Here is a 115,343-nt window from a genome sequence, read left to right as displayed (position 1 = left end):
CAGGCCCACGTCGTACGTGCCGGACTTGGGGACCTTCACGTCGAAGGTCGTGGCGACCTTGCCCTCGGTGGCGTAGCGGTCGACGAAGCCGCTGCCGGAGTAGCCGACGTGGTCGGTGTTGATGCCGGCCTTGCCGGTGAGCCGCGCCTCCTCGGCCTCGAAGAGGGTGGCCGGCGGCGGCTGCTTGCCGGGCATCTCGTTGAGCGTGTACCAGGCCTCGGTGCTCCACAGCGACTCACCGGACGCCGAGGTGAAGGGCCGCGGCGAGCGTACGTGGACCACGCGGTCCGGCTTCAGCCCGTCCAGCCGCAGCCGCACGGTCCGGCCGTCCTTCGAGAGGGCAGCCGAGCGTACGGTCAGCTCCTCCTCGGCGATCTTCGGGCCGCCGTAGTCGGCGGTCGGGGTGTAGTGCCACTGCTGGACGTCGTAGCGGGCCGCCAGTTCCCCGGCGGTCGCGTCGGACACCGGCTGGGTGTACGTCAGGTCGAAGCCGCCGGGCACGGCCCGCATCTTCTGGATGTCGAAGGTGTCGCCGCCGTTGGGCGTCAGCTTCTGCAGGCCGAACTTCAGCTTGCCCGCCTGGCCCCAGTTGCCGTCGGCGCCCAGGCCGCCGGCGTAGATCGCTCCGTCGGGTCCCATGGTGATGCGGTTGACGCCGGCCTCCATACCCTGCGTGTAGCGGAAGACGGCACCCTGGTACTGGCCCTTCACCTTCTCCAAGTAGGCGCGTTGCAGACCACCGTAGGTGACGTCACCGATCAGCATCTGGCCGGCGAAGGTGCCCTTGTTCAGATACAGCGGGGTCGAGGGCGAGTTGCCGATCTCGTTCTGCGGCAGCCACAGCACCGGCTCGGTGACGGGGGAGTCCTCGAAGGGGCCGGCGGGCTCGGTGTAGTGGTTGAAGAAGCGGTCCTGCTTGATCTGAACGAGCTTCGAGGCCGGCAGCCATCCGCCTTGGTTGTCGGTGACGAAGAGACCGCCGCCGGGGCCCCAGCCGATGCCGTTGGGGGTGCGCAGCCCGCCCGCGATCGGGGTGATCTTCCCCGTCTTCTTGCTTATCTTGTACGTGGTTCCGCGGTTCGGCGCGGGCTGCGGGGTGGTGGTCGCGCCGCCCAGGTCGATGGCGACGGACAGGTTCACGTAGAAGTGGCCGTCGCGGTAGAGCAGGCCGAAGGCGAACTCGTGGAAGGTGCCTCCGTAGGGCCAGGTGGCGACCGTGCGGTATGCGTCGGTCACGTCGTCGTCGTTCTCGTCGACCAGCCGGGTCAGTTCGTGCTTCTGGGAGACGTAGAGCGACCCGTCGACGTACTTGATGCCCATGGGCTCGCGCAGCCCTTCGGCCACCTTCTTCACAGTGACCTTGTCCCGGCTGGTCGCGCCGGTGACGTTGTCGAGCAGGTACACCTCCCCGGCAACGTTGTCGGTGCCGCCCCAGGTGCTGAGCGCGAGGCGTCCGTCGGGCAGCCAGTCCATGCCGGTGACCTGCGGTTCGAATCCTTCGGGGCGCAGGTCGGTGAGGGTGAGGTCGGGGCGTACCGAGGTCAGCGGCAGCCCGTCGCCGGGCGTGTCGGTGCCGGCCTCGCACTCCTTGCGGCCCGGCGCCGTCACGCGGACGACGCCGGCGTCGGTGGTCAGTGCCGAGTTGGGTACGACGGTGAACCCGGTCTCCCCCGGGGGCCGCCAGGAGAGCGTGAGCTGCTGCTCGCCGCCTCGGTCGAAGTGCTCGATACGCAACGGGTGGGATCCCGCGGTGAGGTCGAGCGCGCCGTCCTTCGGCTCGGCGCCGTGCAGACCGTCGTGGTCGATCACCGTGGTGCCGTCGAGGCTCAGCCGTGAGCCGTCGTCGCTGGTGAGCCGGAAGGCGTAGGTGCCGTCGCGCGGAGCGATCAGGTAACCGGTCGCCTCCGAGACGAAGTTGTCGGCGATGCCGCCGAAATCGGCCGTGCTGGACCAGTCGACCGTCGGCATCAGCTTGTCGTGGTTGGGGGTCTGGCCGGGTTTGAGGGTGCAGATCTTGCTCAGGGGCGTCTGCACGTCGAACACGCGCAGGGTGACTCCGGGTTCCTGCGGCGGGACGTCCGCGGCGGCGGACGCGGCGGTCGCCGGGACGGCCAGCAGGCCGCCTGCCGAGACGGCCGACGCCAGCAGGAGTACGAGGTGTCTTCGGGCACGCCGGAACAGGCGTGGGCGCATTGGTCCTCCGGGGTGTGGGGACCGGACCGTGCCGGAAATCGCTCCGGTCTTCGTGCGGTACGACTGCGGTTCCGCCGCCAAGGTAGGAGACTTCTGCTTGACATGTCCATACTTTGTCATCGACGTGTTCAAAGTCGCCGCCTCTTCGCACGCTTCACCGGAGGCGGCGACTCCCGGCGGACCTACTTGTTCTCGACGCGCCCGATCGGGTTCGGCCCGGCCGTCAGCTCGTCGCACGCCGCCTGCCAGGCACCGTCCCCGGGGTGCAGCGCGCTGCGCAGATAGGCCCAGGTGAGCCGTTGGACCGCGGACACGCGCTCGGGATCCTCGTCCGTGGTCTCCGCGACGTCGTACCCGGCGATCCCGCCGAGTCCGTGTTCGGCGTCGAACAGGGTGAGCAGCGACTTGGGGCCCGGCGAGAGGGAGTAGGGATCGGCGTGCCACCCTGGCCCGCGGACCGTCAGATGCGCGGAGTCGTCCTTGTCCCCGGCGACCACGAGCGTGGGCGTCGTCATGCCGGAGAAATCCATGGTGTCGAGGAACGAGAGGCTTGCCGCCGCGGCCTCGCTGAGGGCCTCACCGCCCCGGCCGGGCGCGGCGAGCAGGACGCCCGCCTTGATCCGGGGGTCGGAGAGGTCCACCTCCGCTCCGTCGTGGGCATCGGTGAGCCGGGCGCCCAGGAGGAGGCTCGCCGTGTGTCCGCCCATGGAGTGCCCGGCGACGGCGACCCTGCCGCGGTCCAGCCGCCCGGGAAGCTGCGGGACGGCGGCTTCCAGCACGTCGAGCCCGTCGAGGATGCGTGTCATGTCCTCGGCCCGCGACCGCCAGTGCAGCGGTGCCCCGGGAGTGTCCGGGGCCAGTCGCAGGGACCTGGAGCTCAGGTGGGTGGGCTGGATGACGACGAAGCCGCGCGCCGCCCAGTGGTCGGCGAGGGGAGCGTAGCCGTTCAGTGAGGAGAGGTGGTTCGAGTACCCATGGCCGTGCGAGAGGAGGATGACCGGCAGGTCGCTCCCGGTCACGGGTGCGGAGACCCGGACCTCCAGGTCCACGGCCCGGCCGGGCGCGGACAGGACTACCGGGGCGACGGAGACGACGGGGGTGGGGGAGCCGGCGAGGTCGCCGGTGGGCAGCGGTGTGCTCATGGGGTGTCTGTCCGTTCGACGGCCGCTGTCGGACGGAGTCGTCCGGGCGGCGGAGAGAGGAGGGGGCGGTGATCGCGGTGTCTCCGCCCTCAAAGCGGGACGCCGTCCCGTTTAAATATACGGAACGGTGTCCCGTTTGGTCAACGGTGATGTGTCCGGGGGGTGGGCTGGTGCGGCTCGCGGCCCCCGGCGCCGACTCTCAGTCGCGACGGCCCGTGCGAACGCGGCGGTGGCTCCAGGCCAGCAGGGCGAAGAGGATGAAACCGGAGACGATCAGGCTCGCGCCGGTGGTCCATCCGGAGTACGGCACCTGGGGCAGGAGCCCCCAGGCCACGCCCGCGCCGAGGAGGAGCAGCCCCGCCGTGACCGAGCCGGCGACACGCCAGGGGGAGGAGACGCTCTCCTCGGCCGCGCGCATCGCCTGTCTGCGGACGGGGCCGACGAACCGGTCCAGCGCCGGGACGGCACGCGACAGCAGTACCATCCCGGCGAACACGAGCAGCAGGCCCGGCCCGGGCAGCACCAGCAGGGCGACCCCGACCGCCACCAGTACGGCACCGAGGGTGCCGAGGGCGGCTCGCCGGATCGTCTCGACGCTGCGCGCCATCTCGCGCACCTCCCCGCGTTCGGCAGGAGTTCCGATTGCCTGGGTCTGGTCAACTTTAGGCACGCATCCGGGCGCGGGCGACTTCGTCCGGCAGGCAGGCTGCCCTCATGAACATGGCGGAAGTGGTGCTCATCGGAGGGCGCGCGGGTGTCGGCAAGGCGATGGTGGCGTGGGAGGTTTCGGTGCTGCGGCGAGCCGGGTCCGGCCCCGACGCGGTCGCCGAAGGGGACTTCACGGGCCAGGTGCGTCCTGCCCCGGAGGGTGATCCTCACCGGTCGGGGATCACCGAGAGCAACCTGACGGCCGTATGGGCGAACTGCGCCCGCCTCGGCCACCGTCGCCTGATCTACACCAACACCGTGAGCGTGCTGCCCGAGGTGGCGGACATGTTCCGGCGTGCCATGGGGGCGCAGGTGCGGATCGTCCGGGTCCTGCTCACCGCCTCCGACGACACCGCGCTCGCGCGCCTGGCGGGGCGGGAACTCGGCTCGGAACTGGAGCGGGAAGTGGCCGGAAGCGCCCGCAAGGCGCGGCTCCTGGACGAGCGGTCGCCGGCGGACACCGTGCGGGTGGTCACCGACGGGCGCCGCGTCGTGGACATCGCCCGCGAGGTGGTGGCCGTGACGGGCTGGGCGGTGGGCGGGTGACCTTTGCTGTTCAAATTTGACTAGAGTGGGGGCTATGGCCGAGAAGACGATCCCAATCCTGCCGTGCCGGACCCTCCAGCCCGTTCTCGACTTCTACACCGCCCTCGGATTCGCGGTGACGTACCGGCAGAAGAGTCCCAACCCGTACGCCGTCGTGGAGCGCGGCGGCATCGAGCTGCAGTTCTTCGGAGTGAAGGATCACGAGCCGGCCGGGTCACTGAGTACCTGCTACGTCCTGACCGACGACGTGGACGGACTGCACGCCGCCTTCCGCACCGGGCTCAAGCAGGCGTACGGCAGGATCCCCACGCGCGGACTGCCGCGCATCGGCCCGCTCAGGGACATGTCGTACGGGGTGCGGCAGTTCCTCCTGTCCGATCCGGGCGGCAACTGCGTCCTAGTCGGGCAGCCCACGATCGACGACCGGCACCATCGACGCGCCCCTGAGGAGACCTTCGCCCGCGCCCTGCATCACGCCGCTCTCCTCGCGGACTCGAAGGAGGACCCGGCGGGCGCCGCGAAGGTCGTCGACCGGGTGCTGCACCTCGACGACGAGCGGCCCACGCCGGTGCAACTCCTGCGGCTCCTCGTGCTGCGCGCGGACGTCGCGGGGCGACTCGGCGACGAGCGAACCAGGGCGTCCGCGCTCGCCGACGCGGACGCCGTCCGTCTCACCGACGGGGAACGGGAGTCGGTCCGCGAGGACCTCGAACGCCTCGAGGAGCTGCGCGGCTGACGCCTGTTCACCACGACCGCACGAGGAGCTGGCGACCTTCCCCCAACCCCTCGTCCACGCCGCGGACTTGTACGCCCCATCGACGTACGAGGGCAACGCTGATACACCTGCGTCACATGCACCACCTCCACCCACCGCCCAAGGAGGAGCATGTGAGAGCACGTCGCGCGGCCGTCCGAAGCGCCTCCGCGCTCATCGCCACCCTCGCCCTGACCGCCGGCCTGGCCGGCCCAGCCGTCGCGGCGCGGGAGGCCGAGGCCCCGCCGGTCGCCACCGCGACCGACCCCGTGACGCACGAGGAGAACGACCGCGTCCCGGAGGGCTCGGCCTGGACGCAGCACTACTTCCCGTCCTCCGACCGCTCCGGCACTCAACTGCACGCCGACGTCCTGCTGCCCGAGGGACTGTCCCGGAAGGAGAAGGTGCCGGTCATCCTCTCCGTCGGCCCGTACTTCGCCCACTCGGGGCAGACCGGCCCCGAGGGCTGGGCCCACACCGGCCCCTCGGCCCGCTTCAACGACTTCATCGAGGGCACCGACCTGTTCGACGAGGGCTACGCCTTCGTCATGGTGGACCTGCGCGGCTTCGGCGGCTCCACCGGTTGCCTCGACTGGGGAGGACCCGGCGAACAGGCCGACGTCAGGGCCGCGATCGACTGGGCCGCGAAGCAGCCGTGGTCCACCGGAGCGGTGGGCATGTACGGCAAGTCCTACGACGCCGTCACCGGCCTCATCGGCAACAACCTGGACCAGCGCGCGCTCAAGGCCGTCGTCGCCCAGGAACCCCTGTGGGACATGTACCAGTACATCTACTCCAACGGCGTTCCCCGCCCGAACGTGACCGGCACCGCCGGCGCGTACAACTCCATCGCCACCATCCCCCCGATGGCGGACGACGACCCGCGCTACCGGGCGAACGCCCGCTACGAGCAGGACCACCCGGAGTGCCTGACGGAGAACTCCGCCGGGTACCGAATATCCGACCAGCGGGACGGCCACTGGACCTCCCGCGACCTGGCCCGGATGGCCAAGGGCAGCGACACGCCGCTGTTCGTCACACAGGGCTTCATCGAGAACAACACCAAACCCGAGGAGATGCAGGAGTACCTCGACAACCACGAGGGCCCCGAGCGCGGCTGGCTGGGCCAGTGGGACCACGTCCGCGGCGGCGACCGCACCCCCGACGGACGCCTCGCGATGGGCCGCGAGGGCTGGTACCAGGAGACCCTGTCCTTCTACGACCAATACCTGAAGGGCATCAGGCCCGACGTCCGCTACCCGGCCTACGCCGTCGAGGACTCCACCGGCGCCTGGCGCGCCCAGCGTACCTGGCCGGTCACGGAGCGGTCGGTCACCCTGCCGCTCGGCGGCGGCTCGTACGTGGACGACGGCGGCGTGACCGCCCGGGCGGCGCTGACCGCGTCCGGCGGTCCGGCACCGCGGCCCCCCGCGCCGCCGGCCGGCCGGTGGGACATGGAGAACGCACCGGCGACCGAGTACGTCGCCCCTCGGGGACTCGCCGAGGAGTCGGCGAAGCGGCAGCGGGACGGTGAGGTCGGCTCCAGCTTCTTCGTGTGGTCGAAGCCGCTCGAGAAGCCGGCGCGCGTCACCGGCACCCCGCAGGTATCCCTGACCGCAAAGGGCGAGGGCAACGTCATGCTCAAGCTGTACGACGTCGCCCCGGACGGCACCGCCGTCATGTTCGACGAGCAGGTCTCCCTGCTGGACTCGGACCGGCTGACCGTCGACCTGAAGGCGACAGACTGGACGCTGGCGGCGGGGCACGTCCTCGCCGTGGAGATCGGCTCGATCCAGACCGGCTCCTGGCGGGACACCCCCTCCGGCGAGACCGTCGAGGTCCGGGGCGCCAGGATCAGGCTGGCCCTGGACGACCCGGCCGACGACGTCGCCACCCCCGGCGACCGCTCCCCGTTCCTCGACACGTACCTGCGCCAGTACACGGTGGAACTGCCGGCCGGCCCGGGGACGTTCACGGTGGTCCCGGGCGGCCGCCTGTGACCGGATCCGGGCCCGGGTAGTCCGGGGAAGCGCGCAGCCGGGCCGCCGCGACCGTCAGGGCGGCCCGGCCCGGCCCCGGCTCGACTCCCGGCGACCGTCGTCCGCGCGGCCGGGACGGACGGCGCGTGACGCATCAGTGGGGCCCCGCCCTCCGGTGCGTCACGCGCCGCGTGCCGGTCTGCGCATCCGGCCGCGGGCCACCAACTCCAGCACGACGGCGATCGCGACGGCCTCCACCGCCAACAGTTCCAGCAGTACGAACAGGTGCACCCGCGCCCGCCTGCAGGGGAGAGGCGCTGCCGAGGAGCATGCCGATGCGTGATCACGGCACCACCCTGGAGGCGCTGCTGCGTCTCAGGGACGGCTGGTCAGGTAGCCGCCCATGGTGGTGAAGTACTCCGTCGCGGACAGCTCGCGCCCGTCCTCCGTCCGGACCCGCGTGATGGCCAGACCGTGGTTGCGGCCGGTCCGCGCGTCGGCGCCGGCGACGATCACCACGCCGTCGCCCTCACGGTAGAAGATGCGGCCGGGAGTACCGCCGTAGCGGCCCTGGGACACCACCGCGGCGAGCACTTCCAGTCGCCTGCCCCGGTGGAAGGTGAAGGCGCTGGGGTAGGGCTCGGACTGCGCGCGGACGAGGCGCTCCAGATCCTCGGCCGGCCAGCCCCAGTCGATCCGGATGTCCTCGCCGGACCGTTTGTGGAAGAAACTCGCCCGGGACCGGTCCTGCTTGGTGAACTCGGTCTGACCGGCGGCGATGAGATCCAGTGCGCCGATGGTGACCGGGGCGATGAGGCCGACGGTCTTGTGGAAGAGGTCGGTCGCCGTGTCCCTCGGGCCGACCGGCACCGCCTCCTGCCGGACGATGTCCCCGGCGTCGAGCTCGTCGTTCATCATGTGCGCGGTGACGCCCACTTCGGACTCGCCGTTGATCAGCGCCCAGATCAGCGGGGAGAAGCCGGCGTACTTCGGCAGCAGCGAGTCGTGCACGTTCAGCGTCCCGTGGCGTGGCAGACCGAAGATGCGCGGGGGAATCCACGTCCGCCAGTTGTTCGCCACGATGATGTCGGGGTCGGCCTCCTCGAGGCGCTCGAACAGCTCATCGTCGTCGGGGCGGTTGCGGATCAGCACCGGGACGCCGTGTTCCTCGGCGAGGTCGGCGACGGAGTCGCTCCAGATCTTCTCGTAGGCGTGCTCGCTTCTGGGATGCGTCACGACCAGCACCACGTCGTGTTCGGAGTCCAGGAGCGCTCGCAGGGTGCGGTGCCCCCAGGTCTGGTAGCCGAACATGACGACCCGCATGGGGACTCCTTCAGACAGGGGACAGCCCGGCAGTAAAGCAAGGCTTACCTTAGTCCAGAACGACCATGCGTGGCACCCCAGTTGGTTGCGGAAGCTTGAGGCCCGCCCTATCGACAGTCCTCGTTCAATCAGCTTAGGCTCACCTAAGTTTTCGGCGGCCGCAGGATGGGAGTGACATGTCACAGGTTCTTCCTGATGACGCACCACTGATCCACGACCTCATTGGCATCGGCTTCGGGCCGTCCAATGTCGCCATGGCGATCGCACTGACCGAGCACAACGCACGCGCCGACGGGCAGGGGACGATCACCGCCCGCTTCTTCGAGCAGCAGCCGCGCTTCGGCTGGCACCGCGGCATGCTGATCAACGACGCGACCATGCAGGTGTCCTTCCTCAAGGACCTGGTGACGCTCCGGAACCCGGCGAGCGAGTTCAGCTTCCTCTGCTACCTCCAGAGCAGGGGACGGCTGATCGACTTCATCAACCACAAGAACCTCTTCCCGCTGCGGGTGGAGTTTCACGACTACCTCGAGTGGGCCGCCGCCAAGGTCGACGACCTGGTCTCCTACGGCCACGAGGTCGTCGGCGTCGCGCCCGTCGAGCGGGACGGGACCGTGCGGCACCTGGAGGTGACGGTCCGTTCGGGGGAGGGGCTGGAGGTCCACCGGGCCCGCAACCTCGTCATCGGCACCGGGCTGCGTCCCCTCGTGCCCGAGGGCGTCGAGCGCGGCGACCGCGTCTGGCACAACTCCGAACTGCTCGCCAGGGTCGACGCGTTGGAGGGCACCACGCCCTCCCGGTTCGTCGTCGTCGGCGCCGGGCAGAGCGCCGCGGAGAACGTCGCCTACCTGCACCGCCGCTTCCCCGACGCCGAGGTGTGCGCGGTCTTCGCCCGCTACGGCTACAGCCCCGCCGACGACAGCGGCTTCGCCAACCGGATCTTCGACCCCGCGGCGGTCGACGAGTACTTCGCCGCGCCCGCCGGCGTCAAACGCCGACTGATGGACTACCACGGCAACACCAACTACTCCGTGGTCGACATCGACCTGATCGACGACCTGTACCGGCAGATGTACCGGGAGAGGGTCCTCGGCACCGAGCGGCTGCGGTTCCTCAACGTCTCCCGGCTGACCGACGTCAAGGAGACCCCGGAGAAGGTGCGTGCCACCGTCACCTCGCTCGTCACCGGGGAGGAGACCCTGCTGGACGCGGACGTCGTGGTGTTCGCCACCGGCTACAGCCCCGCCGACCCCCTCGGCCTGCTGGGCGAGGTCGCGGACCGTTGCCTGCGGGACGACGAGGGCCTGGTCCGGGTCGAGCGCGACTACCGCATCGCGACGGACCCCGGCCTGCGCTGCGGGATCTACCTCCAGGGCGGCACCGAACACACCCACGGCATCACGTCGTCCTTGCTGTCCAACACCGCCATCAGGGTCGGGGAGATCCTGCAGTCGCTCCGCGACGGCGTCGGGCCCGCTTCCGGCGCTGCCCGAACGGTCGCCGACGGGACCGGCAGTACGGCGCGTTAGTGTACGTCGCCATGACCACGACTGCGGCCCGGCGCCCCGCGCCCCCCGGGGAGACAACACGGGCCCGCCGACAGCGGGTTGCGGGACTGGGCGTGCTCGCGGTGTTCGTCGTGGTCGCGGCGGCGGCGTCCCTGGCCGTCGGCGCGCGCGCGTTGAGCCCCGCCGACGTGTGGCACGGGCTGCTCGCGGAACCGGGCTCCGACCAGCGGCTCACCGAGGTCCGGCTCATCGTGCAGACCGTGCGGGTGCCCCGCACGGTGCTCGCGGTCGTGGCGGGCATCGCGCTGGGCGTCGGCGGCGCGCTGATCCAGGGGTACACGCGCAACCCGATCGCCGACACCGGTCTGCTGGGCGTCAACGCCGGAGCGTCGTTCGCCGTGGTGTCGGGGATCGCCCTGTTCGGGTTCACCAGCCCGTTGCAGTACGTCTGGTTCGGCTTCCTGGGCGCGGCGGTCGCCGGTGTCGTGGTGTTCGGACTAACGAGCATCGGCAGGGGCGCCGGCAACCCGCTGACGCTCGCTCTGGCCGGGCAGGGCGTCACCGTGTTCCTCGCGGCGATGACCACGGCGGTCGCCCTGTCCGACAAGGACTCGCTGAACGCCCTGCGGTTCTGGAACGCGGGCTCGGTTGCCGGTGTCCGGTTCGACGTCATCTGGCCCGTGGCCGCGTTCATCGGGGCCGGCCTGCTGCTGGCCCTGTCCACGCTGCCCGCGATCAACCTGCTGAACCTGGGCGACGACGTGGCCCGGGGCCTGGGGCTGAACATCGCACGGAGTCGGACCGTCGGCATCGTCGCCGTCACCCTGTTGGCGGGCGCGGCGACGGCGGCCTGCGGCCCCATCGCCTTCCTCGGGCTGATGGTGGCCCACGTGGCCCGGTACCTGACCGGGCCGGACTACCGCTGGCTGGTGCCGTACGCGGGGCTGCTCGGGGCCGTGGTCCTGTTGGTCTGCGACATCGTGGGACGCCTCGTGGTGCGGCCGGGCGAGCTGGACGCGGGAATCGTCGTCTCTCTTCTGGGCGCACCGTTCTTCGCGGTTCTGGTGTGGCGTGGAAAGTTCAAGAGCACGTGAACGGGGCGGACGTGAAAACGCAGCAGACGGACGCTAGGCCGTCCCTGACGCCGGGCGTGCGGCTCGGCAGTGTGTCGTTCGTCTGGCGGCCCTGGCTGGCCTGCGTCACGCTGCTGCTGGCGGCGGGGGCCTTCCTGCTCTTCTGCCTGTCCATCGGTGTCGGTGACTTCCCCATCGCCCTGCCCCGGGTGGTCGCCACCGTCTTCGGCGGCGGCGAACAGGTCGACGAGTTCGTCATCATGGACCTGCGGATGCCGCGTGCCCTCGCGGGCATCGTCGTCGGGACCGCGCTCGGGGTGTCCGGTGCGATCACCCAGTCCATCGCGCGCAATCCGCTGGCCAGCCCCGACGTACTCGGCATCACCAGCGGCGCGAGCGCGGTCGCCGTGTTCCTGGTGACCGTGTCGGGCGGCACCGCCGCGGCGATCACCGACTCCGTGGGACTGTCGGCCGCGGCGCTCGCGGGCGGTCTCGGCACCGGTCTGCTGGTGTACTTCCTGGCCTGGCGCAGGGGCATCGACGGCTTCCGGCTGATTCTCATCGGCATCTCGGTGACCGCCATGATGCAGGCGGTCACGACCTGGCTGCTCGTCACCGCCGACATCAGGGACGTGGCCCGGGCCCAGACGTGGCTGGTCGGCTCGCTGGACAACCGGACCTGGGGCGAGGTCTCGCTCGCCCTGTGGTGCACGCTCGTCCTGCTGGCCGTCGTGTCGTGCGTCGCCTTCCAGTTCAAGCCCCTGCACTTCGGCGACGACGTCGCCGCGGGCCTCGGCGTGCGGTACGCGACGGTGCGGGCCGTGCTGCTGCTGTGCGCGGTGCTGCTGGCCGGCGCGGCGGTGAGCGCGGCGGGACCGGTCCCGTTCGTCGCGCTGGTCGCGCCGCAGGTGGCGATGCGCCTGGGCAGGCATCCCACGCCGCCCATGGTGGCCTCCGGCATGGTGGGGGCGCTGCTGCTGACCGGCTCGGACCTGGTCGCCCGTGCGGTGCTGCCGGTCTCCCTGCCGGTCGGTGTCGTCACCGCCGCGATCGGCGGCCCCTTCCTCGTCTGTCTGCTGGTGCGGGCGAACCGCCGATAGCCGTACGCGATCGCTGGTGCACCGACAGCTGGTAGAAAGTAAGGTGAGCCTAACAAGGGGGCCTTGTGGTCGTTCAGTCCATCACGGGAGTGAAGCCCGGCGTCGACGGCGCCTCGCGGCTGGCAGCCAGGGGCGTCACGGTCGAATACGGTGCTCGGACCGTCCTCGACGAGCTCGACGTGACCGTCCCGCCCGGCGTCGTCACCACGATCATCGGTCCCAACGGCTGCGGAAAGTCCACCCTGTTGCGCACTCTGTCGCGGCTGCTGAAGCCGGCCGGCGGAAGGGTCGTACTGGACGGCGAGGACATCGCCACCCTCCGCACCAGGGACGTGGCGAAGAAGCTCGGCCTGCTGCCGCAGGCACCGGTGGCGCCGGAAGGGCTGACGGTGTCCGACCTGGTCACCAGGGGCCGTCATCCGCACCAGAGCTGGCTGCGTCAGTGGTCGTCGGACGATGCCGACGTCGTGGCGCGCGCGCTGGCCATGACCGGCGTGTCCGACCTCGCCGACCGCCCGGTCGACTCCCTCTCCGGCGGTCAGCGGCAGCGCGTGTGGATCTCGATGACCCTGGCCCAGGGCACCGACCTGCTGCTGCTCGACGAGCCGACCACCTACCTGGACCTCGCCCACGCGATCGACGTCCTGGACCTGGTGGACGACCTGCACGAGTCCGGGTGCACGGTGGTCATGGTGCTGCACGACCTCAACCTGGCCACGCGCTACAGCGACAACCTGGTCGTGATGCGGGACGGGGCGATTCTCGCGCAGGGGCACCCCCGTGACGTGATCACCGCCGAACTGCTGCACGAGGCCTTCGGGCTGCGCGCCAAGGTGATCGACGACCCGGTCGGCGACCGGCCGCTCATCGTGCCGATAGGGCGGGCCCACGTCGAACTCGGCCGTTTTGAACCGGAGTTGCAATAGTAAGGGTAGGCTAACCTCACTCAGGCGCGATAAGGTTTGCTGCCCTAAGACGGGGGCGCAGTGGACAGCGCGACAGCAAGGGATCCCCGGATGCTCCTCCAGAGAACGACGCGTATCAGGCCCTGGCGACGACTGGCGGCGGCACTGTCCGCCGCCGCTCTCGGTGTCGGCCTCCTCGCAGGGTGCGGTTCCGACTCCGACGACTCGGCGGACACGACGGGCGGCGACGCCCCCGCCGGCGTCGGCGGCACCTTCCCGGTCACCGTGGAGCACGCGTTCGGCACCACGAAGGTCACCGAGGCTCCCAAGAGGGTCGTCTCCGTCGGCTACACGGACGACCAGACCGTCCTGGCATTCGGCATCAAGCCGGTCGGCATGGTCGACCAGTACCCGAACCCGGCGGGCCAGAGCCCCGACATCAACACCCAGTGGCTCTGGGTGAAGGACAAGTGGGGTGACACCAAGTCCGAGGTCGTCATGAAGAACGGTGACGACGGCCCCAACTACGAGAAGATCGCCGCCCTGCGCCCCGACCTGATCGTCGCGGTCTACTCCGAGATCGACCAGGCCGGCTACGACAAGCTGTCCAAGATCGCCCCGACGGTCGCCCGTACCAAGACCGAGAAGGAGCCCTTCAGCGCGCCCTGGCAGGACAACGCGCTCCACATCGCCAAGGCGCTCGGCAAGGCCGAGGAGGGCGAGAAGATGGTGGCCGACATCCAGGCCAAGCTCGACACCGCCAAGAAGGGACACCCCGAGTTCGCGGACCGGACCGCGGTGGTGCTGTCCTGGTACGAGAAGTCGGTGGCGCCCTTCACCTCCACCGACGTGCGCGGACGCCTCGTGACGGGGCTCGGGTTCACGTACCAGACGGAGATCGACAAGGTGGCGGGCGGCGACTTCTACACGAGGCTCTCCCCGGAGCGGGTCGACCTGGTCGACGTCGACCACGTCTTCGTCATCAACGACCAGGCGGACCAGGACGCCTTGAAGAAGTTCGAGCTGTTCGCCAACCTGGACGCGGTGAAGAACGGCAAGGTGTCGTACCTGCTGGACAGCGAGGGCCCGGCGGTCGGCGCGGCCATCTCCCAGGGCACCCTGCTGTCCATGCCGTACGCCATCGACGAACTCGTCAAGGCGGCCGGGCAGGGGTGAGGCGCACCGACACACGCGTCGCCCCGGCGATCCTCCGGACGGCGACCGGACGCGAGGCCGCCCGATGGGTCGGGACGCACTGCCGCGAGGCGCCGTGGCTGACGACCGCCACCGTGCTCACCACGGTGGCGGGGGCGGCGCTCCAGGTGCTCCCGGTGCTGCTGCTCGGCCGGGTGGTGGACGCCGTGGTCGAGGGCGAGTCGCAGTCCGTCCTGGTCACGATCGGGGTCTTGCTGGTGGCCGCCGGGCTGCTCGGCGCGGCGGCCGCCGCGGCGTCGACGTACCTGATCGGACGGCTCGGCGCCGACCTGCTCGCCCGGCTGCGGGAAGGGGCCGTGCGGGCGGTGCTGGGCATGCCCAGTGCACGGATCGAGCAGGTCGGCCGGGGCGACGTGCTGTCCCGGGTCGGCGACGACGTGGCCGTCATCTCCAAGGGCATCCGCACCGCCGTCCCCACGGTGTTCTCGGCGGGAGTCCTCGTCGCCATCGCGACGGCCGGCATGTTCGGGCTGGACTGGCGGCTCGGTCTCGCGGGCGCCGGCGCGCTGCCCGCGTACGTGCTGGCCCTGCGCTGGTACCTGCCCAGGTCCGCGCCGCTCTACCGCAAGCAGCGCAGGGCGCAGGCCGACCGCGCGCAGGCCCTGATCAGCGGGCTCAACGGCATCGACACGGTCCGCGCGTACCGGCTCGAGGAGGCGTTCCGCGAGCAGGTGACCCGCGAGTCGTGGCGGGTGCGCGACCTCGGTATCGAGGTGTTCCGCTTCTTCGGCCGGTTCGTCGGCCGGGAGAACCGCGCCGAGTTCATCGGTCTGTCCCTGATCGTCGTGGTGGGGTACGCCCTGCTGGAGGCCGGTGCCGCGACCCTGGGCGAGGTGTCGGCGGCCCCGCTGCTGTTCCACCGGCTCTTCACCCCGCTGGGCGCCATCATGTTCACCTTCGACGAGGCGCAGAAGTCGGGCGCGAGCCTGACCCGGCTCGTTGGCGTGCTGGGGGAGGAGGCGGCGGACCGGCTGGTGGGCGACGCGTCCGTCACCGCGGCGGACACCGGGCCGTACCCGGTGACGGTGAAGGGGCTGACGTTCCGCTACCCCGGCACCGAGGAACCCGTCCTGCGGGACGTCTCCCTGACCATCCCGGCCGGCGGCTCCCTCGCCCTGGTCGGGGCGACGGGCGCGGGCAAGACCACGCTGGCCGCGCTGATCGCGGGCATCGGGACTCCCGAGACGGGGTCGGTGCGCGTGGGGACGACCGACCTGGCCTCCCTCGACGAGGCCGGGGCGCGCGCCCTGGTGAGCATCCTGACCCAGGAGACGCACGTGTTCTCCGGGTCGCTCGCCGACGACCTGCGGCTGGCCGCGCCGGAGGCGACCGACGCCGAACTCACGGCCGCCCTGCGCACCGTGGGCGCCGACGCGTGGGTCGACGACCTGCCCGAGGGGCTGCGCACCGTGGTCGGCGAGGGCGGCGAACGCCTCGACGTCACCAAGGTCGCCCAGATCGCCTTGGCCCGGCTGGTTCTGAGCCGCTCGCCGGTGGTGGTGCTGGACGAATCGACGGCGGAGGCGGGCAGTGAGGGCGCCGCCGAGCTGGAACGAGCCGTGGTGGCCGCCTGCGCGGGCCGCACCACCCTGTTCGTCGCGCACCGGCTCACCCAGGCGATGGCGGCCGACCGGGTCGCCGTGCTGGACGCGGGGCGGGTGGTGGAGGAAGGCACGCACGAGGAACTGGTCGCCCTGGGCGGGCGGTACGCACGGCTGTGGCGGGCCTGGCGGGAGGGGAGCCAGGCGGCCTAGTTAGGTGACCCTAAGTTAGGTTAGCCTGCTTCATTCCTTGGAAGGGGCGTTGAGTCTTCGATGATGGAACCGAGCGCTCGTCACATACCGCTTACTCCCGAGCAACTGGCCGACATCCGCCGCCGCACCGGCGACTTCCCCGACCGCACCATCGCCGAGGCCTGCGCCGTCGGACTGTCGTACTGGGCGGCCGGCCGCAGTCCCGACGGCTTCGACCTCACACCCGGCACCCTCTTTCCGGACGTACTGCGATGGGTCGACAACGGCGGCTCCCCGAGCGGCGGTCGGGACGTCGGAGCCGACGGCCGGAGCGTCCTGCTTCCGGAGGGCGTCGCGCTCGACGACGCCCGCCTAGCCCTGGACGACCTCGCCGACTTCCCGGACCGTCCCGTCGGCACCATCGCACCGGCCGGTGCGGCGACGCGGAGGGAGGAGCTGGCCCGGTGGAACGACACCGGCGCCGACCGCGTACGCCCGACCCTGGTGGAGATGTTCCGCGAGCAGGCGCGGCTCAGGCCGGACGCCGTCGCCGTCGTCGACGAGCGGCGGACACTGACCTACCGGGAGACGGCCCGGCTCTCCGCCCAGTTGGCCCACCGCCTGCTTGAACTCGGGCTCACCGCGGAGCAAGGGGTCGGCATCTCCCTGGAACGCTCCGCGGACATGGTCGTCGGACTGCTCGGCTTGCTCCAGGCGGGCTGCGCGTTCGTGCCGCTCGATCCGCACTGGCCGGCCGCCCGCCGATCCGTCGTCATCGAGGACGCCCGCGTCGCCGTACAGCTCAACGCCTCGGGAGAGCACGCCGCCGGCGAACCGGAGGCGGTGGCCGTGGACCTCGCCGACTGGTGTCACTGTTCCCTCCCCGATGAGCCCCCGCCAGTCACCGTCCCCGGCGGCGCCCTGGCCTACGTAATCTTCACTTCCGGCTCGACCGGACGCCCCAAGGGCGCCATGATCCGGCACGAGGCGATCAGCGAGCGCCTGCTGTGGCAGGCCCACGAAATCCTGGGCTTCGGCCCCGAGGACGCGTCGCTGTTCAAGGCGCCGCTCTCCTTCGACATCTCCGTCAACGAGGTCTTCCTGCCGCTGGTCTGCGGCGGCCGACTGGTTATCCTGCGGCCCGGCGGCGAGCGCGACCCGCACCACCTGCTGGGCGTCATCGCCGAGCAACGCGTCACCTTCACCTACCTCGTGTCATCCATGCTGGACGTGCTGCTGGAGATCGCGGGCGACTCCGGGCGCCTCGACAGCCTGCGGCACGTCTGGTGCGGCGGCGAGGTGCTGACCCCGGAGCTGTACGAACGGTTCCGCACCCGGCTCGACATCCCCATGTACCACGGCTACGGGCCCGCCGAGACGACGATCGGCGTCTCCCACGTCGTCTACCGCGGCGCGGCCGAACGCCTGTCGACGTCGATCGGCAAGGCCAACCCCAACACCCAGCTGTACGTGCTCGACGACGAACTGCGCCCCGTCCCGGTCGGCGTCGGCGGCGAACTGTACGTCGGCGGGTTCCTGCTGGGCCGCGGCTACGTGAACGCGCCGGGCCTGACGGCGTCCCGGTTCGTCGCGAACCCCTTCGCCGACGACGGCTCCCGCCTCTACCGCACCGGGGACCTCGCCCGCTTCACCCGCGACGGCTCACTGGACTTCCTCGGCCGGGCCGACAACCAGATGAAGATCCGCGGGATGCGGCTGGAGCTCGAAGACGTCGAGGTCGGCCTCGCCGAGCATCCCGGCGTCCGGCACACCTGCGTCGTCGCCAGGAAGAACACGGCGGGCGGCACCTACCTCGTCGGCTACGTGATCCCGGCCGCCGGGCACGACGGGTTGCGGGCCGCCGACCTCAAGGCGTGGGCCGGCGAACACCTGGTGGAGTACATGGTGCCCGCCCACATCGTCGTAATGGAGGCGTTCCCGCTCACCGCGAACGGCAAGGTCGACCGGCACGCGTTGCCCGAGCCCGAGCTCACGACGGCATCGATCCCGCCCGCCACGGAGAAGGAACGCGCGGTGTGCGAGGCGGTCGCGGCACTGCTGCAACTGGACCGCGTCGGCGTCGACCAGGACTTCTTCCAGCTCGGCGGCGACAGCATCCTCGCGATCTCGCTGCTCGGCGCCCTGCGCGGGACGGGGCTCCACGTCACGGCACGGCAGATCCTCACCCACAGCACTCTGGGGGCGCTCGCCGCGGTGGCGAGCCGTGAGGACACCGCGTTCGTGGACCACCGCGACGTGCCGACCGGCACCGTGGTGGGTTCCCCCATCGTGCAGTGGCTCGGCGAGATGACGGACGAGATCGACGGCTTCGTGCAGTCGGTGGTCCTCAACACCCCGGCGGAGCTGACCGCCGCCGCCCTCGACGAGGTCCTCGCCGCCCTGGTCGCGCGGCACGACATGCTGCGCGCCTGGCTGGTGCGCGGCGACCGCTGGAGCTTCGACATCCCGGAGGCGGACGGCTCCGCGCCACGATGGCGGGAGAGCGACCGGCCGCTCGAGGAGTGCGTCGCCCTCGCCACCGACGGACTGGACCCCGACCACGGCGCCATGCTGAGCGCCGTCTGGCGGCGCGAGGCCCGCCAGCTCGTCCTGGTCGCCCACCATGTCGTGATCGACGGCGTCTCCTGGCGAATCCTGATGGAGGACCTGGCCACCGGCTGGCGCCAGTGCGTCTCGGGAGTACCCGTCGAACTGCCCCCGACCGGCACGTCGTTCCGGCGCTGGACGCAGCTGCTGGAACGTGCGGCGTTCGACGCGGACAGTGCCTACTTCCGACGCGCCCTGCCGGGCCCGGACGAGCCGCTCGCCAGGCGAACGCCGAACGAGTCGGACACCGTCGCCCGGGAACGGGTCCGGACCGTTTCGGTGGGGCCCGAGGTCACGGCCGCCCTGCTGGGCGAGACGCCCGCGAAGTTCCACGCGGGCGTCAACGACGTCCTGCTGACCGCGCTCGCCGTCGCCCTCGCCCGCCGACGGCGCGACCTCGGACAGGACCAGACCTTCGCGTACATCGAACTCGAAGGCCACGGACGCGAGCCGCAGTTCGTAGCGCCGAGCGCCGGCTTCGAGCCCGAACTGTCGAGGACCGTCGGCTGGTTCACCACCCTGTTCCCGGTGACCGTGGACCCCGGACCCGCCACCGACCCCACCGCCCCCGAGTACCTGGCCACCGCGCTCAAGGCGGTCAAGGAAGACCTGTACCGAGTACCGGACAACGGCGTGTCCTACGGAGCCCTGCGCTACCTGGCCGACAGCGAGTTCGGCGCCCCAGCGCCCCAGGTGCTCTTCAACTACCTTGGCCGCTTCGAGGCGGGCGCGCCCGGAAACTGGCGACTCCCCGACACGACCGGCCGGCTGGGTGAACGGCGAGACCCGAGGATGCGCCTGCCGCGCCCCCTGGAGTTCAACGCGATCGCCGAACCCGACCCGACCGGCGGGTACCGACTGGCCACCACTCTGTCCTGGCCCGAGGGGATGTTCACCGAGGAGGACATCGAAACCCTGGGCGCCTACTACCTCCAGGCCCTGACCGGGCTCGCCGCCCTCGGACACGGCGGCCACTCGCCCAGCGACTTCGCCCCGCTGGTGCTCACGCAGGCCGACGTCGACGCCCTGGACGGACCGGGCCTGCGGGACATCCTGCCGCTCACCCCGCTCCAGGAAGGCCTCTATTTCCACTCCGTCTACGACGACGCCTCGACGGGTAGCTACGTCGAGCAGCAACTGCTCACCCTGGCGGGCGAGGTGGACTCAGGCCGGCTCGCGGCGGCGGCCACCCGCCTGCTCACGCTCCACCCGAACCTGGCCGCCCGTTTCGTGCCCCTCGCCGACGGCCGGGTGGTCTCCGTACTGGACAACGGTGCCGAGGCGCCCTTCACCACCCTCGACCGCCCCGGCATCACCGCCGACGAGATCCGCGACCTCGCCGAGCGGGACCGCCGTGCCGGGTTCGACCTGGCGACCGGCCCGCTGATGCGGTACACGCTCGTTCGCGGGGGCCCCGACGGCGATGTACTGGTGCAGACCGTGCACCACATCGTGGCCGACGGCTGGTCGGTGATGCCGATGCTGCGCACCCTGCTCGTCGAGTACCACGCGCCGGGGACGGTGCACCCGCTCGGCGGCTTCCCCGACCACGCGCGCCGGCTCGCCCGACGCGACGACGAGCTCGGCGTCCGGGTGTGGCGCGAACAGCTCGACGGACTCGCCGGCCCTTCCCTCGTCGCTCAGGGGCACACCCCGTCCGACCGGTTCGCCGACACCTCGGTGGAACCTGCGGACGACATCGAAGCGGCCGCCCGGTCGGCCGGTGTGCCGCTGAGCGTGGCCGTGCACAGCGCCTGGGCGGTGACGCTGGGCGGCGTCCTGCGCCGCACGGACGTGGTGTTCGGTTCCACGGTGTCCGGACGCGACGCCGACGTGCCCGGCGTCGGGGACATGGTGGGTCTGTTCATCAACACCGTTCCCCTGCGCGCCCGGTGGTCCGCCACCACCACCGCGGGGGACCTGCTCGCCTCGGTGAGGGAACACCAGGGCGCGGTGCTGCCGCACCAGCACGTCTCGTTGTCCGCCCTCACCCGTGCGGTCGGCTCCGGCACCCTGTTCGACACCTTGGTGGTCTTCGACGTCGCGACCGACGTCGAGGGTCTCCGGGCGCCGGACCACACGCTGGCGGTCACCCGCATCGAGAACGAGGGCGCACCCCACTACCCGTTGACCCTGGTGGTGGAACGCACGCCCGACGGCCGTGCCCGCTTCAACCTGATCCACGACGGCGAGCTGCTGCGCGAGTCGAGCGCCCGGCACATCCTGCACACCTTCGTCCGGACCCTCACGGGCTTGCTCAGCCGGCCGGACGCCCTCGTCGACGACTTGGTGTCCGAGGGAACCCGGCGTCCCGTACCGGTGCCCCCGACCACCCTGGCCGGGCTGTTCGACACCGCCGCGGACCGCGCCCCGGCCGCCGTCGCGGTCACCCAGTGCGGTCTCGACGGCACCACCCGGTCCCTCACCTACGGTGAACTCGTCGCCGCGAAGGACGCGTTGGCCTCCGCCCTGCGCGCAGCCGGAACCGGGCCGGGCCGACGGGTCGCCGTCGCCGTCCCACGCTCCGTGGAACAGGTCGTCGCCCTCGTCGCGATCGTCAGCGCGGGCGGCGCGTACGTGCCACTGGACCTGGCGTACCCAGACGACCGACTGGCGTACATCCTCGCCGACGCCAACCCGCAGGTCGTCCTGGTGGACGCGGGGCAATGCGACCGCTTCACCCGGCTGCTGTTCCGGACGGGCGTGTCCGCGCGCGTCCTCGTGCAGGGCGACGAGCGGCAAAGGGCCGAGGGGCAGGAGACCGAGCGGCAGCGGGCCGCCGGGAACGACCCGGGCGCCGGGCCCGACTGGCACGATCCCGCGTACGTGATCTACACCTCCGGCTCGACCGGCAGGCCCAAGGGCGTCGTCGTCCCGCACTCCAGTGTGGTGACGCTGCTCGCCAACACCCGGCACGACATGGATCTCGGCCCTGACGACGTCTGGGTCCAGTTCCACTCCTTCTCCTTCGACTTCGCGGTCTGGGAGCTGTGGGGCGCGCTGGCGCACGGCGGTCAACTGCTGGTGCCGGAATACGGGTTGACCCGTTCCCCGGTCGACTTCCACCGGCTGGTCCGCGAGCACGGGGTGACCGTGCTCAACCAGACGCCGTCGGCGTTCCACCGGTTCATGGAGGCCGACCGGCAGACCGGTGAGCCGCTGCCCGCACTGCGCCGCGTCATCTTCGGCGGCGAGGCACTGGACCTCGGGCGGCTGCGGGGCTGGGTCGCCCGGCACGGCACCGACTCGCCCGAGCTGGTCAACATGTACGGCATCACCGAGACGACCGTCCACGTCACCCATCGGGTGCTGACCGACGCCGACTTCGCCACCGGCGACGACGTCAGCCCCATCGGCGGCCCGCTGCCCGGCCTGGTCACCTACCTGCTCGACGACCGGCTCCGCCCGGTCCCATGGGGGGAGGAGGGCGCCATCTACGTCGCCGGTGACCAGGTGTCGCTCGGCTACCTCGGGCGGCCGGGGCTCACCGCCGGCCGGTTCGTGGCGAACCCGTTCACGGACGACGGTACGCGCATGTACCACACCGGCGACCTCGCCCGCCGGGCGCTCGACGGCGAGCTGGAGTTCACGGGCCGCGCCGACGACCAAGTGCAGCTCAAGGGATTCCGCATCGAACTCGGCGAGGTGGAGTCCGCGATCAGGGAACTCGACGGCGTGCTCGACGTGGCCGTCACCGTCGCGGACGCCGGCGACCACCTGGTCGCCCACGTCGTGGGCCGGGTGCCCGGGAACCTCACCGAGACCCTGTCGGCGAAGCTGCCCGCGTACATGGTGCCGAGCCGGGTGCTGCCCCTGGACGCCCTGCCGCTGACGGTCAACGGCAAACTGGACCGCACGGCACTCACCGAGCGCGCGGCCCGGGAACACCCGGAGGGCGAGCCGCGGCGCGTCGACGGCGGCCCGGACGAGGACGCCGTACTCGCCGCCCTGGTGGAGATCTTCACCACCACCCTGCCCGGAGCACACGTCGACGCCGACACCGACTTCTTCCGCGCCGGAGGGGACAGCATCGTCGCCATCACCGTGATCAACCGCGCCCGGGCCCTCGGTCTGCCGGTCGCGCCGAGGGACGTGTTCCTGTTCAGGACGCCGCGCGCGATCGCGGGACACCTGGCGCAGGGGAAAACCGGCGAACGACGGGCCACGGCGGCCGCGCCCGTCCGCCACGAGGACGGCCCGCTCCCGCCCACGCCGATCATCCTGCGCCAGCGGGAACTGGGCGGCTCGCTCGGTTGGTTCGCCCAGGCCAGGGCACTGCCCGCGCCCGAGGGTACCGGGTTCGCCGACGCCGAGCGGGCCGCGCGCGCCGTCGTCGCCGCCCACCCGGCCCTGCGGCTGCGGCTGCGCGTCGACCACGGGGTCTGGTCCCTGCGCACCGAACCCGCCCGTGAGGTCACCGTCGACCGGACGGACACCGACGCCACGTCCGCCGCGAACCAGGCCGCCGGACGACTCGACCCCGAGACCGGGCGCGTCGTCGCGTTCTCCTGGCTGGAGGCGAGCCGGACCCTGGTGGTCACCGTCCACCACCTCGCCGTCGACTCGGTCTCCTGGCTCATCCTGCTGGACGACCTGACCACCGTGATGCGCGGCGCACCCCTGGCACCGCCCACCACCTCCTACACCGCATACGCCGAAGCGCTCGCCTCCCGGCCCACCCACGACGCCGGCGACCTGGACCACTGGATCACCACCCTCCGGGCACCCGCGCCGCTCCCCACCGGCGGCCCCCGGCGCGACACCACGGCAGTCCTCGCGCCCGACCTGAGTGAACGCCTGACGAGGACCGCGCCGGTCGCCCTCGGCGTCGGCATGACCGAGCTGCTCTGCGGCGCCCTGCGCGTCGCACTCACCCGAGTCCAGCCCGAGCCCACCGACCTCGCGATCGACCTGGAGCGGCACGGCCGGGTCCCCGCCCTCCCACACCACGACTACACCCGCACCGTCGGCTGGTTCACCGCCGTCGCGCCCGTGCGACTCACGGCGCACACCGATCCCGTGGCGGCCGCGAAGGAGGCCGACGCACGCTGTCCCGGCGAGGACGCGCACGTCGCCTACGGCCGGCTCAGGTACCTCGACCCGCAGACGGCGCCGCTGCTGACCGCACGCCCGCAGGTGCTGTTCAACTACCTCGGCCGGGGCGCCGAGTCCCGGGTACCGCACCTCACCACCGGCGACCAGGGCAGCCCGTACGCCGTCGAGGTCAACGCCTGGACCGACGACGCCACCGGCAGCCTGCATGCCGCCTTCACCCTCGCCGCGGACATCCCCGACGAGATCACCGAGCACTGGCACCGGGCACTGGAACGCCTCGCGGACGCCGCCGCGACGGCCGAGCGCACGGCACCGGTCACCCCGCTCCAGCGCGGCCTGTTCTTCCAGGCCCAGCTGGCGGGACCCGCCGGGCACTACGTCGCGCAGAGCTGGTACACCTTCGACCGGCGCCTCGACCCCGGCGCGCTGGCCGACGCGATGGCGTACGTGATCGCGCGGCACCCCGTCGTGGGCGCCGGCTTCACCACCGACGAGGACGGGAATCCGGTCCAAGTGCTCGCGGCGGGCCGGAGGATCGACGTCCGTACGGTGGCGGCGGCGACGGACGCCGAGGCCGAGGCCCTGCGGACGCGGGACCGGGAGGCCGGCTTCGATCCGGGGGAGCCGCCACTGATCCGGCTCACCGTGGTGCGTCTGCCCGACGACCGCGACGGCCTGCTGCTCAGCTACCACCTGCTGCTGTGGGACGGCTGGTCCCGCGAGATCGTGCTGCGGGACCTGTTCGACGCCTACCGGGCCGTACTCGACGGACAACTGCGGATTCCGGTCCCGGCCACTCCGAGCTTCGAGGACCACGCCCGGCGACTCGCCGCCGAGGACCCCGCCGACGCGGAACGCTTCTGGGCGCGGCACCTGTCCGGCCTGTCCGGACCGACGCTGCTCGCCGGACCGGCACCCGCGCTCCCGGACGACCTGCCACGAGCCCTCGTGCACACGCTGTCCGCCGAACGATCCGACCGGCTGCGTGACGCCGCGCGGACGCACGGCGTCACGCTGAACTCGGTGCTGACCGGCGCGTTCGGCCTGCTGCTCGGCGCGCACACCGGCCGGGACGAAGCCGTGTTCGGCGTGACCGTCTCCGGCAGGGAGGGCGAGGGGCTGTCCGACATCGTCGGCGTCCTGCTGAACACCGTGCCGATGTGGACACGGCCACGGCCGGGTGACACGGTCCGCGCGTACCTGACGGCCGTGCAAGCGGCCCGGGTCGAGGCGATGGAGCACGAGCACCTGGGGCTCGGCGAGATCCAGCGGGCCAGTGGGCACGACACGCTCTTCGACAGCCTCTTCGTGCTGCAGAACTTCCTCGACCTGGACGCCTTCGCCGAGATGAACGCCCGGCACGGCATCACCTCGGCACAGGCCGACGACTCCACGCACTACCCGTTCACCTGGGTCGTCACCCCCGGCGACCGGCTCACCGTCAAGCTGGAGTACCGCGACCACGACAACGCGCACGCACGCCGTCTTCTCGACGACTACCTGGGCGTGCTCGACGACCTGGCACGGTCGACGGGCCCGGTCGGGGCACTGCCGGGGGTGGGGCCGCGGCCCACGCCCGCCGCGCGCACGGACGTCGGCACGGACACCGTCGTCGACCGGTTCGACCTGGCCGCGGACCGCGCCCCGGGACGGGTGGCGCTCGTGGCCCACGGTTCGGCGATGACCTTCGCCGGACTGAGGGACCGCAGCCGGGCCGTGGCCGGGGTCCTCGCCCGGCGCGGCATCGGACCCGAGACGACCGTGGGCCTCGCCCTCCCGCGCTCCCTCGACTCCGTCGTGGCGCTCTTCGCCGTACTGCGCGTCGGCGCCGCGTACGTGCCCCTGGAGCTGGACCACCCCGACGAGCGGATCGCCGCGATCGTCGCGGACGCCCGCCCGGAGATGATCCTCACGGTGAGCTCCGTGTCGCCCCGGCTGACCGGCGACCTGATCGAACTGGACCGCCCGCTGCCCGAGGCCGAACCGTTCACCACGTTCGACCCCGACGACCCCGACCGGCTGCGGCACCCCGCGTACACGATCTACACCTCCGGGTCGACCGGGAAGCCCAAGGGCGTGGTCACCGAGTACGCCGGACTGACCAACATGCTGGTCAACCACCAGCGCCGCATCTTCGGGCCGGTGCTGGCCGAGCACGGCCACCGGGTCTTCCGGATCGCGCACACGGTGTCGTTCGCGTTCGACATGTCGTGGGAGGAGCTGCTGTGGCTCGCCGACGGCCACGAGGTGCACATCTGCGACGAGGAGCTGCGCCGTGACGCGCCCCGCCTGGTCGCCTACTGCCTGGAGCACGGCATCGACGTCGTCAACGTGACCCCGACCTACGCGCAGCAACTGGTCGCCGAGGGTTTGCTCGACGACCCGGCCCGCAGGCCCGCGCTGGTGCTGCTCGGCGGGGAGGCCGTTACCCCCGCCCTGTGGCAGCGGCTCGCCGACACGGAAGGGACGGTCGGCTACAACCTGTACGGGCCCACCGAATACACCATCAACACCCTCGGCGTGGGCACCTTCGAGTGCCAGGATCCGGTGGTCGGCGTCGCGATCGACAACACCGACGTGTACGTCCTCGACCCGTGGCTGCGGCCACTGCCCGACGGGGTCCCCGGCGAGCTGTACGTGTCGGGCGTCGGCATCGCGCGCGGCTACCTAGGACAGCCCGCGCAGACCGCGCACCGCTTCGTCGCGTGCCCCTTCGGCGCTCCGGGCGAGCGCATGTACCGCACCGGGGACCTGGTGGTCCGGCGGCCCGACGGCAACCTGATGTACCTGGGCCGCACCGACCAGCAGGTCAAGATCCGGGGGCACCGGGTCGAACTCGGCGAGGTCGAGGCCGTGTTCGCGGCGCACCCGGCGGTGCGGTTCGTCGCCGCGGTCGCGCAGCCCGACCCCCAGGTCGACGGTGCGTACCGGCTGGCCGCCTATCTCGTGCTGCACGGCGCCGACCTGGCGGCGGTCGCCGCCGAAGTGGGCGCCGGGCTGCCGGACTTCCTGCGCCCCACGCACTACGCCCAGGTCGACGGCATCCCGCTGACCGTGAACGGGAAGGCCGACACCAAGGCGTTGCCGGAGGCCAAGCCGCTGGGCGCGCTGAAGACGGCGGGGGAGCGCGGCCCGGCGACGGAGACGGAGACCGTGGTGTGCGAGTTCTTCGCCGAGGCACTGGACCTGGACGACGACGAGGTGAGCGCAGTGAGCGATTTCGTGTCCCTCGGCGGACACTCCATGCTGGCGGTGCGGCTGACCGGGCTGCTCCGCCGCGAGTACGGTCCGGTGATCACGATCCGTGATCTGTTCACCCTGCGAACCCCGGAAGCGATTGCCCGCCACCTCGATGACAACTGCTGACACGAAGCGGCCCCGCCCGGGGGCCGACATCCTGCGCACCGCGCTGCGCCGCAATGTGGGCGCCATGGCCGGGGGCACCGTCCTCATGGGCCTGTACCAGGCCGGTGAGACCGCCTTCCCCATCGCCCTCGGCCTGATCGTCGAACACACGATGCGGGCCCGGAGCCTCGGCTCCCTCGGCGTGTCGATCGCCGCCCTGGCCGTGATCATCACGACCGTGTCGCTGTCGTGGCGGTTCGGTATGCGCGTCCTGCAGAAGGCCAACACCACCGAGGCGCACCGTTGGCGCGTCCGGGTGGCGGAGTGCGGACTCCAGCCGGTGGCCCGGGACGTCGACCTCAAGTCCGGCGAGGTGCTGACCATCGCCACCGAGGACGCCGACCAGACCGCGGACATCATCGAGGTGGTGCCGCTGCTGATCAGCTCTCTGGTCGCGGTGCTGATCGCGGCCGTCGCGCTCGGACTGGCCGACCTGCGGCTCGGCGTGCTCGTGATCGCCGGTACGGTCGCGATCCTGACGGTCCTGAGCGTGACGTCCAGACGGATCGGCTCCAGTACGCGCGAGCAGCAGGCCCGGGTGGCGCGGGCCGGCGCCAAGGTCGCCGACCTGATCATCGGCCTGCGCCCGCTGCACGGCTTCGGCGGCAACCACGCGGCGTTCCGGTCCTACCGGAAGGTCAGCACGGAGGCGAAGCGTCAGGCGGTCACCGTCGCGAAGGTGAACGGCGTCTACGCGGGCACCGCGTCGGCCCTCAACGCGGGCCTCGCCGCCGCCGTGACCCTCACGGCCGGCTGGCTGGCGTTCGCAGGGCGGATCAACATCGGCGAACTCGTCATGGCCGTGGGGCTCGCGCAGTTCATCGTGGAGCCGCTGAAGCTCTTCTCCGAGATGCCGAAGTACGTGATGATCGCGCGGGCGTCCGCGGAACGGATGGCGTTGGTGCTGACCGCGCCCCCGGTGACGACCCCGGGAGCGGAGCGGCCGGCCCCGGGCTGCGGGCTGGAGGTCGACGGCGTGTGCCACGGGGCGCTGCGCAAGGTGAGGTTCCGGGTCGCCGCCGGGGAGTTCGTCGCCGTCGCCGCCTACCAGCCGCGTGCGGCGGCCGACCTCGCGGCGGTGCTCGCGCTGCGTGTGCCGCCCGACGCGTACGAGGGTGCGGTGAGGGTCGGGGGCCGGGATCTCGCGGCCCTGTCGGTCGATGCGGTCCGCGAGCACCTGCTGGTCAACCCGTACGACGGGGAGATCTTCGCGGGCACCCTCCGTACCAACATCGACCCGTCGGGCACCAGCCGCCTGCTGCCGGAGGCCGTCGAGGCGTCCATGCTGACCGACGTCGTCGCCCTGCACCGCGAGGGCCTCGACCACCCCGTCCGCGACCGGGGAGCGAACCTGTCCGGCGGGCAGCGCCAGCGTCTCTCCCTGGCCCGCGCCCTCGCCGCCGACACCGACGTCCTCGTCCTGCGCGACCCGACGACGGCCGTCGACGCCGTCACCGAGCAGCTCATCGCGCGCAACGTCGCCAGGCTGCGCCGAGGGCGCACCACCCTCGTGATCACCAGCAGTCCCGCACTGCTGGACGTCGCCGACCGGGTCCTCGTCCTGGACGACGGAGTCGTCACCGCCGAGGACTCGCACCGCAACCTCCTCGCCACCGATGAGGACTACTGCCTCGCTGTGGCCCGGTGACCACCGGGGCGGTGACGTGTGCCACCTGTTTCTCTCCGTTTCGCGTGTTTGCGCTCGCGTAGACGGGAAAGGGGCTCTGTGATCACCGGTGGTGACAATCCGGTGCACAGCGTCCGGATCACGAGAAACAGGGAGGTATCGATGTCCTCGAAGCGACGTCGCAAGAAGAAGGCCCGCCGCAAGAACGGCGCCAACCACGGCAGCCGTCCGCAGAGCTGAGAACGGCGGGCCGCACCGGGTGGGTGGCCGGCGCCGCCCACCCCGGGGTGCCCCGGGCACCGCTCGCCCGTTCTCAGCGTTACGGGGTCACCTCGACGACCGCTCGCCGGGCCCGGCGAGAGCCCAGGCGACGTCCCGCAGCAGGGCGTGCCGCCAGCCGGCCCGGTCGTGATCCGACGGCGAGCGCCTGACCCGCACCGTCGCACCGGCCTCCTCGGCCAGCTTCTCCACCAGCGCGCAGTGGGGGAGCATCCGCCGCTCGTGCTCCCCCACGTCGAACGCGACCCGCAGGCCGGACAGGTCCGGACGCTTCCGCAGGAGTGCGGCGAGGGTACCGCCGACCGGACCGCCCAGTGGGTCCGTGAGGTCCGCCGAGCCGGGCGTCCACCAGCACGACGCCGACTGGCACGCGACCCGTGCCACCAGCTCCGGGAACCGCAGTGCCGCGTACAGGGCGCTGAGCCCGCCCAGACTCTGCCCCGCGACCACCAGCCGTTCCGCGTCGGCGGGCACCCCGGACCCCGCCACCAGCGGCAGCAGTTCGTCCCGGACCGCCTCCCACAGCTCGGGACGGCACCCGAACTCGGCCGGCCGGTCCTTGGCGGGCAGGAACACGAGGGTGGCCGGCGGCATGTCACCGCCGGCGACCGCCGATTCGAAGGCGGTCATCGCCGGGTGCAGGTGCAGCCAGTCGTCCCCGTCGAGGAGCAGTACCACCGGTCCGCCGCCACCCACCGGGTGGACCCGCACCGTACGCCGCCCACCGAGCCGTCCCCCGGCCCACCGCAACCGGGTGCGGGGCAGGGGCAGTACGTCGGCGGCGCCGACGACCGGCCAGTGCGGCTGGGCGGGCGCGTCAGGAGTCGCCGCGATCGACCGGTCCCCGCCCGCACCCTCCGGGTTGAGGGGATCGGCGTACGCGGCGCCGTCCACGAGGAACTGATACGTCACGCGCAACCGCACGGGCATCCGTACCTCGGCGTACCAGCAGTCCGTGTCGCCCCACCGGCGCAGTGGCACCGGCTCCGACCAGCTCTCGAAGACGACGCCGGCCGCCTCGGAACCGCGCCGCAGGAACAGCGTCGTCCAGCCGTCGCCGTCGCCGTCGTACACCGACGCCGGCGTGCGCGCGGCCGCCCAGAAGGCGTCGGTACCGGGTGCGCCGCGCAGTCCGTACGCGGCGAAGGCCTCTTCCCCCACCAGCCTCATCAACGTCTCCTTGTGGAGCGGAAAGCGGGAAAGCTAAGCTCGATTTCGATTAGGCGAGCCTAACCTAATGCACCGGGAGGTCCCGCGCATGAGCACCAACCCCTTCGACGACGCCGACGGCCGTTTCCTCGTCCTCGTCAATGACGAGGGCCAGCACTCGCTCTGGCCGTCCTTCGCCCAGGTGCCCGGGGGGTGGACGACGGTCTTCGGCGAGGACTCCCGCGACGCATGCCTCGCGTTCGTCGAGGCCAACTGGACGGACATGCGCCCCCGTTCCCTCGCCCGCTCCATGGACGCCTGACGCCCGACGTCGCGCACCCGGCTCACGAACGCCCGTTTCCTCACCATGGACCCCGACCACCCGTCGCCCATGACCTGGGCATCTGGCGGTGCCGGATCGTCGGGCTCGAGAGAGGGAAGGGAACTGACGACCTGACGGCAGGCCCGGTCACTCCGGCCAGGAGGAGTTCTCGATCACGTCGACGAAGTCCGTGTGCCGGAATCCGGGGACGAAGTGCTCCAGCACGTCCGCGTTCACCGTGCCGAACGTGGTGTCGGGGCGGTGCCTGAAGCCCTCGGTGAACGCTCGCGGGATCTGCTTCTCGAAGTCCGACCGGGCGGGCGGAAGTGAGGCATGCCGGACACGGGCGTAGGGTGGCTGGCGTGGATTCGACCGTGGCCCCCGGGTCGCGGAACGCAGCGCCTTGAACCGGCCGGGCCGGACACCACTCCCACCACGCACCAGTGGTATCCGAGCGCCCCGGCCGCGTCCGACACAGATGCGGGAGGAACAGCGATGGGTACGGTCACCACCTCTGACGGCACGAGCATCTTCTACAAGGACTGGGGACCGCGCGACGGCCGCCCGGTCGTCTTCCACCACGGCTGGCCGCTCACCGCGGACGACTGGGACAACCAGATGCTGTTCTTCCTCTCCCACGGCTACCGCGTGATCGCCCACGACCGGCGCGGCCACGGGCGATCGAGCCAGCCCCCGACGGGGCACGAGATGGACACCTACGCCGCCGACGTCGCGGCGCTGACCGACGCGCTCGACCTGGAGGGCGCCGTGCACATCGGGCACTCCACCGGCGGTGGTGAGGTCGCGCGCTACGTGGCGCGCGCCAAGCCGGGCCGGGTGTCCAAGGCGGTGCTCGTCGGCGCCGTACCACCGGTGATGGTCCAGTCCGAGACCAATCCCGGTGGTACCCCCATCGAGGTCTTCGACGGTTTCCGCGCGGCCCTGGCCGCCAACCGCGCGCAGTTCTACGTCGACGTACCGTCCGGCCCCTTCTACGGCTTCAACCGGGCGGGCGCGAAGGTCTCCCAGGGGCTGATCGACAATTGGTGGCGGCAGGGCATGACGGGCGCGGCCAACGCCCACTACGAGTGCATCAAGGCGTTCTCCGAGACGGACTTCACCGAGGACCTGAAGCGGATCGACGTGCCGGTCCTGGTCGCGCACGGCACGGACGACCAGGTCGTGCCCTACGCGGACTCGGCGCCGCTGTCGGTGGAACTCCTCAGGAACGGCACCCTGAAGTCCTACGAAGGACTCCCGCACGGCATGCTCTCGACCCACCCGGACGTGCTCAACCCCGACCTTCTGGACTTCGTGAAGTCGTAGTCCACGCCGTTCTCCGGTGGAGGGCACATCATCTCCACCATGAATGTTGAATGCGCAACTTTCATGTCGGGCTGGGAAGGGACGGCACGGTGAGCAACACGGAGACACGTCCCGCCGAGATGCGGTGCGGCGCGTCGGTGGACGAGGCGCCCGCCGCCGGCGTAGAAGTCCTCACCGCCCGGAACGTCCCCCTCGGCGGTCCGCGCGCCATGAACGTGCGGCGCACGCTGCCCCAACGGGCCCGGACGCTGATCGGAGCCTGGTGCTTCGCCGACCACTACGGCCCCGACGACGTGGCCGAGTCGGGCGGCATGGACGTCTCGCCGCACCCGCACATCGGCCTGCAGACGGTCAGCTGGCTGTTCGGCGGGGAGATCGAGCACCGGGACAGCCTGGGCACCCACTCCTTCGTCAGACCCGGCGAACTCAACCTGATGACCGGCGGCTTCGGCATCTGCCACTCCGAGGTCTCCACCCCCGGCACCACGGTCCTGCACGGGGTCCAGCTCTGGGTGGCGCTGCCCGAGGAGCACCGCGACACCGGGCGGGACTTCCAGCACCACGCGCCCGTCCCGGTGGTACTCGACGGCGGCACCGTGCGCGTCTTCCTCGGTTCGCTGGCCGGGGACACTTCCCCCGTGACCACGTTCACGCCGCTGCTGGGCGCCGAGGTGACGCTGGTCCCGGGCGGCACCGTGTCCCTGGACGTCGACACCGCCTTCGAGCACGGGGTACTCGTCGACATCGGTGACGTACGCGTCGACGGCACGACCGTGCGGCCGACCGAACTCGGCTACGTCCCATCGGGCCGCGGAACGCTCACCCTGACCAACGCGACGACCCGGGCGGCGCGGCTGGTACTGCTCGGCGGACCGCCGTTCCCCGAGGAGATCGTCATGTGGTGGAACTTCATCGGACGGTCGCACGACGAGATCGTGCAGGCGCGCGAGGACTGGATGAGGGGGGACCGCTTCGGCGAGGTGCACGGCTACGACGGGGCTCCGCTGCCCGCGCCGGAGCTGCCGAACACGCCACTGAAGCCGCGACGGAGGGTGCGCTGCCCGCTGCGGAGCAACTGCGGCATCGAGAAAGCCATGGTTCAGGTCCCTCGCCAGCCCGGCACCCTTGTCGCCGCCCGCCACCAAGGCTCGTCGTCACCGCCGCGGACGCGCTGATCGAGTGACGGCCGTCGTCGCCGTACCCCGGCGTGCGACCGCTGTCCCGGCGGCGGCCGCCGGTACGCCGGTGTGGCCCGCCGGGCCCTCGGCCGGCACACGCCCCGGGAGCCGGAGCGGACGGACCGATCGAGCCACATTCACTTCGCCTGTTTTGAGTCCGTGACGCCGGCTCGGTCCGGCAAGTACCGCCCCGGCCGTCGCGCATCCGCCCTCACGGACTCCCCGGGAGCAGCCAAGGCGCACCCCGTCCTTCGCGGGCATCGCGGTGCCCCGGTGTGCGACGGACGTGTTCCGGCCTGTTCCCGCATCGCCAGGGATCGCGTGTCGGGCGTCCAGAGCGGCGTGTTGGCATCGCTTCGCCCCCGTCCGACGGGGCTGAGTGCTTCTGGGGCGGCGCCCCGGGGCAGACGGCTTGGGGACTGGGGGACGAGCCCGGTGGTCCGTGGGGGCGACCGGGGAAGGCAGGGGGGTTGCACATGGTCCGTGTTCTCGTGGTGCACGACGCCGCGCTGTTGAGGTCGGCGCTGGTACAACTGCTGCGGTCCGCCGACGGTCTCGAGGTGTCGTCCATGCCGGCTCGCGGTGACAAGCCGGACGACCACGACTTGCCCGTGGACGTGTGCGTGGTCGACGGGCACTGTCTGGAGGGCCCGCGGGACGAAGTGGCCCGAGCGTCCTTCTGGGCCCGGTGCGGGACGCGGCTGGTCGTCCTCGCGGCACCCGAGCGGCCGGGGGTGTTGCGCAGGGCCTTCGACGCCGGCGTGCTCGGGTTCCTGGACAAGGACGCGCCCGCGCGGCGGCTGATCGACGCCGTGCACATGGTGGCCAAGGGGGAGCGCTTCGTCGACGAGCGGCTCACGGTCGCGTTGTTGCGGGCCTTGGAGATGCCGCTGACGGCCCGTGAGCTCTGCGTCCTCAGCGAAGCCTCACGGGGCTCGTCCGTCGCCGAGATCGCCGTCGGCCTGCACCTGTCCCGGGGGACGGTCCGCAACTACTTGGCCAGCGCGATCCGGAAGGTCGGGGCGCGCAACCGTGTGGACGCGATCCGCATCGTCCAGAACGCCGGCTGGTTGTGAGGACGGCCGGGGGCGTACGGACACCCGGCTCGCGAACCTCGCACCCTCAGGTACGGCTCCAGTGCCCCACCAAGTCGCGGTAGAGGGGGGAGCGTTCGAGCAGTTCCTCATGTGTGCCGTACGCCGCCCGGCTGCCGTCCAGCAGCAGTACCCGGTCGGCCCGGACCGCCGAAGACATGCGGTGGGCCACGACCAGCAGCGTTCCCGGACGCCGGGCCAGTGCCTTCTCGGCGTGCTCCTCCGACGCGGCGTCCAGGTGGCAGGTCGCCTCGTCGAGCAGGAGCAGCCGGGCGGGGGACAGGTAGGCGCGCGTCAGCACGATCAGCTGGCGCTCGCCCAGGGACAGCGCGTCGGGCCGCAGGGCCGCGTCGAGCCCGCCCAGCCGCTCGACGAGGGGCGCCGCGCCCAGCTCCAGGACGGCGGCCTCGACGGCGGCTTGGGAGGCGTCGGGGCGCAGGTACGTCAGATTGTCGCGGACCGTCCCGGTGAACACGTACGCCTGCTGGGGAGCCAGGACCCGCAGCGCGCGTAGCTCCGCCGGGAGGCGGCCAGTGACCTCCCTGCCGGCGATCCGCACGGTACCGGTCTGCGGTGTGCACAGGCCGGCGACGATCCGGGTGAGGGTCGACTTGCCGATGCCGCTGGGGCCCACGACGGCCACGTGTTCGCCGTCCTCGACACGCAGGTCCAGCGCGTCGAGAACCGGCTCCGCCCGGGCGCCGTACCGGAGGGTCACCCCGCACAGCTCCACCGCGGGAGCCGCCCGCGACCGGGCCGGAGCCGGCGGGCTGGGGATGGCCGCCCGCCACGCGAGCGGGGACGCACCGGCGACGGACGGGCTCGCCTCCGGGCCCGTGAACCGTTCCAGGACGACGAGCAGCCGGCTCCCCGCCGCGCCGATGGCGGTCATGAGGGTGTGCAGCGCCGGCAGCAGCGCCTGCGCGAGGTAGGTGAACGCCCCGAGCAGAGCGCCGGTGGTGACACCCCGTGCGCGCAGCCAGGGCACGGTCACCAGCAGGAGCAGCACGGGCAGCTGGGCCGCGATCCCGAGGGACACGGCGCGTACCGCGGCCCAGCGGGCGAGGACACGGGAGGTCGCCGCGGCACCCGCGACGAGGCGTGCTCCGTCCCTCGACACGTCCTGCTGGGTCCCGCACGCGGTGATGTCGCGCAGCGACCTCCGGACCCGCGCGGCGTGGTCGCCCAGCGCCTCGTCCGCCGCGAGGGCCCGCCGCTGGGCCGCCGCCATCGGACGCAGCGTCAGCAGGAACAGGGCAACACCCCCGGCCAACGGTGGCACGACGACCAGGAGGAGGGCCGGGTGCAGCGACAGCAGGCCGGCCAGTGCGCCGGCCGCCGTGAAGACGAACGAGCGCAGGGTGAGCACCAACCCGGCGAAGCTGTCCCGCACCATCTCCACCTGGTTGGTGAGCCGTGAGACGGCCGCCCTGTCCCCGCCGCCGGGCCGGGCCAGAGCGCGGGCCAGGGACCGGGCCACCGCCCGGTGCACGAGACGGTCACGCAGCGGTTCCGTCAGCCCGGCCAACTCGGCGAAGACCCCCCTGATCACCGGCGCTCCCAGCAGCACCGCACAGGCCGCCACGGCCAGCCAGCCGAGCCCCGCCGCGGTGTCACCGGCGAGGAAACCCCGGTCGAGGGCCTGGGCCACCCCGTAGCCGACCAGAAAGGTCTGGGCCGACTCGGCCACCGACCACGCCGCGAGCCGCGCGAGCACAGCCTTGCGTTCGGCGAGGAAACGACGGGCGGGCGGCCCGAGCCGGTGCTCGGCCCCCGATCGGCGGCGGGTGTCCGCCGCGCCTCGCCGGTCCCCGCCCGCGGGGGTCACGGCCGTGCCTCCCTCTGCAGTGAGCCGGCCCGCCCCGTGGCGGCCCCGTCGTCGCAGTCGTGTGAGGGTGCTCCGGCACCTTCCTCCCGGGCACCGAACACCGCCCGGTAGGCGGCCTCCTGCCACAGCAGCCGATGGGGGCCCACCGCCCGGACCCTGCCGTCCTCCAGCCAGACGACCAGATCGGCCCGTGCGGCCACCGACGGCCGGTGCGTCACGACCAGACGGGTGACGACGGAGGGGGAGCGCCGCTGTGCCCGCTCCACCGCGTGCTCTGTGGCGGTGTCCAGGCTGGAGGTCGCGTCGTCCATGACCAGCAGCCGGCCCGTGTGCGCGAACGCCCGGGCCAGCCCGAGACGCTGGTACTCACCGCCGGACAGCGGTGCCTCGGCGAGCGGTGTGTCGTAGCCCCGCGGCAGCCGGTGCACGAAGGCGTCGGCACCGGCGAGGCGGACGGCCGACCTGACCTGGTGACGGGAGACGACGCGAGGTCCGGCGGCCACCGCCTCCGCGACCGTGCACGCGCCCAGTTCCGGACGCGCGAAGGCGAAGCCCACCTCGGCGCGCAGGCACGTCCGGGTCAGCGAAACGAGAGGTGTTCCGTCCAGCAGGACCTGTCCCCGGTCGGGATCGACCAGTCGGCCGGCGACGGCGGCCAGGACGGACTTGCCGGAGCCGCTGCGCCCCACGACCGCGGCGGTCCGGCCGCCCGGCACCGTCAGCAGGTCCGCCCGCAGGACTTCCGTGCCGTCACGTGAGACCCGTACCCCGCGCAACTCGAGCGTGCCCGGCCCTCCCGGAGCAAGTGTCAGGGGCCCGTAGGAGAGGGCGGGCAGTCCCTCGAGACCGCGGGTGCGCTCCCGGGCCGAGCGTCCCCGGGCCACCGCACCGACCAGCGTGGCCGCGCCACCGATCCCCGCGGCCAGTTGCGCGTACCGGATGACCGCCAGCAACTCGCCGGCAGTGAGGGCACCCGATCCGAGCCTGAGCCCGCCCACGGCGGTGGCGGCCACGGTCAGCAGCGGAACGAGCACGCCGCCGGTGGCCAGCGCCCGCCCGTGCAGTCTCCACATGCGCTCACCGAGCCTGCCCAGTTCCGGCAACGGGCGCAGCACGCGCTCGCGTTCGCGGGCGGCGGTGCCGGCGGCGGCGACGGTTTCCGCGCCCTCGACGGCCTCCAGCAGCCGGGACGCGATGTCCGACTGCACCCGCTGGTAGGCCCCGACCGAAGTTCCCGTGTCCCGTGCGAACGCCCGCAGCACCGACGCCAGGGCGGGCAGCCCGACGAGGACGCAGACGGCGACCCACACATCGACGACGGTCAGCGCGACCAGGGCGCCGGCCGGTGTGACGAGTGAGGCCACGAGGGCGGCCCTGGCGGTCGGTGCGGCGCCCGCGTCCGAGGCGTTCAGGGTGAGCCGGGTCGCGACGTCACCGGGGGAGTGCGCGCGGGCGGCGTCGGGCACGGCGTGCAGGAGGCCCCGCAGTGCGCGGGAGCGGATGGCGGCGGTCCAGTCGGCGGTGCACCGGCCGGACAGGAATGCGGTGAGGCCGTCGAGCAGGATCTCGCCGACGAGCAGGGCGGCGCTCGCCGCGAGCCAGGGACCGGCGTCATGCCCGCCCAGCAGCAGGTCGAGGGTGCGGCCCAGGACGAAGGGCTGGGCGACGGCGGCGGCGGCCGCGGTGACCGAACACCCCAGTACCAGCAGTTCCGGGGCGCGCCCCGGGCCGGTGCCGGGCGGCTTGTCCACCGGAGGCGTCCGCCCCGGGACCGGAGCGATTCCCACCGGTCTGCCCCTCTCTTGATAGGCGCCGGCACGGTGGACGCGACACGCCGCGTCCACCGTGCCGGCCGGTTCGGGCGACGTCAGTTACACGTCGTCACGCTGAGGCTGCTGTCGCCGCAGAGCAGCAGGCTCGCGCGGCTGCCGGTCTCCACGTCGCCCATGGCCTCTTCCTTCGGGGTCTCCAGCGACTGCAGCTCGAACAGGTTCATATGATCTTCCTTTCGTACGACGGATTCTCTTCACGGCCCCGACGGGGGCCGGCTCATGGGCGCCGCCGGTGTCGCGGCGCGGGGAGGAACGGCAGACCGGCGGGCCGGTCGCCGTGGACGGAGGCGACGGCCAGCAGACACCCGGCCGTTCCGGTGGACAGGTCCATGGACAGACGCATCATCTGCTCACCAGGAAAGGCGAGGTGGCCGCGGTACGACATGGCGTGCCAGGTCAGCGCGTCGATCTGCCGTCGGATCGCCGCGGAGCCGGTTCCCGGGCCGGCGGCGGTCGTGCGCCCCAGGAAGAGCACCATGCCGGCCACCCCCCGGTACAAACCCGGCTGGGCGTAGAACATGGCCTGCGCCGCGCGTACGATCTCGGTCCGCGCCCGCTCGAACTGCTCGTCGGCGCGGTACGCGAGGTAGTCGTCGAGCACCATGCCGATGCCAACGCTCCCGGCGCCCAGGTACGGCATGGTGCGCCAGCCCTCGTCCACTTGGAGGGCTCCCCCCGCGCCGCGCACGCAGTGCGCAAGGTCCCGGCGCAGCGCGTCGCGCGCGAGGTCGAGCAGGCCGGCGTCGCCCGTGCGCTCGTACAGGCGCAGGAACAGCAGTGCACTGCCCGTCGCGCCGTACAGCAGTCCGGCCCGGCCGCGGCGGCCCGGCGCGTCCTCGGCCGGGTGGCGGGCACTCAGGTCGGCGCACCGTGTCGCCGCGTCGCGCAGGGCGGTGTCGCCGGTGCGGGCGGCCAGACAGTCCAGGGCGAGCCCGATCCCGGCCGTCCCGCTGTGGAGGTCCGTGGTGAGCCGGTCGAGCGGCTGCCCGATCAGGATCCGTGCCATTTCCATCGACCGGTCCCGGTGACCGAGGCGGTCGAGGACCCAGGCGGTGCCGGCAATCCCGTCGTGGAAGCCGAGCGGCATTCCCGAGGGCGGCTGAGCCGTCCGGTCGAGCAGCCACTCTTCCGCGGCCTCGTCGCGCTCCGCACCGCTCTCGGCCAGGGCGTACAGCACCCCGGCCGCTCCGTGGCCGAACGAGAGCCCGCCGCCCGCGGTGGCGAACTGGGCGACATCTCCCGGGAAGAGGCGGTCCTCACGCGAGGGCGTGGCCGACGCGCGGATGGCCGCCGTCATCGAGTCCCGGCTGCGGGGCCAGTCGCCGGGCGGGACCGGGACGAAGCGCCGGCCGGTGCGGCGGACGACCGGTCTCCTGGGAGGAGCACCGGTGATCTCGTCGACCGCCGCGTCCAGGAACGCGCGGGGCACGGGGAACTGCCGGGCGATCAGGTCGGCGAGGTGCTCCGCCTTGCGCCGGTCCAGAGCCAGCAGGCTCGTCAGCGGCAGGAAGAGAGCGAGGCGCAGACAGGCCAGCGCGTACCGATCCACGGCGGTGCCCCGTCGACCGGGAGGAGCCACGAACCCGGGGTGGGCCACGGTCTGGCGTCCCGGCTCGTCGACGTGGTGCGCGGCCTCGAAGTCCAGCAGGGCCACCCGTCCGTCGTCGCGGACCATGATGTTGAACAGGTGCAGGTCGTTGAAGACGACGCCCCGGGCGTGCACCTTCGACACGGCTCGCTCCACCTGGCGGTGGACGTCGAGCGCCCACTCGGTGTACTCGGCCAGCCGACGGTCGTCCGGTGCCGCCTCGATGAGCGGATGGCGCCGGGCGAAGAAGGTGTTGAGGGGCTTGCCGTCCAGGTGTTCGAGAACCAGGAAGTGGTGCTCGCCCACCACGAAGCGGTCCCGCACCTCGGGCGTGCAGGCCAGCCCGGACAACCGCTCGAGTGCTCGGTGCTCACGGTCCAGCCGCGCCACCGCGTCCGCTCCGTCGGCCGCCAGTCCGGCGTACGGGCGGGCTTCCTTCAGGACGACCGTCTCGCCGGTGCGGGTGTCGCGGGCACGGTAGACGCCACCGCCGTTCGAGAAGTGGATGGCCGACTCGACGGTGTACGGGACGCCGGTCATCGTGACCGTCGCCCGTGCGTCGAGGTGCGGCTTGAGGAAGCCGGGGACACTCACCCAGTCGGGTACCCGGAACACCGGTCCGCGGACGTCGGGCACCAGCTCGCCGGAGGGATCGGCGATGGCGGGCCGCAGTTCCCCTTGGTCGTCGTAGCAGTTGCGACGGGTGAAGCTGCCGTAGCGCACGTGCACCGGGCCGCCGCCGATCCGCAGGTCGCTCAGGATCTGCGGCCCGGGCTCGCCGTCCAGCAGGGCCGTCAGCTCGCCCACGGCCTGCTCGAACAGTGTCTCGTCCGCCGGGTACACCGTGACGAACTTCCCGCTGCCCGACCGGTCCGCGTACTTGGCGTTGCGTTGGTGCAGCAGGTAGCGGCTCGGGACGAACTTGAAGGCGACGGCGCGGTCGAGGCAGTACTCGCGTACCCGCGCCAGGACGGACTCGGCGTTGTCCAGGCAGGCGGACAGGTGGATCTTCCAGCCCTGTGCCGGCAGTACGGCGTCCACGGGACGCAGTGCGAGCCAGTCACCGATCTCGGTGCGTTGCCATCCCGGGGGCACCGGCAGGTCGGCGACCGCGTACCGGGTCCCGACGGTCGCCGTACCGGGAGCGGCACGGTGCGGCGCGTCGTAGAAGTGCGGGTCTGCGTCGCAGTACACGGCGTAGCCCTTGTTCACGCCTTCTCCCTCCACCGGTCGGTGACGGGTAAGACGTTGGCACGGGGCGCCTCACCGGCGACAGTCGCAGCTGTCACTTCTCCGACGTGCGGAACGCACAGGTAACTTGGGCGCTCACCCTCTACGGGGAGCTGCCGTCGGCGCCGGCCCGAGCGAGGCGCAGGCCGGCGAGCCCTCGAGCTCACCCGCCCACAACCTGACATCAGCAAGGTCCCCACCCATGGCCACACCAACGAACGAGCTGGCCACAGTCACGGCAAGCACCGTTGCAGTCGTTGGTTGGGCATGAATCGTCCCGGTCCGAGGGATCCGCCGTTGTCGGTGACCGATGCCCAGCGGGCCGTGTTGGAGGGCTGGATGCGGCGTCGTTCGTCGGCCCAGGTTCTGGCCTTGACTGCACTCAGTTCCAGACGGTGCTGGAAAAAGATCCGCGTTCCGCGGGGCGGTTCGGGCCGACCGCGCATGGAAACCCGACAGCCTTGCGGCCGACAAGGGGTACAGCGGCAGTCTGTGTCGCAGATACCTACGGCCGGGGCATTTGGCACACCATTCCGGAAAGGACCGGCAGCCAGACCGCCCGCCTGCGCAAGGGCTCACGCGGCGGACGACCATCCGGCTTCGACGAGAAGCACTACAAGAAGCGCCACACCGTCGAACGAGCGATCAACCGGATGAAGCAGTTCCGGGCCGTGGCCACTCGCTACGACGAGCGCGGCTACGTCTTCCTCGGCACCACCACCGCCGCAACTCTCGTCATCTGGGTCCGCGCATGATCATCTATCGCCCTGGAAGTCAGCATGTACATTGTCTCGTCGTGATCGAAAGTGTGGGCGGGCGCGTTGTCGCCGACAGGTACGTGCTCGCCGACCGGCTGGGCAGCGGCGGTATGGGCACGGTGTGGCGTGCCTGGGACCATCTGTTGCAGCGGACGGTGGCCGTAAAGGAACTCCATGCCGCAGGTGGGGGGTACGAGCAGCAGGCGTCGATGCGGCGTGTGCTGTCGGAGGCGCGGGCGATCGCCCGGGTGACGCACGTGCATGTCATCGACATCTACGATCTGGTGGAGTTCGACGGTGGTCTGTGGATTGTCATGGAACTGGTGCCGGGTGGCTCGCTGAGCGAGCGAGTGCGATCGAGCGGGCCCTTGTCACCGGTGGAGACAGCCCGCGTCGGCCTGGAAATCCTGTCCGCGTTGGGGGCGGTCCACGCGGCCGGTGCGCTGCACCGTGACGTGAAACCGGCCAACGTGCTTCTGCGCGCGGACGGCAGCAGCGTGCTCACCGACTTCGGTATCGCCGCCCTGTCCGGTCACACAGGTCTCACGGGCACGGGGGCCGTGGTCGGCTCGCCCGAGTACATGGCCCCGGAACGCCTGCGCGATCAGCCCGTCGGACCGGCCAGCGACCTGTTCTCCCTCGGTGTCACCCTGTGCTTCCTCGCCTCCGGTCGCACCCCCTTCGCCCGCGGGGACCTCACGGCCACCTCGTTCGCCGTCGCCTTCGAACCGCCCTCCGTCCACGTCCCCGGCCCGCTGGGCGACGTCATCGAGCAGTTGCTGGACAAGGACCCCGCCAAGCGCCCGTCCAGCGCGCAGCTCACAGACGCGCTGCAGTCGATCGTCGACGGCGCTCCCCCAACGGTGCAGGCGACATTGCGGCAGCCGGTGCAGCCTGCACGCGCGAACAGGCGCCGCACGGCGACCGCAAAGGCGAACCGGCACCGCATGGCAATCACAGGGGCGATCGCCGTGATGGCGCTCGTCGCCGGAGCGGGCGTGACCGCATACGTCGTCGGGGACGACTCCGAGTCCGGCAAGCCCAAGCAGACCGGGCAGATGTCCTCTGGTGACCATGCAGTCTCGCGTGTGGATGCGGTGATGCCGGTTCCGGGTGTGCAGGGCAGGGTCTGGGTGTTCTCCGGCAGCGAGTACATGGTCGTCGAGGTGGGCGGGGACCCGGCGTCGGCGCGGCGGGTGAGTGGGCCTGCCCCGATCGCGCAGTGGCGCAAGACGTTCGGCGGCCTGGACCGCTTCACGAACAAGATCGACGCAGTCCTGTCGGTTCCGGGTGACGACCATCGCTTCTGGGTCTTCTCCGGCGACCAGTACCTGCTCGTCCACACCGCGGGCGACCGCTCCGGCAAGGGCCGCCTTCAGGAACCACGCCCCCTCACCGACTGGAGCAACAGCCTCGGCGGGGCCCCGGGCTTCTCGCATCGTGTGGATGCGGTGATGCCGGTTCCGGGTGTGCAGGGCAGGGTCTGGGTGTTCTCCGGCAGCGAGTACATGGTCGTCGAGGTGGGCGGGGACCCGGCGTCGGCGCGGCGGGTGAGTGGGCCTGCCCCGATCGCGCAGTGGCGCAAGACGTTCGGCGGCCTGGACCGCTTCACGAACAAGATCGACGCAGTCCTGTCGGTTCCGGGTGACGACCATCGCTTCTGGGTCTTCTCCGGCGACCAGTACCTGCTCGTCCACACCGCGGGCGACCGCTCCGGCAAGGGCCGCCTTCAAGAACCACGTCCCCTCACCGACTGGCCGTCCCTGGGACCCTTCCGAACGGATTGAACCAGCCAGGCTGGACACTGGAACCGAACGCGGCGGGTCACGACATTCGCCGACCCGCGAGGAAGACCGAGCTCCGGGAGGTACGACCGCCGTCGATGATCGCCCGGACAGCTCCTGGAAGGTGCGCGTGGCCTTGTTCAGGGACTTCGGCTTCAAGCTCATCGTCGTCGAGCAGCTGATGTACATCGATGAGAGGCTCCCCCCGGTTCAGCCTCGCCGATCTCCTGAAGGAACATGGGTTCGGTGACGACCCCTGGGAGTGCGCAGCAGCACGGTCTGACGTACCAGGTCGTGCCCGAGGCACGCAGCTACTTCGCATCGTCGGAAATCAGCGAGGAGCTCCTGGCCGGTGTCGAGGAGCTGTGCATGGACGGCGGTAACCAGGTGTACCGAGAATGCGCCCCGGTCTGGGACGGCGAGGACGATCTGTTCGACGTCGCTTCCCTCGACGACCTCGTGCTGCTGCCTAACCTCCGGCGCGTCCTCGGATCCGACTCCTGGCCCCTGAGTTGCGGAATGTCCTCGGCGCCCGCGGCATAGTCGCCGACTAGCTATTGCGGGCCAGGAGGGTGGTGACGCAGAGCACTTCCCGTGAGGGTGCTTCAACGGGCATCGGTCGGGCAGCGCCGGGCCATGTCGAGTCCTGAGTCAGACAAGGTGGGGCCTTCGGTCATCCCGTCAGCCCCCTGCACCCCTGGGTTCGAGGCCTGTCTCCGCACCGCCTCGTACGGTGGGACGTACGCCCGCTCGGCGCTGGCCGAGGTGACGAGCCGGGGAACGAGTAGAGTGCCCTCAGGGGCGGGTCGCCATCTGACCCGAGAACAACGGCAGCGGCCGTCGCCGCCGCCCGTGACCGGTAGTGTGGGCGACGCCGGTCAGCGGTGTCCGGCGGGGGGAGGGCGTGGTGGACGGCGGAACGACGCGAGTGGGCCCGGGGCGCGGGCGGGGCGAACGGTTGACCGAAGGACTGACCGTGGCCGTGTCGGCGGCCCTTGCGCTTGTCCTGCTGGCCGGTCCGGCGATCGTCTTCGGCATGTCTTCCTGGCACTCGGTCACTGAACCCGGTACCACCACTTTCAGCCGGTTCGTGGCGCCGGTGATTCTCCTGTCTCTCGTGGCGCTGCCGTTCGTCTCGGCCGGTGCGGTGTTCCGCTCGGGCCGGCGCAGGAACAAGGAGCGACTGGGTGCAGCAGTCCCGGCGGCGCTGACGCTGCTGGGCTCGTCCGTCATTCCGCTGGCAGCCTTCTGCCTCCTCCTGGTGCACGCGAACTGACGCGCCCGTAGCGGGCAGCTCCCGTCGGCCCGGACAGCCCCTTTCCCGGGCTGAAACCGCGGCAGTTGACCAAGCTGGTCGCCGAGGAACGCCACCCGGCGATGTTTCCCACATTGTTCCGGGCGGTACCCCCACAGCTCCGCGTGGTCACTGGACGATCCGGCACTGGAAGGGACGTTGGCGTGCTGCCCCGACTCGAACGCTACCTGCTTCAGGCTTCCCGCTCATCCATTTGATCATCGGTGGCTCCGGCAACACGGCCTTCCTGGTCGGCGGTGTGTTCTTCCTGTTTCCCCAGCCTGGAACGAGTCGCCTTGTGGCTGTTCGTGGCGGGATCGCTGGGCATGTTCCGCGGCCCCCGCTCACGCGCGCCCACCCAGCCCGGGAACTTCCGTCGGGGACCTCGGCCCAAGAGGAGAGGCCGTCGATGCGGCGGCAGGTGGTTCAGGCCGCCCGCGTCCCCGGTGCGGTGCTGCCCCGTACGACAAGCCGGTGCGGGATGGTGAGGTCCGAGGGGGGGACCTCGTTGTCCGGGCTGTAGATGCGGTCGGCGAGGCACTGGAGGGCTCGCTGGGCGATCTGGCGTTTGTCGGGGGAGACCGTGGTCAGCGTGGGGTGGCTGTAGCGACCGTCCTCGATGTCGTCGAACCCGACGACCGCCAGCTCCTCCGGCACCCGCACCCCTCGCGCGTGTGCCATGTGCAGAACGCCCAGGGCGAGTTCGTCGGTGAAGGCGAACACCGCGTCGGGGGCGGCGTCCCCGTCGAGCAGTTCGGCCATGGCCCGCGCGCCGTCCTCCCGGTGCAGTGCGCCCACCGGTCGCTCCCACTGGACCTCGGGCGTGACGCCCGCGCGGCGCAGTGCCCTGCGGTAGCCCTCGGCGCGCTGTTCGGCCGTGCCGTTGTGCAGGTGCGGCTGCAGGCCGATGGCGGCGACGCGGCGGCGTCCGAGCGTCAGCAAGTGGGTGGTCGCCTCGTCGGCGGCGGCCACGTTGTCCACCGCCACGCGGTCCGCCCGTCCCTGGGGGCTGCGCTCACCGAGCAGCACCACGGGCAGCGGGCGGGCGATCTCGGCCACTTCCCGGGCCTGGAGCGCCCACGGGCTGATGATGAGGCCGTCCATCACCCGGCCTCCGTCACCCTTGAGCAGCCGCCGTTCCGCCTCGGCGTCCCCGTGTGTCTGGTCGATGATCACGGTCCACGACCGGCGTCCCGCCTCGTCCACCAGGAGCCCGGCGAGCTCGCCGAAGTAGGGGGAGTGCAGCTCGGGGATGGCGAGACCGATGATGCCGGTGCGGCCGGCCCGCAGACTGCGGGCGGCGAGATTGGGGCGGTAGCCCAGTTCGTCGATCGCCTCCTGAACCCGCCGACGGGTCTCCTCGGAGACGCGGGCGGTTCCGTTCACCACGTTGGACACGGTGCGCGCCGAGACTCCGGCGCGGGCGGCTACGTCTTTCAGGCTGCTGCTCACCCGCACATCGTGGCATGCCGTGCCATGCGCGCCAAGATCGGTTCAGGCGAGGTATTGCCACGTTGAATTCAACGATGCAACATGTGCGGGTCAGGTTCGACTGCACGTGCAAGGAGGCACCGCATGAGTCCGCACGCCTACCCCGGAATCGCCCCGGCCGACCTCGACGTTGACGTGACGGCCGACGTCGAGGCCCTGTACGCGGACGGCATCACGGCCCGCAAGGGCGCCTTCACTCCCGAGTGGGCCGATCAGCTCCGCGAAGACATCGATGCGGCGTTCCAGGAGGCCCTGACCCGGCCCGGCGGCGCCGTGGGACGCGGACCGCACCGCTACTACGTGGAGATCCACCCCGAGCAGCTGCGCGGCTTCGTCGACCTCGTGGACCACCCCTGGGTGCGCTCCGTCTGCACCGCCACGCTCGGCCCCGACTACCGCATCGTCGAACTCGGCTTCGACGTGCCGCTCGAGGGAGCCGTCAACCAGCCCTGGCACCGCGACTTCCCCATGCCGGAGGAGACCCGCGCCGAGCGGCGACTGACCTCCCTGGCCTTCAACGTGACGGCAGTCGACACCGAGGAGGACATGGGGCCCTTCGAAATCGCGCCGGGCACGCAGTGGGACGACAGCCCGGATTTCGGCCACGGCATGTTCCCGCCCCGGCCGCACTACCCGCGCTACGAGGAGCTGGCGGTGCGCAAGTACCCGCAGCGCGGCGACATCTCGGCGCGCACCGCGCTGACCATCCACCGCGGCACCGGGAACAACTCCTCCAAGTCCCGCCCCGTGCTGGTCCTCGGCGTCGACGGCCCCGAGGCCGACAACGGCGACCGGCACGACACGGCCGTCACCCGCGCCTACTGGGAGACCCTGCCCGAGCGGGTCCGCCGCCACCTCGACTGCCCGGTCGTCGACGTGCTGGAACCGGTGACGCAGAAGCACACCATCGAGGGTCTGGTCATGGGCGATGCCTGAGCTCGCCACGACGCCCGGCCCCGCCGAGGAGGCCGCCGGCGACTCGCGGGAGGTGCCCGCCGCCGTCTACGCTGTGTCGGCCGTATCGGCCCTGGGCGGTCTGCTCTTCGGCTACGACACCGGCATCATCTCCGGTGCCCTGCTGCACCTGCGCGACGACCTCGACCTGACCTTCCGTCAGCAGGAGATCATCGTCAGTGTCATCCTGCTCGGCGCCATGGTCGGAGCGCTGCTCGCCGGCCGCCTGGCCGTACGCCACGGCCGCCGCAAGGTCGTCATCGGTGTCGCGGTGGTCTTCGCAGCGGGTGCCGCCGCGGCCGCCGCTGCACCCGGCACGGGCAGCCTCATCGCCGCGCGCTTCGTCCTGGGGCTGGCCGTCGGCGGCGCCTCCAACATGGTGCCGGTGTACATCGCGGAGGTCGCGCCCGCCCGGATCCGCGGCCGGCTGATGGTGCTGTTCCAGTTGATGGTCGCCTGGGGCCAGCTCATCGCGTACGTCTGCGGCTGGGCCCTGTCGGACACCGGCGGCTGGCGACTGATGTTCGGTCTGGCGGTCCTGCCGGCCGTGGTCCTCGGCGTCGGCATGCTGTTCATGCCCGAGAGCCCCCGCTGGCTCGTCGAGCGCGGTCTGCGTGAAGAGGGAGCGACGGTTCTCACCCGGCTCCGGCCGCCCGGCACGGACGTCGGCCGCGAGATCGACGAGATCACCGAGGTGGCCGCGGCCACGCCCGCCGGCGGCTGGCGCGACCTGCGGCAGCGCTGGCTGCGCCCCGCGCTGCTGATCGCCGTCGGCATCGCGGCCTTCTCTCAGCTCACCGGCATCAACGCCGTGGTCTACTACGCACCGACAATCCTCGTCGACGCGGGGTTCGGCGACTCGGTCGCGCTGCTCACCGGTATCGGTATCGGCGTGATGCTGGTGATCGCAGGTGTGGTCGGCGCCATCGCCGTGGACCGAGTGGGTCGCCGGCGCGTCATGCTGTGGTTCCTCCCCGGCTCCGGCCTCGCCATGGCGGTCATGGCGTTGGCCTTCCTCGGCGGCCCGGAGGGCTCGGCGGCCCAGCGGTGGACAGTGATCACCGCGCTCTTCGCGTACATCCTGTTCAACGGCATCGGGATCCAGGCGGTGGTCTGGCTCATCGGCCCGGAGATCCTGCCGTTGAGCGTGCGCGGTCCGGCGACGAGCCTGGCCACGGTCACCCTGTGGGGGGTCGACCTGCTGATCGCGGTGACCGCCCTGACGGCCATCGAGGCGATCGGCCGCTCCGGGACGTTCTTCGTCTACGCACTGATGAACGTCGCGTGCATCGTGTTCGTGGCGGCGAAGGTGCCGGAGACCAGGGGGCGGTCCCTGGAAAGCATCGAACGCGCACTGAAGCGCGGTGGATCCTTCCGGAAGTCGCTCGAACTCCCCTGAGAGACCAGCACCGCTTCCGTCCGTAGCCGGCCCCGTCTTCCGTGCCCGTCCACGGCGGACGGGGCTGTGCGCGTCGACGGGCTGACCGGTCGATGACGGTACGTCGATCTGACGGCGTCCGAGACGATCAGGATCGTCTTGGGGGAGTAGCTGAGTCTCGCCCCGCCCGATGGTCGGCTGCCGGACGCCGGCGCACTCGCGGGAGTTTCGGGCACGGACATGACAGAGAACACGACAGCTGTCGGGTTCCAGGCCATCCTGGGTACTGGAAGCAGGGTGGAGGCGACCATGCTGACTGAGCTGCGCGAGCATGTGGGCAAGTTCCTGTTCGAGCGGGTGGCGGGCCCCGACGGACCGGCCACACGGGCGCGTATCCACGACACCGCGGGTCCTCGCTGGTTCGCTCCCGACCGCCCCATACGCGCTGTCCACGGCGATGCCTCGATGTTCATCGGCGGGATCAGCGCCCTGCTGCTGCAATCACTGCACCCGCTCGCCATGGCGGCTGTCGCCGCCCACTCGGGCTTCCGGGGCGACCCGTGGGGCCGATTGCAACGCACCAGCACGTTCCTCGCGGTCACCACGTACGGAACCGCCGACGACGCCCAGCGAGCGGTCGACCACGTTCGCGGCATCCACGAGCGCATCCGCGGCAGCACCGCGGAGGGTCTGACCTATCACGCCGCCGACCCGCACTTGCTCGGATGGGTCCACGCCGCCGAGACCGACAGCTTCCTCCGCGCCCATCAGCGCTACGGGGCCCGCCCCCTCGACGACGCGGACTACGACGCCTACGTCGCCGACACCGCCCGAGTGGCTGAGGCACTGGGAGTGATCGACCCTCCCCGCGACCGGCACGACCTGTCCGAGCGCCTCTCCGCCTACCGGCCGGAACTGCGGGCCACCCCTGAGGCCAGGGCCGTCGCACGCTTCCTCCTGCTGCAACCACCTATTCCCCTCGTAGCACGGCCGCTGTACGCCGGACTCGCGGCGAACGGCGTGGCCTGCCTCCCGGCGTGGGCCCGAGAGGCGTTGAAACTGCCAGGCATGCCGGTCGTCGAGGACCTCGCCCTACGCCCCGTCGGCCGTGTCCTGACAGGCGCCATCCGCTGGGCCATGACCCCGCCACCGACGAGTCCGTAACGCGGCACGGCCGCCCTGCTGGGTGGCGGGCCGTTCTCCGCCTCCCCGTCGGACCAGCCCGCCATGACGGCCGCGCAGCGGCGGACGCCGGGCGGCGCCTGCGGTCCCGACTGGTTCCGCGTCAGGGGCAGGACCCGTCCACGACGGTGTAGTAGCCGGCAGGCGACTCCCTCAGGGTGTGAGTGACGAACGTGTTGTACAGGCCCATGTTCTGGCCGGAACCCGCGGCGTAGGTGTAGCCACCCCTGGTCGTGGCGCGGCCCGCCTGCACGTGGGCGTAGTTGTCGGCCGTCCAGCAGGTGGCCGCGGCGCCGGTGGTCCTGGCCGTGAGCGTGCCGGAGAGTTGCCCGGTCCTGCCGTCGGCGTCACGGGCGGCCACCGTGTAGGTGTGGGTGGAGCCCGCGGTGAGCCCGGTGTCGGTGTAGGAGACCGCATCGGACGTGGTGATCCGGGTACCGTCGCGGTAGACGGCGTAGTCGGTGGCGCCGTCCACCGGGTTCCAACCGAGGCTGACAGTGGTGTCGGTGGCGCCGGTGGCGGCCAGTCCGGTCGGAGCGGGCAGCGTGCCGGGCTGGGGCTCGGAGTCCTCCAGGCCGAAGAACCGCACGATCCAGTAGCTGGAGCAGATCGAATCCAGGAAGTAGGAGGCCCCGGTGCTGCCGCACTGCTGGGGACCGTTGCCCGGGTCGACCGGGGTGCCGTGCCCGATGCTCGGGACGCGGTTCACCTCGACGGCCACCGAGCCGTCGCCGGTCAGGTACTCCTCGTGCCGGGTGGAGTTCGGGCCGATGACCGAGGTGCGGCCAGGGGTCTGGGACAGGCCGTGCAGCGCGGTCCACTGGTCGCGCAGCTCGTCGGCGTTGCGGGGTACCACGGTGGTGTCGCGGTCGCCGTGCCAGACGGCCACGCGCGGCCACGGACCGGACCACGAAGGGTGAGCGGCGCGGACCCGCCCGGCCCACTGGGCCGGGGTGAGGTCCGTTCCGGGGCTCATGCACGAGTAGGCGCTGATGACGTCGTCGGCACAGCCGTAGGGCAGGCCGGCGACGACGGCGCCGGCGTGAAAGACGTCCGGGTAGGTCGCGAGCATCACCGTGGTCATGGCGCCGCCGGCGGACAGGCCGGTGACATAGACGCGCCGCGCGTCCGCGCCGTAGGCGGAGACGGCGTGCGCGGCCATCTGGCGGATGGAGGCAGCCTCGCCCTGGCCCCTGCGGTTGTCACCGGTCCGGAACCAGTTGAAGCACTTGTTGAGGTTGTTCGAGGAGGCGGTCTCCGCGAACACCACCAGGAACCCGTACCGGTCGGCGATCTCGGGCAGGCCCGAGTGGTCGGCGTAGCCCTGGGCGTTCTGCGTGCACCCGTGGAGGGCGAAGACCACCGCCGGATTCGCGGGCAGGGACGTGGGCCGGTAGACGTACATGCTCAGCTGGCCGGGATTGTCACCGAAGCCCGTGACCCTGGTCAGACCGGCCGCCGCTCGGGCGGCCGGTGCCGGACCGATCAGGACCGCTGTGAGCACGAGGGCCACGACGGCCACCAGACGGGACAGCACTGCACGCCGCACGCGGTTCGCCGGACGTGACAACGGCTCGGCGGGCAACGCGGAAGAGACATGGTTCGGCGGGGTGACGGCTTCTCGCAGCGGCGGCAATCGCACGGCGGCTCCTTCGGCGTTCGGGGGACACCGGGGCGCTCCGTCGGCGTGGAACGGCGGATCTGCCCGGTGCCCGGCACCTTAGGGGTGGCTCAACACGCAACGGTATGGCACCGGACGCCACCAACCCGCCCGTCACGGTGTGCGCACGGACGGGTTGTGCCGCCCCGCTTCGTCTGCTAGTTGACTAGGACAACGGGGTCACGTCGGCAGTTGCGGGATCAGGAACTCCAGCTCGGGCCGGTCCCACGCCACCGCGGGCGGGTTTGCGGGGGCGGTTCCGGTGGGCAGGGCGCCCACACTGCGGTAAAAACCTTCGGCCGGAGGATGCGACACCACCCGGACACGGTCCAGCCCTGCCGCGCGGGCCTGGGTCTTCATGTGGTCGACAAGCAGCCGCCCGATGCCGCGGCCCTGCGTACCGTCGTGGACGAAAAGCAGGTCCAGCTCCGGCGGCACGAGGACCAGCGCATAGAAGCCGAGCACCCGGCCCGAGACATCATCGGCGTCGACGGCTACGAAGACCTGGTGGTTCTCGATGTAGTCGGGCCCGACACGGTAGCCGGAGACCATCGCCGCGTACTGGCCTTCGTAGGCACGCGAGCCGCGCACGAGCCGCGTGAGCCGCTTGGCGTCCCGGGCGACCGCCCGGCGTACGAAGGTGCCGCCTCGTACGGACGCGATACTCGATTGCACATGGAGCATCCTACGCGTCCGGGAGGGGCCGGGACCTCCGCGCTCCGCGCCGGAGGCGGCTCCCGGTGCACCAGGAGGGGCCGGGCCACCAGCCGGCCCGATCGCTGCGGTGACCTGGGTACGATGCCGCGGTTCGCGTTCCGGTCGCCGGATCGGCAGGATGGGAGCATGACCGAGATCCGCACGCCTCGTCTCCTTCTGCGCCGCTGGTTGGACGACGACCTTGCTCCACTGTCCGAGATCCATGCCGATCCGGTGGTGATGCGGAACATCGGTGACGGCAGACCGCGCTCGACCGGGCAGACCGCCGGGGACATCGAGGCGTGGGAGGAGGAGTGGGACGACGAAGGATTCGGAGTGTTCGCGGTCGAGTTCCTGGGGTCCGGCGAACTGGCGGGTGCGGTGGGGCTGTCCGTGGCCGCCGAGCCGGCCGAGGCAGCCGGTCAGGTTGCGATCAGCTGGCGGCTGGGACGGGTGTTCTGGGGGCAGGGATACGCCTCCGAAGCAGCGCACGCCGCTTTGGAGTTCGCCTTGCAGGACCGCGGTCTCGAGCGGGTGATCGCCGTATTGCGCCCGGGTGACAGTGCCTCCGCGGCTGTGGTCGACAAGCTTGGCATGCAGGCGGAAGGCGCCGTACGGCACCCGGTCCACGGCTACGACCTGCAAATGTTCGGAATCGACCTGACGCAGTACCAGGAATAGGGCGCGGGGGCCGCGGTCCGTACGGCACCGCGAGGAGGGTCACGTCCCGCCCGCCTTGGCCGAAGCCCGTGCGGCCACCTCGATCAGTCGGTCGCGGTCGCGGCGCACGTCGGCGCCGGGCAGCCGGAGGCTGAGCGCAGGCATTCGACCTACCGGTGCTGAGCAGCCCCCCGTTCGAGCCCTTCGTCAGTCCTTGCCGATGACGACCACCTCGTCCAAGGCCGTCCACCGGCGCCGCTCGCGTTTGGGCGGATTGATCCGCACGCCGTAGCCGGGACTCGTCGACGAGTCATCGTGGCTTCGGTAACCGATGGCGCATTCGCCGCGACGGCGTGCCGCGGCCACGACCGTGGCGAAATACGTCTCACTCCCCGGCAGCACGTAATCAGTCGCCGGCCGCAGGCGAACCCCGGTCCCTTCGGCGGAGAACAGTTCCTCGAACACCGCTGCCAGATGCCGGTTCTGAGAGATCTGGGACATGAGCAGGCCGATGAGCTTGCCGCTGATGATCACGTCGGCCCCGGGGCTGATGGGGGCCAGCGCCCGGTTTCGATCGTCGATCAGTTCGGTGACGAGCGGCAGTTCGCGCCCGGTGGCTTCTTCCAGTCGGCGCAGCAGCAGAAGGGTGACGAGCGTGCGATTGTCGGGATCGTCCGGCGGTTGTCCAGGAACGGGGTCGCGGCCCAGTACGATCACGCTGTCGTAGGAGTGGACGTCCAGGTGTCGCAGGGTCTCGGGACGGGTGATGTCCCCGTGGTGCAGTGCCAGGCTCAGGCCGTTCCCGCTGTCCGCGTCGGCCTCGCTCACCTGTCGGATCGTCGCTTCACCCCGTTCCGCCACCACGTCGACGGTGGAACCGGGCCGGGCGCGTCGGTGCAACTGGTCGATCATGAGTGGCGCTCGACGGTTCCAGCCCAGTAGAAGAACCCGCTCCGCCGGCGCGGGCGTCGAAGGGCGGGATGCCATCGCGGCTTGCTCGGCCAAGTCCGCACAGTCGTCCAGCCAGGCCGTGTCGTCGTCACGGGTGATGACGACGAGCAGGTCGTCCGGGGCGATCGGCGTCTCCGGCGGCGGGTTGAGCAGAGGGGTGGCGCCTCGCATCAGCCCGACGACGCTCGACGTCGAGTAGGACAGGAGAGCGTCGCCGAACGGGCGGCCGGTCAGGGACGGCTCGCTGAGCAGATAGAACTCGTCTCCGGCGAAGTCCAGGAGCTCCTGATGTACGAGGGAGATCCCGGGGCGGCGGGCGGCCTGGACGATCAGCCGGGCGGTGACGGTGTCGCTCTCCAGGACGACGCCGCCGGGTCCGGCGGCGAGACTGGCGGCCAGGCGGTACTGGTTGTCCCGGACGGCGGCGACGACGGGCGGACGTGGCTCCGCCCCGGCCAGTGCGGCCCGGAGCGCCAGCAGTGTCTTCACCACCTCCGCGTCGGCGTCGGGCTCGTCAGGGGGCATGACCAGCACGACACCGGCCGTGGCCGGGCTGCTCAGCGGCAACACGGCCGGGTCGGTGGTGGGGCCGCTGCGGCAGATGAGCCGCGTACGGCCGAAGGAGCCCACCTTCGTGCTCAGTGCCTCCTCCATGACGGTCTTGTCCCGGTCGGCCAGCACCACAACCGCCGCGCCGCGCTGGTTGGCGTTGGCGGTCACCAGCTCGCTCACCACCGTGAAGACCTGCTCCGACCATCCCAGGACCACGGCGTGCCCCTGTTCGAGTACGGTGGAACGGCCCCGCCGCAACGAGGTGAGCCGCTCCGTCAGCGCCGTCGTGATCAGGCCGACGAGCGTGGAGACGAACAGCAGAGTGACCAGCGCGAGCAGCACCGACATCAGCGCCCGCAGCGGTGTACCCGTCGCCCCGCCCAGCCGCAGTGTCTCCCCGGTGAGACGCCATACCTCCGCCAGCCGGTCCGCGAGGGACGGCGGGGCATCAGGGTCGGTCCACACCAGCACCGCACTGGTCGGCACGACGACGGCCAGGCACAGCAGCGCCATCCAGCCCACGAGAGCGGCGGCACCGCGGGCCAGGGTGCTGTCGAACCAGTAACGGGCTCTGTCACCGAACGGAGTCCGCCGCTGCCCCACCATTCCCCCCTTCCGTCTCCTCGTGCTCTCACGAGGTCACGTCACCACATGGGCGCCCGGGCCTGCCGGAGAGCGCGGACGTGGACACGCAAGTCGCAGTGTGGGGTACCGATCCGGACGGCAGACGCAGTTCGATCAGCGTTCATCCCTTCGGGTACCCGAGTCGTTCACGGCGGCGGACCAGTGATCGCGGGCCGCTCCCCCCGTCCTCGGTACCGAGCCGGATGGGCGAAGCCCGGCCGGGGCAGTCGGAGAACCTCTGTAGGTCGGTCGGTGGTGATGTGCGGCCAGAGCATCGCCGATACCCCTGGCCGAAGGCGGGACCGTGCGCCACGAAGGAGATGTCGCCCGGCAGCGCACCTCGGCGGAGGCCGACGCCCCCGTCTCCGCACCCCGCCCATGCACCGACGCGTGGGGCCCTGCACCGGCCATGCCGCCGTCGAACGGGGGAAGGAGTGGCGGCAGGACCCGGTACGAAGGCGTGGCAGCCGTCTGTGCTTTCCGAGGTCAGCCCTTCAAGGGTGGTCGGGGTGTCAAGCCTGCCCATCGGGGTGATGACGAGGCGAGCGCGGGCAGGGAGGGATCACAGTGGACGAGTCGTCAGTGCGGGCGGTGGGCTGGGCGCGCTCGCTGCCCATGAAGACCGAGCCGAAGGCGGCACGCGACTGGGCACGCAGGCATCTGGAGGCTCTCGGCTGGACGGACAGCGTCTCGCGGACGGTGGATGACGTCCTGCTGACCGTCTCCGAACTGGTCACCAACGCTCACATCCACGCCCACTCCACCGCCCGTCTCGTCATGGTTTGGGATGGTCGGTGCCTGCACATCACCGTGCACGACGACAGCGTCGCCCCGCCCAGGCCCCGCGAGCCCAGCGGCGACCGCATCGGCGGACGCGGCATGTTTCTCGTCGACGCCCTGGCCGATGCGTGGGAGGTGCGTCCGTGTCCTCACGGCAAGTCGGTGACCGCCTGCTTCAGTCCGCCGGCCACCTCGTCCGACTCCGACTGACGCGGGCGTCGGCGGTGAGCGAGCACCGCGCCGAGAACCGTCGGTCGTCAGCGGTACCCGCCTGTCACCGTTGCCTTGCCCCGGAAGCCACACCGTGCACGCGGACAGCGAATGAGAACCAGCCGCCGAGCCTCATCCACGGAACCGCGGGTATCCGCGAGACCGGATCACCGTCACACGCAGCAAGGAGAGACCCTGTGCCGTCCACCGATGTCGTCGAGCTCATCCTGCAGGACCACCGCCGCATGGAGGAACTCTTCCGCACCATGCGCAACGTCGAAGCGGACCGCGCCGCGGCCCTGGAGGAGTTCGCGGACTTGCTCATCGCGCACGCCTCGGCAGAGGAGGACGAGGTCTACCCCGCCCTGCGTCGGTACAAGAACGTCGAGGGCGAGGATGTCGACCACAGCGTCCACGAGCACCACGAAGCCAATGAAGCGCTGCTGGCACTGCTGGAGGTGGAGGACACCGCTTCCGACAAGTGGGAGGACAGGCTCGAAGAGCTGGTCACGGCGGTCAACCACCACGCGGACGAGGAGGAACGCACACTTCTCAACGATGCCCGGGAGAACGTCACCGATGACCGCCGCAGTGAACTGGGGCAGAAGTTCCAGAAGGCGCGCGCGCAGTATCTGGAGTCCGGCTGCGGCAGTGTCGAGAACGTGCGCAAGCTGGTCACCGCCGCCGACGACTGACCCACGCTTCGCCGAGAGCACGGTAGTGATCAACCACGTGGTCAGTGACCGGTGACGTCCGTAGTGCAGGCCTGGTACTGCGGTGACTCCTCGCGCCACGAGGCGTGACATTTAGCAGGTGGAGGAGGTCGCAAACCGCCGACTGCGACCTCCTCCACCTGCTCGTGACCGCTCGCACGGTGCGGGCCGGCCGCGCCATGTCCCCGGCGAACGGCTACCGTGCCGTACGTCGTCGGCCGCGGCCCAGCCATCGGGCGCCCGTCGCTGAAGTCGCCGTGCACGACGGCGGCCCGAGCCGGTGACGGAATGTCCCGGCAGGTGCTTCCGCCTCTCGGCGGGCCCGGAAGGAGCACAGTGACCGACACCCAGCACATACCGGATACCGTGGAGGGCACGCCCGGTGGAGGGGCCTTCGGTGAGCGGGCCGTACGGATACGGCGCCGGCTGGAGCGTCTGATCGGCATCGCGGCCACCGAAGGGAACGCGCTGGTCGCCCTCCGCAACGGCGACGAGATCTTCCCGGCCATGCTCGACACCATCCGCTCCGCCGAGCACACGGTCGACATGATGACCTTCGTCTACTGGAAAGGTGCCATAGCCCGCGAATTCGCGCATGCACTGGCACAACGGGCCCGGGACGGGGTCAGGGTGCGACTGCTGCTGGACGGCTTCGGCAGCCGGCTGATCGACAAGGACCTGCTGGATGAGATGGACCGGGCAGGCGTACAGGTGGCCTGGTTCCGCAAGCCGCTGTACCTCTCGCCCCTCAAGCAGAATCACCGCTGCCACCGCAAGGTGCTCGTCGTGGACGAGCAGGTGGCTTTCACCGGGGGCGTCGGCATCGCCGAGGAGTGGTGCGGGGACGCCCGCAATCCGCGCGAGTGGCGGGACACCCACGTGCAGGTGCGCGGGCCGGCCGTGGACGGCATCGCGGCCGCGTTCGCGCAGAACTGGGCCGAGTGCCACGACGAGCTCTTCGACGACCGCGACCGGTTCACCGGCCACCACCCGCAGGGCGATGCCGTGGTGCAGGTGGTGCGCGGCTCGGCCAGTTTCGGCTGGCAGGACATGCAGACCCTGATCCGGGTAATGATCGAGTCGGCCGAGGAACGCTTTCGGCTGGCCACCGCCTACTTCTCCCCGGACGCCTACTTCGTCGAGCTGCTGTGTGCCGCCGCACGGCGAGGCGTCGAGGTGGAGATCCTGTTGCCCGGACCGCACACCGACAAGCGGGTCTGCCAGCTGGCCGGGCAGCACCATTACGAGACCCTGCTCGCGTGTGGTGTGAAACTCCACCAGTACCAGCCGACAATGATGCACACCAAGGTCATCACCGTGGACCGCACGGCCGCTCTCGTCGGCTCGACCAACTTCAACCGGCGCTCTCTCGCCCATGACGAGGAAGTCATGCTCGCCGTCCTGGACGAGGAGTTCACCGCGACCCTCGACGCCCACTTCGACGCCGACACGGCGGCGAGCCGATCCATGCAGGCCGGCCGTTGGAGAAAACGCTCCCTCCTCCAACGCACCCGCGAGTATGCTGTCCAGCCCATTCGCCGCTACCTGTGACGAGCCACCGGCAGAACGGACACGACGACCGCGGTCGGCGGGGCTTACGCAGGGCGGTCCGTCCGCGGGTGCATCGTCGCGGGGTCGGCTCCCGGCTCTCGGCCGGGTCCGACCGCGGCCGCCTGTCCGCCGTTGTCAGGTGTCGCCGCGCCCCGGACGACGGGTGGCACGGACCACGCGGATGATGACGGCCGCAGCCCCGGCGGCGCCCACGGCCACCAAGAAGGCCCGGCGGGCGGCGGGGCCGCTGACCGGCGCGACGTCACGCAGCCGGTCGAATGCGCTGAGGGGGACACCTCGCAGAGCGTTGCCCGGCGGGCGACGTGGGACGCCGGGGTGGGGGCGGGTCGGAGCGGTCGCCCGCACCGTCTCCCACGCCACGCCGATCCGCCGCAACCGGCGATCGCTGAACGCGTCCCGAAGATGAGGCAGCAGCTCGTCCTCCTCGTCTCTGATGTCCTGGCGGATGAGGGTGAACGCCTGCTGGATCCACGAGGTACGCCGGGGGTCGTCGGGTGACTTCTCGACCCGCGCGATCAGTTCGTTGATCGCCTGGTGCTCGTCCTCCACGCGAGCGGTGAGCTCCTCGCCGTGGGGAGCCACACGGCGCAGGACGGGCCACAGGACCGTCTCCTCCGCGAAGGCGTGGCTGAACACCAGTTGGACGATGTCCTGCCACAGGACGTCGAGCTCTTCGTCCGCACCGCCGGCCAGCCAGCGGTTCATCATCGTGTCGAGCCGGGCGTGGTCCCTGCGCTGGCGCATCAGGATACTGCCGCTGCCTCCCAGCGCTGCGGAATCGAGGCGGGTGATCGAGACGGTCATGGTCGCTCCTGACTTCAGGTAACGCCTGGGTACCCGGAGGTGCCTTCCCCAGTGCCGAGTTCGGCCGATCCGCGGAGTCGGGATCCCCGTCGAAGGCGTCCGGACCGAGTGGCTTGGACCCTGTCGTGCAACGGGGGGCTGGGGCCGCTCGGCTCGGCGAAGCTCGGCGGCCGGCCCGGAGCACACGACGGGGCCCGCCGCCGTCGCGGGCCCCCTTGGGGCCGTACCGCGCAGGTCAGGCGGGTGAGGGGTGCGTCCGATCGAGGACGGGTTCGAGGCGGACGACGATGCCCTTCGACGTGGGCTGATTGCTGACGTCCGCAACGCTGTCCAGCGGTACCAGGACGTTGGTCTCGGGATAGTAGGCGGCGGCTGAGCCCTTGGCAGCCGGGTAGGAGACGACCTGGAAGTTCTCGGCCCGGCGCTCGGTGCCGTCCGACCACACACTCACCAGATCGACGTGATCACCCTGGGCGAGGCCGAGTGCGCTGATGTCGGCCGGGTTGACGAGTACGACGCGGCGGCTGCCGTGGATGCCGCGGTAGCGGTCGTTGTCGGTGTAGGGGACGGTGTTCCACTGGTCGTGCGAGCGCAGTGTCTGCAGCAGCAGATGGCCCTCGGGCGCCCGGGGGACCACGCTCTCGTTGCGAGTGAACAGGGCCTTGCCGACCTTGTTGTTGAAGACGCCCTCGTTGACCGGGTTGGGCAGCAGGAAGCCCCCGGGCCGGGTCACGCGTGCGTTGAAGTCGTGGAAGCCCGGCACGATGCGGGAGATGCGGTCGCGGATGGTGTTGTAATCGCCTTCGAACTTCTCCCAGGGGATGCCCGCCTTGTCGCCCAGGGTGTGCCGGGCGAGCCGGCACAGAATCGCGATCTCGCTGAGGAGCATCGGGGAGGCCGGTTCGAGGCGGCCCCGGGAGGTGTGCACCTCGCTCATGGAGTTCTCGACGGTGACGAACTGCTCGCCGTCGGCCTGGACGTCGCGTTCGGTGCGTCCCAGGGTCGGCAGGATCAGCGCGGTGTCACCGCAGACGGTGTGCGAGCGGTTGAGCTTGGTGGAGATGTGGGCGGTCAGCCGGCACGAGCGCATCGCCTCCTCGGTGACGTCGCTGTCGGGAGCGGCCCGGACGAAGTTGCCGGCCAGGGCGAGGAAGACCCTGACGCGGCCCTCGCGCATCGCCTTGATCGAGTCCACCGAGTCCAGGCCGTGGGCACGCGGCGGGTCGAAGCCGAACTCTGTCTGCAGGGCGTCGAGGAAGGTGTCCGGCATCTGCTCCCAGATGCCCATGGTGCGGTCACCCTGGACGTTGCTGTGGCCGCGCACCGGGCAGGCGCCGGTGCCGGCGCGTCCCAGGTTGCCGCGGAGCATCAGGAAGTTGACGATCTCCCGGACGGTGGGCACGCCGTGCTTGTGCTGGGTGATGCCCATCGCCCAGCAGACGATGACGCGCTTGCTCTCGAGGACCTCGTCGCGTACCTTCTCGATCTCCTCACGGGTCAGTCCGGTCGCTGTGCACACGTCGTCCCAGTGCACCCTGCGGGCGTGCTGGGCGAACTCCTCGAAGCCGGTGGTGTGGGCGTCGATGAAGTCGTGGTCCAGGACGGTGCCGGGCCGGGCGTCCTCGGCCTCCAGCAGCAGGCGGTTGAGGGCCTGGAACAGGGCGAGGTCGCCGCCGGGCTTGATGTGCAGGAAGCGGTCGGCGATCTGGGTGCCGCGTCCGACGATCCCGCGCGGCTGCTGCGGGTTCTTGAAGCGCCGCAGCCCGGCCTCCGGAAGCGGGTTCACGGCCACGATCCGGGCGCCGCCCCGCTTGGCCTCCTCCAGCGCGCTGAGCTGGCGCGGGTGGTTGCTGCCCGGGTTCTGCCCGACCAGGAAGATCAGATCGGCGTGGTGGAGGTCGTCGAGGCTGACGGTGCCCTTGCCGGTCCCCAGGGTCTCGCTCAAGGCGAAGCCGCTGGATTCGTGGCACATGTTGCTGCAGTCGGGCAGGTTGTTGGTGCCGAAGGAGCGGGCGAAGAGCTGGAGGACGAAGGCGGCCTCGTTGCTGGCGCGACCCGAGGTGTAGAACACGGCCTCGTCGGGCGAGGCCAGCGAATTGAGCTCGCCCGCGAGGACTCCCAGGGCGTCGTTCCAAGTGATGGGCTCGTAGTGCGCGGAGCCCGGCCGTTTGATCATCGGTTCGGTCAGCCGGCCCTGCTGGTTGAGCCACATGTCGGAGCGGCCGGCGAGGTCGGCGACGCTGTGCTCGCGGAAGAAGCCGGCGGTCACCCGCCGCGTGGTGGCCTCGTCGTTGATGTGCTTGGCACCGTTCTCACAGTACTCATTGCGGTGGCGCCGGCCCGGCGCCGGGTCCGCCCACGCGCAGCCGGGACAGTCGATTCCGCCCACCTGGTTCATGGTCAGCAGGTCCACCCCGGTCCTGCGCGGGGACGTCTGCTCCAAGGAGTACTCCAGCGCGTGCACGACCGCGGGGACTCCGGCCGCCCACTTCTTCGGCGGTGTCACGGAGAGGCTGGTCTCCGACTCCTCACCGGGCGGGTTCTGCATGTGCTCGCCTTTCTCTCGCCGTGTCCGGCCCTCCGGTCAGCCGACGGGCCACTGGGCCACCCGGCTCCTGGGCGGTTCCGGTCGATCGTGTTGCACCCGGCCGTTGCGGATGGTGCCGCGCCAGGCGCCGCCCTCTTGCCCCAGCCCCTCCATGAACTCCTTGAACCTCATGAGCTCGCCGTGCACCAGTCGGGTGGTCAGCCGGGCGGCCCAGGACGAACGGGTGAGGATTTTCGCGGCTCCTCGCGGTTCCAGACGCATCCGGACGGTGATCGCGGTGCCGGCGAACCCCGTCGGCCTGAACTCGACCTCGCCCCGGTGCCACGGCCGCTGCTCCAGGCCGCGCCAGGCCAGGTAGGCGTCGGGGTCCTGCTCCAGAATCTCGACCGCGAAGCGGCGGTGCAGGCGTCCGTAGCCGATGGTCCAGGCGGTCACGGTGGGCCGGACCTGCTCGACGTCGCGGACCACGGCCGAGAACCGCGGGAAGGACTTGAACTGCGTCCACTGGTTGTACGCCGTCCGTACCGGCACCGCCACCTCGACCGTCTGGTCGACGTGCCGCTCGCGCAGCGGACGACGGCGCGTGCCCCCGTCACCGCCGGTGCGCGTCCCCGGTGTCCTCGGTGCGGCCCGAAGACCGTCTTTCTGCTGCGCCATCGTGGTCTTCCTTCCGCTGAGGGAACCATGCGTCCGGCCACCCGACGTCGCCCTCGTGCGTCAGGGCTTCCCTCCCGGTTCCCACATCCGGCATTTTGAGTCGTCCTCGGTGCCGCTGTGCCCTCGTGCGCGTCGACCTCCCGTGCTCCGCCGCTCGCTGTGCGCCGCAGGGCGTAGAACAGCGTGGTCGGCGCCGCCGGCAGGAACACCTCGCACAGGGCGAGCGCGACCAGCACCGCGTTGTAGCCCATGGTGCCGTCGGCGATCCGCTCGGCCACCAACTCGAGGCCTCAGCGGGTTCGCGTGGCGAAGTGTGGGCCTCCGGCCAATCCGACAGCAAGGGAGCGTTTCCTTCGATGACGAAGCCCGCACGCCCCGAGCGCAGTGATGTCGAATCCGCCTCGGCCATGGTTGTCTCCCCGTTCGGACCACGTCTCATCTAGGCGGTGTTCAGGGACGTGGCCCCGATGCCTGTCTCCCGGTCGGCCGCGTGGGCCGCCGCGTCGGTGACGCGGACGGTGCTGATGGAGATCATCGACGGCGCGAGGAGGGTGGCGGCCGAGGCCCGGAAGAAGCTGAATTCCGGGGACCTTCTCTCGGCGATCGACCGGAACGTCGAGCTCGAGGTGGGGAGCAAGTGGTACGACCACAGCCCGACGTTCCGAGGCATGACCGGTGTCCTGTACGACGCAGACGGTGCCGTCGTGCCTCCACGCAAGCGCAGCAGGTCGCGGAAACCGAGTGCGGTGGTCGGCGCCCACGGGTTCGAAGCCGGGGTCAAGAAGCTGTTGTGGGGACAGGGCGTTACGGCCGTCCCGGCGACGGTCCGCGACCTGGACGGCATTGCGAGCGTGTTCCTCACGGACCTCGCCCATGACGCGGCGATGGTCGTCCGAGAGGGCGGCATCGAACGTTTCGGTACGGTCGCACCGGTGATGCCGGGTGAGCCGGCCGCATCCTCGTTCAACAAGCAGTTCTTCGGGAGCCTGCCCGTCCGCAGGAAGGGCGGGTGGACCATCGGCACGGATCACATCCTGGCCGCCACCACGATGCAGCTGCTCGGCGGCGACCTCCGGCGAAGAGCCCTCACCGAAGCACGCGAGGCGACCGGTCCTCGGCCGCTTCCTGCCGCGGTCGGTCGGATGCGGCCTGGTCCCTCCGGCGGGCGGTGAGCAGCAGGTACTCCCAGTCGAGGGCCCCGTCCCGCAGCGCGCCGCGCGCCAGGTCGGTGAGGGCCGTGTCCAGGGCGGCGGCGCGCTCGGTGTCGTCGCCGATGTTCCGGTAGACGGCGATGATCGGTCCGTAAGCGGCCTTGAAGAAGTCACGGAATTCCGCCGGATCGCTGAACGCGTCCACGCGAATCGACCGTCGGCGTGAGACGACGTCGGTGACCCGGTCGCCGAGCAGCGCCCGTACGTGCTCCTCCTTCCCCCACAGCGGCGGCGGTTGCGATCCCGGGGGAGGGGGTGGCGCATACGGCTTGAGGGTGGCGAACATGCGACCGATGAACCCTTCGGGAGTCCAACTCAGCAGCCCGACCGTGCCACCGGCCCGGCAGACCCGTACCAGTTCGTCTGCGGCGGTCTGATGGTGCGGGGCGAACATGACGCCGATGCAGGACATCACAGTGTCGAAGGCGGCGTCCTCGAACGGCAGCGCCTCGGCATCGGCCTCCTGCCAACTCAGTACCGCTCCGCGCGCCTCCGCCTCCCTGCGCCCCACGGCCAGCAGTTCGGGAGTGAGGTCCGAGGCGACCACATCGCCGCCGGCCAGCGCGGCCGGGATCGAGGCGTTCCCGGATCCGGCGGCGACGTCCAGCACCCGGTCCCCCTCCTTCACGGCGCACGCGTCCACCAGGACGGGGCCGAGGCCCGCCACGACACGCGTCGCGAGTGCCGGGTAGTCGCCGAGCGCCCACATCGTCCGGAGCTTGGCCTTGAGCGCGAGGTCTGCCTCGCGGGTGTCCGCTGTTCCCGTCATGACGTGCTCTTCCTTCATCCGTACGGCTTGTCGGTCACTGCAGATCGGGGCCGCGCTGCACGCCGGACGGGCCCAGATGATCAAGCCCGAGACAGCGATCACGACGATGGACCGGACCGGGGAGCAGGGCAGCGGGAGAAAGTGCGCGATGATCACCGGACCGGCGATCGCGATGCCGGTGAAGCGCGCCCTGGGGTCCTGCGACGGCGAGCTGGTTCGCCGCGGCCCGCGGCGCGCACCGGCCGCCCGCCCGGGACGCTGACCACCAGCCGAGCGGCGTCGGCGGCCTGTCCAGCGGCCAGGCGGGCGGCGGAGAGGGCGACGACCGCCTGGCTGTCGGCCCAGGGTGACGCCACGGCCGCGGGAACCAGGTGCTCGGGGCGGCCTTGCCAGAGCTTCCCGGCGGCCGTGGCGGTCTGCTGGGCCCCTTTGGACCTGCGGGGAGCCGGGCGGCGAGCGTTCCCGGCAGCGTGCAGCTCAGCCGGGCCGTGGCGGGACCGGCAGAGCCGTCGTCCTCGCCCAGCCGCTCACGCGCCCGCCGCAGTCGAGGCACGCCCCGCTCGTCGTCGCGGCAGGGAAGCGCGAGCCGCGCGCGCAGGAAGGGGGCCTCAGAAGGACTGGTGGACGGGACGGCCGGATCCGGGGTGTATGGGTAGTTGTCGGCCACGGCGCTCACCACCCTGTCCGGAGGCTCGTCACGGGCAGCGCTGTCTCCAGCATCCCAGCCTTCGCACGCCCGTGCGCGGCGCACGGCCGTACTTCCTTCGGGCAAGGGACTCCGCAAGGGGACGGCTGGAGTCCTCGTCAGCGGCGGGCTGCGGCGCGCAGGGCGAGTTCGGCCTGTTCGAGGGCGGTCACCGGGCCGTCGTCGTCGAGACCGGGCACGCAGACGACCTCCCCGGCCTCGAGTGCGGCCAGCGAAGCGTCGATCACCTCGCCGACCGGAGCCCCGCCCTCCTCGTGCACCGTCGGCTCCCGACCCGGGACGGGTTCCTGGCCGCGTGAGCGGTGGAATTCGGTGGCCGTCAGGCCCGGGCACAGGACCTGGATGCGCAGGGGAGTGCCGGCCAGCTCGGCGGCGAGGGTACGGGTGAAGGTCACGACGAACCCCTTGCTGCCGCCGTACACCGCGCGCTCGGGCAGCGGACCCGGTGGCAGAGCGCCGGCGAACGCCAGCTGTGAGGCCACGTTGAGAGAGTGCCGTGGCCGCGGGAAAGCATGGCCGGCGCCGCCGCGCGCGCCAGCACCGTGACGGCCAGCACGTTGACGTCGAGCACCTTGCGCAGCAGGCGCGGGTCGAGTTCGGCGAACGGTCCGTAGCCGTTGATCCCCGCGTTGTTGAGCAGAAAACCGATGTCCTCTCCCGCTGCACGTTCGGCGACCCGGGCAAGATCTTCGGAGTCCGACAGGTCCGCCACGAGCGTCTCCACCGTCGTGGCCCCCTCCGCGCGCAGGTGGTGGGCGAGGTCGTCGAGGCGGTCCGCTCTCCTGGCAACGAGCACGATGTTCCATCCCCGCTTCGCCAGCCGTCGCGCGTACGCCGCGCCGATGCCCGAGGAAGCACCCGTCACCAGGGCCGTGCGGGCCGTACCCATTCCCGTGCTCACGGCCTCGTCACCTCCTTCGCGCCGGGGCCACGACGTGGCGCCCGCGAGCGAGTACCCGCGTCGCTGCACGGAGCACCCCTCCGTGCCGGTCGTCGGGACGGCGGCGGGGCGCGGAACCTGCGTCAACCGGTCCGCGCCCCGCCGGGCCGCGAAGTGCCGGACGACGTGTAGACGTCTCCCGCGCTGGCGCTCGGTCGACGGCGCCCTGTCTGCACGCCCGCCGGAAGGAGAACCGAGCAGTCCGGTTCCAGACCGGTACCGAAGCCGCCGACGACGGTGAACCGGTCCATGTCGATCACGGCGACCTCGTTGGTGCCCAGCTGCGACACGTAGGCCGTGGGCCGGTCGGGATGGAAGGAGACGGCGGCCGGGACGCCTTTCAGGTGCAGGCTGCGGATCCGGCGCAGTGCCGTGCTGTAGAGGGTGAGGGTGCTGGAGACGATGTCCGCCACCAGCAACCGGTCGTCGTCGACGGTGTACACCCGCAGCGGGTCCCCGCCCACCTTCCGGGTCCGCACCACCTTCATGGTCCGCGCGTCGATGGCGACCAGGGAGGAACTCTTGCGGACTCCGACGAAGAGGATCTTCTCGTCCGGACTCAGACAACTGCTCTCGGGCAGCTGACCGGGAGTCACCACGAGGGGAGGGGCGGAGGCGTCGTGGGGGCGCACGAGGCTGACCGTGTGTGACAACAGCCCCGTTACATATGCCCGTTCACCGTTCCGGCTGAGGGTGAACAGGTGCGTCTTGATGCCGTGTGCCGGAACCGCCCTGGTCGGCGCCTCATCTGTGGCGGGCGTGTCGAAGCCGAGCAGCACGGCCTTTTCCTCGCTCAGGGCGTAGAGCCTGTCCCGCTCGTCGATACCCATTCCGTGGATGCGGTTGAACGGCCGGGTGTCGATGGTGCGGGCCAGGCTTCGTGCGGCGAGGTCGATGACGAAGACCGAGGCCCCGCCCTCACCGACGGTCGAGGACATGCGCACGCCGTAGTGCCCGACGTACGCGAACCGCTTGCGGGAGTCGACGACCATCTCGTGGGGGTGGTCGGGCAGCGGGACGGTCTGCATCCGTCGGCCCGATCCGGCGTCGTAGAACCCCACCGCGTGACCGCTCTTCTCCACCACCACCAACACGTCCGTGCCGGCGGTGCCGGGTAGGGCGGAGGCTGTTGTGGGCAGCCCGGACGTCAACGCTCCTGCCCCGGCTGCCGTGATCACTGTTCGGCGCGTCACCACAGTTGCTCTCCTCGGTCTCTCGCCTGTCCGTCTTCCTGCGCGAGGTGATGCGCCTGCCTCGCGTCCACCGACGAGACTGATGCGTGCGGGTCGTGCCGGGCAACCGGCTCGCCCGGCCCGGCAAGGCTGCTTCGCCGGTGCCGGCGGGTTTCGTTCCGCTCGCGCCGGGCGCGACGTGCCTCCGGAGCCGCACCGTGCCGTCCCCGTCGACGTGCCGTCCCTCGGTACGGCGGCCGTCGTCCTCCACCTGCGCTCATCCAGCGCGGGGGGCACGGCTGGGCGACCGGACCGAGCAAGCCGCTGACCAGAAGGCGACGGCAACCCGTTCACCGCGATCGGCCGTCGCCCGCCCGCTCGGCACGCCGTTCGGTCCACGGGTGACGGCCCCACCTTCGTCGCGGTCACCAGGCCGTCACGGCAGGAGCCGAGGGCGGAGCCGGCGGTCCGGCCCGCGGCGTGCCCGGCGGGGTGTGTGGGTTTGTCCGCCCGGGTACCCGTCCGGAGCGTCAAGTCCCGGGATGTGAGCGCACATGGTCTCCGAAACCGCGAGGATGCCCTCGGGAGACGTCACCCTGACCGGCGACCTCGTGGTCCCCGCCGAGCCGCGGGGCACGGTCCTGTTCGCGCACGGCAGCGGCAGCTCGCGTCTCAGCCCCCGCAACCGGGCGGTCGCCGCCGGGCTGCACCGGGCCGGGCTGGGCACCCTCCTGCTGGACCTGCTGACCGAGGACGAGGAGCGTGAGGACACCGCCACGGGCGAGCACCGCTTCGACGTCGCCCTGCTGGCCCGTCGCCTGGCGGACGCCGTCGACTGGCTGGAGCGGCGCCCGGACACGGCGGGCCTGGCGGTGGGCCTGTTCGGCGCCAGCACGGGAGCGGCCGCCGCCCTCATGGCGGCCGTGGAGCGACCTCGACGGGTTTCCGCGGTGGTGTCGAGGGGAGGCAGGCCGGATCTGGCCGGCGACGCGCTGCCCTTGGTCACCGCCCCGGTGCTGCTCGTCGTCGGCGGCGACGACACGACGGTTCTCGCGCTCAACCGTGAGGCGGCAGGGAAGCTGTCGGCGCCCCATCGAACTCATGTCGTACCGGGCGCCACGCACCTCTTCCCGGAACCGGGCGCCCTGGAGCAGGTCACCGAGGCCGCCGCCGACTGGTTCCGTGAGCACCTGACCGGGGGAGCGGCCGATGAGCGCTCCGGCTGAGGCCACCGGTGAACCGGAGGTGTGAGCCCGACGGCCACAGCCTTCCATTCCCAGAAGGAGACAGGCGGACAGGTCATGGGATTCCAGAATCGCAGGGAAGCCGGCCGGCAACTCGCTCTCCGACTCAGGGAGTGGGCCTCCGACCGCGAACTCGTCCGGCCCGTCGTTCTCGCGCTGCCCCGCGGGGGCGTACCGGTGGCCGCCGAGGTCGCCCACGCGCTCGACGCACCGCTGGACGTGCTGGTGGCGCGGAAGATCGGTCTTCCCGGCCGGCCGGAGACGGGCATCGGCGCCATCGTGGGCGACGACCCGCCGCTGTTCGACCAGCGTGCCCTTCGGATGCTCGGTCTGACCGAGGACCGGCTCGCTCCCGACGTGGCCCGTGAACGCGACGAACTGAACCGTCGCACCCTGCTCTACCGGGGCGACCGCTCCGCGCCCGACGTCCAGGGCCGCGCCGTGATCGTCGTCGACGACGGCCTGGCCACCGGTGCCACCGCACGCGCCGCCCTGCGACACCTGCGCCCGCTGCGACCGGACCGGCTGATCCTGGCCGTGCCCGTCAGCGCTCCCGAGACCGCCGTCGAGATGCGTGCGGAAGCCGACGAGGTCGTCTGCCTCCGGCAGCCGCCGGACTTCGGGGCGGTCGGCCTCTGGTACGACGACTTCGACCAAGTCGGCGACGACGAGGTGATCCGGGTTCTGGACGCCCGACGCACCTCGACGCGCGGCACCTGAGAAGCGGCACGGCGACTCACCGGACTTGCCGGCCGGCGCGATCGGCGGGAGCGGGAGCGGGAGCGGGAGCGGGACCGCGTCCGGGGCTCAGGGCAGCGGAGTCCCTCCCGTCGCGTTGAGGATCTCCGCGGTGACGTATCCGGCCTCCTGCGAGGCGAGGTAGACGTACGCCGGTGCCAGCTCCGCCGGTTGGGCGGGACGGCCCAGCGGACTCTGCTTGCCGAACTCGACCGTGTCCGGCAGCGTCGCCGGTATCAGCGGAGTCCACACCGGGCCCGGCGCCACCGCGTTCACCCGGATGCCGCGCTCGGCGACCGTCTGGGCCAGACCCTGGGTGAAGGTCACGATCGCCCCCTTGGTCATCGCGTAGTCCAGCAGGTGCGGGCTGGGTTTGTACGCCTGGACCGAGGTGGTGTTGATGACACTGCCACCCGCGGGAATGTGCGGCAGCGCGAACTTGGTCAGCCAGAACATGCCGTAGAGGTTGGTCCGCATCACCCGGTCGAACTGCTCCGTCGGTATCGCCTCGATGCCGTCGGGCTGCGCCATCTGGTACGCCGCGTTGTTCACCAGGACGTCGATGCCGCCGAACTCCGACACCGCCCGGTCGATCAGCGCCCGGCACTCGTCCTCCGCACGGATGTCGCAGGACACGGCCACGGCCTTCTGCCCGGCCTCCTCCACGAGCCGTGACGTCTCCCGTGCCTCGCCCTCCTCCTGTGCGAGGTACGTGAACAGCACGTCGGCGCCCTCCCGGGCGAAGGCCAGGGCCACCGCGCGGCCGATGCCGGAGTCACCACCCGTGATGACGGTCCTGCGGCCCCTCAACCGGCCCGACCCGCGGTACGAATCCTCACCGTGGTCGGGCGGCGGGTCCATCTGCCCGCTCCAGCCCGGGTGCGGCTGGTTCTGGGCGGCGAAGTCGGGGCGGGGGTACTGGTCCGTCGGGTCCTGCTGGTCGCGCTGGTCGTCCGTCACGTCGGCCTCCTGGTGTCGTCGTACGGGGAAGTCCGCGACCGTGTTCCCCGGGCGGGCCGGCCGAAAGGTGGCAATGCGGGACGCGGTCGGCGCCGGCGTCGAGAAGCGGCAGTGCTCAATGCCATGAGTCGTTCTTGTTGGACTGCCGCACGAACCGCGCGCGATGATGACGCGACGTCCGTCGTCACGGACCGGTCACCATCCTTCGCACCACGGAGAAACCTCATGAACCATGTCGCCGACCCCGGCCGCTACGACGGCACCATGCAGTACCGGCGCACCGGACGCTCGGGTCTCGACCTGCCCGTGCTGTCGCTCGGCTACTGGCACAACTTCGGCGACGACAAGCCGTTCGAAACGCAGCGGGAGATCGCCCTGCGCGCCTTCGACCTCGGCATCACCCACCACGACCTGGCCAACAACTACGGCCCGCCCTACGGCGCCGCGGAGATCAACTTCGGCCGGATCCTCCGCCAGGACCTGGCACCGTACCGGGACGAACTGGTGATCTCCACCAAGGCCGGGTGGGACATGTGGCCGGGCCCCTACGGGCAGGGCGGCGGCTCCCGCAAGTACCTCCTCGCCTCCCTCGACCAGTCCCTCAAGCGCACGGGCCTGGAGTACGTCGACATCTTCTACTCCCACCGCTTGGACGCCTCCACGCCACTGGAGGAGACCATGACGGCGCTGGACACCGCGGTGCGCCAGGGCAAGGCCCTCTACGTCGGCATCTCGTCCTACGACGCCGAGCGCTCCCGGCAGGCCGCGGCGATCCTGCGCGACCTGGGCACCCCGCTGCTGATCCACCAGCCGTCGTACAACATGCTCAACCGCTGGATCGAGACCGAGGGTCTGCTCGACGCCGCGGCCGACGAGGGCTTCGGCGTCATCGGGTTCACCGCGCTCGCCCAGGGCCTGCTCACCGGTCGCTACCTCGACGGGGTCCCCGAGGGTTCCCGAGCCACGCAGGGCAAGTCCTTCGCGGCGGACTGGCTCGACGAGGACACGCTCCGGCGACTGCGCGCCCTGAACGACATCGCCGCCCGCCGAGGGCAGAGCCTGGCCCAGATGGCGCTCGCCTGGGCGCTGCGCGACGCCCGCGTGACCTCCCTGGTCATCGGCGCCTCCCGCACCGATCAGCTGGAGCAGAACGTGGCCGCGCTGGACAACCTCTCCTTCGGCGAGGACGAACTCGCCGAGATCGACAAGCACGCGGTGGCCGACGACAGCGTCGACCTCTGGCGGCAGGCCCGCACCGGCGCCCTCGGCTGAACCACTGGCGTGCACGAGCCGCTGCCTCGTCCTCGGTGCTCGGGTGTCACAGGACGTCGTAGGTCATATGCGTGGCCGTCGATGTCGGAGTCACGCCGCGCCGCACCAGCGTGCGCCGCGTCCCGCCGGTGAACAGGGGCGTTCCGGAGCCCAGCAGCACGGGGGCGAGGTGCAGGCTCAGCGTGTCGACCAGTCCGGCGTCGAGCGCCGAGCCGATCGTGGCACCGCCGCCCATGAGCATGACGTCGAGGTCCTTGCCGCTGCGTGCCGATGCGGCCTCGGCCCGCTCGCGCGCGGCGGCGACGGCGTCCGGTAGACCGGTGGTGACGAACGTCCAGTCGAGGTCGGCGAGGCGCACGGAATCCGGTGGCGAGCTCGTCACGACGACGAACGCGGGCTTGCCGACCTCACCGGCCCCGTAGCCGGTCGTGTCGTCCCAGCCGTTCGGCCCGTCGACCACGTCGAAGAGCCGTCGGCCGAGGACGACGGCCCCGGAACGGGCCGTCGCCTCCCGCAGCAGCCGCCGGTCGTCGGGGTCGTCGGAGAACGCCCAGGTGTGCAGGGCCTCACCCCCGGTGCCCAGACCACTGTCCGGGCCGGGATCGGGGCCGGTGACGAAGCCGTCGAGCGAGATCGAGATGTCAGCGATGATGCGAGTCATACAAGGCAGACTCTCCACGCTCCCTGGACTCATCGCGCGCGCCCCGTGTACGGAGGGACGAGCCGCGGTGCCGCGCGCACGCGACGAGGGGCCGGTCACCGCGCCGGGATGGCGTCGGCCTGAGCACCCCGCCGTCGACCGGCGGGGAGTGGAAAGCCCGCCCCTGCGTTGGCCGGTGAGGGACGTGCGCGGTTCCGTCCCACCCGTGCGCTCACCGACCCGCGCGCCCACGAGGAGGGGCCGTGCCCGAGACGCGTACGCGAACGGCGGGAGCCGCCGGATGAACCGCACGGCGCCAGCCCCGCTGACGCATCCGGACGGCGAGCTGCTGCGCGGCGGACGGCCGCACCGCGTCCTGGCCGGCTCGATGCACACGACGAGTGGACCGCCGACCACCTGGACCGGGTCACCGCCTCGCCGGAGCCCTCCGCGACGCCGCCCGCCCTGCCCGGCACACCGGGCAGGGCGGGGTTCGCCACGGCCGGCTTCACCGCCGACGGACGGCCGACACCTTCCTCGCCTTCCCCGGCTTCCGCAAGGGCTTCGTCTGGATCAACGGCTTCCTGCTCGGCCGCTACTGGAACGTGGGACCGCAGATCGCGCTCTGTCTGCCCGCGCCCCTCACCACCGCCGGGGACAACACGCTCACCCTCCTCGGGTGACCGCGTGGCACTGCGCGAACACCCCGAACTCGGTCCGGTTCGGGATTACGTCCAGACCTTCGACTGAACCCCCGGGACCGGTCCGCGCCGGTACCTGGCCCGCGCTCGGCACCGCCGGGTCCGCCCGGCGTGCCCGCGTCGCCGGCAGGTGGAAGACTTGCCGTGTTCGGGGCATGCGGGGGTGCCCTCCGGCGAAAGACGGGTGGATCGGATCATGCGGGGAGAGCAACCCGTCGGAGCCGGCCGGTCCGTGCGCGCCCCCGGAGCGGTCGATGTTCCGCAGGCGTCCGGCATCTGACGGCGAAGAGCTCCTGGAGAGACTCGCGACACTGACCACGCGGGCCCGGGAGCTCGCCGAGCTGCGGCGTTCCCAGGTGGAACTCGCCATCGCCCTGCAACGCGACATGCTCCCGGCGGAGCTGCCCGTGGTCCCGGGCTTCCATCTCGCCGCCCGCTACGCGCCTGCCTACGCCGGGCTCAACGTGGGCGGTGACTGGTACGACGCCTTCATGCTCCCCGACGGCAGGGTCGCCCTCTCGGTCGGTGACGTGCAGGGCCACGCCATCGACGCGGCGGCGTTCATGGGGCAGGTGCGCGCCGGCCTGCGCGCTCTGGCCTCGGTGACGGGCGAGCCCGGCGACCTTCTCGCCCGGACGAACGACCTCGTCCTCTCCCTCGGCAAGGACCTCTTCGCCACCTGCACCTTCATGCGGTTCGACCCCGCCACCGGAGTGATGGAGAGTGCCCGGGCCGGACACATCCCCTGCGTCTGGGCCACGGCCGACGGCAAGGCGGGGGTGTCCGACGACGAAGGGGGGCCGCCGCTGGGAGTCCTGGGCGGAGTGAAGTATCCGGTGACCCGGTACCGGCTCGCGCTGGGCGGAGTGTTCGTCCTGCTCACGGACGGTGTGGTCGAAGGACCCGCCCTGAGCGTCGACGAGGGCCTGCGGCGAGTCGTCCGGCTGGCGGGCATCGCGGCCGTCGCCGGCATGGACGCCCCCGCACTCGCGGCGGCCGTGCTGAAGAACGCCGAGCTGGTGGGACACGACGACGACGCCGCCGTGCTCGTCGTGAGCCACGACGCGCGCACCGTTCCCCCGTAGGGCCGTGAGCGGGGTGCCTCCCGCCTCGCCGACGCGGTGCGGACGGTGTCTGATGGCTGCTGTGGTGGGTATTCGCGCGTGGCCCCGACCGGTCGTCCTCGCTCTCGGGACGCTGCTCGTCGCCGTCTGCTACTACGCGGCGGGACGGCTCGGGCTCACGCAGCAACTGGTCGCGGAGGGGGCCGTGGTCACCCCCATCTGGCCGCCCACCGGTCTGGCGGTGACCTGTCTGCTGCTGTTCGGCCCGGCGTGCGTGCCGGGCATCGCCGTGGGCGCCCTGCTGGTCGTCGCGTCCATCACTCCGCCGGGGCCGGCGGCCATCGGGGTCGTGGCCGGCAACACGGCCGCCCCGGTCTGCGCGTACCTGATGCTGCGTTCCGTGGGATTCCGGACGGACATGGCCCGCATCCGCGACGGTCTGGCGCTCGTCTTCCTCGGGGCGCTGGCCGCCATGCTGATCAGCTCGGGTGCGGGCGTCGGCATGCTCGCGCTCGGGGGCAAGCTGCCCGCGGGCGACGTCTGGTTCGTCTGGCTGGCCTGGTGGGTGGGCGACGCCATGGGCGTCGTCATCGTCACCCCGCTCCTGCTCCTGCTGTACCGCGCCCGCCGGGCACCTCCGCGCGGTCGGTGGGGCGAGGCGGCGGTGCTCGTGGTGGCCGCGGGCGTGCTGGTGCCGCTGTCCACGTACAGCCGGGTCAGCATGTTGTTCCTGGTGTATCCGCTGCTGATCTGGGCCGCGCTCCGCTTCCAGCTGGCGGGCAGCATGCCGTGTGCCCTCTTCGCCTCCGTCATGGCGACCGTGGCGGCCGGTGACGACGCGGGCTCCTTCGGCCGGCTGACCGATGTCGAAGTGATGGTGAAGCTCCAGGCCTTCAACGGAACCATGGCCCTCACCGCGCTGCTGCTCTCCTCCGTCATCAGCGAGCAGCTCCACACCCGGCGCTCGGTGGAACGTGCCTGTCAGGAACTGGTTGAGGCCCTGCAGCACCTGAGCGCCGGAACGCCCCCGGGCCCGCACCGGCACACCGAGGACGACGCCCCCGGTGCGCCGGGAGGGGAGGCGGCCCCGGGCGGCTCCTGACCCGGACGGGCTCACGATGTGACGCAGATCTCAGGGAAAGGTCAGGGTGCCGGGAATCGGCCAGGGCTGCGATAACCGGATACCGGACAGTTGCCGCCCGGTTGTCGAGATCAGTGGTCGTGCTGGCTCAGGGGGCTTCGAAATGAAGGTTGAATGCTGATCGTGACCCGATGAACCATGGTGAAACGGGTCAACCAGGGGTGCTGTGGGGGACCGGAACCACGGAAACCGCAGGATTTAACGTCTCGTTCATGACTGAGCTGGACGTACGGCCAGGGGCCGACGACACGGGCGACGGAGCCACCGCCGATGGCATGCGGACCAAGGGGCTCAGCGGCAACTCGGTAGGGCTGCTGGGCAGCGCGGTCATCGGGGTCTCCACTGTGGCCCCCGTCTACTGCCTGACCTCGACCCTCGGCTCGACCGCCGGTGAGGTCGGCGTGCAGATGCCGGCCGTGTTCCTCGCCGGGTTCCTGCCGATGCTGCTCGTGGCCTTCGCCTACCGCGAGCTGAACAAGGCCATGCCCGACTGCGGCACCTCCTTCACCTGGACGGTGAAGGCCTTCGGGCCGTGGGTGGGATGGGTGTGCGGCTGGGGCCTGGTCATCGCCACGATCATCGTGCTGTCGAACCTGGCCGGTGTGGCGACCTCGTACTTCTGGCTGCTCGCGGGAGAGGTCACCGGAAGCGATGCGGTGGCGGCGCTCGACGGGGACAAGGCCGTGCACATCGTGACCTGCCTGGGGCTGATCGCCATCGCCACCGTGATCAGCTATCGCGGTATGACGGCGACCAAGGGCCTGCAGTACACACTGGTCGCGCTGCAACTGCTGGTCCTGGCCGTGTTCGTCGCCATGGCCTTCAGCAAGGCCGGCGACGCGGAGTTCGCCACCTCGGCCGAGTTCTCCTGGTCCTGGCTCAACCCCTTCGCCGTGCAGTCCTTCGCCGCCTTCACGGCCGGACTCTCGCTGTCGATCTTCATGTACTGGGGCTGGGACGCCTGCCTGACGGCCAACGAGGAGACCAGCGGCAGCAGCCGTACGCCGGGCCGCGCCGCGCTCGTCGCCATGGTCGTGCTCGTCGGCTCCTACCTGGCCACGGGGATCGCCGCGCAGATGGTCGCGGGCTCCGGCGACCAGGGGCTGGGGCTGGCCAATCCCGAGACCTCGGACAACGTCTTCGCCGCGCTCGCCGGCCCGGTCATGGGCCCCGCGCTCGGCATCATGCTGTTCGTCGCCGTGCTGGCGTCGGCCGCGGCCAGTCTGCAGACGACCTTCATCCCGGTGGCCCGCACGGTGCTCGCGATGTCGGCGTACGAGGCGCTGCCCGCCTCCTACGCCGAGGTGCACCCCCGCTTCCGCACGCCGGGCCGCGCCACGGTGACCGCCGGGGTCGCGACCGGCGTCTTCTACGCGGTGATGACCCTGGTCAGCGAGCACGTACTGGTCGACACGATCTACGCGCTCGGCCTGATGATCTGCTTCTACTACGCGCTGACGGCCTTCGCCTGCGCCTGGTACTTCCGGGCCGACCTCCTGCGGTCGGGCCGTGACCTCCTTTTCAAGGGGATCTTCCCGGTGCTCGGCGGAGTGCTGCTCGCGGCCGTCTTCGCCAAGACGCTCGCCGACATGTGGGACCCCGCCTACGGAAGCGGTTCGTCCGTGCTCGGGGTCGGCTCGGTGTTCGTCATCGGGGTGGGCCTGCTCCTCCTCGGCGTGGTCATCATGCTGGTGATGAGCCGGCGCAGTCCCGCCTTCTTCCGCGGCGAGGTACTCACCAGGTCGACACCCGCTCTGGTCGCCGGGGACTGAGGGAACGGCGGGCCACTCTCCCTCGTGTGCGCGCGAGTCAGCTAGGCAAGCCTTCTCTCTCATGGCGGAGGTCCGGCGGCTGACACCGCAGAATCCCATGATGTTCCGTGCTCGCGTCGTGCGCACCGAGCGGGCCTCCCCGTCGATGCACCGGGTGACCGTCACCGGAGCGGAGCTCGGCGTGTTCCCGTGGCTGGGGTACGACCACTGGTTCCGCCTGTTCCTCCAGCTTGTCCACCAGCGCCGCCTGCGGCTGCCGGAGTTCACGGGCGCCCGTTGGTGGCAGCCCTACCTGCAGATCCCCGAGCAGGAGCGGCCGCACTGCGCCAACTACTCCGTGGCGCCGTACGCAGCCGCGTCTGTGACACCCCCGCGCCACGGCCGGCTTCGCCTCAGCGGCGGCGGCGGCGCGCGAGACGGCGGAAGGCACTCGCCCCGGCGGTGGGCGCCGGCAGCCGTCCCGCGACCGCGTCGTCGAGCAGCGTGCCGACCGTCTCGGCCGCGCACCGGCGGTTCGCGCCGATGCCGCCCGACGGCCCGCGTTTGATCCAGCCCACGACGTAGGTGCCGGGCCGGCCGGTCACCCGTCCGCGTTCGTGCGGCACGGTCCCCGAGCCCTCGTCGAAGGGCAGTCCCGCCTGCGGCACTCCGCGGTACCCGATGGCCCGAAGCGCCAGGCCCGCCGCAATCTCCCGCTCACCGGCGCCACCGGTGGCCCGTACGGACCGGATCTGCTCGTCCCCGCGCATCTCCAGGGGCTCGGAGTGGAAGCGGAAGACGATGCGACGCCTCTGCCCCGACGTGTCCGGCGGCGCGGACCAGTCGACGGCCTCACGCGGCAGGTCCCGGAACAGACGGGCCTTCTCCGTCGCCTCGGACGAATCGACCGCGGCACCGATGCGTGGATCGTGGTCGTCCACGACCAGGTCGACGCCCGGAAGGCTCTTCAGGGCCAGCAGTTCGGTGCCGCTGCACGCGGCGTGCTCCGGGCCCCGGCGTCCGAGCAGCACCACTTCGCGCACCTTGCTGCGGCGCAGCTCCTCCAGCGCGTGGCCGGCGACGGCCGTGGCGGCAAGTGTCCCGGGGTCGGAGACCAGGACGCGTGCGACGTCGAGGGCGACGTTGCCGTTGCCGACCACGACGACACGGTCCGCCGAGAGGGCGACGGCGTCCGGGGCGACTTCGGGGTGCGCGTTGTACCAGGCGACGAACGTGGTCGCGGCGATGCTGCCGGGCAGGTCCTCGCCGGGTATGCCGAGGCGCCGGTCGGTGGACGCCCCCACGGCGTAGACCACCGCGTCGTGGTGTGCGGCGAGTTCCGCGGCCGTGACGTGGAGGCCCACGTCGAGGCCGAGGTGCATGCGCACCCGGGGATGGGTGTGAAAGCGGGCGAAGGTCTCGCCGATCCGCTTCGTGGCCGGGTGGTCCGGCGCCACGCCGTACCGGATCAGCCCGCCGGGCGCGGGGAGCCGGTCGACGAGCGTGACCACGGAACGGGTGTGCAGCAGCAGGTCCTCCGCGGCGTACATCCCGGCCGGGCCGGTGCCGACGATCGCCACGCGCAGCGGTGCGAAGTCGGCCGGCAGGACGCGTTCGAAGTGCGGCGTGCCCCAGGCGTGGAAGTTCGGGCCGTGGTCCGCCGCCCCCTGCGGCACCGGCCGCCCGGACCGCTCGAAGTAGGCGGCGTTGATGCCGGCGTACTGCTGCTGCGCCCGCGGCAGCTCCTCGGCCGGGTGGACGGCGTCCACCGGGCAGGCGTCGGCGCAGGCGCCGCAGTCGATGCAGGCGGCCGGGTCGATGTACAGCATCTCGGTGCTGCCGAAATGTCGTTCCCCGGGGGCCGGGTGGATGCAGTTGACCGGGCAGACGGCCACACAGGCGGCGTCGGTGCAGCAGTTCTGGGTGATCGCGAAGGTCATGTCGTCCGCTCGCCGGGAGGTCGTCAGATGAGGTTGGCGCGCTTGTAGAAGAACAGCGCGGGCTTGGTGAGCAGGCCGACGGAGCTCAGGAAGGCCATCAGCCCCGAGCAGCTGGAGCGCATCATCGACTTGTGATGCTCGTTGGCCCTCGCCTCGCGGACCGCGCGCTCCTCGTCCAGCCCGGCGTTGGCGTACGCCTTCCGGTTCACCATGCTGGTCACGATGACGTAGGCGGCCACCGCGATGAGCAGGGCGTGGACTCGGCGACGGATCCGTCCGGCGTGCGCGAGATGCTTGCGTGTCTCGTCGCGGGCGAACTTCATGTGCCGTGATTCCTCCACGACATGGATGTTGTTGATGGTGCGGACGAAAGGCACCACCCGCTCGTCGCGCATCCAGTCCCGCTGCATGACGTCGAGGACCTCCTCGGCGACCAGGATCGCGGCGTACGCCGCCTCGCCGAACGCGACGGTCTTGAAGAGCCGGCCGAGTTCGACCGCCAAGCGGTGCGGCCGGTACGCGGGCGCCCCGAGTTTCTTCGCCCCGCGGGCGAACATGATCGAGTGGCGGCACTCGTCGGCTATCTCGGTCAGGGCCCACTGGAAGGTGTCGTCCGTCGGGTCCTTCGCGTAGATGTCCCGCAGCACCATCTGCTGGAGGATCATCTCGAACCAGATCCCGGTGCTGGCCACCGAGGCGGCCTCCTGGCGGGTGAGGGCCTTGCGCTGGGCGTCGGTCAGTTCGTTCCAGTACCGCGTCCCGTAGAGGGTGCTCCACTCCGGGCTGGCCCCGTGGAAGGTCTCGTCGAGCGGAGTCTCCCAGTCGACCTCGGTGAGCGGGTCGTAGGAGAGTTGCGCGGACGAGTCGAGCAGCCGCCGCGCGATGCTCTCCTCCGGGGTGTGGCTCTTGGTCCGTGGCCGCGAGATGTTGATGGCCATGCAGGGGCTCCTCGAGTCGAGTCGGGGACGATCCTCGCCCAGCACTGCTATTACCGTCGGTAACGCAGTCTCCTTGTTGACGGACCTTATAGCAAGGAACGCCGTGTGACTACCCGGTGGTAACCGAAGGGTGGTGCGGAGGGGCGGCCAGGGTCTCGAGCAGCCGGTCCACCGGGAGCGCGGGCGCCGTGCGTCCGCCGAAGCCGGTGGTCGCGGTGGCCGCGAGCAGGGAGTTGAGCACCGCTTCCTCGACGCCGTCGAGTACGGCTCCGAAGAGCGGGCCGAGATCCGCGTCCGCCACCTAAGCCGCCGACGCCGTACCGAAGGCGATGGCGTAGTCCCCGCTGCCATGGCTGTAGGACGCGCCCGTGCGGGCCAGCGCGAACACCGCGCGCCGCGCGACACGGGTGAGCTGCCGTGCGTCGAGCGGTGCGTCCGTGGCCACCACGATCATGCAGGAACCCGCGTCGGAGGCCGGTGCGAGACCGCCGGCGCCCATGGAGGACGCGGTGACGGTGCGGCCGAGAATCCGAAGCGTGCCCCCGAAGTTGGCCTGCACCAGCACGCCCGCGGTGAAGCGGCGGCCCGCCAGGTCCCGGACGCGGTGCCGATGCCGGCCGGCGCGCCCACAGTCCGGTCAGCCGAGGGTGAAGCGCACCGGCGTCCCCACCGAGGCCTGGGCCGCCGCGGCCAGGGCGCGCTCCGCGACGACCGCGACGACGGGGTAGCCCCCGGTCGTCGGATGGTCGTGCAGGAAGATCACGGGGCGTCCGTCGGGCGGGACCTGCACCGCGCCCAGGACCATGCCCTCGCTGGGCAGTTCACCCGCCGACGCCCGCTCCAGCGCCGGTCCCTCAGTACGCAGGCCGATGCGGTTGCTGTGCGGTGAGACGCGGTACGTGGCCGAGGTGAGGGTGCGCAGGGCGCCCGGGGGGAACCAGTCGGCGCGGGGCCCCAGCCGCACCGGCAGGACCAGCTCGGCGGGCGGTCCCGGCCAAGGGGCGGCGACGGGCACGGGGACCGGGGGAGCGGGGGTACCCACCGGGACGACCATCCCGTCCCGCAGTGGCTCCGGGCCCAGCCCCGACAGCAGGTCCGTCGAGCGGCTGCCGAGGACGGGCTCGACGGCGACGCCTCCTGCCACCGCCACGTAGGAACGCACGCCCGCCGTCGCAGCCCCCACGTCCAGGACCGCACCGGCCGGTACGCGCACCGGCAGGCCCCAGGCTGCGGGGCGCCCGTCCACGGTGACGGAGCAGTGCGCGCCGCCGACCACGACGGTGACGGCGCGGTCGGGACGCAGGGCACAACCGGTCAGAGTGGTCTCCAGGACGGCCGCGCCCAGGTCGTTGCCGAGCAGCCGGTTGGCGAGCCCCATCGCGGGCGTGTCCAGGGCCCCGGAGTGGGGCACTCCCAGATGGGCGTACCCGCGCCGGCCCGCGTCCTGCACCGTGGTGAGCGCGCCGGCCCGCACGACGGTGAGCTCGGCCGTCATGCCGCCACCGCCGCGGGTCCGGCGTCCGCCACGACGAACCGCACGCGCGTCCCCGGCGCGAGCAGCGCCGCACGCTCCCGCCCAGGGTCCCACAGCGGCCCGGGGTCGGGCATGGTCCCGATCAGCTGCCATCCGCCAGGCGTGGCGCGGGGGTAGACGGCGCTGTAGGGGCCGGCGAGGGCCACCGCACCGGCCGGCACCCGGGTCCTGGGCGTGGCCCGGCGGGGCACGTGCAGTTCCTCGGGGAGTCCGGTGAGGTAGCCGAAGCCTGGGGCGAATCCGCAGAACGCGACCCGGTACGCGTGGGCGGTGTGGAGCGCGGCGACCTCTTCCGGTGCGACCCCCCACAGGGCCGCCACTTCGGCGAGGTCCGGCCCGTCGTAGCGCACGGGAATCTCCACGACTTCCCCGTCGTCGTCAGCTGCGGGCGGGACCTGCCACTCGGCGAGCCCGCGGGCCAGTGCCTCCGGGTCCCCGACGCCGTCCAGCAGGACCGTGCGCGCTCCCGGCACCACCTCCTCGACGGGCGGCAGCGTCCCGGCGGCCCGACGGCGCAGCACTTCGGCGTGGAAGGCCGCGGTGCCCCCGGCGTCGGAGAGCTCGACGAGCAGCGCGTGCCGGCCGACGGGACGTGCCGTGAGGATCGGGCTTCGGGTCACGCGAACGCCCCGATCGAGACCCCCGACGTCTCCAGTGCCTCCCGCACCCGTGTCGCGATCCTCGCGGCGTTCGGCGTGTCGCCGTGCACGCACAGCGAACGGGGGGTGACCTCGACGGTCGTACCGTCCACGGCCTCGACCGAGCCGCGCACAGCGAACGCGAGCGCTCGCCGGACCACGGCGTCCTCGTCCGTCACCACCGAGTCCGGCTCGCGCCGGGACACGAGGGTGCCCTGCGGGGTGTAGGCCCGGTCCGCGAATGCCTCGGGGACACCCGTGAGCCCGGCGTCCGCGGCGGCGGCGAGCAGCAGGGAGCCCGGCAGGCCGAGCACGGGCAGCGCGCCGCCCGCGAGCCGCACGCCGGCCACGACCGCGCGGGCCTGGCCGGCGTCGTGGACGGTGCGGTTGTAGAGCGCGCCGTGCGGCTTCACGTAGGCCACCTCCGCCCCGGCGGCCTCGGCGAAGACCTTGAGCGCGCCGATCTGGTACGCCACCTCGGCCGCCAGTTCCTCGGCGGGTACGTCCATGGCGCGTCGGCCGAAGCCCGCCAGGTCGCGGTAGGACACCTGGGCCCCGATCCGCACACCGCGTTCGGCGGCGAGGTCGCAGACGCGGCGCATCACCGAGGGGTCGCCGGCGTGGAAGCCGCAGGCGACGTTGGCGCTGGTGACGACGGACAGGAGAGCGTCGTCGTCGGTGAGGGTCCAGCGGCCGAAGCCCTCACCGAGATCTGCGTTGAGGTCGATCACACCACGAACGTAGACGATCGTTGAACGATTCGACAAGAGGTCAATAAGGATACCGCCCTTGTTAGATCGTTGAACGATAGCTAGTGTCCGTGCATCTGCCACGCATCTGGGGCTGTGGTCCGGACCGGTGAAGCATTGGTTCTGTTCGTCCCGGATCCGTGCCCTGCCCCCTCATGCCTGAAGGCCACCGAATGATCGTTCTGCTCGGTGTGGTCGTGGTGATCCTCGGATTTGTCACGCGCCGCAACCCCGTCCTCGTGGTGGGCGTCGCCGGTATCGTCACCGGACTGCTCGGCAAGATGAACCCGCTGGAGGTCCTCGCGGCCTTCGGCCGTTCCTTCGCCGACAGCCGCTCCGTCACCGTCTACGCCATCGTGCTCCCGGTGATCGGCCTGCTGGAGCGCTACGGCCTGCGCGAGCAGGCCCGCAATCTCATCGGCCGCCTGGGCAAGCTCAGTGCCGGCCGCTTCCTCACCGTCTACCTGCTGGTCCGGCAGGTCACGGCGGCCTTCGGCCTGAACAGCATCGGCGGTCCGGCGCAGACCGTGCGGCCCCTGGTGGCGCCCATGGCCGAGGCCGCCGCAGAACGCTCCACGGGAGCGAAGCTGCCCGACCGGCTGCGCGAGAAGGTGCGGTCCTACTCCGCGTCGGCCGACACCGTGGGCGTCTTCTTCGGCGAGGACTGCTTCATCGCCATCGGCTCCATCCTGCTGATCACCGGCTTCGTGAACTCCACGTACCACCAGGAGATCGAACCGACCCAGCTGGCCCTGTGGGCGATACCGCTCGCGGTCTGCGCCTTCGTCATCCACGGCGCCCGGCTGCTGCTCATGGACAAGCAGCTGGAACGCGAGATGGCCGTCGCCGCCGCCGAGCACGACCTGCCGCTTCCCGAGGGGGCCGACAAGTGATCAAAGTCGAATGGCTGTACTGGCTGATAGGCCTCGTCTTCGTCGTCATGGCCGTCCAGATGGCCACCGACCGCAGCAACCCCAAGCGCTGGACGTCCGCCGCATTCTGGGGCCTGCTCGGACTCACCTTCCCCTACGGCACCGGCGTCGCCAACGCCACGGCCGGCAACGGCGGCTGGACCCTGCCCGCCGAACCGCTCGGCGTCGCCGTCCTGACCCTGATCGTGCTCGCCGGGTTCAACTTCCTCGGCAAGGGCGTCCCGGTCACCACCACCGGCGAGCAGCGTGAGGCGTCCGCCGCCCGGCTGGGCAGCAAGATCTTCATCCCCGCGCTGACCATCCCGCTCGTCGCCATCGTCTGCGCGTCCGTGCTGGACGAGTCCGGCCTGTTCGAATCGGGCAAGGCCACGCTTCTCGGGCTCGGCCTCGGCTGCGTCGCCGCCCTCGTCGTCGGCATGCTGATCACCGGAGAGAAGAAGGTGACCGTCCCGCTCCACTCCGGCCGCTCCATGCTGGAGGCGATGGGCTCCGCCCTGCTGCTGCCCCAGCTCCTGGCCGTACTCGGCTCGATCTTCGCCGCCGCGGGCGTGGGCGACCAGGTCGGAAGGATCGTCAACGATGTCCTGCCGGAGGACTCCAAGTACCTCGCGGTGATCGCGTACTGCGTCGGCATGTTCCTGTTCACCGTGATCATGGGCAACGCCTTCGCCGCGTTCCCCGTGATGACCGCGGCGATCGGCTGGCCCATCCTCATCCAGCAGATGCACGGCAACGAGCCCGCCGTCCTCGCGATCGGCATGCTGGCCGGTTTCGCCGGCACGCTGTGCACCCCGATGGCCGCCAACTTCAACATCGTCCCGGCCACCCTGCTCGAGCTCAAGGACCAGTACGGCCCGATCAAGGCCCAGCTGCCGACGGGCATCGCGCTGCTCGGCTGTTGCACCGTGATCATGGCGCTCTTCGCCTTTTGAGCCCCCGGGGCTCCCGTAACGGCCGGCGCCCGCTCGACCCGCAAGGAATGCTCATGACCCGTGTCCTCATCACCGGCTTCGCCCCCTTCGGCGGCGAGCGCGTGAACCCCTCCTGGCAAGCGGCCTCCCTGGTGGCCGCCGAACCGCCCGCCGGGCTCGACGTCACCGCCGCCGAACTGCCCTGCGTCTTCGGGGAGTCCCTCGACGTCCTGCGCGACGCCGTCCGCGCCCACACCCCCGACCTGGTGCTCTGTCTGGGCCAGGCGGGCGGACGCCCCGGCGTCACCGTGGAACGCCTCGGAGTCAACCTCGACGACGCCCGCATCCCCGACAACGCCGGCCGGCAGCCCATCGACGAACCGGTGGTCCAGGGCGGCCCCGCCGCTTACTTCTCCACCCTCCCCATCAAGGCGTGCGTCGCCGCGATACGCGAGGCCGGCGTCCCGGCCGCCGTCTCCAACACGGCCGGCACCTTCGTCTGCAACCACGTGGCCTACGGCCTCGGTCACCTCGTCGCCACCGAGTTCCCGCACGTGAGGGGCGGTTTCGTCCACGTGCCCTGGGCACCGGAACAGGTCACCGACGGCACCGCGCCGTCCCTGCCGCCCGCCACCGTCGCCCACGGCCTGCGCGCCCTGCTGGCCACCGCGGCCCGCACCCCGGCCGAGCGGGACCTCAAGGTCACCGAAGGAGCCACCCACTGATGCCGCTGAGCACCCACGCCGCGCCCTTCGCCCGGCTCGCCCTCGCCAACATCACCCGCGAGTACCCCAACTTCCCCGCCCACCTGATCACCTCACCCGACGAGCACCTCGCCCCCCGCTCACTGCACCCGGCCTTCTACGGCGCCTACGACTGGCACTCCTCGGTCCACATGCACTGGCTGCTCGTCCGCCTGCTGCGCCGCCACGGCGGGACGCCCGCACTGCCGGACACCGAGCAGGCCGTCGCCGTACTCGACCGGCACCTCACCCCCGGCAACCTGGCCGTCGAAGCCGCCTACCTCCGCAACCGGCCCTCCTTCGAGCGGCCCTACGGCTGGGCGTGGCTGCTGGCCCTCGCCGCCGAGTGCCGAGCCCTGCCGGGGGAGGCCGGTGCCCGCTGGGCCGCGGCGTTGGAGCCGGCCGTCGCCGCCGCCGACGGGCTGCTGGCCGACTGGCTGCCCAAGGCCACGTATCCCGTACGCCACGGCAACCACCCCAACAGCGCCTTCGCGCTGGGCCTCGCGCTCGACTCGGCGGAACTGTCGGCCGCGACCGACCGCGCGGTGCGCGAACGCCTCCTCACCTGGTTCGGTGACGACCACGACGCGCCCGCACACTGGGAACCGTCCGGGCAGGACTTCCTGTCCCCGGCGCTGAGCGAGGCCGATGCCATGCGCCGGGTGCTCCCGGAGGAGACGTTCGGGGCCTGGCTCGACCGCTTCCTGCCCGCGCTGCGCTCCGACGCCCCGTGCCCGCTGCTGGACGTACCCGTCGTCTCCGACCACGCCGACCCGCAGATCGGCCACCTGCTGGGCCTGACCCTCAGCAGGGCGGCCGCGCTGCGCTCCCTCGCGGACGCCCTGCCGGACGGGCCGGCCCGCACCCGGCTGGGCGAGGCGGCCGACGCGCACCTCGCGGCGGGCCTGCCGGCTGTGGAACGCGGTGACTTCACCACCGACCACTGGCTGGCCACGTTCGCAGCGCTGGCTCTCGACCCCATCGGCGGACGCTGATCACCGGGGGCCACTGATCACCGGCGGCCGCGGATCAGCGGTGCGTGATGCCCGTCCATGACCCGAGGGAGAGCGCCGAGACCTCCAGGTCCGAGCTGCCGAGCTCGCGGTACCGCATGAGTGCTCCTTGCCTCGTGGACGGCGGGGAGGGCCGCCGGGCCCGGCCGCACGCCGGGCCAAGCCGCCCGCTCTCCAGGTACCCCGGGTCCGTGGTCCGACGTCGGAGGGGCTCAGGTCGCCGGGCGGTTTCTGCTCCGTGCCACGCTCGTTCCCGGCTTCGTCCGGCGCGGTCTCGCGGCCGGGTGTCCGGAGGTCGCAGCGGGTGATCGTCGGTCCGAGGGCGGTCGGGGAGGGCGCCGTCAGTACGAGCCGGGCCATACCTGGCGCGTAATCAACATTGTGCACGTACACGTGTTTTGGGAGCCTCCGTTCGACTCGAAGTGCCGAGCGGACAACGGAGGACCTTCCTCACATGCTGAGAAGCCGAATACGTCGTGCCTGGCTCACGAGCGCCGCCGCGGCCACGCTCGCCTTCACCGGCCTCGCGGTGCCCGGTCACGCCGACGACCTTCCGCCGGACGTACCGGACTCCTGGATCCAGGAGCCGCGCGCCGACGAGGGCACCCCCTCGCCGAGCCCCACCCGTGACTGGACCGGCCCCGGCGACGAGGCCGCGCCCGGCGACTTCACGCTGTCGCCCGGCGCGATGAACGCCGAGACCACGCGGCGGGTCACCCGCCTCGACTCGGTGCTGCCCAAGTCGGGCGTGCAGAACCTGCTGGTCGGCGCGAACCGCGACGCCCGGCCGTGGTGCTCACGCGACCCGTTCGGCACCGCGCCGGACCCCGATCTCAAGTACTGCCTGGAGAACGACGACTCCGTCTCGCGCGAATGGATCCCGCAGGGCTTCACGGGCGTCTCCGACGCCAAGGACAACGAGCTGTGGGGCGCCGCCGGGAACATCCAGCTGTTCGCCTCCTACGACGGCTGGGACCCGGGTAGGGAGGACGATCCGGACCCGGGCGGCGACTGCACCGCGGGCGAGCTGGAGAGCAACGACGCCTGCAACCAGAAGGGCGTCCGCGTCACCTTCGTGCAGAGCCGCACGAACCCGGCCACCGGCAGCCCCGAGGTCAAGTACCGGCACGTCCTGCTGGCTTGGACGTACGTGAACTCGGCCGACCACATCTCCTTCGACGGGCTGCACGCCTCCGAGTACCCGATCCAGAAGGGCGTCCACGCCGGCGGCATCGTCTGGTACGGCAACTACCTCTATGTCGCGGATACCCGCAACGGCCTGCGCGTCTTCGACATGCGCTACATCATGGACCTGAACCCGGACGGCGACGCGAGCACGAACGACGCGATGGGCGCCGACAGCGACGGCGTGAAGACCACCGCCGACGTCCAGGACAAGACGAAGGTCGGCCGGCACAACAACGTCTGGTACAGCTTCGGTTACCGCTACGTCATGCCGCAGGTGGCCGCGTGGAGGTTCAAGGCCACCCAGAGCAACCCCAAAGGCTCCTACGCCTGCGTCTCCACCGGCGCGCCGAAGGCCTCGTACATCTCCCTGGACCGCAGTACGGTCCCGGACCGGCTGATCATGGGTGAGTACTGCCGTCCGGAGAGCGGCTACCCGTCGACCGGCCGCGTCGCCTCCTATCCGGTCGCCGACCTGGCGGGACGCTCGGTCGACGTACCCGCGCAGGGCTGGGCCAACTACCTGCCGATGACCAACGGCGGCGCACAGGGCGCGGCGGCGTACGACGGGACGCTCTACGTGAACGAGTCCAAGGGCACGGACGAGCCGGGCAGCCTGTGGCGCCACGAGTGGAGCGACGGCCAGTTGGTCCCGGTCGGCCAGGCGGTCAAGACGGCACGTGGTGCCGAGGACACGTACGTCGAGCGCGGTTCCGGACGGCTGTGGTCCGTCTCCGAGCACCGTCCGGGGGCGGCGGCCGACTGCACGGCGGACCGGGACCCGAGTGACCCGACGGGCACGGACTACTGCCAGCGCGTGCTCTACGGGCACAAGTTGACCTGGATCGACGACCGGCCGTAGCCCTGACGCACGGTGGGGCGGGCGTGGGCCGACGCGTGGCCGTCCCACGCCTTGCCGGCAGGCCGCCGCTTGCTGTCCCGTAGTCTCGTGCGTGCATACGTCGGATGCCAGGTGTGGCCACAGCGAAGGGGGCGGCGGTGTTCGCGAGGGGGACGCGGTTGCTCGCGGGGACCATGACCCTGGTCTGTCTCGTGCTCCTCGGCCCCAGCGCCCCGGTCGGTGCCCTCCTCGCCGGACCGCTGCCGGCCGGCGCCGCCGACGACGTCGTACCGAACCGGGTCATGACCTGGAACATCTGCAACCCCTGCGAGGTGAGCAACGTCGACCGGGCCGCGGACATCGCCACCCGGGCGCCTCAGGTCATCGGCCTCCAGGAAGCGTGCGTCCGCGACGTCGAGCAGATCCGGGCCTACCTGGAGAGCCTCTACGGGCTGGTCTACCACGTCGAGTACGGGACGGTGCTCCAGAAGCGGAGCCGTTGCGGGGGCACGCCGTGGAACCCGGGGGCCTTCGGACAGGCGATCCTGTCCGCGTCACCGATGACCGACCGCGTCAGCGTGGAGTACCCCGACGGCGGCTCCGAGGACCGTGGGTACATGGCGGTCACCACCGTGGTGGGCGGCCACACGGTACGGGTCTTCAACACCCACCTCGCCCACCGGCGTCAGCAGCCGGTACGGACTCACCAGACCGGGGTGCTCGCCGCGGCCGTCGCCCGGTACGACCGCGCGATCGTACTGGGCGACTTCAACGCCGTACCGGACGCTCCCGAGCTCTCCCCGCTGTGGGAACTGGCCGCGGGCTCGGACGCCGAGTGCCTTCCGTCCCCCGGTGCCACGTGCGAGCCGACCACCGACTGGAACAGCCGGTTCGACTACGTCTTCCTGCGCGGCCTCGGCTCCGTGGAACAGCGTGTGCACCCCACCCCGTACTCGGACCACCATCTGCTGCACACGGATCTGGACTCGGGAGCGCTTGAGGGAGCGCATTCGAGCGCGGGCCTGGTGACCGTTCCGGGCCTATGAGGTGGGCGGGGCCGCCGCCGGACGGCCCGGTCCGTCGTCGCCGACCGGGATGCCCAGCCGGTCCGCCACGCCGGTGAGGGCCGCTCCGAGGGGGACCGATACCCGGGCGAGGGCGTGTCGGTCGCCCCGGGTCGGGTCCCGGTTGACGATCAGCACCGGCTTCCCGGCCTCGGCGGCCTGGCGGACGAAACGCAGGCCGGACATCACCGTCAGCGACGATCCCAGCACCAGCAGAGAGGTGGCCTCCCGTACCAGCGCGCGGCAGTGCTCGACGCGCCGCGGCGGGACGTTCTCCCCGAAGAAGACGACGTCCGGTTTGAGGATGCCGCCGCAGATCGTGCAGGGCACCACCCGGAAGTCCCCGACCTGTTCGTCGGTGAGGTCCGCGTCACCGTCCGGGTTGATGCCCGCGGCCACCGGATCGAAGCCCGGATTGGCCTCCTCGAGCCGTCGGGCGAGTTCACGGCGCGGGCTGAAGGCGCCGCAGGAGAGGCAGACGACCCGGTCCAGGCTTCCGTGGAGTTCCACGACGTCTTCGCTGCCGGCGACCTGGTGCAGGCCGTCGACGTTCTGGGTGATCACACCAGCGAGCAGGCCGCGCCGTCCGAACGCGGCGACGGCCCGGTGCCCCGCGTTGGGACGGGCGCGGCCGAAGGTGCGCCAGCCGAGGTGGCTGCGCGCCCAGTACCGGCGCCGGGCCGTGGCGCCGGCGGTGAAGTCCTGGTAGGTCATGGGGGTGTGCCGGCTCAGGCTCCCGCCCTCGCCCCGGTAGTCGGGGATGCCGGACTCCGTCGAGATCCCGGCCCCGCTCAGCACGAGCACACCACCGGCTCCCAGGGCGTCGGCGACCGGCTGGAGGTCGGTGGTGCCCGGCGGCAGGTCCTCGGCGGGGGTCCAGCTCAGAGTGGGGCGCATGCGCATGCGGCCAGGGTACGGAACGGGCGCCCGAGGCAGGGCCGACGGTCACCGGCGCCGGTCACCGGCGCCATGGCGCGCCGGTGACCGGCGCGTTCCGGGGGGCGCCGTGAGCGGTGACCCGGCTCCGGGCCGCCGCATACGCGTCAGTCGTCGAGGGCTTCCAGGACGTCGGCGAGGTCGACGAACTTGAAGCCCGTCGCCTCCCGCTCGCCGTCCTCAGGAGCCATGTGGCCGTCCTGGACGACGAGCAGGCCGTCGGGGTACTTGGCGCCGAGCGGTTCGGCGAGTACGTCCGCGCCGTCGCACTCCTCGGAGCCGTCCAGCGCCTCGGACGCGGCGGTCACCCGGAAGCCGCCCTCGTACTCGTGGCCGTCGGACCGCTCGCGGTCGTAGGCGACGAAGGTGTCGTCGCCCTGGCTGGAGGCGAGGAGGTAGCCGTCCCCGTCGTCCTGCTTCAGAAGGGTCAGCCCCTCGACGTCCGCGGACACGCGGTCGCCCCCGAAGCCGGGGTCCTCGCCCGCCACACACTCGTCGGACGGTTCGTCGTACCGGGCGGGAACGCCGTACTCGCGCACCTTGTCCTGCAGCACGGGCCTGCCCCGCAGGTCGGCCGGCAGGCGCCAGATGCCGACGTCCTCCTGCCCGGCGAAGAGCGTGCCCGTCTCCGGGTCGACGACCATGCCCTCGACCTGCGGCCCTTCTCCGGGTTCGCCGCAGGGAGACCACTTCGAGCCGTCGGGCATCGTGAACGCGGCGGGCAGGTCCACGGTGCGGACCTTCCGATAGGAGACCGTGCCGCCCCGGGTCGCGGTCAGCTCCAGCAGGGCGACCCGGGTGGTGGCGTTCTGGCTGACGAGGGCGTAGGACTTGCCGGTCGCGGCGTCGGTGTACGTCGCCAGGCCGTACGCGGTGCTCTCCTCGTCGACCTCCTCCTGGGAGCCGGAGAAGATCCACGGCGCGGAGGCGTCCGTGACATCGGTGAGCGGGGCGCCGGGCCGGTCACCGTCGACACGGTAGACGCGCAGTCTGTCGCTGCCGCGGTCGCTGACCACGGCCAGGTCCGCTGCGCCCGAGCCCAGGGACATGCCGTGCACCAGGTCGACGTTGTTGAAGCGACCAGGGGCATGGTCCGCTCCGGGTGCTGCGGGCGCGGGTATCGACTGCACCTCCCGGGCGTCGAGGTCGTAGACCCGCAGACCGCCTTCCTTGGCCGTGGCGATGACGAGGCTGGCGTCCGGATCGGCCGCGTTGCGCCAGATCGCGGGGTCGTCGGCGTCGGCGTTCCCGCCCTCGTCGTCGTCGAACATCGCCGGGGTCTCGGCCCGGGGGCCTACCTCGGGCGGCGCGGCGGCACCCGCCGGGGGTACGGCCGCGACCGCGGCGGCGAATTGAGTGGCCGACGCGACGCCTGGCCTCCGCCTCCCCTCGTGAACATGTCACATCGGCCCAGTGGTGGGAGCGCCGCGGTTGTTTCGGCTGCGCCGCTCCCTGACGAAGGAGACCGTTCGTGCACGCGTTCACAAGACGTCGTTCCGGTGCCGTCGCGGTGGCGGCGACCCTGGGGCGGCGACGGAAGAGCGACCACGAGGTGAATGGCGCCGCCTCCGGTGCCCGGTGCGCGTTCGGCCCGTCCGGGAAGCCTGCCGGCCGGTCCGCGCGGGCACGATGCCCCGGCTCGGCTTGCTCTACTGCAAGTAACAAGATCAAAGTTGATTTCGGTGCCTCACCGACCACTTGAGGTAGCTCACCCCTCCCCGTGCGCCCGTGATCCCGGGTGCCCGGACGACCGACAGGAAGCAGCCGGATGAACCCGTCGTACGACCGACTCGAGCAGGCGCGCGAGGACTACGAACACCACCTTCGGACCTGCCGTCAATGCGAGGCGGACGGTGCGAAGTGCCCGGTGGCCAAACACCTCAGGCGCCTCTACAACAACCTCCTGAGATCGGCGTGACCCACCGACACCGCCGCCGACGTGGTCCGACCCCGCCCGCCGGCCACCTGGTCCGGACTCGGGCCGTCAGTCGACCCGCACGACGAACTTGCCCCGCACACCGCCCGCTTCGAGCGCCCGATGGGCCGCGCCGATCTCCTCGAGCGGGGACACGGTGTCCACGACCGGACGGATCGCGCCGTCCGCGACGTGGGCCGCGAGGTCGTTGAAGAGCGCGGTCCTCGGATTGCCGCTGAAGAAGCGCACCCGGCGGCGGCCGTGCGCGGCACTGGCCAGCAGGTAGCCGAGGGAGCCGACCGGGCGTTCCACGTCGAAGGCGATCGTCTCCATGCGGCCGGCGGGACCGGGGAGCCGTCGGTGGGCCTCGAAGTCCTTGCCCATGGTGTCGAGAAACACGTCGTACCCGCCGGCGTCGGCCGGGTCGGTGGCGCGGTAGTCGTAGGCCTCGTCGGCGCCGAGGCGGTGGACTGGGCCGAGGTTGTCCGCACGGGCCAGCCCGGTGACGTGCGCCCCCATCGCCTTGCCCAGCTGGACGGCGACATGGCCCACGCCGCCCGCCGCGCCGCGCACGAGGAGGCGCTCGCCGGGGCGCAGCCGTGCCTTGTCGCGCAGCGCCGTGATCGCCGTGGTGCCCGCGGGCAGCGCGGCCGCCTCGACGACGTCGAGCCCTTTCGGGATCCGCCCCAGCTGCCGCGGGCGGACCGCGACGTACTCGGCCGCGCCGAAGCCGGAGGTACGGGGCATGATGCCCCAGATGCGGTCGCCCACGGCGGGGCCGGTCGCGGCCGGGCCGAGCGCGACGGCCTCGCCGGTGAAGTCGAGGCCCGTGCGCTGCGGGAACCTCCGTCCCGACACGGGGCGCACACGGCCCGCTCGGGTCGGCACCTCACCACCGTTGACGCTCGTATCTCCGTCCGCGAGGTGCTGGACGTCGGCTCCGGCGACACGTACTCCCAGGACCTGCCGGGCCAGTCCTTCGACATCACCGGCGTACCCAACGGCACGTACTACATCCAGAGGGGACACCCCCGGTTCACCCCTACTCAGCCGGTCGGCTCACCCGGCGCAGAGCCAGTACCGCGTTGTGACCGCCGAAGCCGAAGGAGTTGCTCAGGACCAGGTCGCCCGCGGCCGGGAGGGCCCGCGGTTCGCCGCGGACGAGGTCCAGGTCGACGGCGTCGTCGATGTCGGCGCAACCGACCGTGGGAGGCACCACCGCGTGGTGCAGGGTGAGTACGGCGGCGACGGCCTCGACCCCGCCCGCAGCGCCCTGGAGATGCCCCAGGTGGCCCTTGAGAGCGGTGACCGGCACCTGGCGTCGCCCCAGCACGCCACGCACCGCCCGTGCCTCGGCGAGGTCGCCGTCGACGGTTGCGGTGGCGTGCGCGTTGACATGGACGACGTCCTCGATCCGGCCGCCGGCGTCCCGCACCGCCCGCCGCAGCGCCAGCGCGATGCCGTCGCCGGACGGATCCGGGGCCGCGACGTGGTGGGCGTCGGCGGACAGACCCCAGCCGGCGGCCTCGCAGTAGATGTGCGCCCCGCGGGCGCGGGCGTGCTCCTCGGACTCCAGCACGAGTATCCCCGCGCCCTCGGAGTTGACGAAGCCGTCACGGTCCTTGGCGAACGGGCGGGACGGCGAACCCGCGTTCGGGTCGCCCTCGGCCAGTGCGCGCATGGCGGCGAAGGACGCCATGATCGCCGGCGTGACGACCGCCTCGGCGCCGCCCGCGAGGGCCACGTCGACCCGGCCGTACCGGATACGGTCGACGGCCTGCCCGATCGCCTCGGTGCCGGAGGCGCACGCGCTGGTGACGGTGCGGGCCTCGCCGGTGATGTGCAGGTCGAGCGAGACCTGCGAGGCCGCCTGCGAAGGAACGGTCATGGGAGTGGTGAGCGGGGAGACACCGCGCGGCCCCTTCTCCCGCAGCTTCCGGTCCCCGCCGACCAGCACCGACGCGTCCCCGAGGATGGCGCCCAGGCTCACTCCGACCCGCTCCGGGGCGAGCCCGCTCTCGCGGGTACCGCCGTCCGCGTACCCGGCGTCGGCCCAGGCCTCACGCGCGGCCAGCACGGCGAACTGGGCGGCGCGGTTCATCCGCCGCGCGGCCTGCCGGGGCAGCAGCCCGGCCGGGTCCACCGGCACGGTCCCGGCGATCCGCACCGGCAGTCCGTCGAACTCCTCGTCCGCCAACTCCGTTATGCCGTGGCGCCCTTCGAGCAGGCCTCGCCACAACTCGCCGGTACCGACGCCCAGCGGGGTGACGGCGCCGAGCCCGGTGACGACGACGCGCCGCACTCCGGCCGCCTCGGCCTCCCGTACGGGGCGCGGGTCGTGCCGTACGACGTTGCCCTCCCGGTCGGCCTCGGCGGCCCACCGGCGTACATCGGCGTCGGTCACGCCGCCGTCCGCGTCCTGTTCGGTGTCCCGGTGCCAGGCACCCCAGCGGCGGACGTACGTCACGTGCTCGGCCTGCGGGTCGACGGCGCGAAGGCGGGTGATCCGGTCCCCGTCGCGGAACTCGACGTCGTCCAGGGCCGGCGAGCTCACCAGGGGTACCGCTGCCACGTCGAGCCGCCGCCCGGCGACGGTCACCCGCTGCTCGCGCCGCAGCTCCTCCTCGTGGTCCACCCCGCCCAGCGGCGGACGCAGCACGGCCAGGATCACCTCCGGGGACGCGGGCTGCGTGTGCGTGACCACGTGCCACCGGTGCTGAGCCGCGTCCTCGTGGGACAGGGCGAGCAGATCTCCGGGGACGACCTCGGCGGCGGTGACCGTGTACGGGCGTATCGGTACTTCAGGCGTTTCGGGGGAGTGGGTCATGTCAGCGCATGCTCTCTTTGGTCCGAACTGTCGTACTGGCAGCGCTTATGAGTGTTCTGCACGAAGTGCGAACCGGCTATTGTTGAACCCAGGACATGTCCGTTTTGCTCATGTCTACCCAGCGGGTGACGTGAGACACATCCGGCAAAACGCCGTCTGCGGTGCGGAGTTGGCGGAGCGAGATGGATGTGTGTGAAACGTCACGCGTCCCCGAGCTGACGATCACTGAGGTGGACGACGGCCGGCCGTAACCCGTTGAGACGTCGCTCGTGGTCCCGGTGTGCTCCGGGGCGGCCGGGCCCTTCAGGAAGACTCCCCGTAGCGGGCGACCATCGCGGCGGCGCGCTCACGCGGAGCGGTCCGCAACGATTCCGGGGCCAGGGCCTCCGCATCCGTGCCGAGCTGCCACAGTGCCCACTCGGCGTGCCGCAGATCCTGGAACGTGACCTCAAGCCGCAGCCGGCCGTCCGGTCGGACTCGGCGGCACGCACGGCCACCGCGGTACTCAGCGATTCTCGCGCCGCTGTGGGTCCACGTATCGACACGGCGGTGTGGTCACTTGACAGGAAGCGCGCGCAGCGTTCCCGCCGGACTCCGCCGCAACGATCGGGAGCTCGAGCGGGCCGGTTCGGCTCAGGACCCGTCCGCCTTCGACAGTGTCTCGACCGCAGCGGTCTCACGGGTCGACGAGGCCTCCCGAGGGGAGGGAAGCGTTCGACCCAGACGGGCGAGTGGGGACAGGGCCATCAGCGCCGGTGACAGCAGCATTCCCGCGGCTGCGACCAGGAGACCGGTGCGTGTTCCCCAGGCCTGCGCGAGGCAGCCGCCGAGCAGCGAGCCCAGCGGGGCGAGCCCCATGCCGAAGAAGTTGATCGTCGCGGCCACGCGGCCCTGCATCCCGTCCGGGGTCAGGGTCTGCCGGACGGCCATGACCGTGACGTTCACCAGCTGGCTGAAGACCCCGAAGACGAAATTGACCGCGAGGAGCGCGAGAACCGTCACCACGGAGCTGCCGTGCAGTGCGGGCACGCACAGGAACACGCCGTCACCGAGTGCTGCCGCGGACACGAGCACGGTGCCGTACCCGAAGCGGTTCGGCAGGCGGGCGGCCAGCAGCGAGCCCACGAGCGCGCCGGGGCCCACCGCCGCGAGTGCCAGCCCGACGGCGGTGCCGGACAGGTGCAGCTCCCGTGGCAGGTGCAGGATATAGACGGTCATCACCGCCGCGAAGGAGAACTGGAAGGCGGCCGAGGCGAGGCAGACGGTCCGCAGCGAGGTGTCGCCGGCGACGAAGCGCAGGCCCTCGTGGATCCGGCGCCAGACCCGGGGAGGATGTTCCGAGCGTTCCGGGGCGGATTCGCGACGACGGATCCTTCGGACGGACAGGAACGACAGCGCGAACAGCACCGAACTGGTCGCGACGGCGATCGGCGCCGACAGCCAGGACACCAGCGCACCGCCGAGGGCGGGACCGCCGATCTGCGCGGCGGACCGGCTGCCCTCGAGTGCGCTGTTGCCCCGCACCAACTGGGTCCGTCTCAGCAGCCGTACCGAAGACGCCTGGTACGCCACGTCGAAGAAGACGGACAGGGCCCCTACGGCGAAGGCGAGCACGAACAGCGTCGACAGGCCGAGACCGCCGAGGAGGCCGGCCACGGCGGCGGCGCCGAGAACCAGGGCGCGACCGGCGTCCGTCAGCACCATCAGCGTGCGGGTCCGCCACCTGTCCACGCACGCCCCGGCGAAGAGTGACAGCAGCAGGATCGGCGCCTGACCCGCCGCGCGCAGGGCGCCCAGCTGGCCGGCGCCGGTGTCGAGCGTGAGGACGGCGAACAGCGGCAGAACCACCAGCGCCGCTTGCTCACCGAGTTGGGAGGCCGTCTGGCCCACCCAGAGCCTGCGGAAGTCGCCGTCCCGCCACAGGCTGGTCGGAACAGGTTGATCGGCACCGGACGCGGCGGAAGAAGAAGACGGCACGGGGGACCCCTCGGACGACCCAGGACGAGACCCGCCGACCGGCGCACGAGCGGTGCGCGTAGTGCACCGACCGTCTCCGGCAGCGGTGAGGAAAGAAGGATCGCTGTGCCGCGCGTCAAAGGGCAGCACGCGATGACCGGCCGCTCAGGGCCTCGACGTCAACGCGTGCTGGGACGACCGACCATGTCTTCGCTCCTCGGGAGTCACTCGCTGCGTGAACACTAGCTTCCTTCGGGTGGGCCGCGACACGTCTTTTCCCGCCGGTGCCGGGCGGCACCTGGCGAGGCAGGTGCCGCTGGGCCGGCTCGGGTGCCGGGTCGTCGGGTGCCAACGGCTCCGAGGGGAGTCCCCGAGGTGTTCGGGCAACCTCCATCGGGGCGCCCGGCCCACACGGCCCGGGTACGGGAGTGCAGCCCGTCGGCGTCCAGGACCAAGCCGCGCCCGGTTCCCCTGTGGAAGGTGACGTCGACGCCGTGCTCGTGTGCCGTGAGCACGTCGATGTCGACCGCGAGCCCCGCGTCCACCCGGGCGGTGTCCGGCAGCGGGTGCGCGGCTTCCTCCGGGCGTCATACCGGGAGCCAATGGGGAGGTGCTACCGCGGTAGGCGGTGGGGGACGGCCGGACCGGCTGCCGCCGTATCGCACAGAGGGACTCGGCACCGGGACCGTGCGAACGCCGGGACCGCCCTACTCGCCCGGGGCCACCAGCCCCGATTCGTACGCGAAGACCACCGCCTGGGCTCGGTCGCGCAGGTCGAGCTTGGTGAGGACGCGGCTTACGTGCGTCTTCACCGTCTGCTCGGCCAGCACCAGCGCCGACGCGATCTCCGCGTTGGACCGGCCACGGGCCACCAGGGTGAGGACCTCGGTCTCGCGTTCCGTCAGGGCCCTGAGCCGCAGCGCGGGCTTGCCCCGGGTGACGGGACGTTGCCGTGCGAAGTCCGCGATGAGCCGGCGCGTCACGGAGGGCGCGAGCAGCGCGTCGCCCGAGGCCACGACGCGTACCGCCGAGATGAGGTCGGCGGGTGGCGCGTCCTTCAGCAGGAAGCCGCTCGCTCCGGCCCGCAGCGCCTCGTAGACGTAGTCGTCCACGTCGAACGTGGTGAGCATCAGGACGCGCGGCCGGTGAGTCACCCCCGGCGAGGGCGAGAGGAGCCGGCGCGCGGCCTCGAGGCCGTCCATCTCGGGCATGCGGACGTCCATCAGTACGACGTCGGGACGGGTGCGGCGGCTCAGCTCGACGCCCTGCGCACCGTCGCGGGCCTCGCCCACGACGTCGATGTCGCTCTGGGCGGCCAGCAGCGCGGCGAAGCCGGCCCGCACCATGGCCTGGTCGTCGACGATGATGACGCGTGTGGTCACGTGAGGTCCTTCTCGGTCAGGGGGAGCAGGGCGGCCACCCGGAAACCGCCGTCCGGCAGCGGTCCCGTGTCGAGGGTGCCGCCGACGAGCCGTACCCGCTCGCGCATGCCGACGAGGCCGTGCCCCGTGTCGCCCTCCTCGAGCGGCGCGACGGACGGCCCGGGCGGCGGCCCGTTGACGACGAGGACGATGAGCCGGGCACCGTCCTCGGAAGCGGACTCCGACACCGACACCCGCGTCGGGGCACCCGGCGCGTGCCGCACGACGTTCGCCAGGGCCTCCTGGACGATGCGGTACGCGGACAGGCCCACCGCCTCGGGCACGTCGGCGTCGCAGGGGGTGAACTCCACCGGCACGCCGGCCCTCACCGTCGCCTCCACCAGTTGTCCGATCCGCGTCAGGCCCGGCTGGGGCACCAGCTCGCCCTGTGTCTCCTCGTTTCGCAGTACGCCGAGGAGGCGTCGCATCTCGCCGAGGGACTCCCGCGCGGTCGCCGCGATGGAGGTGAACTCCTCCCGTACGTCCGGCGGCAGCCCGTCGAGACGGTAGGCGGCGGTGTCCGCCTGCACCGTGATGACGGACATGTGGTGCGCCACCACGTCGTGCAGCTCGCGAGCGATGCGGGCGCGTTCCTCCAGCAGCGTCCGCCGGCCACGCTCGGCCTCGCTGATCGTCTCCTGCTCGGCCAGCCTGCGCTGCGCCTCGTACCGCTCGCGGAGCGCGGCGACGAGCAGGAGCGTGACGCCGCTGAGGATGGTCAGCAGCAGGCTCATGGCGTTGGTGCCGTGGGGCGTGACGAACCCCAGGCCGGCGTTCGCGCCCGCCGTCGCCAGCCACACCAGCAGCAGAGTCCGGCGCCGCTCGCGCAGGGCGAGGGCGATGCAGAGGCCGATGTACCCGACGATCTCCATGGGCGGGAACGGCCACAGGAGCCGCTCCTCGAAGTCGACGGTGAGCAGGGCGAGCGCCCCGGCCGCGTCTGCGGCGAAGATCACGTACCAGGCATGCAGCGGGCGGACGACGGCGAGCAGCAGTGGTGCCGACTGCGCGATGGCGAGCGTGCTCGCTATACCGCCGTTCAGACCGTAGTCGGCTGTGAGCACCTGAATGGTGGTGGGCAGCAGGGCGACACACAGTACGAACGCCACGCCCCACGGCAGCAGCCTCACCCACCAACGGGATGCGCCCGCGAGCGGCGCGCGTGGGCGCTCCTCCTCCACTGAGGTCATTGACACCACCATATGCGCGCGTGTGCGCGGGGGTGCTCCCCAGCGGCGCGTCATCCGTCCGTCCCCCTCTGTCTCGTCCCGGGAAGAGGATAGGCAGGCGGGGTGGGGCGAGGCGTCACACTGGGGAGCCAGGTCGGCGTGATACCCGGGTAGGGGGTGGGCCGGTCAACGCCATTGGGCATGCCGTATTCGCTGTGCACCCGTGCCGCCCGCGGCCGATGCGGAATCCGGCGTGTCGTGTGCCCGTGTCCACCCGGCCCCCGTCCGGGAGCCGGGCTCGGTGTGTCAGGAGACGGGAGTTCCGAGGATCCCCAGCTCGTGGATCGAGTAGCACCAGGTCGTCTTCCGTTCGACGCCCTGCACACGGACGTGGCTCACGACCTCGTCACCGGGGAGCCGGACGACGTCGTTGCCGCAGCCGTCCGGGCGCTGCGTGGACACGGTCTTCCAGGTCACGCCGTCCGTGGAGGTCCGGACGGTGCACTCCGTCGCACACGCGCTCTCCCAGGTGACGGTCACCGCCGCGACCTTCGCCGGGGTGGGCGAGCTCGCTCTGCACCCACTCGTCGTCCCAGTAGCCGGAGGCCCAGCGGGTGCCCGTCCGGCCGTCGTTGACGTGACGCGGGGTCAGCCGGTCGAGATCCTGATTCCACGCTGGAGGCCGAAGCCGTCCCCCTCAGGGCCAGGTTCTCCGCGCCTCCCGCGGAGTCCCACAACTGGAGCCTCAGGCCGGCCTGGAAGAGGAACGCGTCGAGCACGCCGTCGCCGACCTCGGGCTGGACCGAGCCCCAGGAGTTGCGCGGGGGATCGATCCGTACGGCGCGGGCCTGCCGTTGCAGTTCGTCGGACTCGGCCAGCAGCCGGTCAGAGGTCTCCTTGTCGCCGGCCTGCCGGGCCGCGAGGGCGTCGAGCATCCTCACCGTCGCCGTGCCCCACAGCTCGGTGGCGTCCAGCCAGGCGGCTGCGTCGGTACCGCGCGGCGGGCGGGGTTGTCGCGGTCCCGGTCCAGTCGGATCCATCCCCGGGGGTCGGGAACCGACCGGTGCATCACGGCACGGCCGTCGTGCGCCCGGTTCTCGGACCGCCGAGGTCCGGTGGCCACGAAGGTGTACGTGTCGTCGAGCAGTCGCAGCGCCGCCGCGTTCCAGGGGCAGCGACGGGAGCGGAACTCCGTCAGCAGTCCGCCGACCTGACGGACGAAGGCGTCGTCCGCCTCGCGGGGCATGTCCGTGAGGCGGTCGAGGGCCCACTGAATGAGCCCACCGTCGTTCTCCGCCTCGTTGCGGACGCGGTCCTGCGGCAGCAGGAGATCCGCCCCGTCCCGCAGCGCTTCCAGGTGGGCATCGAGCAGGTCCAGGGCGGTCCGGTCGGCAGGCCACGCCCGCCCCACTTTCCCGCGCTGCTCCGGTTCGTCAGCGTAGCCAGGACGTCGCCACCGGGACCGCGAGTTCGTCCACGCCCGGCGGTCCAGCAGTTCGACGGCGCGGTGGCCCGACAGGGAGCGCTGGACCACCAGCCTCCGGAACCATGGGACCTTCACGTTCTATACGATCCCTCCGCCGTCGACCATGGAGGGCGTGCGGACCGCGCACGGATCACGCGCCGGCAAAGCGGCCACATCGAGGCGTAATGCCGCCCGTCCGTGCACGGACCTTGACGTGGACCCGCGTCCTCCTCCAGCATCACGACAACCAAATCCTATTCGATTCGAGTGGGGCGCCCACCGTGAGCCGACGCAGCGAAGCCACGACCGCAGCGGTCACCCCGGCCAACCCGGCCGCGACCGTCGAGGAGGCCGGGCCCGGCGAGTGGCGGACCGCGATCGACGGACTCCGCCGCCTGCGACAGACCCTCGGGAAGGCGTGATGAGCGACCACGGCGGCCCGGCCCGCGTCACGGGCCTGGACGTCATCGACATCCGGTTCCCCACCTCCCGGCAGTTGGACGGCTCCGACGCCATGAACCCCGACCCGGACTACTCGGCCGCCTACGTCGTCCTGCGGACCGACGCCCGGGACGGCGCGGGCGGACCTCTCGAAGGACACGCCTTCACCTTCACCATCGGCCGCGGCAACGACGTACAGGCAGCGGCCATCGGCGCGCTGCGCGACCACGTCGTCGGCCTGCCCGTCGACGCCGTCTGCGCCGACCCGGGCACGGTGAGCCGCGCCCTGAACGACGACAGTCAACTGCGCTGGCTCGGCCCCGAGAAGGGCGTGATGCACATGGCGGTCGGCGCCGTCGTCAACGCGGTGTGGGACATGGCGGCCAGACGCGCCGGCAAGCCGGTCTGGAAACTACTCGCCGACGCGGAACCGGAGTGGCTCGCCGACCAGGTGGACTACCGGTACATCGAGGACGCGCTCAACCGCGACGACGCCCTGAAGCTGCTGCGCGAGGGCAAGGAGGGCGCCTTCGCCCGCGAGGCCCTGCTGCTGGAGCGGGGGTACCCCGGCTACACCACCTCTCCCGGGTGGCTCGGATACTCCGACGAGAAGCTGGTGCGGCTCGCCGAACAGGCGGTCGCGGACGGCTTCACGCAGATCAAGCTGAAGGTCGGCGCGGACCTGGCAGACGACGTCCGCAGGCTGCGCGCGGCGCGTGCGGCTGTCGGCGCGGACATCCGCATCGCGATCGACGCCAACCAGCGCTGGAACGTCGCCGAGGCCGTCGAGTGGACCAAGGCGCTCGCCGAGTCCGACCCGTACTGGATCGAGGAGCCCACCAGCCCCGACGACATCCTCGGCCACGCCGCTGTCCGCCGGGGCGTCGCACCCGTCAAGGTCGCCACCGGCGAGCACGTGCCGAACCGCATCGTGTTCAAGCAACTCCTCCAGGCGGAGGCGATCGACGTACTGCAGATCGACGCGGCCCGCGTGGGCGGAGTGAACGAGAACCTCGCAGTCCTCCTCCTCGCCGCCAAGTACGGCGTACCGGTCTGCCCGCACGCGGGCGGCGTCGGACTGTGCGAACTCGTGCGCCACCTCTCGATGTTCGACTTCGTGGCCCTCTCGGGGACCACCGAGGACCGGGTGATCGAATACGTCGACCACCTCCACGAGCACTTCGAGGACCCCGTAGTCATGGCGAACGGCCACTACACGGTCCCCACCGCACCCGGCTTCTCGTCCCGCATGCACGCTGCTTCCATCGCCGCATACCGCTACCCCGACGGCGACTTCTGGGCAGCCGACCGCGCCGCCGCCGAGCAGCAGAAGGGCAGCCACGCATGAGCGAACTGACCGGACTCAAGGCCCTGGTGACCGGGGGCGCCTCGGGCATCGGCAGGGCCACCGCGGAGCTGCTGGCCGCACGCGGCGCCGAAGTCGCCGTCCTGGACCTCGACCCCTCCGCCGTCGACCGGCCCCTGCGCGCCCACCTCGCCGACGTGTCGGACGACACCTCCGTACGGTCCGCCGTCGCCGCCGCGGCCGACGACCTCGGCGGCCTCGACATCCTGGTCAACAACGCCGGCATCGGCGCCGCCGGCACCGTCGAGGACAACGCCGACACGGAATGGCACCGCGTACTCGACGTCAACGTCCTGGGCATCGTCCGCACCACCCGGGCAGCCCTGCCGCTGCTGCGGGCTTCCGACAGCCCGGCGATCGTCAACACGTGCTCCATCGCGGCCACCGCCGGCCTCCCCCAGCGCGCCCTGTACAGCGCGAGCAAGGGAGCCGTGCAGGCCCTCACCCTCGCCATGGCCGCCGACCACGTCCGCGAGGGCATCCGCGTCAACTGCGTGAACCCGGGTACCGCCGACACCCCTTGGGTCGGCCGGCTCCTGAACCGCGCTCCCGATCCGGTGGCGGAGCGGGCGGCGCTGAACGCGCGGCAGCCGATGGGCCGCCTGGTCACCGCGGAGGAGGTCGCCGCGGCCATCGTGTACCTGGCGAGCCCGGCCGCGGCGAGCGTCACGGGAACCGCACTCGCGGTGGACGGCGGGATGCAGGGACTGCGGCTGCGCCCGAAGGGACAGTGATGGACACCGACGGCCGCGGCACGTCCCGCGAGGGACTGCCGCTGCGTACCCTCGGCCGCAGCGGCGTCCCCGTCACCGCCCTCGGCTTCGGTGCCGCGGCCATCGCCGGTCTCTACGAGGACGTGGGGGAGGACGGCGCGGCGGCCACGATCGAGGCGGCCTGGGCCGCCGGCATCCGCTACTTCGACACCGCCCCGCACTACGGTCTGGGCCTGTCGGAAAGACGGCTGGGCGCGGCCCTGCGTGGAAAACCCCGGGACGCCTACACCCTGTCCACCAAGGTGGGCCGGCTGCTCGAACCGCACGACGGCGGGGGAGACGACCTGGCCCACGGTTTCGCCGTGCCGGCCACCCACCGGCGCAGGTGGGACTTCAGCGCCGACGGCGTACGCCGCTCGCTGGACGACAGCCTCACCAGGCTCGGGCTCGATCGCGTGGACCTGGTCCTCCTCCACGACCCCGACGATTACGCGGAGCAAGCCTTCGCTCAGGCGTACCCCGCCCTGGAGGAGCTGCGCTCACAAGGTGTGGTGCGCGCCATCGGCGCCGGAATGAACCAGAGCCGGATGCTGACCCGTTTCGTCACCGACACGGACGTCGACGCCGTGCTCTGCGCCGGGCGCTACACTCTGCTGGAACAGGGCGCGCTGGAGGAGTTGCTGCCGGCCGCCGAGGCGGCCGGCAAGAGCGTCATCATCGGCGGTGTCCTCAACTCAGGGCTGCTGGCCGACCCCGGGGCCGGAGCCAGGTACGACTACGCGGCGGCCCCCGAGCACCTGCTGCGCAGGGCCGTGCTCATGCGGGACGTGACACGGGCACACGGAGTCGAGCTGCGGGCTGCCGCCGTCCGCTTCCCCTTCGGACACCCGGCGGTCGCCTCGGTCCTCGTCGGCGCGCGGTCGGCCGCCCAGGTCCAGGACACGGCCGAGCGGTACCACCGTCCGATTCCCGGCGCCCTGTGGAACGCCTTGCGGGAGCGGGAGCTGCTCCCGGCCGACGTGCCGGTACCGGAAGGACGTCCCGCTTGACCGCCGTCGTCGACGCCCACCACCATTTGTGGGACCTCGCCTCGCGCGACCAGGAGTGGACCTGCGCTCCCGGCCTCGCGCCGTTGCGGCGTTCCTTCGTCCTCGCCGACCTGGAGACCGAGACGCGGGCGGCCGGAGTAACGGCCACCGTACTGGTGGAGACGGTCAACGTCGCCGACGAGACACCGGAGTTGGCCCTCGCCGAGGCAGGCGGCCCGGTCGGCGCGGTCGTGGGCTGGACCGATCTGACGGCGCCTGATGTGGCCGACGCGCTGGAGGCACTGCGGGCCCTGCCCGGTGGCGGCTTCCTGCGCGGCATACGTCACCAGGTCCAGGGGGAGCCCGACCCCGACTGGCTGACCCGGCCGGACGTCCTGCGCGGCCTGCGCGCGGTCGCCGCCGCCGGGCTCGTCTACGACCTGGTCGTGCTGCCGCACCAACTGCCCGCGGCGACGGGTGCGGCCGCCGCCGTACCCGAACTCAGGTTCGTCCTGGACCACCTCGGCAAGCCACCCATCGCCTCGGGTGCGCTCGATCCGTGGGCGACGCGACTGCGGGACCTGGCCGCCCGGCCGAACACCGTGTGCAAACTCTCCGGCATGGTCACCGAGGCCGACCGGACGTCGTGGACCGTCGACGACCTGCGCCCGTACGCCGACACCGTGATCGAGGCGTTCGGGCCACGCAGGCTGATGTTCGGCTCGGACTGGCCGGTGTGCACGCTCGCCGCCGGCTACGGCGACGTCGTGCGCTCCGCCCGTGAACTCACGGCCTCCCTCACCGAGGCCGAGCGGGCCGAAGTGTGGTCGGGTACCGCCCGGCGCGTGTACCGGATGACCGGGAGCGGGACGCACACCGGGTGACCGGCGCGTGCGCCGCGTCAGGTCCGGTCACCGCCCCTCGAACCGGGACAGCTGGCGCTCCAGACTCCGCGTGAGGTGCTCGGCCATCGCCTCGGCGGCACGCTCGGGCCGACGGCGCAGTATCGCCCGCACCACGCGTTCGTGCTCGTCCAGGGTGGGGGCACCCGCGTCCTGCACCGCGCTCAGCCGGAAGATGTGCAGATGGGCGTGGAGCCGCTCCACCGCGTCCGCGAGCAGCGGCAGGTGCGCGGCTTCCGCGACGGCGTCGTGGAAACGCTGGTCGAGCGCCGCGAAGTCCCGGTAGGCGGCGTACGGCCCGCCGGGACCGGGGTGGGCCTGCATGGCCTCCAGCGTCGCCTCGATACCGTCGAGCTGCCGCTCGTCGGCGTGGTGGGCGGCGAGGGCGGCCGCGCGCGGTTCCAGGAGCAGCCGCATCTCGAACAGCTCTGCCACGCCCCGTCGGGTCAGCAGCTCGGTCGCCCGGTACCCGGCCAGGGACCGTTTGACGACGAGGCCGTCGGACTCCAGCCGGGCCAGGGCCTCGCGCACGGGCGTCGGCGACACGCTCAGCGCACGGGCCAGCGCCTCGATGCCGACGCGCGCCCCCGGAGCGATCTCGTGGTCCATGACCATGGCCTTGATGTCCTCGTAGACACTGTCGGACAGGACCTGCCGGACCGGCCGGGCCGACGGCTCACCCGCCCCGCCCTCGGCGCCGGGGGCATCCGGGTCGTGTGCCGGCATCCTTCTCCCTGCCTTCGGTGGGCTGCGGCCACCGGCAGTCTACTGCTCTGACCGGGAGGTTCCCGGGGACGGCGGGACGCCGAGGACCGTTTCCGCACACAGCAGTGGCGGCGCGAGCCGCTCAGGAGGCCGCGGACCCATGGTCGGTCCGCCCAAGAGCCGGCCTCCCGTCCAGCCTCCACTCGCCTTCGGGGCCCGAGCGCGTGCCCCGAATCCGAGCCGCCGCACTTCCACCGCCGATGTGGAACGCCGTCGATGTCGCCTCGACATTCCTCTGCCTCGCTCTTGGGTTCCGCTGCCCCGGGCCACGGGTGACGGGCCCGGGGCCGGTCGTGCCGGGCCTCGGCCACGGAACGTCACGGATAGATCTTCTCGCCGTTCGCCAGCATGGTGACGAACGGCTTCCAGGCGGGCCTCCTGCAGGTCGTCCGGGACGGTCATCCTGCTCTGGGAGGCGTAGGCCGCCTCCCACCGTCCGTCGGCCTTGGCCGCGTCCACCTCCCGCCGGCCCGCCGGCCGGACACGACCCTCCTCGGCCAGCCGTTCGGCCCGTTCCCGGTTCACCTGGGAGCAGGGGCTCTTCTCGGACCGTGGTGTGAACCGCTGCCGCCAGTACAGATCGTCGACCGCGTCGCGCTGACTGTCGATCCACCCGAAGCAGACGGCGACGGCGAGGGCTTCGGCGTAGGTGATGCTCGGGATGCCGCCGGCCTTCTTCGCGATCTTCACCCACACCCCCGCCGCACTTTCGTGATCCTCCTCCAGCCACTGCTCCCACTGGACTTGATCCTCGAAAGAGGTGATCGGCTCACTCAGAACCGGGTGGAAGCGCGCCCTGTTCGCCGACCGCGAGGCGCGAGCCCGCACCATGACGCCCTGCTCCCTCCCACCAGCGGCGCCCGTGTGGACCGCGACGGTGACGCGGGTATCGGAACGTTTGCCGCCCCCGCCGCTCGGGGGCATGTGATCATGAGGGCCATGGAGTCCGGGCAGATCATCTTCCTCAATGGCACTTCCAGCTCCGGGAAGTCGAGCATCGCCCGGGAACTGCTCGACATTCTGGACGACGGTGTCTACTTCCACCTGGCGGTGGACAGCTTCAACGCGATGCGTACCGAACGGGCCCTCGACCCCGAGGACCTCGACGCCGCCCTATGGCGTACCAGGAAGGGCTTTCACCGCTCGATCGCGGCCATGGCCGAGGTGGGCAACAACATCGTGGTCGATCATGTCCTGAGCGAGCCCTGGCGCCTGCTCGATTGCCTCATGGTGCTGCGTCCCGAGGACGTTCTGTTCGTCGGTGTCCGCTGCCCGCTCGATGAACTGGTCCGTCGCGAACTGGCCCGTGGCGACCGGCCCACGGGCCTCGCGGAGTACCAATACGACCTGGTGCACGGGCACGAGGACTACGACCTGGAATGCGACACCAGCACCGCGACTCCACGGGAATGTGCCGAGCGGATCAAGACGTTTCTGCCAAGTCGCCCCACCCCCACCGCTTTCACCCGCCTCCGCGAACGCCATCTGCCGAGCCGACGGCATACGTGAGGACGCCGACGGCCCGAAAGCGGCACCGAGTCCTGTCCGACGACGAAACCCGGTCCGCCGCGAGTCGCAGGGAGCGAGAGGGTGCCGATGTCGGGGAAGCGCCATGTTCACTGCGAGGGGAAGGGGGTGCGTGACGATGGCGAGACGTGTGGTCCCGCCCCGCGTGGCAGCCGCGGAGCGTGCCGCCGCCGAGGCGGGATTCGGGGATAGCCGCATCTCGGAAGCGGGCAGGCTGCTCGGCCGTGCCGCCGCGGCGAAGCCCCACGGAGCGCCGAGAGCGGCACCGGCTCCGGAGTGGGCACCGCCTGGCTGCACAGTGGCCTCGGCGCCGGTGCCCGCCTGATCCCGTTGAGCGTGCCCAGGAGCCGGCCCGTCGGGCGGCCATTGTCTTCGCGGACGGCGACCGCGGCGGCGTCCTCACGGGCGACTGGCGGCTGCTCGAACCGCAGGTCTCCTTTCCTCCGGTCCGCACGCTGAACCGAACGAAACCGCTCGGGGGACAGCCGACCCAGGGTGCCGGGCGAGGGCGAGCCGCCGTGGAGCCCGCCGCCGGACCGCCCCGGACGGTCGGTAGCATCGGCAGCCGTGGCGAACGATCGGACGGACTCGGCCTGGGGGACCTTCCTCGAGCTCGGCCGGCCGGCAGAGGGCCCGATGTACGTCCGGCTGACCCGCGCGCTGCGCGCAGCCGTGACCGGCGGGCGTATCGCCTCGGGCAGCGCCCTGCCGCCGAGCAGGACTCTTGCGGCGGACTTGGGCTGCTCGCGGTGGGTCGTGACGGAGGCGTACGCGCAGCTCGTCGCCGAGGGGTATCTGGAGGCGCGCAGCGGCTCGGCCACCAGGGTCCGGGCGCAGGCCGTCCCGGCAGCGGCAACGAGCCCTGACGATTCCGGTACGCGGTGGGAGCCGGAGTTCGACATGCTTCCCGGTGTGCCCGACCTGCGGGCGTTCCCCCGCAGACAGTGGGCCGAGGCCGTACGGGAAGCCACCGGTGCACTGACGTGGGGCGAGCTCGGATACCCCGACGCGGCCGGTCTCGCCCGGCTCCGGCAACGGCTCGCGGCGTACCTAGTGCGGGGCCGCGGCGCCTCGCTGGACGCCCGGCAACTCGTCGTCTGCGGCGGCACGCTGGACGCGGTGCTCAGAGTGTGCCGCGTCCTGCGTGCCGATGGGCACTCCCATGTGGCCGTGGAAGACCCTGGGTGGTCGCGGCTGGGCGCCACGGTCAGGGCGGCGGGTCTGGTGCCCGTCCCGGTCCCCGTGGACGGCGACGGCCTGCGGGTGGACCTGTTGCGGCACGCGCGGCAGGTCCGGTCGGTGATCGTCGCTCCCGCTCACCAGTTCCCGACCGGTGTGGTCCTCGCCCCGGCCCGCCGCGCCGATCTGGTCGCCTGGGCCCGTGAGGTCGACGGCCTGGTGCTGGAGGACGACTACGACGCCGAGTTCCGCTACGACCGCCGCCCCGTGGGCGCCGTCCAGGGCATGGCCCCGGAGCACGTCGTATCGATGGGATCGGTCAGCAAGACCCTTTCACCGGCGCTGCGGATCGGCTGGGCGGTGGCGCCACCGCGTTGGGCCGCCGTCCTCGGTGCGGAGCACGTCGGAGGCATGCCACCACCCGTCATCGACCAGGAGGCGTTCGCCCGGTTCCTGGCCCGCGGTGCCTACGACCGGTTTCTGAGAGCATCCAGGCTGCGCTACAAGCGGCGCCGCGACCACCTCCTGGGCGAACTCGCGGCGTCACTGCCCGGGTCCCGGGTGTCCGGTGCGGCGGCGGGCTTCCATCTGCTGCTGTCCCTGACGGACTGCTCGGCGCGCGCCGTCGTCGAGGAGGCGGCCCGCCACGACGTGAGGCTGGCGGACCTCGACGACTACCGCATGGTGCGGGCCGCGGACGGCGCCGGCCCGACGCTGGTCCTCGGATACGGCAACCTGGCCGACCAGGCCGTGCCCGGCGCCGTAAGACGCCTGGCACGGGCCGTCGACGCGGCCCGGCTCCGTGACCGCCGGAACTTCAGGGACGGGAGAGCCGGGGAACGGCCGGGCTGAAGGTCAGCGTGCGGCCCGTCAACCCGTCGCTGCGAGATCGAGCCTCACCCTGCTCTCGCCGGGCAGCTCCAGCTCCAAGGCGCCCAGTACTTCGTTCAGCTGCTCGACGGAACTCACCCCCACGATCGGGATCACCGGCGGGTCACCCCCGAGCAGCCAGGCCAGTACCACCTGGTTGGCCGTGGCACCGAGTTCGGCGGCCACCTCCCCGAGAACGGCCAGACGCTGACGGGTGCCAGGGTGGTCGTAGGCGGCCGGCAAGGACTTGTCCGGCCGTGTGTAAGCGCCCGAGAGCAGGGACGAGTAGGCCATCAGTGTCAAGTCCGGCTCGGTGCGTACGTAATCGAGAAGTTCGGGGCTCACATGGACGTGTCCGCCCTCCGGAAGTCCGATGTCGAAGCGCGGCTGGAGGTAGGAGTAGCGCTGCTGGACGCAGGTGTAAGCGGTCCAGCCGTTGGTCCGGGCCATCGCGCGGGCCCGCTCGGTTCGCCAGGTGGTGTGGTTGGAGCAGCCCAGTACGGACACCTTGCCACCGCTGATCAACTCCTCGAGAGCACCGAGCGATTCCTCCAGCGGGACGGACCGGTCCTCGATGTGTGTCCAGTACAGGTCGATGTGATCGGTGCCCAGGCGTCGCAGGCTGGCTTCCGCGGCCTTGCGTATCACCGGTGCCGACAGTCCCTCGGCCGTCTCCAGGCCGCTGTCGGGGACGGTGGGCCGGGCCCCCACTTTGGTGGAGATGACGACCTTGTCGTACAGGCGGCGACTCGCCAACCAGCGGCCGACGGTGCTCTCGCTCTCGTCCCCGGTCCCGCCGGGGGCCCAGAACGCGTAATTGTCGGCGGTGTCGATGAGATCGCCGCCGGCCTCGACGAACCGGTCGAGAATGGCGAAGGACGTCTTCTCGTCCACGGTGGTGCCGAAGGGCAGTGCGCCCAGGCACAGGGCGCTGACGACGGGGCCCGACGGGCCCCCGACACGGCGTCGGAGCATCGGTGTCACCTCAACTCTTTCCCGCACGTTCATGACTTGCGGGCTCGGACAGGTACGGATCCACCGTAGGAACACAACGGTCCGGTGTCCCGATCCAAAGATGCACAGAAAATGCAGACCGATTGACGCCGACCGCTGACGAGCCGATGGTGCGCGGTGAAGGGAAGGGGCGACCACCTACCGCCTCGCCGGCTACGCCGAACTCGACGACGAGCGCGCAACCTGCGCCCCCATATTCATCCGGGTCCCCTGCTCGTCACGGCACCGGCGATCACGCAGTCGTTCGGCGGACTCCGGACGGTGGGGGCTGGTCGCTGACTGGCGGTGATCGCGCAGACGACCATCGGGGTGCTGCGCGATCCCGACGAATTGCTCTCCGCCGACCACGAGGCACAGATCATCGCGCTCGTGGTGGTCGGCACATGCCTCGTCGTCTTCTGCGTAGTGACGGAGCACCGCGCCCGGGAACTGATGCTGGTGAACGCGTTCCGCGTTGCGGCACACCGGCAGGTCGGCCTGGACGAACTGGTCGCCCACCTCGACCGAAGGCCGTGATGGAGCCCGGCGATACGGGCCTGGCCTTCGCCTGACCGACCGAGCGGCTCGGAGTACCAGCAGAGGAGTGAGCTCCCTGGTCATGAGGAGAGCCGACACGTGCCGTCAAGGGCGTCTTGACGTCGGCTGTTCGGCAGATGGCGGCCTGCTCGGATCGGACGACTCGCCCTTTGGCCGTCTTGGCCTCGCACCGGCGCGGGCCCCGGCCGGCTTCTCCGCCCCCGGGGCCGCCACCGTGCGAGGCGGATGTGCGTGCCGTGGTCCGGCTACAGTCCGCGCTTCTTGTTCCAGTCGCTCACATACCAGGCGTAGACGATGTTGCCCAGACCGGCGGTGAACAGGAACAACCAGAAGTGCGCCCAGAAGGACTGACGCTTCCTGCGGCCGTACCCGCCGGCGAACGCCGCAGCCGAAGCGGCCGCCGACACGTTGTTGTTGATGATGATCGGCTGCGGCGCGTAAGGCTGCGGCAGCTGAGGGTACCCCTGCTGCCCGTACTGCGGCTGCGGTGGCTGATGAGGCGTGTTCACAGGCGCCCCCCTCTCATTCACAAGTCGACGGCCGAACCATAGCCGACCCTCCGGCACGCCATCCCCGCGCTGTCAACACGCGGACTTCACATGTGCTCCGGAGGGGCTGTCCCGAGTGGCTCGAGGCGAAGACGACCCGTATAAGATCACCCACCGGGGGTGATGGCATGATCATGAGGAACTACCGGTGGTGCGCGGCGACCGCGGCGTCGCTGCTGCTGACCGCCTGCGGCGGCGCTGAGGACGACGGTGGGAAGGGCCGGTCGGCGGTGCTCACGAAGGCGCAGGTGAGACAGACGCTGCCGGACGGAGAAGCCATGACGGGCTGGCAGGAGTCGGCTCGGCCCACTGCTGTCGCCATGAACAAGCTGTACCGGCAGCAGGCCTGCCCCATCAAGAACAACGCGGGCTGCGAGGGCTCGCGCTTCTACGGCGTTTCGACTTTCCAGCACGACGACAACGCCGCGAACATCAGCTTCCTGATCATCGCTTACGACAGCGAACAGGCCGCCCAGAAGGCGTACGACGTGCTCTGGGACGGCTATTACAGCAAGAGGGTGGGTCAGAAAGCGAAGACCTTCCCGCTCGGCCCCATAGCCGATGAGTGCGACGCCCTGCTCGGTCCCTCCGGCTTCCACGACGAACCCGGCACCATCACCCAGACCCGGGTCGGCGCAACGCTGCTGTGGATCGAGGCGGCTTCCGCGGGCAAGGGCGGCGTGGACGAGGACGGTGCCCGGGACCTGGCCGCGGTGTTCGCGGAGCGTGCCCGGCAGGCTCAGGACGGGGAGGATCCTTCCGCCGCGCTCGTAGGCTGAGCGGGCTTCCACGCCGTGCGTCCTGCGCACTGCCTGGGTCCCCCGCGGCTCGGTCCCGTCGATCGACACAGCGAACCGCGGACTTTCACAGGAGGGCTGTCGCCGGGCATGGACACGACGTGGATCACAGACGGAGCCCGGGGCAACGTCACCCCGGACTCCGCGGGGGCACGCCAGAGATGCGCGCCCGGAGCATGAAGGGACTGGCCGTGGCCTGCGTTCGGGCACGCCCTGGGCGACCGGAGTCTCGACCACCGCTGTCATGGCCTCCTCGCGAACCGGCGCGGCGCAACGGGAGCGCTGGTAAGCCACCGCCGGTGCGCATCTGACCCGGGGCGGGTGCTGAAAGAAGAGGCAGTTGCAAGCGATGACTTTGCTCAGCAACAAGAGTCCCCTGTACCGACACCCCTACCGATCACCCACCTGATCCGGTCCAGGGACAAAGCAGAGCACGCCCCGTGACAGGAGATCCCCGCATGACTGAGCCGGAACTGACAGCAGACAGCAGTCGCGGGACGGGGGTCTGGCCCCTGATCCACGCTGAGCGAGCAGCACTGGCGGCTGATCTCGCAGACTTGACGGACGAGCAGTGGGCGACACCGTCGCTGTGCAGCGATTTCACGGTGCGTGAGGTGCTGGCGCATCTCACTGCGGCGGCGAACCTCAACGGCGTGCGCTGGCTCGCCGGGGTGATCCGCTGTCGGTTCGACTTCGACAAGCAGGTGGCCATGCGTGTGGCCGAGTATTTGGGCACAACGCCGGGTGAAACCTTTGAGTTGTTCCGGCGTAGCGTCCGGAGCACGACCAAGCCCTTCCTGCCCGCCCCGGCCGTGCTGGGCGAGACGATCGTGCACGGAGAAGACATCCGACGTCCCCTGGGCATCCGTCACGACTACCCGATTGAGGTCGTTGCGCAGGTGGCCCAGTACTACCAGGGCTCGGACCTCGTGGTCGTTGCCAAAGGACGCATCGATGGTCTGGAACTCGTCGCCACAGACAGCCCTTTCACCACCGGTTCCGGCTCCCTCGTGTCCGGTCCCACGCTGGCCCTGGTGATGGCCATGACCGGCCGCGCGACGTACTGCGACGATCTCGAAGGCGACGGTGTGGAGCTCCTTCGCAGTCGCTGCGGAACAACGTGACACGACGTTGCGGCATCCGGACCGGCCTCGGACCGTGGCGACGTGGAGTCCGGGTCGGCCTGCCGTGAAGGGGCGTCGCCGTTTGACGGCGTGAGATCTGCTGGTAGGTGGTGGTGCCTTGGTCGTGAGGACCGGACCGAGATCGGATATTCGGTGTTCTGCCCGACCCGGGAGGAGCCAAGGTGGTGCCCATGACTCTGGCCACTCCCGTGCTCCGTACCGCTCGTCTGCGACTGCGACCCTTCACTTGCGCCGACGCGGACGTCCTCTTCGCGCTGCACAGCAGCACCCATGTGATGCGCTACTGGGACTCCGCGCCGTGGAGCGAACAGGCTCGCGCGAAGCGCTTCATCGCGATCTGTCAGAAGGTGGCGGACGAAGGCACCGGGGCGCGGGTGGCCATCGACCGTGCTTCCGACGGAGCCTTCGTCGGCTGGTGCGGTCTGACCGAATGGAATCCGGACTACCGCAGCGCGTCATTGGGCTACTGCCTCGACGATGCGATGTGGGGCCACGGCTACGCGACGGAAGCCGCGCACGCTTTGCTGCAGTGGGCATTCGACACACTGGATCTGAATCGAGTTCAGGCCGAGACCGATACGCGCAATGCGGCATCTGCCCGGGTCCTGGAAAAGATCGGATTCGTGCGGGAGGGAACGTTGCGAGAAGACTGCGTCGTGAACGGCGAGGTATCCGACACGTGGGTGTTCGGGTTGATCGGGCGAGAGTGGCGGCGGTCGGCAAAGTCGGCCCCAGCTCGATGAGGCGCCTCACCTCCGCTTCCGGTGAGGCCGCTTACGGGTTGGATGAGGACGCCTCGCGGACGAGCCGTCCCAGGCGCCGGCGGCGACGTCGATCGGGGACTCGTCGGTGGGCAGGCCGAAGTTCTCGTGCGGGTCGCGAACCCGAATACGTGGCCGGGATGCTCGTTGAAGGCCGTCATGAGGCGCTGATGGACGGCCTGGGCGCCGATGTTTCGCCAAGGAAGAAAAGCTCAGCGACTTTGGGAGCGCTCGAGCGCGGTGCACGCTGGCCCGCCGGGATCGGTTGGCGGGTGCCGCCACGGAACGGGCGGGACAGGCCCAGGCCACGATCGTCAGGCCGGCTGCCTCAGCGCACCGACTCCCTGGCCGTCCAGATCGTTGAGTGCCACGCGCCGTCCCATAATGGCGAGAAGCAGCGAAAGTGCGGGTCCGGTCACTTCCAGACCATCGCCAATCGTTACCTCGGCGTCGGTTGCCGTGAGGCGGAGTGGGGCCACGAGTTCCTTGGCGCCGCCGAAAGACGCCGGGGTACGAGCCTGCAAGCGAATCGCCCTGGCGACGGCGTCCCGGGGGTAGAGACGGGTGAGTCCCAATGGGCGGCGGATGTCCTCACCGTGGACGACCACCTCGACGACCCGGCTGTCGAGTGGCGCCGGAGGGGTCGACGTCCGCGCGGCCGCCCGACGAAGCCGCGCCAACGTCTCCCGCGGTGAATCACCGCGCTCGCGCGTTACACCGCGGGCGTTCTGGCGATGGAAGTCGAACCGTGCCCGGGCGAGGCCGACCACGAAGCCGAGGCGCGTCGTGCGAGCTGAGTCGACGAGGTGGGCGACGACGTCATGGACCGTCCACCCCTCGCAAAGGGACGGCTGCTCCCACTGCTTGTCATCGAGACCCTCAAGGTCATGGATCAGTGCCGCACGCTCCGCGTGCACGATCGACCAGACATCACTGATGCGTTCCGGACTTCCCATGGTCATCGTCTTCCCTCGGTGATCGGCTTGTTGCCCCGTGGAGATGCAGACTCACGATCACCGCAAAACTCATCGCGGAGAGCGGTCCCTCACCTGCATCACCGCGTCCGCGCCGCTTATCACGCAATCTCCACCTGCCAGGGCAGGAGGCCGTGAGGCTTGCACTCGCTCCGAGCGGCCAACCCAGCCACGCTCACGGCCACCGACCGGCGGGATCCGCTACGGGACGCTGAACCATTGCCTTCTCGAATGTGCGACTCGCACCGCCGCAGGCAGTTCACGGTGGCCGGCCTGGAGCAGTTCCGGCACCAGGCGCCCGCCGATGTAGCCGGACGCTCCGG

92 protein-coding genes and 7 pseudogenes (1 of these 99 running past the window's edge) are annotated in these 115,343 nt (G+C 71.4%); 54 read left to right on the top strand and 45 right to left on the bottom strand.

The genetic code is table 11. The annotated features are described in order from the left end of the window. The 3 genes from IE142_RS08700 to IE142_RS08690 all read right to left on the bottom strand — a co-directional run. Window positions 1-2,193: the 5' portion of a 3-keto-alpha-glucoside-1,2-lyase-like domain-containing protein gene (locus IE142_RS08700; protein ID WP_191885150.1), read on the bottom strand. 819 nt of this gene lie to the left of the window's left edge; only the first 2,193 of its 3,012 coding nucleotides appear in the window; its start codon is at window positions 2,191-2,193; its stop codon lies off the left edge, out of view. Between the two features lie 182 nt (window positions 2,194-2,375). Then, on the bottom strand, window positions 2,376-3,335 hold the full coding sequence (locus IE142_RS08695) for an alpha/beta hydrolase family protein (RefSeq protein WP_191885149.1): 960 nt from the start codon (window positions 3,333-3,335) through the stop codon (window positions 2,376-2,378). A gap of 199 nt (window positions 3,336-3,534) precedes the next feature. Next, the gene (locus IE142_RS08690) at window positions 3,535-3,942 is read right to left on the bottom strand and encodes a PGPGW domain-containing protein (RefSeq protein WP_191885148.1); all 408 of its coding nucleotides are present in this window, start codon (window positions 3,940-3,942) and stop codon (window positions 3,535-3,537) included. Between the two features lie 107 nt (window positions 3,943-4,049). Here IE142_RS08690 and IE142_RS08685 point away from each other — a divergent pair, with 107 nt between their 5' ends. From IE142_RS08685 to IE142_RS08675, 3 genes are all read left to right on the top strand, one after another. Beyond that, on the top strand, window positions 4,050-4,589 hold the full coding sequence (locus tag IE142_RS08685) for a hypothetical protein (RefSeq protein ID WP_191885147.1): 540 nt from the start codon (window positions 4,050-4,052) through the stop codon (window positions 4,587-4,589). A gap of 34 nt (window positions 4,590-4,623) precedes the next feature. Next, window positions 4,624-5,325, top strand: coding sequence for a bleomycin resistance protein (locus IE142_RS08680; RefSeq protein WP_191885146.1), 702 nt, complete (start codon window positions 4,624-4,626; stop codon window positions 5,323-5,325). Between the two features lie 152 nt (window positions 5,326-5,477). Beyond that, window positions 5,478-7,343 carry a CocE/NonD family hydrolase gene (locus tag IE142_RS08675; protein WP_191885145.1) on the top strand — a complete coding sequence of 622 codons (1,866 nt, stop codon included), beginning with the start codon at window positions 5,478-5,480 and terminating at the stop codon, window positions 7,341-7,343. Window positions 7,344-7,697: 354 nt separating this feature from the next. On the opposite strand, the gene IE142_RS08665 is transcribed toward IE142_RS08675, so the two are convergent. After that, window positions 7,698-8,645, bottom strand: a complete 948-nt coding sequence (locus tag IE142_RS08665) for a methionyl-tRNA formyltransferase (RefSeq protein ID WP_191885144.1) — start codon at window positions 8,643-8,645, stop codon at window positions 7,698-7,700. A gap of 176 nt (window positions 8,646-8,821) precedes the next feature. Between IE142_RS08665 and IE142_RS08660 the strand changes: the two genes are divergently transcribed. From IE142_RS08660 to IE142_RS38725, 9 genes are all read left to right on the top strand, one after another. Beyond that, window positions 8,822-10,174, top strand: coding sequence for a lysine N(6)-hydroxylase/L-ornithine N(5)-oxygenase family protein (locus IE142_RS08660; protein ID WP_191885143.1), 1,353 nt, complete (start codon window positions 8,822-8,824; stop codon window positions 10,172-10,174). Between the two features lie 11 nt (window positions 10,175-10,185). Continuing rightward, on the top strand, window positions 10,186-11,247 hold the full coding sequence (locus IE142_RS08655; protein WP_191885142.1) for a FecCD family ABC transporter permease: 1,062 nt from the start codon (window positions 10,186-10,188) through the stop codon (window positions 11,245-11,247). Window positions 11,248-11,258: 11 nt separating this feature from the next. Beyond that, window positions 11,259-12,326 carry a FecCD family ABC transporter permease gene (locus tag IE142_RS08650; protein WP_191885141.1) on the top strand — a complete coding sequence of 356 codons (1,068 nt, stop codon included), beginning with the start codon at window positions 11,259-11,261 and terminating at the stop codon, window positions 12,324-12,326. A gap of 65 nt (window positions 12,327-12,391) precedes the next feature. Beyond that, on the top strand, window positions 12,392-13,252 hold the full coding sequence (locus IE142_RS08645; protein ID WP_191885140.1) for an ABC transporter ATP-binding protein: 861 nt from the start codon (window positions 12,392-12,394) through the stop codon (window positions 13,250-13,252). A gap of 90 nt (window positions 13,253-13,342) precedes the next feature. Beyond that, window positions 13,343-14,407 carry an iron-siderophore ABC transporter substrate-binding protein gene (locus IE142_RS08640; RefSeq protein ID WP_191885139.1) on the top strand — a complete coding sequence of 355 codons (1,065 nt, stop codon included), beginning with the start codon at window positions 13,343-13,345 and terminating at the stop codon, window positions 14,405-14,407. Further along, window positions 14,404-16,200, top strand: a complete 1,797-nt coding sequence (locus IE142_RS08635; protein ID WP_191885138.1) for an ABC transporter ATP-binding protein — start codon at window positions 14,404-14,406, stop codon at window positions 16,198-16,200. The genes IE142_RS08640 and IE142_RS08635 overlap by 4 nt, the downstream gene beginning before the upstream one ends. A gap of 60 nt (window positions 16,201-16,260) precedes the next feature. Then, a complete protein-coding gene (locus IE142_RS08630; protein ID WP_191885137.1) occupies window positions 16,261-27,207 on the top strand; it encodes a non-ribosomal peptide synthetase in 10,947 nt (3,648 codons plus the stop codon). After that, on the top strand, window positions 27,194-28,894 hold the full coding sequence (locus tag IE142_RS08625; protein ID WP_191885136.1) for an ABC transporter ATP-binding protein: 1,701 nt from the start codon (window positions 27,194-27,196) through the stop codon (window positions 28,892-28,894). Before IE142_RS08630 ends, IE142_RS08625 begins: the two co-directional genes overlap by 14 nt. 141 nt (window positions 28,895-29,035) lie before the next feature. Beyond that, window positions 29,036-29,113 carry a 50S ribosomal protein bL37 gene (locus IE142_RS38725; protein WP_370443954.1) on the top strand — a complete coding sequence of 26 codons (78 nt, stop codon included), beginning with the start codon at window positions 29,036-29,038 and terminating at the stop codon, window positions 29,111-29,113. Window positions 29,114-29,200: 87 nt separating this feature from the next. Here IE142_RS38725 and IE142_RS08620 read toward each other — a convergent pair whose 3' ends face one another. After that, on the bottom strand, window positions 29,201-30,322 hold the full coding sequence (locus IE142_RS08620) for an alpha/beta hydrolase-fold protein (protein ID WP_191885135.1): 1,122 nt from the start codon (window positions 30,320-30,322) through the stop codon (window positions 29,201-29,203). An 88-nt stretch (window positions 30,323-30,410) separates the two neighbouring features. Here IE142_RS08620 and IE142_RS08615 point away from each other — a divergent pair, with 88 nt between their 5' ends. Beyond that, complete coding sequence (locus IE142_RS08615; RefSeq protein ID WP_191885134.1) at window positions 30,411-30,623, top strand: MbtH family protein; 213 nt, start codon at window positions 30,411-30,413, stop codon at window positions 30,621-30,623. Window positions 30,624-30,770: 147 nt separating this feature from the next. Here IE142_RS08615 and IE142_RS08610 read toward each other — a convergent pair. Next, a pseudogene (locus IE142_RS08610) lies at window positions 30,771-30,938 on the bottom strand (HD domain-containing protein); the annotation flags it as partial. Between the two features lie 180 nt (window positions 30,939-31,118). On the opposite strand from IE142_RS08610, the gene IE142_RS08605 reads away from it, so the two are divergent. The 3 genes from IE142_RS08605 (at window position 31,119) to IE142_RS08595 (ending at window position 34,203) form a co-directional block, all read left to right on the top strand. After that, the gene (locus tag IE142_RS08605) at window positions 31,119-31,949 is read left to right on the top strand and encodes an alpha/beta fold hydrolase (protein WP_191885133.1); all 831 of its coding nucleotides are present in this window, start codon (window positions 31,119-31,121) and stop codon (window positions 31,947-31,949) included. Window positions 31,950-32,038: 89 nt separating this feature from the next. Next, window positions 32,039-33,124 (top strand): pirin family protein, encoded by a 1,086-nt coding sequence (locus tag IE142_RS08600; protein ID WP_191885132.1) that lies wholly within the window; start codon window positions 32,039-32,041, stop codon window positions 33,122-33,124. A 479-nt stretch (window positions 33,125-33,603) separates the two neighbouring features. Continuing rightward, complete coding sequence (locus IE142_RS08595) at window positions 33,604-34,203, top strand: response regulator transcription factor (protein ID WP_191885131.1); 600 nt, start codon at window positions 33,604-33,606, stop codon at window positions 34,201-34,203. Between the two features lie 46 nt (window positions 34,204-34,249). Here IE142_RS08595 and IE142_RS08590 read toward each other — a convergent pair whose 3' ends face one another. From IE142_RS08590 to lanKC, 4 genes are all read right to left on the bottom strand, one after another. After that, complete coding sequence (locus IE142_RS08590) at window positions 34,250-36,049, bottom strand: ATP-binding cassette domain-containing protein (protein WP_191885130.1); 1,800 nt, start codon at window positions 36,047-36,049, stop codon at window positions 34,250-34,252. Beyond that, window positions 36,046-37,836 (bottom strand): ABC transporter ATP-binding protein, encoded by a 1,791-nt coding sequence (locus IE142_RS08585; protein WP_370466320.1) that lies wholly within the window; start codon window positions 37,834-37,836, stop codon window positions 36,046-36,048. Before IE142_RS08585 ends, IE142_RS08590 begins: the two co-directional genes overlap by 4 nt. 80 nt (window positions 37,837-37,916) lie before the next feature. Then, window positions 37,917-38,045, bottom strand: a complete 129-nt coding sequence (gene ramS, locus IE142_RS08580; RefSeq protein ID WP_018849360.1) for a mycelium formation morphogenetic lantipeptide SapB — start codon at window positions 38,043-38,045, stop codon at window positions 37,917-37,919. A 53-nt stretch (window positions 38,046-38,098) separates the two neighbouring features. Further along, window positions 38,099-40,681: a class III lanthionine synthetase LanKC gene (lanKC, locus tag IE142_RS08575; protein WP_191885129.1), complete on the bottom strand. Its 2,583-nt coding sequence runs from the start codon at window positions 40,679-40,681 to the stop codon at window positions 38,099-38,101. A gap of 413 nt (window positions 40,682-41,094) precedes the next feature. Between lanKC and IE142_RS08570 the strand changes: the two genes are divergently transcribed. From IE142_RS08570 to IE142_RS08555, 4 genes are all read left to right on the top strand, one after another. Next, complete coding sequence (locus tag IE142_RS08570) at window positions 41,095-41,454, top strand: transposase (RefSeq protein WP_191885128.1); 360 nt, start codon at window positions 41,095-41,097, stop codon at window positions 41,452-41,454. Further along, a complete protein-coding gene (locus IE142_RS08565; protein ID WP_191885127.1) occupies window positions 41,451-43,244 on the top strand; it encodes a protein kinase domain-containing protein in 1,794 nt (597 codons plus the stop codon). The genes IE142_RS08570 and IE142_RS08565 overlap by 4 nt, the downstream gene beginning before the upstream one ends. Window positions 43,245-43,487: 243 nt before the next feature. Continuing rightward, complete coding sequence (locus IE142_RS08560) at window positions 43,488-43,784, top strand: DUF6892 domain-containing protein (RefSeq protein ID WP_229830297.1); 297 nt, start codon at window positions 43,488-43,490, stop codon at window positions 43,782-43,784. 415 nt (window positions 43,785-44,199) lie between these two features. Then, entirely contained in the window at window positions 44,200-44,517 is a 318-nt protein-coding gene (locus tag IE142_RS08555) for a hypothetical protein (protein WP_191885126.1), read from the top strand. A gap of 444 nt (window positions 44,518-44,961) precedes the next feature. Here the strand turns inward: IE142_RS08555 and IE142_RS08550 are convergent, their stop codons facing one another. Next, a complete protein-coding gene (locus IE142_RS08550; protein WP_191885125.1) occupies window positions 44,962-45,987 on the bottom strand; it encodes a LacI family DNA-binding transcriptional regulator in 1,026 nt (341 codons plus the stop codon). Window positions 45,988-46,110: 123 nt separating this feature from the next. Here IE142_RS08550 and IE142_RS08545 point away from each other — a divergent pair, with 123 nt between their 5' ends. The 3 genes from IE142_RS08545 to IE142_RS08535 all read left to right on the top strand — a co-directional run bounded on the left by IE142_RS08545 (window position 46,111) and on the right by IE142_RS08535 (window position 49,522). After that, the gene (locus IE142_RS08545; protein WP_191885124.1) at window positions 46,111-46,962 is read left to right on the top strand and encodes a phytanoyl-CoA dioxygenase family protein; all 852 of its coding nucleotides are present in this window, start codon (window positions 46,111-46,113) and stop codon (window positions 46,960-46,962) included. After that, complete coding sequence (locus IE142_RS08540) at window positions 46,955-48,379, top strand: sugar porter family MFS transporter (RefSeq protein WP_191885123.1); 1,425 nt, start codon at window positions 46,955-46,957, stop codon at window positions 48,377-48,379. The genes IE142_RS08545 and IE142_RS08540 overlap by 8 nt, the downstream gene beginning before the upstream one ends. Window positions 48,380-48,667: 288 nt before the next feature. Continuing rightward, on the top strand, window positions 48,668-49,522 hold the full coding sequence (locus IE142_RS08535; protein WP_191885122.1) for an oxygenase MpaB family protein: 855 nt from the start codon (window positions 48,668-48,670) through the stop codon (window positions 49,520-49,522). 121 nt (window positions 49,523-49,643) lie between these two features. On the opposite strand, the gene IE142_RS08530 is transcribed toward IE142_RS08535, so the two are convergent. Both IE142_RS08530 and IE142_RS08525 read right to left on the bottom strand, forming a co-directional pair. After that, window positions 49,644-50,945: an extracellular catalytic domain type 1 short-chain-length polyhydroxyalkanoate depolymerase gene (locus tag IE142_RS08530; protein ID WP_370466332.1), complete on the bottom strand. Its 1,302-nt coding sequence runs from the start codon at window positions 50,943-50,945 to the stop codon at window positions 49,644-49,646. 435 nt (window positions 50,946-51,380) lie between these two features. Then, window positions 51,381-51,875 (bottom strand): GNAT family N-acetyltransferase, encoded by a 495-nt coding sequence (locus IE142_RS08525; protein WP_229830296.1) that lies wholly within the window; start codon window positions 51,873-51,875, stop codon window positions 51,381-51,383. A 168-nt stretch (window positions 51,876-52,043) separates the two neighbouring features. On the opposite strand from IE142_RS08525, the gene IE142_RS08520 reads away from it, so the two are divergent. Further along, complete coding sequence (locus tag IE142_RS08520) at window positions 52,044-52,577, top strand: GNAT family N-acetyltransferase (RefSeq protein ID WP_191885120.1); 534 nt, start codon at window positions 52,044-52,046, stop codon at window positions 52,575-52,577. Window positions 52,578-52,763: 186 nt separating this feature from the next. On the opposite strand, the gene IE142_RS08515 is transcribed toward IE142_RS08520, so the two are convergent. Then, window positions 52,764-54,662, bottom strand: a complete 1,899-nt coding sequence (locus IE142_RS08515; RefSeq protein ID WP_191885494.1) for a CASTOR/POLLUX-related putative ion channel — start codon at window positions 54,660-54,662, stop codon at window positions 52,764-52,766. A gap of 588 nt (window positions 54,663-55,250) precedes the next feature. Between IE142_RS08515 and IE142_RS08510 the strand changes: the two genes are divergently transcribed. The 3 genes from IE142_RS08510 (at window position 55,251) to IE142_RS08500 (ending at window position 57,937) form a co-directional block, all read left to right on the top strand. After that, window positions 55,251-55,673, top strand: a complete 423-nt coding sequence (locus tag IE142_RS08510; RefSeq protein ID WP_191885119.1) for an ATP-binding protein — start codon at window positions 55,251-55,253, stop codon at window positions 55,671-55,673. A gap of 197 nt (window positions 55,674-55,870) precedes the next feature. Continuing rightward, the gene (locus IE142_RS08505; RefSeq protein ID WP_191885118.1) at window positions 55,871-56,368 is read left to right on the top strand and encodes a hemerythrin domain-containing protein; all 498 of its coding nucleotides are present in this window, start codon (window positions 55,871-55,873) and stop codon (window positions 56,366-56,368) included. 306 nt (window positions 56,369-56,674) lie between these two features. Beyond that, window positions 56,675-57,937, top strand: coding sequence for a phospholipase D-like domain-containing protein (locus tag IE142_RS08500; protein ID WP_191885117.1), 1,263 nt, complete (start codon window positions 56,675-56,677; stop codon window positions 57,935-57,937). Between the two features lie 135 nt (window positions 57,938-58,072). Here IE142_RS08500 and IE142_RS08495 read toward each other — a convergent pair whose 3' ends face one another. The 3 genes from IE142_RS08495 to IE142_RS08485 all read right to left on the bottom strand — a co-directional run bounded on the left by IE142_RS08495 (window position 58,073) and on the right by IE142_RS08485 (window position 61,967). Beyond that, window positions 58,073-58,762, bottom strand: a complete 690-nt coding sequence (locus IE142_RS08495; protein WP_191885116.1) for a hemerythrin domain-containing protein — start codon at window positions 58,760-58,762, stop codon at window positions 58,073-58,075. A gap of 235 nt (window positions 58,763-58,997) precedes the next feature. Next, window positions 58,998-61,310, bottom strand: a complete 2,313-nt coding sequence (locus IE142_RS08490) for an FdhF/YdeP family oxidoreductase (RefSeq protein ID WP_191885115.1) — start codon at window positions 61,308-61,310, stop codon at window positions 58,998-59,000. Between the two features lie 36 nt (window positions 61,311-61,346). After that, window positions 61,347-61,967 (bottom strand): SRPBCC family protein, encoded by a 621-nt coding sequence (locus IE142_RS08485; protein WP_191885114.1) that lies wholly within the window; start codon window positions 61,965-61,967, stop codon window positions 61,347-61,349. Between the two features lie 356 nt (window positions 61,968-62,323). Here IE142_RS08485 and IE142_RS08480 point away from each other — a divergent pair. Next, window positions 62,324-63,139: pseudogene (locus IE142_RS08480) on the top strand (hypothetical protein). Here the strand turns inward: IE142_RS08480 and IE142_RS08475 are convergent. The 4 genes from IE142_RS08475 to IE142_RS08460 form a co-directional block, all read right to left on the bottom strand. Next, window positions 63,054-63,947, bottom strand: a complete 894-nt coding sequence (locus tag IE142_RS08475; protein ID WP_229830293.1) for a class I SAM-dependent methyltransferase — start codon at window positions 63,945-63,947, stop codon at window positions 63,054-63,056. The pseudogene IE142_RS08480 and the gene IE142_RS08475 overlap by 86 nt on opposite strands. An 804-nt stretch (window positions 63,948-64,751) precedes the next feature. Beyond that, window positions 64,752-65,048 (bottom strand): SDR family oxidoreductase, encoded by a 297-nt coding sequence (locus IE142_RS37340; protein ID WP_268252955.1) that lies wholly within the window; start codon window positions 65,046-65,048, stop codon window positions 64,752-64,754. Continuing rightward, complete coding sequence (locus tag IE142_RS37335; protein WP_268252954.1) at window positions 65,045-65,554, bottom strand: SDR family NAD(P)-dependent oxidoreductase; 510 nt, start codon at window positions 65,552-65,554, stop codon at window positions 65,045-65,047. The genes IE142_RS37340 and IE142_RS37335 overlap by 4 nt, the downstream gene beginning before the upstream one ends. Before the next feature lie 122 nt (window positions 65,555-65,676). Beyond that, on the bottom strand, window positions 65,677-66,786 hold the full coding sequence (locus IE142_RS08460; RefSeq protein ID WP_229830291.1) for a YncE family protein: 1,110 nt from the start codon (window positions 66,784-66,786) through the stop codon (window positions 65,677-65,679). 533 nt (window positions 66,787-67,319) lie between these two features. Between IE142_RS08460 and IE142_RS08455 the strand changes: the two genes are divergently transcribed. Together IE142_RS08455 and IE142_RS08450 are read left to right on the top strand one after the other, a co-directional pair. Continuing rightward, window positions 67,320-67,991 carry a dienelactone hydrolase family protein gene (locus tag IE142_RS08455; protein WP_191885112.1) on the top strand — a complete coding sequence of 224 codons (672 nt, stop codon included), beginning with the start codon at window positions 67,320-67,322 and terminating at the stop codon, window positions 67,989-67,991. Window positions 67,992-68,066: 75 nt separating this feature from the next. Next, window positions 68,067-68,729 (top strand): phosphoribosyltransferase, encoded by a 663-nt coding sequence (locus IE142_RS08450; protein WP_191885111.1) that lies wholly within the window; start codon window positions 68,067-68,069, stop codon window positions 68,727-68,729. Between the two features lie 87 nt (window positions 68,730-68,816). Here the strand turns inward: IE142_RS08450 and IE142_RS08445 are convergent, their stop codons facing one another. After that, window positions 68,817-69,707, bottom strand: coding sequence for an SDR family oxidoreductase (locus IE142_RS08445; RefSeq protein WP_191885110.1), 891 nt, complete (start codon window positions 69,705-69,707; stop codon window positions 68,817-68,819). A gap of 225 nt (window positions 69,708-69,932) precedes the next feature. Here IE142_RS08445 and mgrA point away from each other — a divergent pair, with 225 nt between their 5' ends. Then, window positions 69,933-70,979, top strand: coding sequence for an L-glyceraldehyde 3-phosphate reductase (mgrA, locus tag IE142_RS08440; protein WP_191885109.1), 1,047 nt, complete (start codon window positions 69,933-69,935; stop codon window positions 70,977-70,979). Window positions 70,980-71,025: 46 nt separating this feature from the next. Here the strand turns inward: mgrA and IE142_RS08435 are convergent, their stop codons facing one another. Beyond that, a complete protein-coding gene (locus tag IE142_RS08435) occupies window positions 71,026-71,640 on the bottom strand; it encodes a dihydrofolate reductase family protein (protein WP_191885108.1) in 615 nt (204 codons plus the stop codon). A 380-nt stretch (window positions 71,641-72,020) separates the two neighbouring features. Here IE142_RS08435 and IE142_RS38720 point away from each other — a divergent pair, with 380 nt between their 5' ends. The 5 genes and pseudogenes from IE142_RS38720 to IE142_RS37330 all read left to right on the top strand — a co-directional run. Then, window positions 72,021-72,302 (top strand): hypothetical protein, encoded by a 282-nt coding sequence (locus IE142_RS38720; RefSeq protein WP_191885107.1) that lies wholly within the window; start codon window positions 72,021-72,023, stop codon window positions 72,300-72,302. Between the two features lie 272 nt (window positions 72,303-72,574). Then, window positions 72,575-73,405 (top strand): PP2C family protein-serine/threonine phosphatase, encoded by an 831-nt coding sequence (locus IE142_RS08425; RefSeq protein WP_191885106.1) that lies wholly within the window; start codon window positions 72,575-72,577, stop codon window positions 73,403-73,405. A 52-nt stretch (window positions 73,406-73,457) separates the two neighbouring features. Beyond that, window positions 73,458-74,486 carry an MASE1 domain-containing protein gene (locus tag IE142_RS08420; RefSeq protein ID WP_229830289.1) on the top strand — a complete coding sequence of 343 codons (1,029 nt, stop codon included), beginning with the start codon at window positions 73,458-73,460 and terminating at the stop codon, window positions 74,484-74,486. 251 nt (window positions 74,487-74,737) lie between these two features. Beyond that, window positions 74,738-76,297, top strand: coding sequence for an APC family permease (locus IE142_RS08415; RefSeq protein ID WP_191885105.1), 1,560 nt, complete (start codon window positions 74,738-74,740; stop codon window positions 76,295-76,297). A 61-nt stretch (window positions 76,298-76,358) separates the two neighbouring features. After that, window positions 76,359-76,640 (top strand): annotated as a pseudogene (locus IE142_RS37330) (siderophore-interacting protein); the annotation flags it as partial. 49 nt (window positions 76,641-76,689) lie between these two features. Here the strand turns inward: IE142_RS37330 and IE142_RS08405 are convergent. The 6 genes and pseudogenes from IE142_RS08405 to IE142_RS08380 form a co-directional block, all read right to left on the bottom strand. Then, window positions 76,690-78,216: an FAD-dependent oxidoreductase gene (locus IE142_RS08405; RefSeq protein ID WP_191885104.1), complete on the bottom strand. Its 1,527-nt coding sequence runs from the start codon at window positions 78,214-78,216 to the stop codon at window positions 76,690-76,692. A gap of 23 nt (window positions 78,217-78,239) precedes the next feature. After that, window positions 78,240-79,154 carry an AurF N-oxygenase family protein gene (locus IE142_RS08400; protein WP_191885103.1) on the bottom strand — a complete coding sequence of 305 codons (915 nt, stop codon included), beginning with the start codon at window positions 79,152-79,154 and terminating at the stop codon, window positions 78,240-78,242. 109 nt (window positions 79,155-79,263) lie between these two features. Then, window positions 79,264-79,758, bottom strand: a pseudogene (locus IE142_RS08395) (P1 family peptidase); the annotation flags it as partial. Window positions 79,759-79,791: 33 nt separating this feature from the next. After that, a complete protein-coding gene (locus IE142_RS08390) occupies window positions 79,792-80,649 on the bottom strand; it encodes a 5-oxoprolinase subunit C family protein (RefSeq protein WP_191885102.1) in 858 nt (285 codons plus the stop codon). Then, the gene (locus IE142_RS08385; RefSeq protein WP_191885101.1) at window positions 80,646-81,308 is read right to left on the bottom strand and encodes a 5-oxoprolinase subunit B family protein; all 663 of its coding nucleotides are present in this window, start codon (window positions 81,306-81,308) and stop codon (window positions 80,646-80,648) included. The genes IE142_RS08390 and IE142_RS08385 overlap by 4 nt, the downstream gene beginning before the upstream one ends. After that, on the bottom strand, window positions 81,305-82,057 hold the full coding sequence (locus tag IE142_RS08380) for a LamB/YcsF family protein (RefSeq protein WP_191885100.1): 753 nt from the start codon (window positions 82,055-82,057) through the stop codon (window positions 81,305-81,307). The genes IE142_RS08385 and IE142_RS08380 overlap by 4 nt, the downstream gene beginning before the upstream one ends. Before the next feature lie 191 nt (window positions 82,058-82,248). Here IE142_RS08380 and IE142_RS08375 point away from each other — a divergent pair, with 191 nt between their 5' ends. The 6 genes from IE142_RS08375 to IE142_RS08350 all read left to right on the top strand — a co-directional run bounded on the left by IE142_RS08375 (window position 82,249) and on the right by IE142_RS08350 (window position 88,746). Next, on the top strand, window positions 82,249-82,968 hold the full coding sequence (locus tag IE142_RS08375; RefSeq protein WP_191885493.1) for a DUF969 domain-containing protein: 720 nt from the start codon (window positions 82,249-82,251) through the stop codon (window positions 82,966-82,968). Next, the gene (locus IE142_RS08370; protein ID WP_191885099.1) at window positions 82,965-83,939 is read left to right on the top strand and encodes a DUF979 domain-containing protein; all 975 of its coding nucleotides are present in this window, start codon (window positions 82,965-82,967) and stop codon (window positions 83,937-83,939) included. Before IE142_RS08375 ends, IE142_RS08370 begins: the two co-directional genes overlap by 4 nt. Before the next feature lie 53 nt (window positions 83,940-83,992). Next, window positions 83,993-84,643 carry a pyroglutamyl-peptidase I gene (pcp, locus tag IE142_RS08365; RefSeq protein WP_191885098.1) on the top strand — a complete coding sequence of 217 codons (651 nt, stop codon included), beginning with the start codon at window positions 83,993-83,995 and terminating at the stop codon, window positions 84,641-84,643. Next, window positions 84,643-85,656 carry a DUF2891 domain-containing protein gene (locus IE142_RS08360; RefSeq protein WP_191885097.1) on the top strand — a complete coding sequence of 338 codons (1,014 nt, stop codon included), beginning with the start codon at window positions 84,643-84,645 and terminating at the stop codon, window positions 85,654-85,656. Before pcp ends, IE142_RS08360 begins: the two co-directional genes overlap by 1 nt. 472 nt (window positions 85,657-86,128) lie before the next feature. Continuing rightward, complete coding sequence (locus tag IE142_RS08355) at window positions 86,129-87,721, top strand: hypothetical protein (RefSeq protein ID WP_191885096.1); 1,593 nt, start codon at window positions 86,129-86,131, stop codon at window positions 87,719-87,721. Between the two features lie 173 nt (window positions 87,722-87,894). Continuing rightward, the gene (locus IE142_RS08350) at window positions 87,895-88,746 is read left to right on the top strand and encodes an endonuclease/exonuclease/phosphatase family protein (RefSeq protein WP_370466331.1); all 852 of its coding nucleotides are present in this window, start codon (window positions 87,895-87,897) and stop codon (window positions 88,744-88,746) included. Here IE142_RS08350 and IE142_RS08345 read toward each other — a convergent pair. The 11 genes and pseudogenes from IE142_RS08345 to IE142_RS08300 form a co-directional block, all read right to left on the bottom strand. Beyond that, complete coding sequence (locus IE142_RS08345) at window positions 88,741-89,667, bottom strand: NAD-dependent protein deacetylase (protein ID WP_191885094.1); 927 nt, start codon at window positions 89,665-89,667, stop codon at window positions 88,741-88,743. The two genes, IE142_RS08350 and IE142_RS08345, sit on opposite strands and share 6 nt — an antisense overlap. A 140-nt stretch (window positions 89,668-89,807) precedes the next feature. Then, window positions 89,808-91,085, bottom strand: a pseudogene (locus IE142_RS08340) (phytase); the annotation flags it as partial. Window positions 91,086-91,684: 599 nt separating this feature from the next. Further along, window positions 91,685-92,575, bottom strand: a complete 891-nt coding sequence (locus IE142_RS08335) for an NAD(P)-dependent alcohol dehydrogenase (protein WP_229830330.1) — start codon at window positions 92,573-92,575, stop codon at window positions 91,685-91,687. An 82-nt stretch (window positions 92,576-92,657) separates the two neighbouring features. Further along, entirely contained in the window at window positions 92,658-94,442 is a 1,785-nt protein-coding gene (locus IE142_RS08330) for a beta-ketoacyl-[acyl-carrier-protein] synthase family protein (RefSeq protein ID WP_191885093.1), read from the bottom strand. A 303-nt stretch (window positions 94,443-94,745) separates the two neighbouring features. Next, on the bottom strand, window positions 94,746-94,901 hold the full coding sequence (locus IE142_RS08325) for a WCX domain-containing protein (protein ID WP_502266895.1): 156 nt from the start codon (window positions 94,899-94,901) through the stop codon (window positions 94,746-94,748). 174 nt (window positions 94,902-95,075) lie between these two features. Then, window positions 95,076-96,419 (bottom strand): MFS transporter, encoded by a 1,344-nt coding sequence (locus IE142_RS08320; protein WP_191885092.1) that lies wholly within the window; start codon window positions 96,417-96,419, stop codon window positions 95,076-95,078. 686 nt (window positions 96,420-97,105) lie between these two features. After that, window positions 97,106-97,780: a response regulator gene (locus IE142_RS08315; RefSeq protein ID WP_191885091.1), complete on the bottom strand. Its 675-nt coding sequence runs from the start codon at window positions 97,778-97,780 to the stop codon at window positions 97,106-97,108. Further along, window positions 97,777-99,009: a sensor histidine kinase gene (locus tag IE142_RS08310; protein WP_191885090.1), complete on the bottom strand. Its 1,233-nt coding sequence runs from the start codon at window positions 99,007-99,009 to the stop codon at window positions 97,777-97,779. Before IE142_RS08310 ends, IE142_RS08315 begins: the two co-directional genes overlap by 4 nt. Window positions 99,010-99,294: 285 nt before the next feature. After that, the gene (locus tag IE142_RS36450) at window positions 99,295-99,528 is read right to left on the bottom strand and encodes a discoidin/SUN/FTP domain-containing protein (protein WP_229830287.1); all 234 of its coding nucleotides are present in this window, start codon (window positions 99,526-99,528) and stop codon (window positions 99,295-99,297) included. Beyond that, a complete protein-coding gene (locus IE142_RS36445; RefSeq protein ID WP_229830284.1) occupies window positions 99,525-99,929 on the bottom strand; it encodes a hypothetical protein in 405 nt (134 codons plus the stop codon). Before IE142_RS36445 ends, IE142_RS36450 begins: the two co-directional genes overlap by 4 nt. Continuing rightward, complete coding sequence (locus tag IE142_RS08300; protein ID WP_191885089.1) at window positions 99,926-100,549, bottom strand: hypothetical protein; 624 nt, start codon at window positions 100,547-100,549, stop codon at window positions 99,926-99,928. The genes IE142_RS36445 and IE142_RS08300 overlap by 4 nt, the downstream gene beginning before the upstream one ends. Window positions 100,550-100,734: 185 nt before the next feature. On the opposite strand from IE142_RS08300, the gene IE142_RS08295 reads away from it, so the two are divergent. From IE142_RS08295 to IE142_RS08275, 5 genes are read left to right on the top strand one after another with little or no spacing between them, the layout of a single operon-like run. Then, the gene (locus tag IE142_RS08295) at window positions 100,735-100,875 is read left to right on the top strand and encodes a hypothetical protein (protein WP_191885088.1); all 141 of its coding nucleotides are present in this window, start codon (window positions 100,735-100,737) and stop codon (window positions 100,873-100,875) included. After that, window positions 100,875-102,242: an enolase C-terminal domain-like protein gene (locus IE142_RS08290; protein WP_191885087.1), complete on the top strand. Its 1,368-nt coding sequence runs from the start codon at window positions 100,875-100,877 to the stop codon at window positions 102,240-102,242. The genes IE142_RS08295 and IE142_RS08290 overlap by 1 nt, the downstream gene beginning before the upstream one ends. Further along, complete coding sequence (locus IE142_RS08285) at window positions 102,239-102,994, top strand: SDR family NAD(P)-dependent oxidoreductase (protein WP_191885086.1); 756 nt, start codon at window positions 102,239-102,241, stop codon at window positions 102,992-102,994. The genes IE142_RS08290 and IE142_RS08285 overlap by 4 nt, the downstream gene beginning before the upstream one ends. Next, window positions 102,994-104,022 (top strand): aldo/keto reductase, encoded by a 1,029-nt coding sequence (locus IE142_RS08280; RefSeq protein ID WP_191885085.1) that lies wholly within the window; start codon window positions 102,994-102,996, stop codon window positions 104,020-104,022. The genes IE142_RS08285 and IE142_RS08280 overlap by 1 nt, the downstream gene beginning before the upstream one ends. Then, window positions 104,019-104,885: an amidohydrolase family protein gene (locus IE142_RS08275; protein ID WP_191885084.1), complete on the top strand. Its 867-nt coding sequence runs from the start codon at window positions 104,019-104,021 to the stop codon at window positions 104,883-104,885. The genes IE142_RS08280 and IE142_RS08275 overlap by 4 nt, the downstream gene beginning before the upstream one ends. A gap of 27 nt (window positions 104,886-104,912) precedes the next feature. Here the strand turns inward: IE142_RS08275 and IE142_RS08270 are convergent, their stop codons facing one another. Beyond that, a complete protein-coding gene (locus tag IE142_RS08270) occupies window positions 104,913-105,629 on the bottom strand; it encodes a GntR family transcriptional regulator (protein ID WP_191885083.1) in 717 nt (238 codons plus the stop codon). 39 nt (window positions 105,630-105,668) lie between these two features. Continuing rightward, window positions 105,669-106,499 carry a YdeI/OmpD-associated family protein gene (locus tag IE142_RS39410; RefSeq protein WP_502266894.1) on the bottom strand — a complete coding sequence of 277 codons (831 nt, stop codon included), beginning with the start codon at window positions 106,497-106,499 and terminating at the stop codon, window positions 105,669-105,671. A 108-nt stretch (window positions 106,500-106,607) separates the two neighbouring features. Here IE142_RS39410 and IE142_RS08265 point away from each other — a divergent pair, with 108 nt between their 5' ends. From IE142_RS08265 to pdxR, 3 genes and pseudogenes are all read left to right on the top strand, one after another. Then, window positions 106,608-107,177: a chloramphenicol phosphotransferase CPT family protein gene (locus tag IE142_RS08265; protein ID WP_191885491.1), complete on the top strand. Its 570-nt coding sequence runs from the start codon at window positions 106,608-106,610 to the stop codon at window positions 107,175-107,177. A gap of 103 nt (window positions 107,178-107,280) precedes the next feature. Further along, window positions 107,281-107,635: pseudogene (locus IE142_RS36440) on the top strand (O-methyltransferase); the annotation flags it as partial. Between the two features lie 127 nt (window positions 107,636-107,762). Next, a complete protein-coding gene (pdxR, locus tag IE142_RS08260) occupies window positions 107,763-109,226 on the top strand; it encodes a MocR-like pyridoxine biosynthesis transcription factor PdxR (protein WP_229830282.1) in 1,464 nt (487 codons plus the stop codon). An 18-nt stretch (window positions 109,227-109,244) separates the two neighbouring features. Here the strand turns inward: pdxR and IE142_RS08255 are convergent, their stop codons facing one another. Further along, complete coding sequence (locus IE142_RS08255) at window positions 109,245-110,219, bottom strand: aldo/keto reductase (RefSeq protein ID WP_191885082.1); 975 nt, start codon at window positions 110,217-110,219, stop codon at window positions 109,245-109,247. Window positions 110,220-110,441: 222 nt separating this feature from the next. Here IE142_RS08255 and IE142_RS08250 point away from each other — a divergent pair. Further along, window positions 110,442-110,732: pseudogene (locus IE142_RS08250) on the top strand (serine/threonine-protein phosphatase); the annotation flags it as partial. A gap of 308 nt (window positions 110,733-111,040) precedes the next feature. Here the strand turns inward: IE142_RS08250 and IE142_RS08245 are convergent. Next, the gene (locus IE142_RS08245; RefSeq protein ID WP_229830279.1) at window positions 111,041-111,304 is read right to left on the bottom strand and encodes a DUF8108 domain-containing protein; all 264 of its coding nucleotides are present in this window, start codon (window positions 111,302-111,304) and stop codon (window positions 111,041-111,043) included. Between the two features lie 167 nt (window positions 111,305-111,471). Here IE142_RS08245 and IE142_RS08240 point away from each other — a divergent pair, with 167 nt between their 5' ends. The 3 genes from IE142_RS08240 (at window position 111,472) to IE142_RS08230 (ending at window position 114,028) form a co-directional block, all read left to right on the top strand. Further along, window positions 111,472-112,122, top strand: coding sequence for a hypothetical protein (locus IE142_RS08240; protein WP_191885081.1), 651 nt, complete (start codon window positions 111,472-111,474; stop codon window positions 112,120-112,122). A 476-nt stretch (window positions 112,123-112,598) separates the two neighbouring features. Then, complete coding sequence (locus tag IE142_RS08235) at window positions 112,599-113,264, top strand: maleylpyruvate isomerase family mycothiol-dependent enzyme (RefSeq protein WP_191885080.1); 666 nt, start codon at window positions 112,599-112,601, stop codon at window positions 113,262-113,264. A gap of 191 nt (window positions 113,265-113,455) precedes the next feature. Continuing rightward, window positions 113,456-114,028: a GNAT family N-acetyltransferase gene (locus IE142_RS08230; RefSeq protein ID WP_191885079.1), complete on the top strand. Its 573-nt coding sequence runs from the start codon at window positions 113,456-113,458 to the stop codon at window positions 114,026-114,028. Window positions 114,029-114,360: 332 nt separating this feature from the next. Here the strand turns inward: IE142_RS08230 and IE142_RS08225 are convergent, their stop codons facing one another. Continuing rightward, window positions 114,361-115,008: a maleylpyruvate isomerase family mycothiol-dependent enzyme gene (locus IE142_RS08225; protein ID WP_229830277.1), complete on the bottom strand. Its 648-nt coding sequence runs from the start codon at window positions 115,006-115,008 to the stop codon at window positions 114,361-114,363. Window positions 115,009-115,343: the final 335 nt, after the last annotated feature.

This window comes from Streptomyces mutabilis, assembly GCF_014649815.1.
Lineage (GTDB): Bacteria > Actinomycetota > Actinomycetes > Streptomycetales > Streptomycetaceae > Streptomyces > Streptomyces mutabilis.
This window is presented reverse-complemented; position numbering and strand designations above follow the sequence as displayed.

Bases quoted from the DNA above. Each gene is read 5' to 3' on its own strand.
- IE142_RS08695 (WP_191885149.1), bottom strand. From the start codon at position 3,335: ATGAGCACACCGCTGCCCACCGGCGACCTCGCCGGCTCCCCCACCCCC.
- IE142_RS08690 (WP_191885148.1), bottom strand. From the start codon at position 3,942: ATGGCGCGCAGCGTCGAGACGATCCGGCGAGCCGCCCTCGGCACCCTC.
- IE142_RS08685 (WP_191885147.1), top strand. From the start codon at position 4,050: ATGAACATGGCGGAAGTGGTGCTCATCGGAGGGCGCGCGGGTGTCGGC.
- IE142_RS08680 (WP_191885146.1), top strand. From the start codon at position 4,624: ATGGCCGAGAAGACGATCCCAATCCTGCCGTGCCGGACCCTCCAGCCC.
- IE142_RS08665 (WP_191885144.1), bottom strand. From the start codon at position 8,645: ATGCGGGTCGTCATGTTCGGCTACCAGACCTGGGGGCACCGCACCCTG.
- IE142_RS08660 (WP_191885143.1), top strand. From the start codon at position 8,822: ATGTCACAGGTTCTTCCTGATGACGCACCACTGATCCACGACCTCATT.
- IE142_RS08655 (WP_191885142.1), top strand. From the start codon at position 10,186: ATGACCACGACTGCGGCCCGGCGCCCCGCGCCCCCCGGGGAGACAACA.
- IE142_RS08640 (WP_191885139.1), top strand. From the start codon at position 13,343: ATGCTCCTCCAGAGAACGACGCGTATCAGGCCCTGGCGACGACTGGCG.
- IE142_RS08630 (WP_191885137.1), top strand. From the start codon at position 16,261: ATGATGGAACCGAGCGCTCGTCACATACCGCTTACTCCCGAGCAACTG.
- IE142_RS08625 (WP_191885136.1), top strand. From the start codon at position 27,194: ATGACAACTGCTGACACGAAGCGGCCCCGCCCGGGGGCCGACATCCTG.
- IE142_RS38725 (WP_370443954.1), top strand. From the start codon at position 29,036: ATGTCCTCGAAGCGACGTCGCAAGAAGAAGGCCCGCCGCAAGAACGGC.
- IE142_RS08620 (WP_191885135.1), bottom strand. From the start codon at position 30,322: ATGAGGCTGGTGGGGGAAGAGGCCTTCGCCGCGTACGGACTGCGCGGC.
- IE142_RS08615 (WP_191885134.1), top strand. From the start codon at position 30,411: ATGAGCACCAACCCCTTCGACGACGCCGACGGCCGTTTCCTCGTCCTC.
- IE142_RS08605 (WP_191885133.1), top strand. From the start codon at position 31,119: ATGGGTACGGTCACCACCTCTGACGGCACGAGCATCTTCTACAAGGAC.
- IE142_RS08595 (WP_191885131.1), top strand. From the start codon at position 33,604: ATGGTCCGTGTTCTCGTGGTGCACGACGCCGCGCTGTTGAGGTCGGCG.
- ramS (WP_018849360.1), bottom strand. From the start codon at position 38,045: ATGAACCTGTTCGAGCTGCAGTCGCTGGAGACCCCGAAGGAAGAGGCC.
- IE142_RS08565 (WP_191885127.1), top strand. From the start codon at position 41,451: ATGATCATCTATCGCCCTGGAAGTCAGCATGTACATTGTCTCGTCGTG.
- IE142_RS08545 (WP_191885124.1), top strand. From the start codon at position 46,111: ATGAGTCCGCACGCCTACCCCGGAATCGCCCCGGCCGACCTCGACGTT.
- IE142_RS08540 (WP_191885123.1), top strand. From the start codon at position 46,955: ATGCCTGAGCTCGCCACGACGCCCGGCCCCGCCGAGGAGGCCGCCGGC.
- IE142_RS08535 (WP_191885122.1), top strand. From the start codon at position 48,668: ATGCTGACTGAGCTGCGCGAGCATGTGGGCAAGTTCCTGTTCGAGCGG.
- IE142_RS08530 (WP_370466332.1), bottom strand. From the start codon at position 50,945: ATGTACGTCTACCGGCCCACGTCCCTGCCCGCGAATCCGGCGGTGGTC.
- IE142_RS08520 (WP_191885120.1), top strand. From the start codon at position 52,044: ATGACCGAGATCCGCACGCCTCGTCTCCTTCTGCGCCGCTGGTTGGAC.
- IE142_RS08500 (WP_191885117.1), top strand. From the start codon at position 56,675: ATGTCCCGGCAGGTGCTTCCGCCTCTCGGCGGGCCCGGAAGGAGCACA.
- IE142_RS08495 (WP_191885116.1), bottom strand. From the start codon at position 58,762: ATGACCGTCTCGATCACCCGCCTCGATTCCGCAGCGCTGGGAGGCAGC.
- IE142_RS08490 (WP_191885115.1), bottom strand. From the start codon at position 61,310: ATGCAGAACCCGCCCGGTGAGGAGTCGGAGACCAGCCTCTCCGTGACA.
- IE142_RS08485 (WP_191885114.1), bottom strand. From the start codon at position 61,967: ATGGCGCAGCAGAAAGACGGTCTTCGGGCCGCACCGAGGACACCGGGG.
- IE142_RS08475 (WP_229830293.1), bottom strand. From the start codon at position 63,947: ATGACGGGAACAGCGGACACCCGCGAGGCAGACCTCGCGCTCAAGGCC.
- IE142_RS08455 (WP_191885112.1), top strand. From the start codon at position 67,320: ATGGTCTCCGAAACCGCGAGGATGCCCTCGGGAGACGTCACCCTGACC.
- IE142_RS08450 (WP_191885111.1), top strand. From the start codon at position 68,067: ATGGGATTCCAGAATCGCAGGGAAGCCGGCCGGCAACTCGCTCTCCGA.
- mgrA (WP_191885109.1), top strand. From the start codon at position 69,933: ATGAACCATGTCGCCGACCCCGGCCGCTACGACGGCACCATGCAGTAC.
- IE142_RS08435 (WP_191885108.1), bottom strand. From the start codon at position 71,640: ATGACTCGCATCATCGCTGACATCTCGATCTCGCTCGACGGCTTCGTC.
- IE142_RS08425 (WP_191885106.1), top strand. From the start codon at position 72,575: ATGTTCCGCAGGCGTCCGGCATCTGACGGCGAAGAGCTCCTGGAGAGA.
- IE142_RS08420 (WP_229830289.1), top strand. From the start codon at position 73,458: ATGGCTGCTGTGGTGGGTATTCGCGCGTGGCCCCGACCGGTCGTCCTC.
- IE142_RS08415 (WP_191885105.1), top strand. From the start codon at position 74,738: ATGACTGAGCTGGACGTACGGCCAGGGGCCGACGACACGGGCGACGGA.
- IE142_RS08405 (WP_191885104.1), bottom strand. From the start codon at position 78,216: ATGACCTTCGCGATCACCCAGAACTGCTGCACCGACGCCGCCTGTGTG.
- IE142_RS08400 (WP_191885103.1), bottom strand. From the start codon at position 79,154: ATGGCCATCAACATCTCGCGGCCACGGACCAAGAGCCACACCCCGGAG.
- IE142_RS08390 (WP_191885102.1), bottom strand. From the start codon at position 80,649: ATGACGGCCGAGCTCACCGTCGTGCGGGCCGGCGCGCTCACCACGGTG.
- IE142_RS08375 (WP_191885493.1), top strand. From the start codon at position 82,249: ATGATCGTTCTGCTCGGTGTGGTCGTGGTGATCCTCGGATTTGTCACG.
- pcp (WP_191885098.1), top strand. From the start codon at position 83,993: ATGACCCGTGTCCTCATCACCGGCTTCGCCCCCTTCGGCGGCGAGCGC.
- IE142_RS08360 (WP_191885097.1), top strand. From the start codon at position 84,643: ATGCCGCTGAGCACCCACGCCGCGCCCTTCGCCCGGCTCGCCCTCGCC.
- IE142_RS08355 (WP_191885096.1), top strand. From the start codon at position 86,129: ATGCTGAGAAGCCGAATACGTCGTGCCTGGCTCACGAGCGCCGCCGCG.
- IE142_RS08350 (WP_370466331.1), top strand. From the start codon at position 87,895: ATGACCCTGGTCTGTCTCGTGCTCCTCGGCCCCAGCGCCCCGGTCGGT.
- IE142_RS08345 (WP_191885094.1), bottom strand. From the start codon at position 89,667: ATGCGCATGCGCCCCACTCTGAGCTGGACCCCCGCCGAGGACCTGCCG.
- IE142_RS08330 (WP_191885093.1), bottom strand. From the start codon at position 94,442: ATGACCCACTCCCCCGAAACGCCTGAAGTACCGATACGCCCGTACACG.
- IE142_RS08310 (WP_191885090.1), bottom strand. From the start codon at position 99,009: ATGACCTCAGTGGAGGAGGAGCGCCCACGCGCGCCGCTCGCGGGCGCA.
- IE142_RS08290 (WP_191885087.1), top strand. From the start codon at position 100,875: ATGAGCGACCACGGCGGCCCGGCCCGCGTCACGGGCCTGGACGTCATC.
- IE142_RS08285 (WP_191885086.1), top strand. From the start codon at position 102,239: ATGAGCGAACTGACCGGACTCAAGGCCCTGGTGACCGGGGGCGCCTCG.
- IE142_RS08280 (WP_191885085.1), top strand. From the start codon at position 102,994: ATGGACACCGACGGCCGCGGCACGTCCCGCGAGGGACTGCCGCTGCGT.
- IE142_RS08270 (WP_191885083.1), bottom strand. From the start codon at position 105,629: ATGCCGGCACACGACCCGGATGCCCCCGGCGCCGAGGGCGGGGCGGGT.
- IE142_RS39410 (WP_502266894.1), bottom strand. From the start codon at position 106,499: ATGGTGCGGGCTCGCGCCTCGCGGTCGGCGAACAGGGCGCGCTTCCAC.
- IE142_RS08265 (WP_191885491.1), top strand. From the start codon at position 106,608: ATGGAGTCCGGGCAGATCATCTTCCTCAATGGCACTTCCAGCTCCGGG.
- IE142_RS08255 (WP_191885082.1), bottom strand. From the start codon at position 110,219: ATGCTCCGACGCCGTGTCGGGGGCCCGTCGGGCCCCGTCGTCAGCGCC.
- IE142_RS08240 (WP_191885081.1), top strand. From the start codon at position 111,472: ATGATCATGAGGAACTACCGGTGGTGCGCGGCGACCGCGGCGTCGCTG.
- IE142_RS08235 (WP_191885080.1), top strand. From the start codon at position 112,599: ATGACTGAGCCGGAACTGACAGCAGACAGCAGTCGCGGGACGGGGGTC.
- IE142_RS08230 (WP_191885079.1), top strand. From the start codon at position 113,456: ATGACTCTGGCCACTCCCGTGCTCCGTACCGCTCGTCTGCGACTGCGA.
- IE142_RS08225 (WP_229830277.1), bottom strand. From the start codon at position 115,008: ATGACCATGGGAAGTCCGGAACGCATCAGTGATGTCTGGTCGATCGTG.